The sequence below is a fragment of the Shumkonia mesophila genome (assembly GCF_026163695.1).
GTDB classification, from domain to species: Bacteria; Pseudomonadota; Alphaproteobacteria; order Rhodospirillales; family Shumkoniaceae; genus Shumkonia; species Shumkonia mesophila.
Map to the genome: position 1 here is coordinate 1 of NZ_JAOTID010000007.1, position 107,666 is coordinate 107,666.

The window sequence follows — 107,666 nt, forward strand, 5'->3', positions numbered from 1 at the left end:
GCAACCGCCCGCCCTATCAGCCGGTGACCACCGTCGACCGAACGCTGGCCGACATCGAGCAGCGCTTCGCCATCTGAGGAACGATGGTGATCTCCCCGCAGGATAAGAAAATCATCCGGCGGGCGCCGCTGTTCGCGGCGGTTTCGGAGGCCCTGCTCGACGAGCTGCTGAAGGACGCCCGCGTCGCCTCCTATCGGCGCGGCCAGATCCTTTTCCTGAGGGGCGACCCGGCCGAGCGGTTCTACCTGCTGCTCGACGGCTGGGTGAAGATCTTCCTCGACACCCCAAGCGGCGAGCAGACCGTCATCGAGATCATGCGTGGTGGCGAAACCATCGCCGAGGCGGCGATCTTTTTGGGCATGGCCTATCCGGCCAGCGCCGAGGTCGCCGACGACGCCCGCCTCGTCGAGATTCCCGCCCAGGCCTTCCTGGCCCGCCTGCGCCAGGACAGCGAGTTGGCGCTGACCATGCTGGCGGCGCTCTCCAAGCGGCTTCACCACCTGATCCAGCATATCGAGAAGGTGCAGGCGTTCTCGACCCCGCAACGGCTGGCGGGGTTCCTTCTCGGCCTTACCGACAAGACGGCGGGCGAGGTCGCACTCCGCCTGCCCTACGACAAGTCGCTGGTCGCCGCCCGCCTCGGCATGAAGCCGGAAAGCCTGTCGCGGGCCCTGGCCAAGCTCAGGGATTTCGGCGTCACCACCCAGGGCGATACCGTGCGCATCGCCGACATCCCGCTGCTTCAGGATTTCTCCGAGAGCGAGGAGTGAGCGCCCGGCGCCAAGGGGCGGCTCAAAAGACCAGATACAGCAGGATGATGACGGTCAGCGGAACGCCCATCAGCCAAAGAAGCACGCCGTACATTCCGTCCTCCTTGAGCCCAGACAGTCTCAGCGCCACCGCGTGAACCGGCTGAAATCGGTTCCCTCGTCGCGGTGCCGTCCTCCGGCGCTGGCGGCCCACCACGCCGCGGCCGCGCCCGTAAGCAGGACCGCGGCGGCCAGGAAGGCGGTCCAGATGCCGGTCCTGCGCGCGGTGTCGGCGGCCTTTTTCGCGTCCGCCATCACCTGGTCGATGCGCCGCTCCGCTTCGAGCGGTTCCACGCCCGTGCGGGCGGCGACGAGACGGGCGATATAGGTCCTGTCCGCGGCGGCAATCCCGCCCCGGACGGCGCTTCGGGCCAGGATGCGCGCCACCTCGCCCCGCGCCGCCGCCGGATCGACCCGTTGATCGGCCGACCGGAACAGCGAATCGACGGCATAGTCGAAAGCCTCGGGACTTTCCTTGCCGGCGCCGGCGGAGGCCAGCCCGCCGCCGACCTCGGCACCGCCGCGCACGACACCGGAAACGCCCGCGGCCGCCATCAGTCCGGCGACGAGAATACCGAGCGCCCACACGCTCAGTCCGTGCGCGCCGTCGCGCACCTCGACCTCATGCGGGGTGGCGTCCCAGGCGCGCCGGCGCATCCGGCCGGCCAGATAGCCGCCGGCCATGAAGCTGGAAACGACGACCCACAGGACCCACAGCCCCAGCGCGACGGCGAACACCGGGCCCGAGGCCCCCTCGCCTTCGAACGGAGAGACCATCGAAAGGCCGATGGCGGCGCCGAACGTCAGAAGCACCAGCGAGATCGCCGAGGACAGGACGGTGCCGGCGATGACCGCCGCCCAATCGATGTAGGACCTGATTTCGCCGGTGACCGCCGGTGCGGCGGCGCCCGCCGCGACTTGCCCTTGTCTCATCGCCATCGCATCGCTCCTTCGTGATTGCCCCAACGGCCCGTTGGTGGCCTAGCGCAGGCCGAGAAACGAGAGGATGGCCAGGACAATGACGACCAAGCCCACCAGATAGATGATGCTGTGCATGCGAATCCTCCGTTGTTGCGCTATAAACGGCAGCCCACAGAAAAAGTTCCGGGGGCAGCCCTTTGCGCCAGCGGAGGAAGACGGTGGTCCGGCACGGGAAGGATCTTATGGGCGTTTTCGGCGGGGCGTTGGCGGGGCTCGGACTGCTCGCCGGGCTGGCCGGCGCCGCCCCGGCCGCCGACCGCCAGCCGGGAGACGTGTTCCGCGATTGCCAGACCTGTCCCGAGCTGGTGGTGGTGCCGGCCGGCCGTTTCGTCATGGGCACCCATGCCGAGCGCTTTCCGGCCGAACGGCCGGCCCATCTGGTGACCATCGCGCGGCCGTTCGCGGTCGGCCGCTACGAGGTGACCTTCGACGAATGGCAGGCCTGCGTGGCCGAGGGTGGCTGCGCCCGGAATCCGGACGATCACAAATGGGGGCGGGGCCGTCGCCCGGTCGTCAACGTCAGCTGGCCGGAGGCGGCGGGTTACGCCGAATGGCTGAGCCGCAAAACGGGCGCCTCCTATCGCCTGCCCACGGAGGCCGAGTGGGAGTACGCGGCCCGGGCCGGCACCGCCACCGAATACTGGTGGGGCGACGATGCCGGGCAGGGCCGGGCCAACTGCCGGAACTGCGGGCCCGACATCAGCCACCGGACCGTCCCGGTCGGCAGCTTCGCGCCCAACCCGCTCGGTCTTTTCGACGTACACGGCAACGTCTGGGAATGGGTTCAGGATTGCTGGCACCCCACCCACGAGGGGGCACCCAGGGACGGTTCGGCGCGCCTGAACGAAACCTGCCAGGAACGGGTGACCCGCAGCGGTTCCTGGTATTACGTCGACACCAACGCGCGGGCGGCCTATCGCTCGAAGTTCCCGGCCGGCGCCTTCAGCTACGGCATCGGCCTGCGCGTCGTGCGCGAATTGCCCTGACCCCCGGCCGGGCCGGCGTCACTTGCTGGCCAGCGCGCGGGCCAACTGGCTCAACGCCTCCTGGTGGCGCTGGTTGGGGATCTGGGAGAAGTTGCGGGCCAGCTCCAGGCACATGCGCTGGCGCTCGTCGAGCGGCCCCCGGTCGTCGGGGTTGCTCAGGGTTTCGAAGAAATATTCGACGGGTACCCGCAAAACTTGCGAGATTTCGTACAGCCGTCCGGCCGAAATGCGGTTGATGCCGCGCTCGTACTTGTGGGCCTGCTGGTAGGTGACTCCGATCATGTCGGCCATCTGCTGTTGGCTCAGCCCCAACATGATCCGACGTTCGCGGATGCGGGCGCCGACGTGACGATCGGTATCGGTGGCGCGGCTGGTAACCGCGCCGGCCTCCTTGAGTTCGTGGGCTTCCTGTGGTTTCCGAAGCACTGGCGTTCCCTCCTGAACGTGAATTCAGGATCGCTCCGACGCCGTCCGCGCTCTGGCCGCGATCCTCTCCCGCCGCCGGGTTTGTCGCGTATGCAGAGTTGAAGTGCAAAGCCAGAACTCGTCCAACGCGGGACGCTCTGCCGTTTTCTGGCCTACCCGGTCGAAGGTCGACTATAGCACTTTCGGTATGAACAGTAGCGCACTATTTTAGGTCAGGCTTGCGCGTCGTGGTTGTTGACGCCGCCCGGGCGCCCCGGTTCAGCCGGAGATCCGGACCGTCCGGCCGCTGCGGGCGCTTTCATAGATGGCGAGGATGATGGCCACCGCCTTGCGGCCCTCGCGGGCGCCGACCAGCAGTTCCGTCTTGCCGTCGACGGCGTCCATCAGGTTCTTGAATTGGGCGGCGTGCAGCCGGAAATCGATGGCGGTGGGGTCGGCGGCGCCGCCGCCGCTGTCGCCCTTGTGGGCATATTCGGCGCGCAGCCGCTGGTCGGCCGGAGTTTCCTCGGCGAAGGCCCAGGTGGTGAGACTCTCCTCCTCGAGCACCGCCGATCCCCGGGTCCCGGAAATTTCGAGTTTCTTGAAAAATCCCGGGTAGACGGCGGTGGCCGCCTCGATCACGCCGAGCGCCCCGTTGGCAAAGCGCAGCGTCGCCACCGAGACATCCTCGAAGGAAAGCCGGTCGTGGCCCAGGGTGTCGGCGAAGGCCGACACCTCGACGACCGGGCCCATGAACCACTGCAACAGATCGACGGCGTGAATGGCCTGGGTCATCAGCGCGCCGCCGCCGTCCAGCGCCAGCGTGCCGCGCTTCGAGCGGCCGTCGTAATAGTCCTGGGTGCGCCACCACTTCACATAGGCGTCGCCCAGGGTCAGGCGGCCGAAGCGGCCGGCGTCGATGGCCTGCTTCAGGACTTGGGCGCCGGCGATGAAGCGGTTCTGGAAGACGCAGGCGGCGATGACGCCGGCCTTCTCGGCCGCCTCGATGATGCGGTCGCAACGCTCCAGCGTGACATCCAGCGGCTTTTCGATGATCACGTGCTTGCCGGCCGCGATGGCGGCCAGCGCCGGCTCGACGTGCAGTGCCGACGGCGTTCCGATGGCGACGATGGAAATGTCGGGGTTATCGGCCAGCGCCTTGACGTCGGCGTATCCCTTGACCGGAAAGGTTTTGCAAAAGGCGGCCAGGCTCTGCGGATTGGTGTCGCAGGCGCCGACCAGGCGGGCGCCCTCGACGGACTGGATGGCCCTGGCGTGGAACGCCCCGATGGTGCCGGTGCCGACGATCCCGAATCCGATGGTCATGACGTTTCCTTTTCCCGATGGTTTTTGGTCGGCCGCAGTCAGTCGGTCGGGCTGCCCGGCGCGCGGCGCATAGAATAGGCCACGGAGGTCACCGAGATCACGTAAAAGAAGATGGCGATGGGCGAGCGCAGCAGGGTCGTCCAGTCGCCGTACGCGGTGATCAGGGCGCGGCCCAATACGTCCTCGGCGATCGGCCCCAGGATGACGCCCAGTACCACCGGCGCGGCGGGAAAGCCGTGCTTCTGCATGAAATATCCGATGATTCCGAAGATCAGCGCGATAGTCATGTCGTAGGAGCTGTTGGACAGCGAGAACGAGCCGATGAAGCAGAGCGCCATGACCAGCGGAAAGAGGGTGGCCGCGGGCACCTTGAGGATCATCGGGAACAGACGCACGCTGACGAAACCGAGCAGCAGGATCAGAACGTTGGCCATCAGAAGCCCGGCGTAAACGGCGTTGATGATCTCGGGAGTCTCGGTGAACAGCAGCGGTCCGGGCCTGACGCCGATCAGCATCAGGGCGCCCAGCATCACCGCCGTCACCACGTCGCCGGGGATGCCCAGCGTGAGCAACGGCACCATGGCGCCGCCGGTGGTGCCGTTGTTGGCGGCCTCGGGGGCGGCCACCCCCTCGATGCAGCCGGTGCCGAACCTCTCGGGGTGTTTGGAAAACCGTTTCGCCTCGTTGTAGGCGAGGAACGAGGCGATGGCGCCGCCCGTTCCGGGGATGACGCCGATGAGGGTCCCGATCAGCGACGACGGGATGATCACTTTCACCAGACCGAGCATTTCCCTGGCCGTCGGCAGCAGGTTGCCGAGGACGGGCGCGGTCTCGCCGCCCGCCTTGTGCACCTTTTCCAACTGCACGAACACCTGCGATATGGCGAACAGGCCGATCAGCACCGGCAACAGCGGAAAGCCGGTCATCAGGCTCGGGATGTCGAAGGAATAGCGGGCGTAGCCGACGATGGGATCGATGCCGACCACCCCAATCATCAGCCCGAAGACGCCGGCGATCAGGCCCTTGGTCAGCGACTTGCCCGATACGCTGGCGATGATGGTCAGCCCAAAGACCATCAGCGCGAAGTATTCCTCGGGCCCGAACTCGAGTGCGAAGCCGGCCAATTGCGGGGCGATGAACATCAGGCAGAAGGTCGAAATGATGCCGCCCGCCGCCGAGGCGATGGTGGCTACCCCGATGGCCTTGCCGGCTTCGCCTTTCTGCGCCATCGGATAGCCGTCGAGCACGGTGGCGGCGGCGGATGGCGTCCCGGGTGTGCTGATCAGGATGGCCGATATCGAACCGCCGTAGATCGAGCCGCAGAACATGCCGCACATCATGACCAGCGCGGTGCTGGAATCGACGTAGAAAAGGAAGGGCAGCAACAGGATGATGCCGACCGATCCGGTGAGTCCCGGCAGGGCGCCGACAGCGATTCCCCCGGCCACCCCGATGAAAAGAAACGGGAAATGCGCCGGGTGGAGCACGAAGGCGAATCCGCTCAGGACCGGTTGCAGAAATTCCATCGCATGCCTCAGAACAGGTCGAACCGCGGCAGCGGCACCTTGAAGATCATCCGGAAGACGCCATAAAGCGCCGAACTGCCGAGAATGGCGACCGCCAGCACGACGGTCCAGCGCCGCTCCATGAAAAGCAGCACCGTTCCGGCCAGGAACAGGCCGGTGGCGATGAGGAAGCCCAGGCTGTCCAGCACCTGGGTGTAGACGAAGCCGAGGGCGACCATGGCCGCGATGCGCTGAACGTGCCCCTGGCGTATCCAGGTTGCCGCCGAGAAGGTGGAGGCGGCCTTCATCGGCCGCGGCCGCCGCAACGCCTTGACCACCAGCACGCAGGCCAGGCCCGCCATGCAGAGCGTGACGAGGCGCGGGAAGAAGGTAGGTGAAAGCGCGACGGTCTGGTCCGGGAAGGTGAAGGTCAGCGCGAACATCGCCGACGACAGGAAGAGAAGAAGGATTCCGATGGCGACGTCTGCTCTCATGGCGGAAATTCCCGGCAGAAGGGAAAGGCGGGAGGCGGCGGTCCGACCGCCGCCTCCGACGGGCTGGGCTTACTTGTAACGGTCGCCCAGCTTGTTGGTCTTGACGATGTCCTCGTAGAGCTTGTCCTGCTCCTTGATGAACTTGGCGAACTCTGCGCTTCCCTTGTAGTCGAGCAGGATGCCGGCCTGCTTGGCCCTCTTGAGGAATTCGGGGTCCTCCATGGCCTTCTTGAAGGCGTCGTGGATGACCTTGATCTTGGCGGGATCGGTGCCCTTGGGGGCGGCGAGGCCGCGCCACTGGCCAAGGTCGAATTTTACGCCCTGCTCGATGGCGGTCGGCACGTTGGGGAAGAGTTCCAGGCGCTTCTTGGAGAATACGGCGAGTGCCCTGAGGTCGCCCGATTCGATCTGCGGCACGCCCTCGGGCGGGCCGGCGATGGCCATGTCGACATGGGCGCCCACCGCGGCGGTGATCAGGGGGCCGCCGCCGGCATGCGGTACGTGGTTGAAGGTAACGCCGGCCGCTTTCTCGAAAGCCAGCGCGATCATGTGGGTGCCGCCGCCGGCCCCGGCGTTGCCGAGGTTGACCTTTCCGGGCCGCTTCTTGGCGTCGGCCAGCAGATCGCCCAGGCTCTTGTAGGGCGAGGCCTTGGGCACCAGGAACCAGCAGGGCGCCTCGACCAGGTTGATCACCGGCTCGAAGGTGGTGGCGTCATAGGGCGTCTTGCTCATGTGGACCTTGGTGATCGAGGGCGTCGCCCAGGCCACGAAGTAATGGCCGTCGGCTTTCTTCTGCATGGCCTCGGCGTAGCCCGGCACGGCGCCGCCGCCCGGCCGGTTGACGATGATCGTCTGGACGTTGTTGAGGTATTTCGGCAGCACCGTGGCGAAGGTGCGGTAGACCACGTCGGTCGCGCCGCCCGCCCCCCACGGCACCATGATTTCGATCTCCCGATCGGGATAGCCGGCAGCCGTGGCGATCCCGGGAAGGGCCGCGACGAGCGCCGTGCACAGCAGTTTCCTTAACATCGTGATTTCCTCCTTGCCGTTGGCTTGGTTCTTGTCGTTGTCAAAGCTCAAGAATGTCGGGCCGGCAGAACCGGATGCCGGCGACTTCCATCCCCAGGACCGGGAAGGTGACGGGCGGCGACAGGATGACCGGGCCACCGGCGGTGGCCAGCATGGTGTCCTCGCTCTTGGCGCCGGTGATCGACGGGTTCCAGGTGAAGGCCTGGTTCTCCTGGACGATGTGGGGGGACTCGAAGGTGACCTTGTAGTCGCGGCCCTCGTAGCCGATGGCGCCGCCCTGGTGATGAAGCTCGAATTCCTCGGGGAAGCCAGCTTCGGCGTAAGCCTCGATCCCCTTGCGGAAGGCTTCGGCCGCCGGCCGTCCCGGCACGGTATGGGCCATCAGCGTGCAGTCGACCCTGACGGTGGCGTCATAGCGGCGGCGCAGGTCGGCCGGCAGGGGCCCGAACTGCACGAAGCGCGTCAGCGAGACGATCAGTCCCCCCTTGCGGGCGTTGACGCACAGCATGGCCCGCTTCTCGACCCGGCGGTCGGTGGCGAGCGGATGGCGAAAGCGGGCGATGCGGTCGTCGGCGGCGCAGAAGGTGGTGATGTAGTCGAGCCCCCGGTCCCACAGACGGGCGGCCAGCCGGCCGACGACCGTGCATTCCTTGTCGCCGGGTCGGATTTCGGCGGTGGTTTCCTCGATGGCGCGCGCCGTCTCGATCCCCACGTCCTTGTAACGCTCGACCTCCCACGGCGTCATCGCATGGCGCAGCGGCGCCAGGTTTTTCGCGACGTCGACGGCACCGGCCATCGGCACGTCGGCGCCCAGGCGCGGGCCGGCCAGTTCGCGGGCCAGTGCGGACTCGCCATCGGCGTGCCAGGGGAAGGAGCGCACCTCATAGCCTTGGGCCTCGATCTCTTCTTCCTCGATGAGGCGCGGCGCCTCGATGTTGTTGGCGAGGATGTACTCGGCCTCGCGGCCGATCAGAGCCGAGGACACGCCGATCTCGGTGGCGATGCCGACCAGGTTCCTGGCGCCGCCGGTCAGCCAGGCGAAGTTGGATTGGCGCTTGATCAGGATGCCGTCGAGGCCTAAATCCTCGAGGAGTTGGCGGACCTTGCGCTTCTTGGCGTCGATCTCTTCCTTGACGAACATGGTGCGCTCCTCTGGGGAGGGGGCGTCCGTGCCGGCGTGCCGGGGCGATCAGCGGCGATGAGCCGCCCCCGGCGATGGGACTTCTGTTCGATTCCCGAATGGCCCGGCACGCAAGCCTCCCTGGCTTTCTTGAACGTGATTCGGCTTCCCGATCCCGCGGGTTCTTTCCGGAGGCCGGCCTTTCCATGGCCGGTTCGCTCCTTCCGCGCGACCTCAATTACCATATCAGTTTATGAAAAATCCATCAATGGGCCACGCGATGCCGATAAGAATATTTATAATAATACATTGATATTAAATGATTTTATAGAGATGCGAGTTCTACCATTGGACAAGCTGCCGGGATAACTGATATGGTAGTTATCATGAAGTCTCCAAATCTTTCCGCCCTGATCGACCGCCGTATGGCCCCCGGCTCCCAGGTCTATGCGGTGCTGCGCGAGCACATCGTCAAGGCCCACTTCCTGCCCGGCGCCGCGCTGTCGGAAAAGCGTCTGGCCGAGGAACTGGGGGTGAGCCGCACGCCGGTGCGCGAAGCCCTGATCCGGCTGGCCGAGGATGGCCTGGTCAACATCGTGCCGCAGTCGGGCACCTATGTGGCCCCCCTCGACGTCGCCGCCGTCCACGACAGCCAACTGATCCGCGAAGCCCTGGAGTGCGCGACCGTTTTCGCGGCGGCCCGCAAGGTGACGCCCGAGGAGGGCGACGATCTGGCGCGCATCCTGGCCGAGCAGAAGCGCCATCTGGCGGCCGGCGACCACGAGGGCTTCATCGCCGCCGACGATGCCCTGCATGCCCGCCTGATCGAGATCAGCGGCCACAAGGGGGTGGCCCGCACGGTGCAGGGGGCCAAGCTGCACCTCGACCGCATCCGCTACATCGCCGGCGAGGATTCGCCGCACATCCACTTCGTCATCGGCCAGCACGAGGAAATCATCGACCGCGTCATCCATCACGACGGCCGCGGCGCCAGGCGGGCCATGCGCGGCCACCTGCGCCTGGTCTTCGAGAAACTCGACCGCCTGCTGTGGGAACGCCAGGTGCTGTTCGCCGCCGAGCCCCGCAACGGCGGCCGGGGCGGGCGCGACCGTGCGACGCTGGCCGCCCGCCCGGCTTGGAACGCCGCTTCCTAGACCTTGGGCGCCGTTGCCGTCATCGACGGGCGCTTCTCCACCTTGGCGTACCAGGCGGCGAGTGCCGGATGGCGGTTCCGCCAAGCGTCGCCGGCATAGCGGAGGTCAAGGTATCCCAAGGCGCAGGCGATGGCGATGTCGCCGATGGAAAGAGTCCCGGCGGGGTCGGCCAGCGCCCCTGCGGCGGCTTCCGCCTCCAGGGCGTCGAGGCCGCGCTCGGCCTTGCGCTTCTGGCGCTCGATCCAGTCCCCGTGTTGCGTCGCCGCCGGCTGCATCTCTTCGTAACGGCGCAGGATGGTGGCATCCAGAATGCCATCGGCCAGCGCCTGGCGGCGCAGCGCCGTCCAGCGGGCGGGGCCGGCGGCGGGGAAGGCGCGCTGGCCGCCGTGCAGGGAATCCAGGTACTCGCAGATCACCGGCGAATCGTAGAGCACGGCGCCGTCGTCGGCGGTCAGCGCCGGCACCTTGCCCAGCGGATTGTCGCGGGCCAGCGACGCCTCGTCGTCGGAGGGCGACGTCGGAACGGTCTCGATGCGGCCGGCGAGGCCGGCTTCGTGGGCCAGCACCACGACCTTGCGCACGTAGGGGGAGGTGGGGGAATAGCGGAGCTTCACGGGTCTGTCTCCTTGGTGGGCGGAGGAAGCGGCAAAACCGCACGGAGCCTATACCGGCAATCGCGGACTGAAAAGGGGCACGCCGGCCGTCCGCCGTCGGGCCGTTTGTCGTTGTCGCTGCCGTCCCCGACGACTACTGTGCAGACAAAATCATAATCAGGGAAGGAAGGGCCGGATGCCCTGGTTGCCGCCGGAGTCCATCGAAGAGAAACTGAAGCGGCTGGTCGTTCCGGCCGGACTCTATATCCGCTACCTCTACCAAAAGGAGCTCCGGAAAGGCGAGCCGGAAATCCGCCTGGTGCCCTTCCTGGCCAGCAAGGAGAGGATTTCCCTCGACATCGGCGCCAACAAGGGCGTCTATGCCTACGCGCTGCTCGGTCACAGCGCCGCCGTTCACGGCTTCGAGCCCAACCCCAAGATGTTCCGCGTCCTCGAAAGCTGGGCCAGGGACCGCGTCGCCCTGCACGCCATTGCCCTTGGCGATGCGTCGGGTACGGCGGATCTTCTCGTTCCCAGATCGCGGCACGGCTATTCCAACCAGGGCGGCTCGCTGAGCCAGGTCAGGATGGAAGGAGAGACGTGCGGCGTCGTGTCGGTCGAGGTCGCGAGGCTCGACGATCTGGGCATCGCCAATGTCGGCTTCATGAAGATCGATGTCGAAGGGTTCGAGTGCCAGGTATTGGCGGGCGCCCAGGAGACACTGCGGCGCGACCGGCCCAATCTGCTGGTCGAGATCGAGGAGTGGCATGCCAAAAGGCCGCTGCCCGACATGATCGCCGAGATCTGTGCCTACGGCTATCGATGCTTGGTGCTCTGCCGCGGCGCGCTGATGTCTTTCGAGCATTACCGCAGCCACGCCAAGGCCGGCGACGGCCACGTCTTCAACTTCATCTTCCTGCCGGTGTAGCAGACCCTTCTAGAACTCGTCCTTGCGCCGGCGGATCTCGGCGAAAACCGCGACGGCGTCGCGTCCGGCCAGGCCGACGGCTTCCTTGAGGGCGGCGACGTCGGCGCGAAGGAAGGGATTGGCGGCCTTCTCGTCGCCCAGACGGGCGGGCAGCGTCGGCCGGCCGGCCTCGCCCAAGGCCTGCGCTTCCGCGCCGCGCCGCTCGATCGCCGCGTTTTGCGGATCGAGGTCGAGCGCGAAGGCGACATTGTCGTTGGTGTATTCGTGGCCGCAATAGACGCGGGTGTCGTCGGGCAACGCCCTCAGCTTCAGGAGGCTCGCCCACATCTGGGCCGGCGTTCCCTCGAACAGGCGGCCGCAGCCCAGGGAAAACAGGGTATCCCCGCAGAAGAGGGCGCCGGCCTGCTCGAACCAGTAGGCGACGTGGCCCGAGGTGTGGCCGGGCGTCTCGATTACGCGGCCGGTGTGAGTGCCCAGCGTCACCGCGTCGCCCTCCTTCACCCTGACGTCGATGCCGGGGATGCGATGGGCGTCGGCCGCGGCGCCGATGACCGTGCAGCCGGTCGCCCGCTTGATCTCGGCGACGCCGCCGATGTGGTCGGCGTGATGGTGGGTACAGAGGACGTGGCCGAGGTGCCAGCCAAGACGGCCGAGCGCCGCCAGCACCGGCCCGGCCACCGCCGGATCGACGACGGCACAGGCCCCGCTTTCGGCATCGCGGATGAGATAGGTGTAGTTGTCGGAAAGAACCGGAAGCAGGTGAATGTCGAGATCGGCCATGCGGGGAGGTCCCTTTCTGCCGGGGAGGGCGACGCCGGGAATGCTATCATCAAGCCGGCCCCTTCGCTACCGACGCGCACATGCACGTTGTGGTAGACTGCGCCGCCATGAGCCTCGACATCGTCGATATCCGCGACTTTTACGCCAGCAGCCTGGGGCAGATGGCGGCGCGCATGATCCGCCACCAGATCCGCGCCATCTGGCCGGAGGCCAAGGGGCAGTCCGTCCTCGGCCTGGGCTACGCCACGCCGTATCTCAATTTCTTCCGCAGCGGCGGCGGCGGCGCGGCGCGCGTGCTGGCCGCCATGCCGGCCTCGCAGGGGGTGCTGCACTGGCCGGCCGACGGCCCCTGCCTGACGACGTTGGCCGACGAGGCCGACCTGCCCTTTCCGGATCTTTCCATCGACCGCGTGCTCCTGATCCACGCCCTCGAAACGACCGAGCAGGTGCAGCCGATGATGCGCGAGATCTGGCGGGTGCTGTCGGGCAGCGGCCGGCTGCTGGTGGTCGCCCCCAACCGGCGGGGCATCTGGGCCAGGCTGGATCGCACGCCCTTCGGCTACGGCCAGCCCTACTCCTCGGGGCAGTTGTCGCGCCTGTTGCGCGAAACCATGTTCACCCCGGTCAAGGCCCATGCCGCGCTGTTCGCGCCGCCCAGCCGCTCGCGCATGGTGCTGGCCTCGGCCCGCGCCTGGGAGGGGTTGGGCCAGCGCGGCATCGCCCCCTTCGCCGGCGTGGTGATGATCGAGGCGACCAAGCAGATCTATGCCGGCCATCCGGTGGCCCAGCGCCGCCGGCGCGCCTACCTGGCCCTGCCGCAGGGACCGCGGGTCTGACCGGAACTCCGCTTTTCAGCGCCGCAGCATGAAAACCGCCTGCACGCCGAACAGGTTGGCGGTCAGCGGTCCCGAATTGATGCGCCGAAGCCGTCCGTGGGCGTTCAGCGACAGGCTGCGCTCGATGGCGATGCCCAGGCGGGCGCACATCTCGATGAAGTCCTTGATGGTGCAAAGGTGGATGTTGGGCGTCTCGTACCACTCGTAGGGCAGGGTCTTGTTTTTCGGCATGCGCCCGTGCAGTCCCAGGTAGCCGCGCACCCGCCAGTGGCCGAAGTTGGGGAACGACACGATGGCGTGCCGGCCGATCCTGACCAGGTTCTCGACCACCGTGCGCGGCGCCATCATCGCCTGCAGGGTCTGGCTCAGGATGACGTAGTCGAAGGCGGCGTCGGGATAGGTGGAAAGGTCGGTGTCGGCGTCGCCCTGGATGACCGACAGGCCGGCGGAAACACAGGCGTTCACGCCCTCGGAACTGAGTTCGATGCCGCGCCCGTCGACCTGCTTGAAGTTGACCAGGTAGTCGAGCAGCGTGCCGTCGCCGCAGCCGACGTCCAGCACCCGCGAGCCGGCGTCGACCATGTCGGCGATGATCTGCAGGTCGACGCGGATCGACTTGCGCTGGCTTTCCGACATCATGGCACGGCCCTCCGGGGCAGGCCGCGGTGCTGGGCGGCGCCCTCCAGGAAGCCGTTGAACACCCGGTGGAACTCGGGCACGTCGAGCAGGAAGGCGTCGTGGCCGCCGTCGCTGGTGATCTCGGCGAAACTGACGTTGGCGGCCGCCGCGTTCAAGGCGTTGACCAGCCGCTTGCTCTCGGCCGTCGGGTACAGCCAGTCGCTGGTGAACGAGATGACGCAGAAGCGCACCTTGGTGCCGCGGAAGGCGTCGGCCAGGTTTCCGCCGTGCGTCTGCTCGATGTCGAAATAGTCCATGGCCCGCGTGATGTAGAGATAGGAATTGGCGTCGAAGCGCTCGACGAAGGTGCTGCCCTGGTGGCGCAGGTAGCTTTCCACCTGGAAGTCGGCGTCGAAGCCGTAGGTGATGTGCTCGCGGTTTTGCAACCGGCGGCCGAACTTGGCCTGCAGCGAGCTTTCCGAAAGATAGGTGACGTGCGCGGCCATGCGCGCCACGGCCAGCCCGCGGTGTGGCCATTTGCCCTGGTTCAGGTAATCGCCGGCGCACCAGTCGAGATCGGCCATGATGGCTTGGCGGCCGACCTCGTGGAAGGCGATGTTCTGGGCCGAGTGATGAACCGCCGTGGCGATGGGCGCCGCGGCGAACACCCGCTCGGGGTACGACGCCGCCCATTCCAGCACCTGCATGCCGCCCAGCGAGCCGCCGACGACGGCGAACAGCTGCTCGATCCCCAGATGGTCGATCAGCATCGCCTGGGCGCGCACCATGTCGCCGATGGTGATGACCGGCAGGCCGAGGCCCCAAGGCTTGCCGGTCGCCGGGTTGGTTTCCTTGGGCCCGATGGTGCCCATGCAGCCGCCCAGGATGTTCGAGCAGATGACGAAATAGCGTTCGGTGTCGATCGGCTTGCCGGGGCCGACCATCAGGTTCCACCAGCCGGGCTTGCCGGTGACCGGGTGGGGCTCGGCCACGAACTGATCGCCGGTCAGCGCGTGGCAGACCAGGATGGCGTTGCTCTTCTCGGCATTGAGCGCGCCATAGGTCTGGTAGGCCATCGTGAAGTCGGAAAGCTCGACGCCGCAGTCGAGACGCAAGGGCCGCTCGCGCCCGAGCGCCACGCGATGACCGGGCAGCGTCCGGGTGTCCCACCGGCCAAGGGGTATGGTATGGCGGTTGTCCATTCTTCCTGGCGATCGTCCGAATTCCTGCCGAAGGCGGCGCCTATTGCTAGGATACATGGCGGAGAACATCAACGTTTTCTTTGATTTTGCAGGAACATGCCGGTATCACTATCCGGCTTTCGGGGCGGGGCGCCCCTTTTCCAGGACGGATGCCGGGATTGCCAGGATGAGCGCGGGCAAGTCACTCGACGCGTTGCGGCGCGAGATCGACCGCATCGACGACGCCATTCACGACCTGATCCAGCGGCGGACCAGGGTCGTCGAGCGCGTGCGCGATCTCAAGGCCAACGACCGCATCAAGATCCGCCCGTCGCGGGAAGACGAGATTATCTACCGGCTGATGGCGGCCCATCGCGGCAATTTCCCGAAGCGCGAACTGGCGCGCATCTGGCGCGAGTTGATTGTCGCCACCCTCTCCTTCGAGGGGCCCTTCACCGCCGCCGTCTACGCGCCCGACCGGGCGCGTTCTTGTTGGGACCTGGCGCGCGACCAGTACGGCACCTTCACCCCGATGACGACCCATCCCTCGGCCCGCCGGGTCATCCAGAAGGTGCGCGAGGGCGGCGCCACCGTCGGCATCCTGCCGCTGCCCCGCCAGGACGACCCCGATCCGTGGTGGCCGCATCTGGTGGGGAACGAGCCCGAGGGGCCGCGCATCATCGCCCGCCTGCCGTTTGCCGGTCCCGGCAATACCCGTTTCCCCGATGCCCAGGCCCTGGTCATCAGCCCGGTGGACCGCGAGCCGACCGTCCGCGAGCGATCGCTCATCGCCGTCGAGATGGCCGAGGACGTGGGTCAGGCGAAGATTGCCGCGGCGCTGCGCGAGGCCGGCCTGTCGCTTCTCCAGATCATTGCCTGGCGCGAATCGCACGGCCTCGGAATGTGCCTCTACCTGGCCGAGTTGGACGGCTTCGTCACGCTCGAGGACCGCAGCCTGGCGCGCTTCAACGCCGCGCTCGGCGAGCGGGTCATCCGCATCGCCCGGCTGGGCGGCTATGGCACGCCCCTTACGCCCGAGGATATGGCTGTCGTACCGGAGGAGCCGGCGGCCACGCCTTTCCAATCAACCCCTCCCAAACCCAGGAAACGTCGAACATGAGCCTTCTCGTTCCCCAGCCGGGGATCATGGACATCACCCCCTATGTCGGGGGCGAATCCAAGATTCAGGGCGTCAGCCGGATCATCAAACTGGCCTCCAACGAGGGTGCCTTCGGGCCCAGCCCCAAGGCGGTGGCGGCCTTCGTCGCCCATGCCGGCGAGATGCACCGTTATCCCGACGGCGGCTGTACCGCGCTGCGCGAGGCGGTGGCGGCCCGTCATGGCCTGGACGCCTCGCGCATCGTCTTCGGCGCCGGGTCGGACGAACTGATCGGGCTGCTGTGCCGCGCCTACGCCGGGCAGGGCGACGAGGTGCTCTATTCCGAGCACGGCTTCCTGATGTATCCGATCGCCGCCCGCTCGGCCTCGGCCACCCCCGTCGCCGCCCCCGACCAGGGATTGACGGCCGACGTCGACGCCATCCTGGCCAAGGTGACGAAGCGCACCCGCATCGTCTTTTTGGCCAATCCCAACAACCCGACCGGCACCTACCTGCCGCGCAGCGAACTGGCCCGCCTCCGGGCCGGCCTCAGCGACAACATCCTGCTGGTCATCGACGCCGCCTATTCGGAGTACATCGACCTGCCCGACTTCTCCTCGGGCCTGGAACTGGTCGATGGCGTCGCCAACACGGTGATGACCCGCACCTTCTCGAAGATCTACGGGATGGGCGGCTTGCGCCTGGGCTGGGCATACTGCCCGGCGGCCGTCGCCGACGTGCTCAATCGGGTGCGCAACCCCTTCAACGTCGGCTCGGCGGCCCAGGCGGCCGGCCTGGCGGCGTTCGCCGACACCGAGTTCGTCGCCAAGGTCAAGAAGCACAACGACGAATGGCTGCCGTGGACGATCGAACAGGTGCGCGCGCTCGGTTTCGAGGCGCCGCCCAGCGTCGGCAACTTCATGCTGGTGCGCTTCCCGGCCGGCCCGGGGCGCGACGTCCCGGCGGCCGATGCCTTCCTCAAGGCGCGCGGCCTCATCGTCCGGCGGGTGGCGGGCTACGGCCTGCCCGACGCGCTCCGCGTGACCATCGGGCGCGAGGACGAGATGCGGGCCTTCATCGGCGCCCTCGGCGAATTCGCGAGGCAGGCAACATGACCGAAAAAGCCGCGTCCCCGATGTTCGCGCGCGTCGCGCTGATCGGCATCGGGCTCATCAATTCGTCGCTGGCGCGCGTGCTCCGGCGCGACGGCATGGCCGGCCACATCGCGATCTGCGCCCGGACCCGCGCCACGCTGGACAAGGCGATGGCGCTGGGGCTGGCCGACAGCGCCACCATCGATCCCGGGGTGGCGGTCAAGGATGCCGACCTCGTGGTCATCGGCACGCCGCTCGGCGCCTACGCCGACGTCGCCCAGAACATGGCCTCCAGCTTGAAGCCGGGATGCATCGTCACCGACGTCGGCTCGGTCAAGGAAGCGGTCATTCGCACCGTCGCCCCCCATCTGCCGGCGGGCGTTCATTTGGTGCCGGCCCATCCGGTGGCGGGGACCGAGCATTCCGGCCCCGAGGCCGGCTTCGCCGAGCTTTTCGAGAACCGCTGGTGCATCATCACGCCGGCGGCCGGAACCGATCCGGCGGCGGTCGAGCGGGTGGTCGAACTGTGGCGGCGCGCCGGCATGAAGATCCAGATGATGGAAGCCGGGCGCCACGACAAGGTGCTGGCCATCACGTCGCACGTGCCGCACCTCATCGCCTATACCATCGTCGGCACGGCGACCGATCTCGAAGGCGACCTGCGCGACGAGGTCATCAAGTTCTCGGCCGGCGGCTTCCGCGACTTCACGCGCATCGCCGCCTCCGACCCCACCATGTGGCGCGACATCTTCCTCACCAACAAGGAGGCGGTGCTCGAAATGCTGGGCCGTTTCAGCGAGGACCTGATCGCGCTCCGCCGCGCCATCCGCCGCGACGAGGGCCAGACGCTGCACGACGTCTTCACCCGCACCCGCCAGATTCGCCGCGGCGTCATCGACGCCCAGCAGCACATCCCGCCCAAGGGCCCGAAGAACAACGCCGCCTGAACCGGCGAGGCCTCGGGATTTCGAGGATTTCGGGGACACCATATTTAATTCAAGTATAGAATTAAATATGGTGTCCCCGAAATAATGGTGTCCCCGAAATCCTCACCCATCCGTTCGAAGTATCTAAAATTCTCTGGACTTTTTGTCGTTTCCGCCGTTCTCCTTTCACCTGGTCGTGCGAGGGAGGCGTACGGACCCGGAGACTCGCGTCTATGCGACGGCGTGGTGGGGGGAACGATAATGTTCGATCATCTTAAGGTCAGCCGAAAGCTGATGGCGCTTTCGGCCGTTTTTTTATTGCCGGTGGCCTTTCTGGCTTGGCTGCTGGTGGTGCAGAGCCAGAAGGACATCCATTTCGCCGCGAAGGAGCGGGCCGGCGGCCGCTATCTGGCCGGCCTGGCCAGCCTGGAGGTCGATCTCGTCGCCGGCTGGTACGGCGGCCAGCCGGCCTCGGGCATCAAGCCGGCGCTCGACCGCGTCATCCAGCTTGAACGCGAGATGTCCGATGAAATGGACACCGCCAAGCTCTTCGCCACCCTGAGCGGGAATGCCACCGCCCTGGCGGCGGGAAAGGCCGGCGCCGATGGGGCGGCGTTCGAGGCCCTGATGACGGCACTGCGCGCCGTCATCGTGCGGGTGGGCGACAGTTCCAACCTGATCCTCGATCCCGATCTCGATTCCTATTACGCCATGGATGTCTCGCTGCTGAAACTGCCCGAGCTGGTCGATGCCTCATCGAAGGTTCTGGATTCGGCCGAGACGCTGCTCACGCTGTCCACCGTCGAGGTGGCGCAGGCGGCCGAATTGCTGACCCGGCTTGGCATCTACCAGGGCGTCGTCGACGGGGTCGGGGCGTCGCTGGAGGCGGGATACCGGGGCAATGTCGATGGCCGCATGCGCCCGGCCCTCGACACGGTCTACACCTCCTTCAAGAGTGCGGCCGATTCCTTTGGCCAGGCGCTGGCGACCTTGGCGAAGGGCGATTCGTCGGCGGGCGCGCGGCCGGACGCCGCGTCGCTGCGGCGATTGCAGGCGACGGTCGTCAAGGAGACGGACGTCCTGTGGAAGGCGGTGATCACCGAGATGGACCGCCTGCTGGTCCAGCGCATCGCCGGCTTCGAGCGGAAGCTGTGGTTGAGCCTGGGGGCCTCGTTCCTTGTCGTGCTGCTGGCGCTGGCGCTGGCCTACGCGGTGGCCCGGTCGATCAGCCGGCCGCTTCTGACCCTGAACGGGGCGATGGGCGCGTTGGCCGGCGGCGGCCGCGAGGTGGACGTGCCGTTCGCCGTCCGCCGCGACGAGGTGGGCGACATGGCGCGTTCCCTCCAGGTGTTCAAGGACAGCCTGATCCAGGCCGACCGCATGGCCGAACGGGAACACGCCGAGACCGCCGAACGGGAACGCCGCTCGAAAAAGCTCCATGAGCTGACGATGGCGTTCGACGTCCGGGTGGCGGGGGTGCTGAAGGCGCTGGAAGGAGCCGCCCGCACCATGGGCGATACGTCGTCCAGCATGACGGCCACGGCCCGCGATACGGCGGTTCAGGTCGGCGACGTCGCCGGAGCGGTGGAGCAGACCTCGGTCAATGTGCAAACCGTCGCCTCGGCCGCCGAGGAACTGTCGGGCTCGATTGCCGAGATCGGGCAGCAGGTGACCCGGGCGTCCCAGATCGCCGCCGCGGCGGTGACAGAGGCGGAAGCCACCAACGTCAGGGTGCAGGGGCTTGCCGCCGCCGCCAACAAGATCGGCGAAGTGGTGGCGCTCATCACCGCCATCGCCGAGCAGACCAACCTGTTGGCGCTCAACGCCACCATCGAGGCGGCCCGGGCCGGGGATTCCGGCAAGGGGTTTGCCGTCGTCGCCTCGGAGGTCAAGAACCTGGCCAACCAGACGGCCAAGGCGACCGAGGAGATCGGGGCCCACATCGCCGGCATCCAGACCGCCACCCAGGAGGCGGTGGCGGCCATTGAGGAGATCACCCGCACCATTGCGAAGATCAACGAGGTCAACGCCGGGGTGGCCACGGCGGTCGAGGAGCAGGGCGCCGCGACGCAGGAGATCGCCAGGAACGTCGAGCAGGCGGCGAGCAGCACGATCGAGATGGGCACCGAGGTCGGCGGCGTCAGGCAGGCGGTCGATCAAACCGGGGCCACCGCCGGCCAGGTGGCGCAGGCGGCCGACAGCCTGACCCGCGAGGCCGAGGCCCTGAAAAGCTGCGTCGACGGGTTTCTGGGCGAGGTCAGGGCCCTCTAGCCGACGGGCGCCTACAGCGTGATCCCGGCCAGGGCGGAGGCGCGCTCCCATTTGGTGGCGACGTCGTCGTCGAACACCAGGTCGGGATCGGCCGGCGCGGTCAGCCAGTCCTTGCGGGCCATTTCCCGTTCCAGCTGTCCCGGCCCCCAGCCGGCGTAGCCGACCAGCACGAGGCGCCGCTTCGGTCCGCCGCCCTCGGCGATGGCGCGGAAGACTTCGGTGTCGGCGGTCATGGCCAACGGACCCAAGGCCGCCGGGGTGGCCGGTCCTTTCCAGTCGGTGGAATGCAGCACGAACAGGCCTCCGGAATCGACCGGCCCGCCATAGTGCAGCACGACCTCGCCCGTGGCTTGCCCGGGATCGATGCCGAAGCCCTTGATCAGCTTGTCCAGCGGCCCGGCGCCGAGCGGCCGGTTGACGACGAGGCCGAAGGCGCCCTCAGCCGTGTGGTCGACCATGTAGATGACGGTGCGCGCGAAGCGCGGGTCGGGCATGGTCGGCGCCGCGACCAGGAGCTGACCCACGACATAGGGCAGGGCGCCGGCGCGCGGCGTCGTCCCGAAAAGGCCGCTTGGCGGCGCCAGCAAAATTCCCGCCGCCGCCAGCAGCGCGAGAATGGACCTGAGGACAGCCATGGCGGCCATTATAGCAGGTCTCGCCGCCGCCTCCGAGATGGCCGGGGGCGCGGTCTTCCGGCCGGCTAGCGGCCCTGCCAGCGGACGGACGGGATGGCGGCCAGCGGCACCGGCCCGACATAGAGGCGGCGGTCCTGCACGGTGAGCGGAACGGTGAGACTGACCCGGCCGGCGTCATTGCGTTTGGAGAGAATCCCCAGCACCATCTTGGCGGTGACGGCGTCCTGCGCGCGGATGATGCCCTTGTCGCGCAGGGCGTCCACCGTCTCGAAGAACCCTTCGATGCGTGTCGTGAAGGCGCCGATGGGCTGCAGGTCGGCGTCGAGCGCCAGCGTGCCGTCGGCGGCCAGCGTCAGGGGGCCGTAATCCAGCCCGAGACGGCGCACCTCGACGGTGCCGCCGTCGTCCCGCCAGCCGGCCAGGGCGTCGACCAGCGGTCCGGGGGGAACGCCGCCCAGCACGGCGGCGGCCAGTTCGAGGACGGCGACGTCGGCGCCGAGCGGCAGTCCCCACACGGACGGCACGCCAAGGTCGTGCGCCGCCAGGCGGATGTCGGCGACGGGCGTGCGGGCGGTGGCGAGGGCGACCGGCGAGAGCACCAGATCGAGGGTGCCGCTGCCCAGCGTCAGGCGGTCGAGCGGTCCGTCGCCGGCGAAATCGGCTCCCTCCACCTCGACATGGCCGGCCACCGGCTGGCCGCCCTCGAGGCGAACCCGGGCGCTGAGGCCATGGACGAGGCCCTCGGCCTTCCGGCGGGCGCCATCCGCCGTCCACATGAGGGCGTGGCGGCCGGGTGCCCGGAGGGTGAACTGCCGCAAATTCCATGGCCGCATCTCGGCCACTACCTGCCCGGCTTCCCATCCCCACGGCGCGTCGGCGGTGGGCGCCGAATAGGCCGGCTTGTCGAGGGCAAGCCGCAGGTGGAACGGAAAGCCGCCGATGTCCAGGCGCTCGAAGGCGACCACGGCGCCTTCCCGGCGTTGGGCCTCGGCCCAGTTCAGCAACGAATCCCGGGCCAGCCCGGCCGCGTAGTACCACCCGCCGACATAGAGCGCGCCCGCGACGATGGCGGCGACGACGGCGCCGAGCGCCCACGTGACGGCCCTCAGGCGGCGCGGCTCTCGGTAGCCGAGAGCGGGGTGCCGGTCGGCGTCCTTTCCGGGACGGGGCGGGGTCGGCTGGCGCATGGGGTGAGGTCCGGTTGCGGGCGGTTGGCGGGGGGCTCCGTTATAGACCGTTGCGTGGCGGGGAGCGAGGGATTAGCCTCGATTCTCGCCATGCCGAACAGAACGCCGACCAGGGCCGATGGGGCCGGTTTTCGCCGCGGGGAACGGCTATGACGCCGTGAGCGCGACGGAGGACGACGTCTGGGTTTTCGCTTACGGTTCACTGATGTGGCGGCCGGGGTTCGAGTATGTCGAGGCCCGAAGCGCACTCCTTCGCGGCTATCATCGCGAATTCTGCGTCTACTCGCATCGCCACCGGGGGACGCCCGAAAAGCCCGGCCTGGTGCTGGGGCTGGATCGCGGCGGCTGCTGCCGGGGGCTGGCCTTCCGCGTCGCCGCCGCCGAGGTCGAGGCGGTGATGCGCTATCTGGCCGAGCGCGAGATGGTGAACAACACCTACGAGCCGCGCACGCTGCCGGCCGAGACCGAGGGCGGGCGCATCGCCGTCTACGCCTTCGTCGTGCGCCGCGACCATCCGCAGTACGCCGGCAAGCTGCCGGTGGCGGAAGCCGCCGCCCTCATCACGCGGGGCGAGGGCGCCTCGGGGCTCAATCGCGACTACCTGATCAACACGGTCAAGCGACTGGAAAGCCTGGGCTTCATCGACAAGCGCCTGCACGCCCTGCTGACCGAGGTCAAGCGGATGACCGGCGAGATCGAGCGCGGGGGCGGCATCTGAGCATGGCCGGGGAAATCCTTCCGCTGGCCGCGGGCGACGTCTGGGTGTTCGCCTATGGCTCGCTGATGTGGAAGCCGGACTTCGCCTTTGCCGAGGCCAGGCTGGCCCGCCTTCACGGCTATCACCGGGCACTCTGCATCTATTCCATCCGCGGCCGCGGCACCGAGGAGAAGCCCGGCCTAGTGCTGGGGCTGGATCGCGGCGGCTCCTGCATGGGGCGGGCCTACCGGGTGGTGGCGGCGGATTGGGAAGCGGTGCGGGCCACGCTGCACGAACGCGAGATGGTGACCCACGTCTACGCGCCCGTCTTTCGGTCGGTCACGCTCGACGACGGCCGGCGGGTGGCGGCCTATGTGTTCGTCGCCCGGCGTGACCACGTGCAGTACACCGGCCGGCTGCCCGAGACGCGCATGGTCGAACTGGTCCTGCAGGGCACCGGCATGCACGGCACGGCGCTCGACTACCTGGCGCAGACGGTGGCGCAGCTGGAAGCGCTGGGCATCAGGACAGGGCCGCTACACCGGCTGCTGAAGAAGGCGGACAGGCCGGCGGGGTGACCGGGCGCGCCGGCATTTTCCCCCAGCGGGAGATGGCGAAGTCTTCGGGAACCATTGTCATATGACCCATGGAGTGGTACATTAACTCCAGGGGGAGCGGCGGAATGATCATCGGGTTCCGGGATGAATGGTTGCGTGTTTTCTTCGTGGAGGACATCCGCTCACGCAACATTCCCTCCGACCTCGAAAGCCGATTGTTCCGCAAGCTCCAAATGATCGACGACGCGACGACCGATCGGGACTTGCGGGTGCCGCCCAGTAACCATTTCGAGAAGTTGTGCGGGCGGCTCGACAGGTTCCATTCGATCCGCGTCAACAGGCAATGGCGGCTGATCTTCCGATGGGACGGCGGCCGGGGCGAGGCGTCGGACCTCTACCTCGACGACCATGGCTACACATGAGGTGAAGCATGCTGACGACCAAGCGCAAGCCGGCCACGGTCGGCGAGATCCTGGTGGAGGAGTTCCTGCGGCCCATGGGCCTGACCCAGGCCGCGTTGGCCGAGGTCATGGGTGTCCCGCGCAAGCACGTCAACGAGCTGTGCAACGACCGCCGGACGGTGACTGCGCCGACCGCCCTCATCCTCGCGCGCGTGTTCGGCAACAGCCCCGACTTCTGGCTCAACGTGCAGCGGCGCAGCGATCTGTGGGAGGCGATGCACTCTCCGCGCGAGCGGGCGCGGATCGAACGCGCCAAACCCCTGCCGAGCGCCGCCTGACACGGGATGCGCCGGGCATCAGGACAGAGCCGTTGCACCGGCTGTTGATGCGCGCCAACGCGACGGCAGCCGTCCCTCCCGTCTAAGCAGGGAAAGCCCGCGGGGCGTTGCCTTGACGACGGCGCCGGAGCCGGCCTCGCGCTCGCAACTCACCAAACCCTGATCGACGGCGTCTTCCCAGATGGGAAGGCGGGGGCAGGAGGTGCGCCAGGCCTCCATCACCTCGGCATACGGGCGCGGCTGGGCTGCCAGCCATTCGACAAGATCCAGGACCAGAGCGTTGGTGTCGGCGGGCATGTCGCTATCCCTCGTTGGTTGCGCCATATTCTAGCATAATTCCAAGTTGCGGAAAGATCCAGCGGCCGTGTGACGTTCGGCGCGGCCTTGCGAAGCGATCCGCCCTGCCGTATAAGGGCCGCCGGTCGGCAGTTCACCCAGGCGTCGCCGCCCCGCGAGGGGAGCTAAACCTGCCAAAGTCCCTCATCGACCGACACCTTATCCCGTGCCGAGTCGGAAAGACGGCGACCCCCGACATTTTCCTCCGGATCGGCACGTTTGTGAGGATAAGCGATGTCCAGAACCCTTCTGCCTTTCCAAACCGACGATATTTCAGCTCTCGCGCGCTCGCTCAACGGACAGCTTGCCAAGTGCGAGCGCCTGCCCGGCCATGTCGAGCTGCTGAACATGTTGGCCCGCGCCACCGGCTGGCGGAATTTCCAACATTTCCGGGCCCAGAACGCCGCCCGCGAACGGCTCGACAATCCCCCGCCGCCGGCGCCCGCTCCCGTCGACTACGCCCGGGTGCAGCGGGTCCTGCGTCATTTCGACACCGACGGCCAGCTTATCCGCTGGCCCGGCAAGTTCAGCGAACGCGAACCCTGCCTGTGGGTGCTGTGGTCGAAACTGCCAGCGCGCCAGACGTTCAACGAGGCCGAAATCAGCCGGTTGCTCCAGGCCCATCATCGCTTCGGCGACCACGCCCTGCTGCGCCGCGAACTCTGCGACCGCGGCCTCGTCACCCGGACCGCCGACGGCCGGGTCTACCAACGGATCGAACGCCAGCCGCCGGCCGAGGCCCTGGCCCTGATCCGCTATCTGGGCGACCGCCGGACTGGCGGCTAGGCGGGAACGCCGTCCACCCGCGCGGGCTAGCCGGGCTGCCTGGCGATGACGATATGCGTGGCGGCCTCCGTGGCGACGTGTTCGGCACAGCGGTAGCCGAGGCTCGGCAGGTCGATGCCAGCGAAAAGATGTTCCCCGGCGCCGAGAAGAACGGGGGAAATGGCGATGTGCATCTCGTCGATGAGCCCGGCCGAGAGGTATTGCCGGATCGCGGCGGCTCCTCCGCCCAGGCGGATGTCGCGATTCCCGGCGGCCTCGGCGGCCCGTTCCAGGGCCGCCTCGATGCCGTCGGTCACGAAATGGAAGGTGGTGCCGCCGTCCATGGCGATGGATGCCCGCGGGTGGTGGGTGAGCACGAAGACGGGGCCATGGTAGGGCGGGTTGTCGCCCCACCACCCCTTCCATGTGTCGTCGGGCCAGGGGCCGCGCACCGGCCCGAACATGTTCCGGCCCAGGATCCACGCGCCGATGTCGGCGAACCCTTTGGCCGCGAAATCGTCGTCGACGCCGGTCGTGCCGCCCTCCTGTCCGAACAGTTGCCGAAAGGTGCGGGTGACAACGACCCATTCATGCAACGCCTCACCCCCGGCGCCGAGCGGGTTGTCGAGATCCTGGTTGGGGCCTGCGCCATAGCCGTCGACGGATATGGCGAAGCAGTGGACGCGAAGTCTCGGCATGGCGGATGCCTCCTGTTTCGGATCGGTCCCATTGCAGGCATATGGGGGCCGATGGGGAGGCCGGCACGTTTTCTACTCGGGCAGCCGCACCGAGCCGTCGGCGAGCAGGGTGAATCCGGGGTTCCAGGCCACCTCCCACAGGTGGCCATCGGGATCGGCGAAGTAGCCGACATAGCCGCCCCAGTCGGTGTCCTTGGCCGGTTTGACGACGCGGCCGCCGGCTTGTTTGGCTTCGACGATGACGGCGTCGACGTCGTCCCGGGAGCGGGCGTTGTAGGCCAGGGCGATGCGGGGGACGGGAGAGTCACCCGAGGTATCGGCCGGCAATCCGGCATCGGCGGCCAAAGCGTCGCCGCCCCACAGGGCGAAGATCAGGCCGCCGGCCTGAAAGAACGCGACATCGGCGCCTTCGAAACGCGGCGAGGGCGTCCAGCCGAGGCGGCGGTAGAATTGGGTGGCCCGGGCGAGGTCGGCGACCCCCAGGGTGATCAGGCTGACGCGCTGCTCCATGGCGTCCCCTATTTCGGTGACAGTGCACTAAATTCGTTGCAACGCACGCGTCGCCTTGGGAGCACATTTCCCGGCGAATTTAGTGCACTGTCACCGAAATAAATGGTCACCCGCACTTCGAATAGCCGCAGGAGGTGCAGGTGTCGCAGCCTTCCTGGCGGACCAGGCTGGCCTGGGCGCACTTCGGGCACTGGCGCAGCATGCCCGAGGCGCCGCCGTGGCCGTCGCGGCCGTGGCCGGCCTCGTGGTCATCGCCGCCCATCGCCGCCACCCGGGGCTGGCGCTGGGCGTCGCCGTCGTCCCGCGCGCCCGGCCGCTTGAGGAAGCCGATGGCGATCATGTGACGCTCGATGACCTCGCCGATGGCGGCCAAAAGCGAGGGCACGTAGCGGCCGCCCATCCACTGGCCGCCGCGCGGGTCGAACACCGCCTTCAATTCCTCGACCACGAACGACACGTCGCCGCCGCGCCGGAACACCGCCGAGATCATGCGGGTCAGCGCCACTGTCCAGGCGTAGTGCTCCATGTTCTTGGAATTGATGAACACCTCGAAGGGGCGGCGCCGGCCGGTGTCGTCGAGCAGGTCGTTGAGCGTGATGTAGATGGCGTGGTCGCTTTCCGGCCACATCACCTTGTAGGTGGCCCCGGGCAGGGCGTCGGGCCGGTCGAGCGGCTTGAACAACTGGGCGATGGCCCCGGCGTCGCCCATGTCCTTGGGCTTGGCCGCCGCCGTCGGCGCCTCCAGCGGCAGTTCGGGCTGGCCGTCCCTGGCCTGGGCTTCCCTGCCCTTGTCCTTCTTGACCTCGAGCACCGCCCCGGTCACGTCGTTGGGGCGATAGGTGGTGCAGCCCTTGCAGCCCAGGTCGTAGGCCTGGAGATAGACATCCTTGAATGACTCGAACGGGATGTCCTCGGGGCAGTTGATGGTCTTGGAGATCGAACTGTCGATGTACTTCTGCACCGCCGCCTGCATGACCAGATGGTCGCGCGGGCTCAAGTGCTGCGAATCGATGAAGGCCTCCGTCAGCGCCGCGTTCTCGCCGAACATCAGGTGGAACAGGCGGAAGGCGTAGTCGCTGACCTCTTCCTCGCGCCGCGTGCCGTCGGGGTTCAGCACATGGCGGCTGTACTTGAAGCTGAACACCGGCTCCAGCCCCGAGGACACGTTGTCGGCGAACAGCGAGATGGTGCCGGTCGGCGCGATCGAGGTGATCAGCGCGTTGCGGATGCCGTGATCGGCGATGGCCGAGCGCACGTCGTCGTCGAGCCCGCGCACGCTTTCGCCGGCCAGGTACTTGCCGGCGTCGAACAGCGGGAAGGCGCCCTTCTCGCGCGCCAGCTCGGCCGAGGCCAGATAGGCGGCGCGCTGGATCGTCTTCATCCATTTTTCGGTCAGCGTCACCGCCTTGGCGCCGCCATAGCGCGCCCCGCACATGATCAGCGCGTCGGCCAGTCCGGTGACGCCGAGGCCGATGCGCCGCTTGCTCTTCGCCTCGTGGGCCTGTTCGGGCAGCGGAAAGCGCGACACCTCGATGACGTTGTCCATGGCGCGCACGGCGACGCGCACCAACTGATCGAGCGCCGCCTCGGGGATGGCCGCCTGCTCGGTGAACGGCGCCTCGACCAGGCGGGCCAGGTTGACCGAGCCCAGCAGGCAGGCGCCGTAGGGCGGCAGCGGCTGCTCGCCGCACGGATTGGTCGCCCGGATGGTCTCGCAGTAGGCGAGGTTGTTCAAGCGGTTGATGCGGTCGATGAAGATCACGCCGGGCTCGGCGTAGGCATAGGTCGCCCGCATGATCTTGTCCCACAGCTCGCGCGCCGGCAGGCTGCGATAGGTGGTGCCGTCGAACTTCAGCTCCCACGCCGCGTCTTCGCGCACCGCCCGCATGAAGGCGTCGGTGGCCAGCACCGACAGATTGAACATCCGCAAACGGCCGGGTTGGCGCTTGGCCTCGATGAAGGCCTCGATGTCGGGGTGGTCGCAGCGCATCACCGCCATCATGGCGCCGCGCCTGGAGCCGGCGCTCATGATGGTGCGGCACATGGCGTCCCACACGTCCATGAAGGACAGCGGACCCGAGGCGTCGGCGCCCACCCCCTTGACCGGCGCCCCCTTGGGCCGGATGGTCGAGAAGTCGTAGCCGATGCCGCCGCCCTGCTGCATGGTCAGCGCGGCTTCCTTCAGCGCGTCGAAGATGCCGCCCATGTCGTCGGGCACGGTGCCCATGACGAAGCAGTTAAACAGCGTGACGTGGCGCTTGGACCCGGCGCCCGAGACGATGCGCCCGGCCGGCAGGAAACGGAAATCGGCCAAGGCGTCGAAGAAGCGGGCCTCCCAAAGGGCCGGCTCCTTCTCGGGCGCGGCCAAGGCCTTGGCCACGCGGCGCCAGGTATCCTCGATGGTCTTGTCCACAGGATGGCCGTCGGCGCTCTTCAAGCGATACTTCATGTCCCAGATCTGCTGGGAGATGGGGGCTACCTGGGTCATGGCGATTCTCATTTCCGGCGGGGCCCGACAGCGGCGGCCCACCGCTGCGGGACCGCCCCGGCGTGCCGAGGGCTTAACTCAAGAAATTTAAAGGCTTTTCATAAGGAAATGTAAGGACGGAGAGGCTTCCCGTCAAGCCAATGTTCCTGTTACGTTTCCCCCAAGCTGTCCCCAAAGTGGCGGGACTTGAAGATGGCGGAACAGAAGGCCCGGCCGCGATTTACCCCCGCAGTTCACAGCCCGGACGGCAAATCTTTCCACCGCTCTGTCCACAGGCCTTCAGGCGGCCCGCCGGGCTTCGTGGATGAGCCGGTCGCCGGCGGTATCGAGGCGCCTTTCCAGTTCGCCGATGAAGGCCTTGCGATCGAGGCCGGGCGGGATCGCCGGCAGGAATTCCAGCACGATGGTGCCCGGCCGCTTCTGGAAACTGCGCCGGCCCCAGAACACGCCGGAATTGAGGGCCACCGGTACCACGGGGACCGAGACCTGGGAATAAAGCGCGGCGATGCCCGGGTGGAACGGAAGCTTTTCGCCGGGCGCCACGCGGGTGCCTTCGGGGAAGATGACGACGTGGCGGCCCTTGGCCAGGGCGGCCCGGGTGGCGCGCACCATCTGCTTCAGCGCCCCGGCCCCGCCCGCGCGGTCGACCGGAATGTGGCCGCAACGGGCGGCGCACCACCCCCACAGGGGAATCGACAGCAGCTCCTTCTTGATGACGTAGACCGGCCGGGGAAACAGCCACAGGAAGGCCATGGTATCCCACGCCGACTGGTGCTTGCTGGCCAGGATGGCCGGGCCGTCGGGCAGGTGCTCCCGGCCGCGGATCTCGTAATCGAGGCCGACGATGAGCTTGAGACCCCACCTGGCGAAATAGGTCCAGCCGGTGACGGCGCGTTCCATGACCCGCTCCGGCAACGGCAGCAGAAACACGGCGCCGAACAGGAAGACGGTCAGGCTGCCGAACAGAAAGACGTTGAACAGGATCGAACGGATGGCGGTCATGAGGACTCTTCGCTGGAGCGCCACTCGAGGGACTGGCGGGCGCGGACAAGGAGGTACTTGGTGTATTCGCGGGCGATCAGCGTGGCGGTTCCCGGCCACGCCCACCATTCCTGCTGCTTGACGTTGTCGGAAAACACCGGGTGGGGCACCACCGTCACGCCGGGCAGCGCGTGATGGAATTCCAGCAGGCTGCGCGGCATGTGGTAGCTGGCGGTGACCAGGCGGATCGAACGGATGCCGAAATAGCGCGCCCACGCCGCCGTCTCCTCGGCGTTGCCGACCGTGTTGGCGGCGTCGCCGATGCCGATGCGGCTTTCGGGGATGGCCGACGAACTGCGGGCCGTGTCCAGCAGGGTCTTGACGTCGACGCCGCGATAGACGCCGGAAACGAACAGCCGGCTGGCCAGGTTTCCCGACAGCAGGGCCAGGGCCTCGTCCAGCCGCCCCTGGCCGCCGGTCAGCACCACGATGGCGTCGGTCGGCGTCGTGCTGTCCTCGACGGCGTTGGGGATCTGCTCGACGAACCACAGCAGGCCGCCGCTCCAGCCGCCGACCGCCAGCGCCAGAAGGGCGACGAGCGGCACCGCCACGCGCCGGAACTTGCGGCGGCGATGCAGGCCGTGCGCGGTCATGGCGCCCACCCTGCCGCCGGGGGGCGGTCACGGAAGGGGGAAGGGAGGCGGCGGTGCGACATGGCTAAAGCATCGCGGCCAAGGTCTTCATGACGGTGACGCGCGCGGTCATCATGGCGATGGCGGAGGCCAGCAGGGGAATGGCGGCCAGCATGCCCCACTGCAGCGCCCCGAGGGAGGCCTTGGGCAGCAATTCGGCGTCGATGTGGGCCGCCAGGTAGCCGACGGCGAGCAGGGCCGGCAGCGCCAGGGAAAGGCCGATCAGGCCGCCGCGCAGCCCCAGGCTGAGGGCGCGCCAGGCGAACTGGCGGGCGACATAGGCGTCCTGGGCGCCGATGAGATGCAGCACCTCGATGATCTGGCGATGCACCGCCAGGCTGGTCCGGGTGGTGTAGACGACGGTGCCGACGGTGGCCAGGCCGATGCAGGCCAATATGGCCATCGCCACCCACTCGACGGCACCCAGCAGACGCAGCAGCCGGTCCAGCCAGACGCGGTGGTCGTCGACCGAGGCGCCGGCGATGGCCTCGGCCAGGCGCCGGCCGAGGGCCTCGGCATCGAGGGTGGCGCCCGCTTCGATCTCGACGTCGATCAGGCGCGGCAGGGGCAGGCCGGAAACCACGCTGGCCGGCCCCAGCCACGGTTCCAGAAGGCTGGCCAGGCGTTCGTCGTTCAGTACGTCGGCGCGCGCGATTCCCGGCGTCGTGCGCAGGATCTTCAGCGCCTCCAGGACCCGCGGGTCCTCGGCCGGCGGCACCGTCCGTTCGCCGGTCGGCGGCGGAATCTGCACCGTCAGCGTGCGGGCGACGCCGGCGCTCCAGCGGCCGGCGGCGTCCTGGAGCACGAACATGCCGGCGGTCGCCAGCACGGCCAGGAACACCATGAAGGCGATGATCCACGGCAGGAAACGGCCGAGGATGTCGGCATCGAGAGGCAGGTCTGTCCGGCGCGAGAACATCTACGACAGGATTCCCAGGGTTCTCGGAGAAGGGGAGGGCCCGGCGCCGTGGCCGCCGCCGGCCGGGCCGCGGGATTTCAGGAACTGCTCCGGGCGGTCGCTGACCAGCCGGCCGCCGTCCACATGCAGGCAGGGATGGCCCAGGCGCTTGACCAGGGTTTCGTTGTGGGTGGCGATGACGATGGTGGTTCCCAGCTTGTTCAGTTCCTCGAACAGGTGCATCAGGCGCAGCGCCATGCGGTCGTCGACGTTGCCGGTCGGCTCGTCGGCCAGGAGAAGCTGGGGCTTGGTGATGACGGCGCGCGCGATGGCGACGCGCTGCTGCTGGCCGCCCGAAAGCGTCGGCAGGCGGGCGTGGATGTGATCCTTGAGGCCGACCCACGCCAGCAGCTCCTCGACGTGCCGTTGAACGTCACTTTCCCGCGTTCCGGCGACGCGCAGCGGCAGGGCGACGTTGTCGAAGGCGGACATGTGGTTGAGCAGCCGGAATTCCTGGAAGACGACGCCGATCCGCCGGCGCAGGGCCGGCAGTTCGTCGCGCGGCGTGACGGCGATGTCGCGGCCGAACAGCGAAATGAGGCCGCGCGTCGGCCGCAGCGCCAGGTACATCAGGCGCAGCAGCGACGACTTGCCGGCGCCGCTGGGGCCGACCAGGAAGTGATAGGAGGCGGGGGTGAGGGCGATCGAGATGTCCTGTAGCACTTCCGGTCCCAGACCGTAGCGCAGCCCGACATTTTCGAACCTCACCACGCAATCGTTGACGTCGAAACCCACGGCCGTCGCTCCCATCGGATGCCCCACAATGGCACGCTCCTTGGTCCCCCGTCCAGAATCGACCATCGCGGGCCCCGCTTGCGTTGGTTTTTCCAACCGCCTATAACGGCCAAAAGGCTGAACCCCGGTCGCTTGATGATTATTACCTGCCCGTCCTGTTCGACCCAATACTCGATTGGCCGCGAAATCCTTGGCGAGCGTGGGAAAACCGTCCGCTGTTCCCATTGCGGATACCAGTGGATGCAGGAAGCCGATTCGGCGACCGCGCCGCTGCGCCGGCTGGCCCGCGCCGCCTCGATGGCCGGGGCGCAGAGGCCGCAGGTCCAGCCCGAGGCACGGACCGCGATGGTGGCCGAAGCGCTGGTGCGGACGGCACCGGTCCCCGAGCCGGAGCCGCTGCCCGAGCCCGAGCCGGAACCCGAGCCGGTTCCGGAGCCGATGGAAGAACCCGAGCCGGTCGCGGCCGTGGTGCCGATCGAGCCGGCCGGCGAGGCGCCGGAGGAGGCTCCCCTCAGCGACGAGGACATCGAGCGCATTCTGAACGCCAAGCCCGAGCCGGAACCCGATGTCGTGCAGTCGCTGGTCGATGGCGAGCACGAGGAGCAGGACACCGTCCATCCCGAGGACATTCCCGATCCCGAGCCTCTTCCCGAGGTGTTTACCGCGACCGACCGCGCCGATTTCGAGGAGACGGACGGCGGACGCAAGGGGTGGAAGCGCGCCCTGGCTGGAATCGTCGTCCTGGCGGCCCTGGGGGCCGGCCTGTTCTTTGGGCGGACGATGCTCGTTTCCGTATGGCCGGGCGCCGAGGCGATCTACGCCGCGGTCGGGATCGACGTGCACAAACTGGGCGCCGGTCTGAAACTGATGGACCTGCGCAACGAGTGGACGACCGAGGGCGGCCAGAAGGAGTTGGTGGTCACCGGGGTCATCACCAACACGTCGAGCCGGGAGCGCCCCGTTCCCATGCTGCGGATCGAACTGAGGGACGGGCGCGACGAGGTCGTGCAGGTGTACGTCTATCCGCCGGAAAAGACCCTTCTGGAGGCCGGCGAACGGCTGAGCTTCAAGGCCCTGGTCGGCGAGGTGATGATGACGGCCCGGCGCACCCATGTGCTGTGGACAGACGAATTGCCGCCCGATGCCGGGAAGGGGCCCGACAAGCCGGCCGGCTGACCGCTCCGCGACGGCGGCGGCTCAGAACTGCCTCAGCAGACGCTCGATGTAATCCCTCTCGAACTGCGGTCTCGCCCGTTCGCCGGCCCGGCGGCGCAATTCGCGCACAATCTCGTGGGCGCGGCGCAGATCCATGGCGTCGGGGATGTCGACACTGTCGTTCGCCGAAAATCCGCTGCCGCTTTCGGCCGGCCGTCCGAAGGGATCGCGGTCGGGCTGCCTGCCCATCGGCATGACCGGCCGCTGGCCGACGAAGCGGCCGGGCTGGCCGCCGGGTCCGGGCGCCATCTGCCGCGCCATCTGGCGGGCGGCATCCTGGGCGCCGCTGCGCAGGTGCTGCAAGGCTTCGGTCTGTGCCTGCGTGGCGGGGTCCATCTGCGAGCCGCGCAACGCCTCGCTCGCCCGCCGCATGGCCCGTTCGGCCTCGCCGAGGGCGCCGGGGATCGACCCCATCATGGAATCGAACTGGAGCATGAGGTTGCCGAGGTCGCGGCGCAACGCCTCCTGCAGGGCGGCCATGGCGTCTCCCTCCCCCTGGCCCTCGCCCTCTCCGGGCTGTTGGCCGGGTTGCGGCTGGCCGCCCTGGCCGGGGCGCCGCTGCTGGCCGGGCCCGGGCTGCTGCTGACCCTGACGGCCCTCGCGGAAGGTCTTTTCCAGCAGTTCCTGCTGGCGCTGCGCCAACTGCCGCAACGCCTCCATCATCTTCTGGGCCTCGGCGTTCTGGCGCTGCTGCTGTTGCTGCTGGGGGCCACCCGGCTGCACGCCGGCCCGCAGGTTTTCCAGCATCTGCTTGAGTTCGGCCAGGCGCTGGCGCGCGGCGTCGAGCGCGCCGGCCTGGGCCATTTCGCGAATCTCATCGACCATCCGCTGGAGGTCGCTCGAATCGATGAACTGGGCGTCGGGGTCGAGCGGCATGTCCATCGCCCCCATGCGGGCCATTTCGTCGGCCATTTCTTTCATGAAGTCGGCAAGGGCCTGCTCGAGTTCGTCGAGCAGTTTCTGGATCTCCGGCGATTCGGCGCCCTGGCGCAGCGCCTCCATCAGGCGCTCCTGGGCCCGCTGCCACTGCCGCTCGGCGACGGTCAGACTGCCGTCCTCCAGGCGCAGCGCGATGTCCCACAACAGTCCGGCGACGGCCCCGATGGCGGCGTCGCGCGAATCGTGGATCAGGCGGGCACGAGCCAGACCGAGGGCCAGGGACACCACCACGTCGTCGGAAAACAGGCGCGGCACCGAGGAGATCACGGCCAGGCCCGCCGCCACCTCGGCACGCACGGCGTCCGACGGGTCCGCCAGCTTGCGGCGCTCGGCGATAATGGCGCGCGCCGCCGGATGACGGAAGGCACGCTCGGGCAGGACGGTCTCCACGGGCGCCGCGACGGTACGCTGGCCCGCCACGTCTTCGGCCGCCAGCGACAGGATGACGGGCTGCCCGGCCCACAGGTGAGCGGTGAGGTCGCGCACGTAGGGAAGCTTGATCTGCCTGGCGGCCTGGCCGGGCAGGGGAACGGACAGCCTGAGCGCCTTCTCCGGCGGGTCGGTCCGTCCGCTCCGCGAGACGGTGAGCGCGACCTCCTTGAGGCCGTAATCGTCGGCGGCCTCGATGGGCAGCCGCAGGTGGGCCTGTTCGGTGGCCTCGGGCGGCGCCGAGAAGCGGGCCGTCGGCGGGGTGTCGGGAATGACCCGCATCGGCCATTCGGCAAGCGTTCCCAAGCCGGCCTCGACCCGCAGGCGGTCACCGGCCTGAATCGTGGTCTCCAGGCGATATGAGCGCACCGCCGGATCGGGGCTGATCGGCGCGAAGGGCGTCTGGGCGGTACCAAGATCGAGGCTGGGCGTTCCCGCCGTGCCGGTCACCTGGGCCATCAGGACGCTGCCGGCCGGCACCGCCAGCGGCTCGCCCACCGGCGTCGCCGCGTTGAGGAACAGCGGCGCCATCCGGGTATAGGCGGGTGGTGTGATCCAAATTTCGGCGGTGACCGGCGCCGCCGGCGTTCCCGGAACATGGGGCAGCACCGCCGCCTTCAGGCGCGTCGGCGCGTCGCCGCCCGCCATCGCGGCGGCCACCACCAGCAGAAGGACGAGGGCGGCGCGCAACGCCCAGGGGTCGAAGCGGAGCAGCCCCGGGGACGGCGGGCGCAACCGCAGACTGCGGGCGCCGGCGGCCATGCGGGCGCGGTGGGTCTGCCACAGGCCGCGGGAGATGGGATCGTCGAGGCCGGCGGTCAGATTGTCTTCCAGCGTGGTCAGCGGCCGGTGCACCAGGCCGCTGTCGCGCTCGACGCGGGCCCTGGCCGCGTCGTGGCCCGGCAGCTTGAGGCTCCGCATGCCGCCATAAAGGGTGGCCGCGAAGCCAAGGACGAACACGGCCAGAAGGCCGATGTGCAGCCAGGCGGGAAGGGCCGGAAAGGCGCCGAAGAGCGCCAGCGTCAGGAAGATGCCGGCGACCAGGGTGGCCGGCCACAGCCGCGGCCAGAGCCTTTCCCAGAGGATGGCCGCGCCGGCCATCCGGAGAAGCAGGAAGTACCCGCGGCGGCGGGGCGCCGTCACGGTCCGCCGAGCCAGTTAGGGACCGATTCGCGAGCCAGCAGGTCGTCGACGCCGATCCGTTCGCGCACCACGTGGAAGGTGTCGCCCTTGACCAGGATCTCGGGCGGAAGCGAACGCGCGTTGTACGCCGAGGCCATCACCGCGCCATAGGCGCCTGCCGTCCGGATGGCCAGCAGATCGCCCGCCTTCAGCGCCGGAAGCAGGCGTTGCTGGGCGAAGGTGTCGCCGGTCTCGCAAATGGGGCCAACCACGTCCATTTCCCTGAGATGGGCATTCGCCGCCGGTTCTTCCACCGGCACGATGTCGTGGTGGGCGTCATAGAGGGCCGGACGGATCAGGTCGTTCATGCCGGCGTCGACGATGACGAAGGTGCGCGTCGCCCCCTCCTTCACGTAGATCACGCGGGTCACCAGGATGCCGGCGTTGCCGGCGATCATGCGGCCGGGCTCCAGGATCAGGTGGCAGCCGAGGTCGGCGATGGTGTCCTTCACCACCTGGGCGTAGTCGGCGGGCGACGGGGACGGCGCCTGGCCATAGGGAATGCCGAGGCCGCCGCCGAGGTCGAGCCGTTCGATGGCCAGGCCGTCGGCGCGCAGCAGGGCGACGAGGTCGCGCACCCGCTGGTAGGCGTTGCGAAACGGCGCCAGATCGAGAAGCTGCGAGCCGATGTGCACCGCGATGCCGACGACGCGGATCTGGGGCATGGCGGCGGCGCGGGCATAGACGGCGTGCGCCCGGGTCCATTCGATGCCGAATTTGTTCTCGCTCTTGCCCGTGGTGATCTTGGCGTGGGTGTTGGCGTCGACGTCGGGGTTGATGCGGATGGCGACCGGCGCCCTGACGCCCAGCGCGCCGGCGACTTCGGCCACCGCCTCCAGCTCCGGCTCGGATTCGACGTTGATCTGCCAGACCCCGGCCTTGAGCGTCGAGGCGATCTCGGCGGCCGTCTTGCCGACCCCGGAAAACACGATGCGGCCGGCCGGCACGCCGCCGGCCACGGCGCGCTTGAATTCGCCGCCCGACACCACGTCGGCGCCGGCGCCCAGGCGGGCCAGGGTGCGGATGACCCCGATGTTGCCGTTGGCCTTGACCGCGAAGCAGACGGTTGCCGGCAGGCCGGCGAAGCCGGCGGCGAAAACCTCGTAGTGCCTCTCAAGGGTGGCCGTCGAATAGCAGTAGAACGGCGTTCCCACCTCTTCGGCGAGGGTGTCGAGCGCGACGGCTTCGGCGTGAAGGCGTCCGCCCTCGTAGCGGAAATGATCCATGGCGGTTGTTCGTGTCCGTGGTTATTCGGCCGGGTATTCGCGCGGATAGGTGCTGCCCGGCGGCGGTTCGAGGGAGCCCTTGCGGCCGCAGGCGGTGAGTGGGGCGAGCAGGCCCAGGACCAGCAGGGCGATCAGAAGCCGGCGCATCATGGCTTGGTCCCTCCGGTTGCCCCTGCCGTCGCCAGGAACCGCCGCCGCGCCTCGGCGACGGCGCGGCGCACGGCGTCGGGGGCGGTGCCGCCGAGGCTGGTCCGGCTTTTCACCGAGTTCTCCACGCCCAGCACCGCGAAGACGTCGGCGGTGGCGCCAGGGGCTTCCTGGCGCATGTCGTCCAGCGACAGGTCCTCGATGCCGCAGCCCCGGGTCTCGGCCAGCTTGACCAGCCGGCCGGTGACGTGATGGGCCTCGCGGAAGGGCAGGCCCAGGACCCGCACCAGCCAGTCGGCGAGGTCGGTGGCGGTGGCGAAGCCACGCCCCGCCGCCTCGCGCATCCGCTCGGCGTTGAAGCGGGCGCCCTCGATCATGCCGGTCATGGCGGCCAGCGAAAGGGTCAGGGTGTCGGCGGCGTCGAACACCGCCTCCTTGTCCTCCTGCATGTCCTTGGCGTAGGTCATGGGCAGGCCCTTGAGCACGATCAGCAGCGTGTTGAGCTGGCCGATCACCCGCCCGACCTTGGCGCGCACCAGTTCGGCGGCGTCGGGGTTGCGCTTCTGGGGCATGATCGAACTGCCGGTCGAGAAGGCGTCCGACAGCCGCACGAAGGCGAAGGGCTCCGAGCACCAGATGACGATTTCCTCGGCCAGGCGCGACAGGTGCACGGCCAGGATCGCCGCCGTTCCCAGGTATTCCAGCGCGAAATCGCGGTCGGACACCGCGTCCATCGAATTGGCGCACGGCCGATCGAAGCCCAGCGCCCGGGCGGTCATGGCGCGGTCGATGGGAAACGACGTCCCGGCCAGGGCGGCGGCGCCGAGCGGGCATTCGTTCAGGCGGGCACGGCAATCGGCGGCGCGGCCGCGGTCGCGCCCCAGCATCTCGACGTAGGCCAGCAGATGGTGGCCCAGCGTCACCGGCTGCGCCGTCTGCAGGTGGGTGAAGCCCGGCATCACCGAGCCGGCGTGCCTTTCGGCCTGTTCGATCAGAACCGCTTGCAGGGCTTTCACCTGGCCGTCCAGGGTGTCCAGCGCGTCGCGCACCCACAGGCGGAAATCGGTCGCCACCTGGTCGTTGCGCGAGCGGGCGGTGTGCAGCCGCTTGGCCGGTTCGCCGATGCGTTCGGCCAGTCGGCTTTCGATGTTCATGTGGATGTCCTCAAGCTCGCGCGAGAAGACGAAGGTGCCGGCGGCGATCTCGGCGGCGATGGCGTCCAGCCCGGCCTCGACGGCCTTGCCGTCGGCGGCAGACAGGATGCCGGTTGCGACAAGCATCTGGCAATGGGCCTTCGAGCCTGCGATATCCTGTGTCGCGAGGCGCCGATCGACGTCGATCGAGGCGTTGATTTCCTGCATGATCGACGCCGGGCCCGTTTCGAACCGCCCGCCCCATATGCTACTGGTCGTGGGGTCCGATGGGGAATGCTTCTTGCTCATGGTACGATCTGCCGAGGCTTTGACGTGAAACCAGCCATTGCGCTGTCGGTTGCTCTAGGGGTCGTCGCGGCGTTTGTCGCGACCATAGCCTTGTATCATGCCGATAGGCAAACGCGAACATGCGGTCCGGGAAGCGGAAAAGTGGCGGCGTTCCAGCCGGCGGTGGACCCGGCGCCGCTGCCCGACGTGCCGTTCGTCGACGCCGATGGAAGGCCGCGCGCGCTTGCCGATTTCAAGGGCAAGGGCGTGGTTCTGAACTTCTGGGCCACCTGGTGCGTCCCGTGCGTGGCCGAAATGCCGGCGCTGGACCGCCTGCGGGCCCGTCTGGCCGGACGCGGCATCGAGGTGCTGGCGCTGTCTTCCGACCGCGGCGGCGCCCCGGTGGTGCAGGGCTTTTTTGCCCAACACGGCATCGGGCATCTGCCGGTGGCGCTGGATCAGGGCCTGCGCGCGGCGCGCGCCCTGGGGGTCCAGGGACTGCCGACGACGGTACTGATCGACGGGGCCGGCCGCGACAGGGGCCGCTTGGTCGGCGCCGCCGAGTGGGATTCCGAGGATGCCGTCGCCCTGGTGGAAGACTGCCTGACCGGCAAGAAACGATGACGCAAAGGATGGCAAGACGATGACGAGAACGATCGTGATGGTGGCCCTGGCGGGCCTTCTTTGCGCCTGCGCGGCGCCGGCTCCTACGTGGGAAAAGCCGGGCACCGGCGCGGCCGAAGCGAAACGCTTCACGCAGAACTGCCAGGCCTTCGCGGCGGTGGAAGCCGACCGCAGGTACCGCTACGACTATCCGCGCGAAACCGGCGGGCCGATGGGGCCGGGCGACCGCTTCCAGGCGACGATGGCCGACAACGAGGCCTCGCTGTTCAAGAACCGGGTCTTCAACGAGTGCATGCAGAGCCACGGCTATCGCAAGGCTGGCGCCGCTGCCAAGCCGTGAGGCGGCGGTGCAAGGAAAAGGCGTGGCGGGGGGCCCTGTCGGACCGCCGGCCACGCCTTGAGGCGGGGAGGAGGGGGAGGATGAGGAAGGAAGGGAAGGGGTTCGTCAGGCCGCGAGCGGCTGCTTGAGCTGGTCGTTGGAGGCCGCCGCATGCGGTTCGGCGCGAAGCGCCGGCATGTCGGAAACGGCCGGCACCGCCTGCTCGGACCGGTAGGCCTGCTTGACCAGGGCCGGAATTTGCGAACGGGTCAGGCCGATGTCGGCCAGCACGCGGTCGCTCAGGCCATTCAGTTCCTCGAGCATGCGCTGACGGTTGTACCAGGTGACGACGGGGGCAATGACGGCCCGGCGGACGGCGTTGAGAGCGTTCATGGCGACTTTCCTTTTCATGCGTCTGTTGGGTTTAGGTGCCGGCCAAATGCCGGATCACGCTTTTCGGTTGGCGAAGGGGAAGTGGCGGAAAGGCCAGGCGAGCAGCCGCGCGACCGCCTCGAACGCGGAATGGTAGACGTTCCGCAGGTCCGGGCTTTGGCCGGTCGGCTCTTCTGTCCGGGCGCTCCACTGTGGAGCGGCGCAACAAACGACACGCGCGCCTTGCCGCATGATCTTGGTCCCTTCGTTTTTTTCGGGGTGAAGGCACCGCGTTTTCGAGAAAACGGTCTCGAAACGAGGGGCGATGCTCCAACGGTTGTAGATATAGAGGGGTTTCGCCCCAAAAGGAGCGCGATTTTTGCAGCGCAGCCCCACGATGCGTGCATGGCTCGGGCGGCGCGCGGCACCGAGGCGGCCCTTGCGATGAGCCCGGCGCATACCTACGGTAGTCACTGGACCCGACGAAGGGAAAACGCGAAGTGGATCGATCGCTTCTCGACGACAGCCGTCTCGAAACCCTGCTGGCCGCGGCCGGCATCGCGCTGACGCCGGCCGCCGTGCGCGCGCTTGCCGCCGGCGCGGCGGCGGCGCCTCCGGGCATCGAGGAGGATGGCTGGATGGTCCTTCTCGCCCCGGCCCCGGCGATCGACGCGGCGGATGGGCTGCGCGACGCGCTGCGGGCCCTTTACCGGCAGGCGAAGGCGGCCGAGCCGGCGGTCGCGTCGGATGCCGCCGCCCGCCTCGCCGCCCTGCGCGACCATCTCGCGGGGCGGCGTCTCGACGGCTTCGTGGTGCCGCGCGCCGATGCCTATCCCGGCGAATACCTGCCCGGCGCCGCCGAACGGCTGGCCTGGCTCACCGGCTTCACCGGCTCGGCCGGCGCGGCGGTGATCCTGAAGGAGAAGGCCGCCGTCTTCGTCGATGGCCGCTATACGCTGCAGGTGCGCAAGCAGGTCGACGGCGGGCTTTACGAATACCGCCACCTGACGGACGAGCCGCCGGCCGAATGGATCGCCCACCATCTGCGGGCCGGCGGCCGGCTTGGCTTCGACCCCTGGCTGCATTCCGCCGCCCAGGCCGCGACCCTGCGGCGGGCCTGCGAGAAGGCGGGGGCCGAACTGACGGCCGTGGCCGACAATCCGATCGACGCTATCTGGGCGGATCGGCCGCCGATGCCGCTCTCTCCCATGGTGGCCCACCCGCTGACGGTCGCCGGCGAGCCGTCGGAGGCCAAGCGGCGGCGGATGGCCGAGGCCATGGTTCGCGACGGCGCGGCAAGCGCCTTCATCGCCGCTTCGGAATCCATTGCCTGGCTGTTGAACGTGCGCGGCGGCGACGTGCCGTTCACGCCGCTTACGCTGGCTTTCGCCGTGCTTCACGAGGACGCCACGGTCGACCTCTACGTCGACGGCCGCAAGGTGCCGGCGGAAACCCGCCGGCATCTGGGCGACGGCGTCCGCCTTCGCGAGCCGGCGGCGCTGGCTTCCGATCTCGACCGGCTGGGCCGGGACGGCCGCGCCGTTCGCCTCGATCGCGACAACGTGCCGGCCTGGGTGTGGCATCGGCTGGAACGGGCCGGCGCCAGCCTGCGCGAAGGGGACGATCCCTGCCTGCTGGCCAAGGCCTGCAAGAACGCCGCCGAACTGGCCGGCATGCGGGCCGCCCACCGCCGCGACGGCGCGGCCATGGTCCGTTTCCTGGCCTGGCTGGACGGCGCGATGGCCAAGGGTGGGGTCAGGGAAAGCTCGGCCGCCGCCCGGCTGGAAACGCTGCGCCGCGCCGCCGGCGGCTACCGCGGCCCGAGCTTCGAGACGATTTCCGGGGCCGGCCCCAACGGCGCCATCGTCCATTACCGCGGCACCGCCGAAAGCGACCGCGAACTCACCCCGGGAACGCTCTACCTGATCGATTCCGGCGGCCAGTACGAAGACGGCACCACCGACGTCACGCGCACCGTGGCGGTGGGCGGGCCGACGGCGGAGATGCGCCGGCATTTCACGCTTGTGCTGAAGGGCCACATCGCCCTGGCGACGGCGGTGTTTCCGCAGGGGACCTCGGGCTCGCAGCTCGACGTCCTGGCCCGTCGCCCGCTGTGGGACGACGGCCTCGACTACGACCATGGCACCGGCCATGGCGTCGGCAGTTGCCTGGGCGTCCATGAAGGCCCGGGCCGCATCGCCAAGCGGGCCGGCACGGTGCCGCTGGAGGGCGGCATGGTGCTGTCCGACGAGCCGGGATACTACCGCGAGGGCGCCTATGGCATCCGCATCGAAAACCTGCTGGCCGTCGAGGCGCGGCCGGGCCTCGGCGACGGCGGGCGGCCATTCCTCGGTTTCGAGGTTCTGACGCTGGCGCCCCTCGACCGCGGACTCGTCGACGTCTCGCAATTGACCGACGGCGAGCGGCGGTGGGTGGATGCCTACCACGCCCGCGTGCGGGCCGAGATCGCCCCCTTGCTGGACCCGCCCGCGCAAGCCTGGCTGGCGGCGGCGACCCGCCCCCTGCCCTGATGGGGATGGGCGGCGACCATGCTTTGCAATTGATTTCCGGTTGAATATTAACCATTCTGCGGGTTGACCCGTGAAAAACGGGTGCGGACAGGGATCGCCCTGATCCCGGACGCAGGCGACAAGACGGGATTTTGGATACGGGCGGCATGGCGATTTTCGGTACCTTCGCGAGCAAGCCTCGACAGCCGCCGGCGGGAGGACCGCCGGAGGACCCCAAGTGGTCGCGCTCGGCCTCTGGCCTGTTCCGGCGGTTCACCAAGCTGGACCCCGAAGCCGAGGGGTTGAGCGAAAAAAGCGGCGTCTTCGTCATCTGGCATGGCGGCCTGCGCCCGCAGTGGGTTTACGCGGGTTCCAGTCCCGACCTGGCCAAGGCCCTTCATGACATGGCCGACATGGACGAGGTCATGAATCTGGAAGTGAATGGCGGACTGTTCGTCAGCTGGGCGTTCATCAAGGAAGAGTTCCAGGGCGGCGTCGTGAAGTACCTGAACGAGGCCATGGACCCGGTGGTGGAAAATCCGGCGGCGGCCACGCTGGAGGATACCCCCATCGCGGTGATCTTCCCCGGCAAGAGCGTCAAGAAATGAGGCGGCGCCGACCCGGCCTTTCCGGCCGGGCGGCCAGCCAACGGCCGCAAGGACCGCGGGCAGGGAGCGGCGGGTCATGGCCGGCGTCTTGAACGTCATCATCGTCCTGGTTCTGGCGGCGACCGTCCTTGTCCTCGCCCTCGGCCTGTTCTCGATGGTCAAGGGCGGCGCCTTCAACGCACGGTTCGGCAACCGGCTGATGCGCCTCAGGGTCATGGTCCAGGGCGCCGCCGTGGTCTTGGTGGCGGCGGCCCTGCTGCTGCTGGCTTACGATCATTTCGGGAAGGGCTGAGACGTGGTTCGGCTGACCCGCATCTACACCCGCGGCGGCGACGGCGGCGAAACGTCGCTGGGCTCGGGCGAACGGGTGCCCAAGCACGCCTTGCGGGTCGAGGCCGTCGGTACGGTGGACGAAGCCAACGCGGCGATCGGCGTGGCCAGGCTGGCGACGGCGGGCGAGGCCGACACCATGCTGGAGCGCGTGCAGAACGACCTGTTCGACCTCGGGGCCGACCTGTGCACCCCGGAAGGGCGCCATCGCGGCCCGCAGGCCCTGCGCGTGTCGGACGGTCAGGTCGAGCGGCTGGAACGCGAGATCGATGCGCTGAACGCCCCTTTGCGGCCGCTCGACTCCTTCATTCTTCCGGGCGGCACCCCGGCGGCGGCCCAGGTTCACGTGGCCCGCACGGTGGTGCGCCGCGCCGAGCGGCTGATGACCCGCCTGGCCGCCGAGGAGGAGCTCAATCCGGCGGCGCTCCGCTATATCAATCGGCTGTCCGACCACCTGTTCGTCCTGGCCCGCCACCTCAACGACGGCGGGCGGGCCGACGTGCTGTGGAAGCCCGGCGCGAACCGCGAATAGGTCCTTACGCCGCGACGGCGTCGAAGTGGACGACCCGGTTGCGTCCCGATCTCTTGGCGGCATAAAGCGCCTGGTCGGCGCGGGAAAGCGCGGCGTCCAGCGCGGTTTCGCCCGCCAGGAACTGCGAGATGCCGATGCTGATGGTGATGGGCGCGGGCAGGCTGCCGAGATGCAGGTCTTCGACTGCGGTGCGCAGGCGGTTGGCCAGGGCCATGGCCTGGTCGGCGTCGGTTTCCGGCAGCAGCAGGCCGAATTCCTCGCCGCCCAGCCTGGCGACGGTGTCTTCGGCGCGCACCAGCTTCCGGCACAGGTCGGCGAAGCTTGCCAGGGCGCGGTCGCCCTCGCCGTGTCCGTAGGTGTCGTTGATCCGCTTGAAGTGGTCGATGTCGGCCATGATCACCGCCAGCGGCCGGCCATAGCGCCGAGACCGCCGGATCTCGCCCTTGGCGAGGGCGAAGAAGTGGGCCCGGTTGACCAGGCCGGTCAGCGGATCGGTGCTGGCCAAACGTTCGAGGTTGGCTTCCATTTCCTTGCGCCCGGTGATGTCGGTCAGCGCCACCAGGACGGCCGCGACGCCGTCGACCTCGGCCGTCGTCGCCGACAGCAGCACGTCGCGCACCGCGCCGCCCGCCAGCTTCAGCCGGGTCTCGAATCCGTCGATCCTGCCGTTCGCCTCCAGGATCATGGTCAGTTTGCGCAGATCGCGCCGTTCGATGCTGGCCTGGATGGCGTGCGGTTGGCGTAGCGGGCCTTCGCCGAAATAGCCGCGGGCCGCCTCGTTGGCCTGAAGAATCGTGCCGTCCCTGCGGTTCACGACGATCATCGGCGCCGGCACCGCCTGGAGGAGGGCTTGCAGCGTTTCGCGATGCCGGGCCAGTTGGAGATTGGCCACCCGTTCGGCCTGGGTTATCGCCCAGGCCAGCCGTTGCAGCCGGTTGGAGCGGATCAGCACCAGCGCCAGGATAATGTTGAGGGTGATCAGCGCGAGAATCAGTCCGGGCCACGTTTCCCGCGACGGCAGGAAAGCCATGTACGCGGCCAGCGGCGCGATGCTGCCCCCCAGCCCGCAGACCAGCGCCCACCTGAACGGCATCGACAGGGCGAGGTAGTAAATCATCGGCATCACAAAGGTGATGAGCAGGCCGATGGGGCTGCTGTGGGGGGCGATCAGCACCACCGATGCCGCGATGACGAAAAAAGCCCACGTGGCGGCCAGCCAAGCCAGCATTCGAAAGCTGGCGATCCGGCCGGCGGCAAGCATGCCGGCCAGCGAGACGGCGACGATGACGCTGCGGGCGACCATCGAGACGGCGAAATGCGGGTGGCCGAAAAACCGCCAGTCGCTCAGATAGAACAGAAGGTTCATGAGAAGGGCGAAGCCGAAAAGCAGCCGTGCGTGCCGTGCGGATTCCGCCAGCCGCTCCGCCTGATAGTCGGCTTCGCGGACCGGATCGGCGAATTCGCCGCCCCATGTGAGAAACACCGGACGCATGGCGCCGCATCATAGGCCAGCCGGCGGCGTTCGGCGATGGGATTTCCCGTCCCGCCGGATGGTCCGGCGGCGGCCGCCCCTTCCGGCAGTTTCGTTGACAGGTTCGGTGCTTGACCGTATGGTGCCCCGGTATATGCAAGAGGGATGATTTACCTGGAAAACCGGCGTCTCTCGGCGTTTTCGGGAGTCCGGGAAAATCCCTCGACCGTGGGATAAACCGCCAGCAGCCGAAGGCCGTCCATGAAAGTTCTAGTCGCCGTCAAACGGGTCATCGACTACAACGTCAATGTCCGCGTCAAGTCGGATCAGACCGGGGTCGAGACCGCCAACGTCAAGATGTCCATGAACCCCTTCGACGAGATCGCGGTCGAGGAAGGGGTGCGCCTGAAGGAGGCGGGGACAGCCACCGAGCTGGTCGCCGTGTCGATCGGCGGGCTGCCCAGCCAGGAAACCATCCGCACCGCGCTGGCGATGGGCGCCGACCGGGGCATCCTGGTTAAGACCGAGCTTGCCACCGACACCCAGATGCAGCCGCTTGCCGTCGCCAAGATCCTGAAGGCGGTGATCGAGAAGGAGGGGGCCCAGCTCGTCCTCCTGGGCAAGCAGGCCATCGACGACGACTCGAACCAGACCGGCCAGATGCTGGCCGCGCTGTTGGGGTGGGCGCAGGGCACCTTCGCCTCCAAACTGACCGTCGCCGACGGCAAGGTCCAAGTGGTTCGCGAGGTCGACGGCGGGCTGGAGACGGTATCGCTGACGATGCCGGCGGTGGTCAGCGTGGATTTGCGCCTCAACGAACCGCGCTACGCCTCGCTGCCCAACATCATGAAGGCCAAGAAAAAGCCGATCGATACCCTCGAGCCGGCGGCCCTGGGGGTCGATGTGACGCCGCGCCTCAAGACGCTGAAGGTCATCGAGCCGGCCAAGCGCAAGGGCGGCGTGAAGGTGGCGAGCGTCGCCGAACTGGTGAGCAAACTCAAGAACGAGGCCAAGGTGATCTGATGAGCGTCCTGGTCATTGCCGAACACGACAACAACGAACTGAAGTCCTCGACCCTGCATACGGTGACGGCCGCAGCCAAGCTGGGCGACGTGACCGTGCTGGTCGCCGGCGCCGCCTGCCGGGCGGTGGCCGACGCCGCCGCCAAGGTGGCCGGCGTCGCCAAGGTGCTGCTGGCCGACGATGCGCGCTACGCCAATGGCTTGGCCGAGGTCCTGACCCCGCTCATCGTCGGGCTGGCGCCCGGGTTCAGCCACCTTCTGGCCCCGGCGACGACTTTCGGCAAGAACGTCCTGCCGCGGGTGGCGGCGCTCCTCGACGTGGCCCAGATCTCGGAAATCGTCGCCGTCGAATCCGCCGACACCTTCGTGCGCCCGGTCTATGCCGGCAACGCCCTGGCCACCGTACAGTCGGCCGACAAGATCAAGGTGATCACCGTGCGCGGCACCGCCTTCGAAGCGGCCGCCGCCGAGGGCGGTTCCGCCGCCGTCGAACCGGTGGCCGCCGCCGCCGACCCCGGGCTGTCCTCCTTCGTCGAGCAGCGGCTCACCAAGTCCGACCGCCCCGAACTGACCAGCGCGTCGCGCATCATCTCGGGCGGCCGCGGCATGGGCAGCGGCGAGAACTTCAAGCTGCTGGAAGACGTCGCCGACAAGCTGGGCGCCGCCGTCGGCGCCTCGCGCGCCGCCGTTGACGCCGGCTTCGTGCCGAACGACTATCAGGTCGGGCAGACCGGCAAGGTGGTGGCGCCCGATCTTTACATCGCGGTCGGCATCTCGGGGGCCATCCAGCACCTGGCCGGGATGAAGGACAGCAAGGTCATCGTCGCCATCAACAAGGACGAGGAGGCGCCCATCTTCCAGGTCGCCGACTACGGTCTGGTCGAGGATTTGTTCAAGGCGCTGCCCGAGCTGTCGTCCGAACTCGGCAAGCTCTAGGACCGCTTCCGCTTTCCTCTCCGCCCCCGGGGGCGGAGAGGATCAAGGTGAGGTGGGGGATTCCAGAGGCGGTGAGGCCCACCTCACCCTCCCGCGCCGGCGGCGCGGGCCCCTCCCTCTCCCCCCTCAAGGGCGGAGAGGGTAAGATGGAGATGGGGTGGGTGCCACTTGACGGAACGGGGACAAAGCATGGCGGTTGACATCAGGAAGATCGGCGTCGTCGGCGCCGGGCAGATGGGCGTAGGGATCTCCCACGTTTGCGCGCTGGGCGGCCTCGATGTGCATCTGGTCGACATCGATCCCGATCGTCTACGCCAGGGGCTGGCCGCCATCGAGCATTACCTCGGCCGCCAGGTCGCCAAGGAGAGGATCACCGAGGCCGACAGCAAGACGGCGATGGCGCGCATCACTTCGGGGACCGAGGTCTCGGCCTTCGCCGACCGCGACCTGGTGATCGAGGCGGTGAACGAGGACGAGCAGATCAAGAAGGCCGCCTACAAGGCGATCTGTCCGCACCTCAAGCCCGAGGCTCTGCTGGCCACCAACACGTCGTCGATCTCGATCACCCGATTGGCCGCGACGACCGACCGGCCGGGCAGGTTCCTCGGCATTCATTTCATGTATCCGGCGCCGATGCTGGACCTGGTCGAACTGATCCGCGGCATCGCCACCGACGTCGACACCTTCCGCGCGGTCGAAAGCTTCGTTCTCAAGCTGGGCAAGACGCCGGTCGCCGTCGAGGATTTCTCGGCCTTCATCGTCAATCGCATCCTGATGCCGATGATCAACGAGGCGGTCTACGCCCTTTACGAGGGCGTGGCCTCGGTCAAGGCCATCGACACCGCCATGCGGCTGGGCTGCCGGCACCCGATGGGGCCGCTGGAACTGGCCGATTTCATCGGGCTGGACTTCTGCCTGGCGGTGATGAACACCCTGCACGAGGGGCTGGCCGACACCAAGTACCGGCCGTGCCCGCTGCTGGTGAAGTACGTCGAGGCCGGCTGGCTGGGCCGCAAGTCGGGCCGCGGCTTCTACGACTATTCGAAGGACGAGCCCGAGCCCACGCGCTGAGCGGCCGTCCTTTCAAGGCGTTGCAAACGGGGCCCGGCGGGCCCCGTTTTCTTGCCGCCGGAAACCGTCGCAAATCCTTCGTCGAACCGTCATCGAACCGTCGCCGGTGCCGGGCAGACTGGCAGCCGTGAAAAAGCCGGTGGGTCCAGTCGAGACGGCTTGCCGGGTTCCTGTCTTCGATCCGACGAAGGGACGGTTGGGGTTTGTCGACGACCAAGCTTCAGGTTCGCCTCGCCGAGACGCCGCTCGACCTGGAAGCCGCCCAGGCCTTGCGCTACCGGGTCTTCTACGACGAGATGGGCGCCACCCCGACGGCCGAGATGCGTCTCCGGCAACGGGATTTCGATGCCTTCGACGATATCTGCGACCACCTGTTGGTGATCGATCCCCAGCGCAGCAACGGCCATCCGCACGTGGTCGGCACCTACCGGCTCCTGCGCAAATCGGTGGCGGCGCGCGCGCAGGGCTTCTACACCCAGCAGGAGTTCGACATCGGCCCCCTGGTGGACCAGCCCGGCGAGATCGTCGAACTGGGCCGCTCGTGCGTCGACAGGGACTATCGCACGCGGGCCGTCATGCAGATCCTGTGGGGCGGCCTTGCCGCCTACATCGACGATTTCGACATCGCGCTGATGTTCGGCTGCGCCAGCCTGCCGGGGACCGAACCGCAGGCGGTGCGCTCGGCGCTTTCCTACCTCCACCACTTCCATCTGGCCCCGGAAACCTTGCGGCCCCGGGCGCTCGACGAACGCTATGTCGCGATGGGCGTATTGCCGCCGGCGGAACTCGACCGCTCGGCGGTGCTGAGCGGACTGCCCCCGCTCATGAAAGGGTATCTGCGCGTCGGCGGCTTTGTCGGCGACGGCGCGGTTGTCGACCTCCAGTTCAACACGACGGACGTATGCATCATCGTCAAAACGGATTCCATTTCAGCGAAATACCGTCGCCACTATATGGATTCGCCGAAGCCTTTGGCGGCCTGAACCCCTCCCCCTCGTGGATTCGGGCCGTGGGGCGCTTTGCGCTTTTCCTGCTGATGACGGCGGTCCTGGTGGCGCTCTATGGGCTGGCCAGCCCGTTCGGCCGACGGTGGCGCAAGGCGCTGATGCGCCTGTGGTTCAAGGGTGCCTGCCGGCTTACCGCGCTGGATGTCCGGGTCACCGGCACGCCATGGCGCGACGGGCCGGTCCTGATGGTCGCCAATCACGTCTCCTACCTCGACGTCCCGGTCCTGGGCAGCCTTCTCGACGTCGTGTTCGTGGCCAAGGAGGACGTGGCGGCCTGGCCGCTGTTCGGCTTTCTGGCCCGCCTCGTGCGCACCGCCTTCATCAGCCGCCGGCCGGCCGAGGCGCGGCGCCAGGCCCGGTGCCTGGGCGAACGGCTTCGGCGGGGCGAAACGCTGCTGGCCTTCCCCGAGGGCACCAGCACCGCCGGCTTCGCCGTGCGGCCGTTCAAGACGGCGCTGTTCGCCGTGGCCGAGGATGGACCGGCGCTGTGGGTGCAGCCGGTGTCCATCGCCTATCCCCGGGCCGCCGCCGGCAAGGCCCTGACCCACGGGCTCGAAAACCTTTACGCCTGGTACGGCGAGATGACCCTGCTGCCGCACCTGTTCACCGTCTTCGGCCTCAAGGGCGCCGAGGTCGAGGTGATCTTCCACGAGCCGGTGGCGGCCTCGGCCTTCGCCGACCGCAAGGATCTGGCCCGGCATTGCCGGGAAGTGGTGTCGCAGGGGCTGTCGATGGCGACCGGCCGATGGCATGCCGCCATCCCGGCCCACCCCGGGGCGGCGGAAAATGCCGAACCCGATGTCGATCTCCCGGACCTGGAACCCGCCGCCGCCTGAACCAGAGCCCAAAAACTCAACCGCGAATTGATCGTCATTCCCGCGCAAGCGGGAATCCAGGTTGGGCGGTTGGTCTGGACCCCCGCTTTCGCGGGGTGACGAAAAAAGGGGTTCGCGTAACGGCTCAGTGCATCTCGGTGCGCAGTTGCTGGCGCAGCACGTCGATGGGAACCAAATGGCCCCTGACCTCGGTGCACCAGAACTGCCAGCCGTTGCACGCCGGCGCCTGCTGGACGTAGGCCCCGACCTGGTGGATGGAGCCCCGGAAGTCCGAGGTGATCAACGTGCCGTCGGCGCGTACCCGGGCCGAGAAGCGGCGGCTGGCGTCGGTCAGCGTAACGCCCGGTTGCAGGATGCCGCGCTCGACCAGCCAGCCGAAGGGAATGCGGGGCTGGCTGCGCTTGCTGGGCGTGCTGACCAGATCGGCGTCGTCGGTCGGCTTGACCCGCTCGATCCGCCGCTTGGCGACGGCGGCGTAATCGGCGTCGCGTTCCAGGCCGATGAACTGGCGGCGCAGCCGCTTGGCGACGGCGCCGGTGGTGCCGCTGCCGAAGAAGGGATCGAGCACGACGTCGCCGACCTCGGTCGAGGACAGGATGACGCGGTGCAGCAACGCCTCGGGCTTCTGGGTGGGATGGGCCTTCTTGCCGTCGATCTTCAGCCTCTCCTGGCCGGTGCACAGCGGCAGCGTCCAGTCCGAGCGCATCTGCAGATCGTCGTTCAGGCTTTTCATCGCCTCGTAATTGAAGCGATAGCGCGCCTCCTTGTCGCGGGCGCACCAGATCAGCGTCTCGTGGGCGTTGGTGAAGCGCCGTCCGCGGAAGTTCGGCATCGGGTTGGTCTTGCGCCAGATGACGTCGTTCAGAATCCAGAACCCCAGATCCTGAAGGATCGAGCCGACCCGGAAGATGTTGTGATAGCTGCCGATCACCCACAGCGTGCCGTTGGGCTTGAGCAACCGCCGCGCCTCCGACAGCCAGGCCCGCGAGAAGGCGTCGTAGGTGGAAAGATCGTCGAAGTGATCCCACTCGTCGTCGACGCCGTCGACGGCGGTGTTGTTGGGCCGAAGCAGGTCGCCGCCGAGCTGCAGGTTGTACGGAGGATCGGCAAAAACCACGTCGACCGATGCCTCGGGAAGGTCCTTCATCAGCGCCACGCAGTCGCCGACCAGGATCTTGTTCGCGGGGATTGTTTTGTTCTGTGACATGGCCGGCACAATGAGTCACGCCGGAATCGCCGTCAAGAACAAACGGAATCAACGGGTTAGGGGAATTTCCTGATGCAAGATGTGGGAGTCAGGCGTCAACCGGCCGCAACATCTTGATGACGGGGGCGAAGCTCTTGCGGTGTTCGGGCGTCACGCCCAGCCGTTCCAGCCCGGCGCGGTGCTCGGCGGTGCCGTAGCCGGCGTTGTGTTCCCAGCCATAGCCGGGATGCACGATGGCGAGCTTGGCCATGATGCGATCGCGGGTCACCTTGGCGACGATCGAGGCGGCGGCGATGGACAGGCTGCGGGCGTCGCCGCGGACCACGCAGCGTCCCTTGCAGGCAAGATCGGGCATGCGGTTGCCGTCGATGAGCGCGATGTCGGGAAGGACCGGCAGCGCGTCGAGCGCGTGGGACATGGCGGTGAGGGTGGCGTTGAGGATGTTGTTGCGATCGATCTCCTCGACGTGGGCCTGGCCGACCCCGATGGCGGCGAAGGCCGGCAGCACGGCGAACAGGCTTTCGCGCTGCGTCGCCGTCAGCTTCTTGGAATCGTTGATGGCCTCCGCGATTTCCGTGGGCAAAAGGGCGCGATTAAGGATGACGGCGGCGGCCACCACCGGCCCCGCCCACGGGCCGCGTCCGGCCTCGTCGATGCCGGCAATGATGGCATGGCCCTGGCGAATGGCGGCGTCTTCCAGGCTGAAGTCCGGCCTCAGCGGGGCGTCCGGCCACAGCAGGGGCTGGCGCGGCGTCATGGCGCGGAATCGAGAACCAGGTTTTCGCGCGCCCAGGCCAGCGGCAGGACGGCGCGGCCGTTGCGGCTGAAGGTGCCGGCGGAAAGCCCCTTGGGCACCGCCAGGGTCACGGTGTCGGCCTTGATGGCGATGATCTCGGCCCGCACGAAACCCGACTGGCCGCTGACGTCGATGACCTCGTCGCGGTCGAGAATCCCCGAGACGTTCTTGCCGTCGAAGCGGATCATCGCCACGATCTGGTCGGGAAACGGCGCCGTCAGCAGATGAACGGGAATCTTGACGCGCTGTCCGGCTTCGATGCTGTCCATCAGGTGGCTCGTCCCCCTTTTGATCGCTCCGCCTCGACGGGCGGTTCGATTGCCAGGATAGCCGCTTCGGGGGACGGCGGAAACGCGAAATCTTGGGTTTGGCCTACAGCAGTTGCAGTTGATCGCCCGGCCGCGGCGGAACCCGGAACCTGCCGGCGTCGAGTGCCATGCTCCGGTCGTGGCCGGAGATGAGGCCGTGCTTGCGGCAGGCCAGGCGGAACCGCTGCTCGATCAAGTCGGCGAAGACGCCGTGGCCGCGCATGCGGGCGCCGAATTCGGCGACGTAGAGCTGGCCGTCGCGGCTTTCGCGCAACCGGTTGAGCACGTGGTGGGCGCGGCCCGGGAAATGGCTCTCCAGCCAGTCGGTGAACAGCTCCTTCAACTCCAGCGGCAGGCGCAGCAGGATGTAGCCGGCGGCCCGGGCGCCGGCCGCCGCCGCCGCCTCCAGGATGCGCTCGATTTCCGATTCGGTGAGAAAGGGGATGACCGGCGAAACCAGCGCCGACACCGGCACGCCGGCGGCGCTGAGCGCGGCGATGGTTTCGATCCGCCGGTAAGGTGCCGCGGCGCGCGGTTCCATCCGCCGGGCCAGGTCCTTGTCCAGCGTCGTCAGCGAGATGCCGACGCTGACCAGCCGATCCGCCGCCATCGGGGCCAGGATGTCGAGGTCGCGGGCGACGAGCGCCGACTTGGTGGTGATCATCACCGGATGGCGGAAGCGGGCCAGCACCTCCAGGATTCCCCGCGTGATCTTGCGGTCCCGCTCGATCGGCTGGTAAGGATCGGTGTTGGCGCCCAGCATGATCGGCTGGGCGACATAGCCCGGTTTGGACAGTTCCTTTTCCAGAAGAAGCGCGGCGTCGGGCTTGGCGAACAGGCGGGTTTCGAAGTCGAGCCCGGGGGAAAGGCCCATGTAGGCGTGGGTCGGCCGCGCGAAGCAGTAGATGCAGCCATGCTCGCAGCCGCGGTAGGGGTTGATCGACTGATTGAAGAAGATGTCCGGCGAGGCGTTGCGCGAAATGATGGCGCGGGGCTTTTCGTCGGTGACGGTGGTGCGCAGCGGTGGCAGATCGTCCTCCGCCGGCCCCCAGCCGTCATCGACGGCGTGGCGGATTTCGCGCTCGAAGCGTCCGGTCGGATTGCCGACCGCGCCCCGTCCCTTGCGGGGCCTATCGGGCAGGCACTCTTCCATGCCTCGAAATATCGGGGCTCGTCAGGAACAATTCAAGAACATTCGCGCTACCAATAGGTCATGGGAATGGCGATGGCGGTGCCGCCGGCCTCGACACCGAAGGCGGCGTCATCGAAATCGGGCGGGCCGAACAGCGCCTGCGCCCCGCTGCTGAAGGCATAGCCTTCGCGCGGAATGCCGAGAAAACCCTGGTCGAACTCGTCGTTGTCGTTTTCGTCGTGATAGACGGCGACGGCATAGGTGCCGGGCGCGATGCCGGCGAAGCGGGCCACCGCGCTCGCGGCCGGCACCACCCGGTCCTCCAGGATGTAATCGCCGTCCGGAAAACCGTCGCGGGAATCGTAAAGCGCGACGTGAACCGTCCCCTGGTCCGAGCGCAGCCCCGTGACCGTCACCGTCAGGTCGGCCGCCGCCGCGTCCCCGGCGAAAAGGATCGCCGCCGCCAAGGCGGCCGATACGACGAAGGTCTTGCCCGACATGTCCCGGATGACTCCCACCATCGATGCCGATGATGGCCGAACGGGCCGCCTTGGAAAACCCCGAAACGCCCGCCCGCCGGCGCGCGACGGAATTGGACCGGCGGCCGCGGTGTGGTACGGCTAGCGGATGCTGAGCGTCGTCATCCCCACGTTGCAGGCCGGCGGCACCCTTGGCGCGACGCTGGACGCCGTGACCGCCGCCACCGGGGTCGGCGAGGTGCTGGTGGTCGACGCCGGCTCGACCGACGCCACCCGCGCCATCGCCACCCGGGCCGGCGCCCGGGTGATCGCGGCGCCGCGCGGGCGGGGCATGCAACTGGCGGCGGGGGCGGCGGCGGCAACCGGCGACTGGCTTTTGTTCCTGCACGCCGACACGGTGCCGGCGCCGGGCTGGGATCGGGCGCTCGCCGGCTTCATCGACGATCCGGCCAGCCGCGAGCGGGCGGCGGTCTTTTGCTTCGCGCTGGACGACCCGTCCCCGGCGGCGCGCCGGCTGGAGCGGTGGGTCGACTGGCGGACGCGGGGGTTGGGCCTGCCCTACGGCGATCAGGGCCTTCTCATCGCCCGCGACTTCTATGCCGCCGTCGGCGGTTTTTCGCCGATGCCGCTGATGGAGGACGTCGATCTGGCGCGGCGCATCGGCCGCTCCCGGCTGGCGGTGCTCGACGCCGCCGCCGTCACCTCGGCGGTCCGCTATCGCAACGAGGGCTACATGCGCCGCGGCCTGCGCAACCTCGTCTGCCTCTCGCTCTTCTTCCTGGGCGTCGATCCCAAGCGGATCGAGCGGCTCTACCGATGAGCCTTCCCCATCATCTGGTGGTCTTCGCCAAGGCGCCGCGCCTGGGCCGGGTCAAAAGCCGGCTGGCCAGGGACATCGGTCCGGTGGCCGCCTGGGCGTTCTACCGGCGCACGCTTGCCTCCGTCCTGCGGCGGCTGGCCGGGCGCGGCCGCTGGCGCGCCTGGGTGGCGGTGACGCCCGACGCCGGGGCGGCCCGCCAGGCCCTGTGGCCGGCCGGCTGGACCGTCATCCCGCAGGGGGAAGGCGACCTCGGGGATCGCATGGACCGGGCGATGCGCCGGTTGCCGCCCGGCCCCGTCGTCATCGTCGGCACCGACATTCCCGGCCTTTCCCGCCGGCACGTCGCGGCGGCCTTCGCCGCGCTCGGCCGCCACGACGCGGTGTTCGGTCCGGCCTCCGACGGCGGCTATTGGCTGATGGGCTTAAGGCGCCGGCCGCGCGTGGCCCGCCTGTTCGCGGGCGTCCGCTGGTCTTCCGAACACGCGCTGACCGATACCCTGGCCAACCTGGGGCCCGGCCAGACGGCGGCCCACCTGGAGGTGCTGGAGGACGTCGACGACGGTGCCGCCCTGGCCCGCTGGCTCAAGGGCACCGGCCGCCGTGGCTAGGACAGGTGTTCCTTGAGGCGCGGCATCAGTTCGACGAAGTTGCAGGGCTTGTGGCGGGAATCCAACTGGTGGACCAGGATGTCGTCCCAGGCGTCCTTGCAGGCGCCGGGCGAACCGGGCACGGCGAAAAGATAGGTGCCCCCGGCGACCCCGGCCGTGGCCCGGGACTGGATGGTCGAGGTGGCGATCTTCTGATAGCTCAGCATGCGGAACAGTTCGCCGAAGCCGGGGATCTCCTTTTCGACCACCTGGGCGAAGGCTTCCGGCGTGATGTCGCGCCCGGTCACCCCGGTGCCGCCGGTGGCGATGACGGCGTCGATGGCGGGATCGGCGATCCACTGCTTGAGGACGGCGACGATGGCGGCGATGTCGTCCTTGACGATCCGGCGCGCCGCCACGGTGTGGCCGGCGGCGGCGATGCGCTCGACCAGCGTCTGCCCCGATTTGTCGGTTTCCAGCGTGCGGCTGTCCGACACCGTCAGCACCGCGATGTTGACCGGAAGGAACGGACGGTCACCGGTTATCTTGGCCATGTTGCGCTACGTTCATGGGTTGCGCGTCGAGCGGCACGTAAATGGGCCGGTCGCCCGACGCCAGGGCGTCCAGCGACGGATTGGGCTGGCCCAATCGGTCGCGATAGATCCAAAGGTTGGTCAGCACCCGCTCGATGAAATTGCGGGTTTCCGCCGACGGGATGCTCTCGATGAAAAGCAGGGCGTCGTCGGCGCCGTTGCCGCGGCGCTGCCACTTGCTGAGGTTGCCGGGGCCGCCGTTCCACGCCGCCGCCAGATGGAAAAGATCGCTGCCGATATGCCCTTCGTTGAGCAGGATTTCGATATAGGCCTGACCGAGTTCGAGATTGACGTCGGGGTCGTACAGGCGGTGGCGGTTGGTGCTGCGCAGGCGACGGTCGCGGGCCACGAAGCTGGCGGTGCCGGGCATCAACTGCATCAGCCCGCGCGCGCCGGCCCAACTGGTGGCGTTGGGGTTGAACTGGGATTCCTGGCGGATGAGGGCATAGACCAGCGCCCGGTCCACCCGAAAGCCGTTCTCGGGCGTCCATCGGGGAATCGGGAAGGCCGCCCCGTCGAAACCGCCGCCGCCGGGAAAGAGCGCCAGGTTCAGGCGGATGGCCAGGGCCGGCATGCCGGCCCGGCTGGCCAGCGCCATGACGCCGCGCGCGAGGTCGGCACCGCTGCGCGAGACCAGCAGGCGCAGGTCCTGTTCCGCCCGGTCTTCCTCTCCCGTCTCGATGAGGGCCAGCGCCCGCTGGCCGGCCGGCGTGGCGGCGACCTCGTCGATGGCGGCTTCCTCCAGCGGCGGAAGGGTCCAGCTGAAGGCGGTCGGCATGCCGAGGATGCGCCGGGCCAGCAGGCCGTAGAAGGTGCGCGGGTAGGCGGCGGCCTTGCCCAGCAGGCGGTTGACCTCGGCGGGCTTGCGATTGACCAGGTGGGCGCGGGCCGCCCAGAAGGCGCCGGCCGAAATCATCCACTCCGAACTGTTGGGCGACTGGGCGACGGCCTGGAAATGCGCCGACGCCTTGTCCAGCTTGCCCAGCCGCCAGGCGGCGAGGCCGGCGACCCATTGTGCCTCCGGGAGGTAATGGCCCGAGCGGGCGGCCGCGCGGCTGGCCCAGGCATAGGCCTGCTCGTCTTCCCCGTCGAGAAAATAGCGGTTGGCCAGGGCGGCCTGGGTGCGGTCGAAATCGAAGGGATCGAACCGCTTCTTCGCTTCGTCGGATTCGAGAATGCGCTTGGCGGCCAGGGTGTGGCCGTTCTTCAGGTGGCCGCGGACCTGACCCCGCAGCGCGTCGACCTTCTTCCGGTCGGCCGCCGACATCGCCTTGCGCGCCGGCCGTACTTCGGCCGGGATGTCCAGGGGCCTGGCGCTCAGCCCGTTGCCGGCGTTGACGGGCGGCGTCGGCGCCTTGGCGTTGGCCGGACGGCGGCTCCGGGCCACCTGGTGGATCCGCGGCGCATCCGGATGGTCGGCATATTCCGCCAGCCAGTCCCTCAATTCCTTATAGTGCGATCGATACTTGGTGGGGTGCAGGTAGCGTTGGGCCAGGACGTGGCCCATGAGGATGCGGTTTTCGAGGGCCTCGATGCGTTTGTCCGCCGCCCGCCAGTTACCGTCTTCCTGCAGCGAAAAAATCTCCCGGTAGCGGGAGATGTCGTCGTCGGAAAGAATCTTGGGGAGCGCCGCCAGGGAATCGGTCCAACCGGAGGCCGGGGTCAGGGATGCCATTTCCATGCCCATTTCGGACATCGGCTCGGCGGCCAAGGCTTCTTCCGGTCCCTGAACGGAGCCGGAAACGAAAAAGCAGAACGCTAAAAGACAAAACCCAAGGCGTTCAAACATTAACACGTCAAAACATCAATGAACCCAAAATTCCCTGGAAATTTTATAAGCTATCGGCGGAGAGCGGGCAACCAAAACAATCATGGCGTTTCTTTCCCATGGATAGAGGTCTCCGCAGGCATTGCCGGGGAATGCCGGGGGGTGCGAATTTCATGGCGGCGGCGGGCGGCTGTGGCCATTGATCGGCGTGGCGTTCTTTATGACCGGGATTGAAAATTTAATGTTTTACATTAATAAAATCATGTTTTATGGTGAGCGCCTCGTTCACCCGTAAGCGCTTTTCGACGCGAGGCCGCCATGAAGAACCTTCGCCATGTTCAAAAAACCAGTCGCCTCCTGAAGTGGGCCTGCACGGTTGCCATACCGGTCATCCCCATCGGGCTGGCGGCAATATGGGCCACATTGGACTGGTGGCTGTTCGGCGGCGGCGAGGTCACGGGATTCCGCCCGTGGGTGGGAGGGCATATCCAGGTCCCACAACCGATTCCCGCCTATTCGCTCGGCCTCGGCTTCCTTTCCTCCATGCTTCCCGGCGGCCTGATGGTTTACGCCTTGTGGCAGCTGCGCGCCCTGTTCGGGTTGTACGGCCGCGGGCAGATCTTTACGGCGGAGAATGCGCAGCGGATGCGCCGCTTCGCGCTGGCGGTCCTGGCGATGACCCTGGTCAGCCCGCTGGAGAACACGCTGACGATCCTGGCCGTCACGCTCGGCAACCCGCCGGGCCAGCGCCTGCTGTCCGTCGGCTTTTCCTCGTCGCAACTGGTTACCTTGTTCATGGGGGCGATGTTCCTGGTCATCGCCTGGGTCATGGACGAGGCCCGGGAGTTGGCCGAGGATCAGGCCCAGATCATTTAGGCGGGACGATTCGGATGGCTGTGATCGTAACCCTCGACGTCATGATGGCCCGGCGGAAGGTCAGGCTGAAGGATCTGGCCGCGCAGATCGGCCTTTCCGAACAGAACCTGTCGCTGCTGAAGTCCGGCAAGGTCAAAGGCGTGCGCTTCGCGACCCTCGAGGCGATCTGCGCCGCCCTCGACTGCCAGCCGGGGGATCTGCTGGAATTCCGCCAAGACGGCGGCGGCTGATCGTTGCGGCGCTCACAGCGAGGCGAGCTTGCGCTTGATGCCGATGAGATCTTGCCACGCCGCCCGCTTTTGCGCGGGCGAGCGCAGCAGGAAGGCCGGATGGTAAATGACCGTGGCCTCGATCGGCCGGGCCAAACCCGGCGACGAATAAGGGAACCAACGGCCGCGCAGGCGGCTTACGCTGACGTTCTGGGCCAGCAGGCTGCTGGCGGCCGGGCCGCCGACGGCCACCAGGATTTTGGGATCGACCAGTTCGATCAGGCGTTCGACGAACGGCATGCAGACGGCCATCTCGCCGGTTGTCGGATTGCGGTTGCCCGGCGGCCGCCAGAACACGGTGTTGGAGATGAAGAAGCGGCTGCGATCGAGGCCGATGGAGGCCAGCATCCGGTCGAGAAGCTGGCCGCTGGGACCGACGAAGGGGACGCCCTGGCGATCCTCCTCGGCGCCCGGCGCCTCGCCGATGAACAGGATGTCGGCCTCGGGGTTGCCGTCGCCGAAGACGAGGTTGGTCGCCATTTTCTTGAGCGCGCAGCCGTCGAATCCTTCGAGAACCCGGCGCAACGCCTCGACGCTGGTGGCCGCCGCCGCGGCGCGATGGGCCTCGCCGACGGCGCCTTCGGAGGGGGTGAGGGGGGCCGGCATGGCGGTCGCCGGGGCCGGTCCGGCCGCCGCGGCCGGCGGGGCGGCGGGGGCGGGGGCCGGCGGCACCGCCGCCGATGCCAGGAAACGGTCGACCGCGGCGTCGCCGATGGTTTCGTCGACGCCGGCCTCGAGATACCATTCGAGGACCTGCCGCGGGGTCAGCTTGCGCTCCATCGGTCTAGGTTATCACCGTCCGCGATGGCGGCCACTGTTTCTTCATATTCCCCTCCCCGGGGGCGTGCCGCTAAGATAAAGTCGGCCTTATGTTAGGAAACGCTAAACTTCAAAGCACGGTCAGGGAGGACCATACATGAGCCGCGAGTCGATGGAATTCGATGTGGTGATCGTCGGCGCCGGGCCGGCGGGCCTGAGCGCTGCCATCCGCCTGCGCCAGCTTGCCGTCGAGCACGGGCGCGAGCTTTCCGTCTGCGTCATCGAGAAAGGCTCCGAAGTCGGCGCCCACATCCTGTCCGGCGCGGTGCTTGAACCGACTGCACTCAACGAGCTCATCCCCGACTGGGCGGAGAAGGGATCGCCCCTGACGACCCCGGTGGCGGGCGACCGGTTCCTTTTCCTGACCCGCAAGATGTCCCTGCGCATGCCGACGCCCCCGCAGATGAACAACCACGGCAACTATGTCATCAGCCTGGGCAACCTGTGCCGCTGGCTGGGCCAGCAGGCCGAGGAACTGGGCGCCGAGATCTATCCCGGATTCGCCGCCTCCGAGGTGCTGTTCGACGGGGACGGACGCGTCGCCGGCGTCGCCACCGGCGACATGGGCGTCGGGACCGACGGCCAGCCGACCGAGCGCTACCAGGCGGGCATGGAACTGCGCGCCCGCTACACGCTCCTGGCCGAGGGCTGCCGGGGGTCGCTCTCCAAATTCATCATCGACCGTTTCGGCCTGGCCAAGGACTCCGATCCCCAGGTCTACGGCATCGGCGTCAAGGAATTGTGGGAGGTGGCGCCCGAGAAGCACAAGCCCGGCTCGGTGACCCATACGGTGGGCTGGCCGGCCGACAGCCATACCTACGCCGGCTCGTTCCTCTATCATCTGGACAACAACCAGGTGGCCGTCGGCTACATCGTCGGGCTGGACTACCAGAACCCCTATCTCAGCCCGTTCGACGAGATGCAGCGTTTCAAGACGCATCCGGCGATCCGCTCCACCTTCGAGGGGGGGCGGCGCATCGCCTATGGGGCGCGGGCCATCAACGAGGGCGGCTTCCAGTCGGTGCCCAAGCTGGTGTTCCCGGGCGGCGCCCTGATCGGCGATGCCGCCGGTTTCATGAACGTCGCCAAGATCAAGGGCACCCACACGTCGATGAAGTCGGCGATGGTGGCGGCGGAAACCGCCTTCGAGGCGCTGGCCGGCGGCGGCGAGCTGAGCGCCTATCCCGACAACCTCAAGAAGACGTGGCTGTGGCCCGAACTGCGCAAGGTGCGCAACATCCGGCCGTCGTTCCACTGGGGGATGTGGGGCGGGCTGGCCTATTCGGCGCTCGACACCTTCGTCTTCTTCGGCCGGGCGCCGTGGACGCTCCATCACCACGAGGATCACAAGGCGCTGAAGCCGGCGAGGGAGTGCAAGAAGATCGACTATCCCAAGCCCGACGGCAAGCTCACCTTCGATCGCCTGTCCTCGGTTTTCCTGGCCAACGTCAGCCACGAGGAGAACCAGCCCTGCCATCTGACGCTCAAGGACGCCTCGATTCCGGTCGCCGTCAACCTTACCGAATACGACGGGCCCGAGCAGCGCTACTGCCCGGCCCAGGTTTACGAGTTCGTCGAGCAGGACGGCCAGAAGCGGCTGCAGATCAACTTTTCGAACTGCGTCCACTGCAAGACCTGCGACATCAAGGACCCCACCCAGAACATCAACTGGGTGGTGCCGGAGGGCGCCGGCGGTCCGAACTATCCGAACATGTAATCTCTCCCTATATTCACCGGGTGGGGAGTTTGCCCGATTTGAAAGGCCCGTGATGGTGTCGTCCGTCTGTTTACCGATTTCCGTTGGATTCCGCCGGTGCGGGCGGTTCGTGGCGGTCGGCGTTTTCGCCTCGCTGCTGCCCGCCGCCTGCATGTCGGCCGAAACGGCGAAGGCCCCGGAAACGGTTGCCGCCGCCGGCGAGGTGCCGGCCCAGGACGTGCTGGTCGAGGGGGCGCCGGTCCCGGTCGGCGCCTCCTTCGTCGGCAACTATCTGGCGGGACGCCACGCCCAGGCGCAGAGGGACGGGGCGAAGGCCATCGAGTATTTCCGCCTCGCCCTCGAGGAGGACCCCGAGAACACCGATCTGATGCTGCGCGCCGCCGTCGTCATGATTTCGGAAGGGGCGTTCGCCGACGCGGTGATCGAGGCCCGCAAGCTGGAGAGCCGGGGAGCGGACAATTCGGTCGTCGAGTATACCTTGGCCGTCGACGACATCGCCGCCGGGCGCTTCGCCGAGGCCGGAGAGCGGCTGGCCGTGCTGCCCGAGAACGGCATCAACCGCTATGTCGGCGCCATGCTGAGGGCGTGGGCCCTGGTCGGGCTTGGCGACGTCGATGGGGCGAGGAGCGCGCTGGCGGAGTTGAAGCGCGGCGAGGGGACGAATGCCCTGTCCGATCTGCACGAGGCGCTGATCCAGGACCTGACCGGCCGCCGGAAGGAGGCCGGGGAGGCGTTCGAGCGGGCGCTGGCGGGCGACGGCGGCCTCGCCTTCCGGGCCGTCGATCTGTACGGCGCCTTTCTGGAGCGCACCGGCGAACCCATGGAGGCGCGCCGGGTCTACCAGGGCTTTCTCGCCGAGCACCCGGAATCCTATCTCCTGCAGCCGGCCATGGCGCGGCTCGAGGCGGGCCGGCCTCCGGCGCCCGACATCGCCTCGGCGGCGGACGGCGCGGCCCAGGCGCTGTTCGACCTGGCCGGCGCCTTTCGTCAGCAGAACGCGCAGGAAATGGCCCTCGTCCTGGGCCGCCTCGCCCTTGCCCTGAAGCCCGATTTCGCGGTTGCGCAGTTCCTGGTCGGCGACATCCTGGAGACCAGCGAACGCCAGGAAAGCGCCAATCAGGTGTACGCGTCGATCAAGGCCGACTCGCCGTTCGCCAGGGCCGCCAACATTCGCATGGCGCTCAACCTCAACGCCATGGACAGGACCGAACAGGCGGTCGCCCTGCTGCGCAAGATGGCCCGCGAGAACCCCAAGGACCCGGAGCCCCTGATCACGCTGGGCAACGTCCTGCGCGGCCACCAGCGTTTCGTCGAGGCGGTGGAGATCTATGACCAGGCGGTGACCCGCGTCGGTCCCATGAACAAGCAGCACTGGTCGCTTCTCTATTCGCGCGGCATGGCGCTCGAACGGTCCAAGCAATGGCCCCGGGCCGAGAAGGACTTTCTGAAGGCGCTGGAGTACGAGCCCGAACAACCCTACGTGCTCAATTATCTCGGCTATTCCTGGGTCGACATGGGCCTTCACCTCGATCGCGCCATGGAGATGATCAGGAAGGCCGTCCAGTTGCGTCCCAACGACGGCTACATCGTCGACAGCCTGGGCTGGGCCCTTTACCGGCTGGGCGACATCCCGGGCGCCGTGCGCGAGCTCGAGCGGGCGGTGGAACTGCGCCCCGAGGACCCGGTGATCAACGACCATCTGGGCGACGCCTACTGGAAGGCGGGGCGGCGCCAGGAAGCCCGCTTCCAGTGGCGCCGGTCGCTGGGCTTCGAGCCCGAGGCCGACCTGATCGCGGCCATCGAGAAAAAACTCAAGACCGGCGTCGTCGAGGACAAGGCGCCGGGCCGCGACGGGTGACGGCGGCGATGGGAACGGCGACGGCCGCGGCGGCGGCAACTGAAATCGTTCGCCTGGCGCCGGCCAAGGTGAACCTTTACCTGCATGTCGTCGGCCGGCGGGCCGACGGATACCACCTTCTCGACAGCCTCATCGTGTTCGCAGGCGTCGGCGACGACGTGGCGGTCGCCCCGGCGCGCGATCTGACGCTCGCCGTCGACGGGCCGTTCGGCCCCCTGGTCCCGGCCGGGCCGGAAAACCTGGTGTTGCGCGCGGCGCGCGCGCTTGCCGAACGGACGGGCGTGAAGGCCGGGGCGCGCATCCGCCTGACCAAGCGCCTGCCGGTCGCCGCCGGCATCGGCGGCGGCTCGGCCGATGCCGCCGCCGCGCTGAAGGCCCTTTGCGCTTTGTGGCGGGTCGCGCCCGAGCCGGGGGCGATGGCCGATCTGGCCCTCGCCCTGGGGGCCGACGTGCCGGTCTGCCTGGCTGGCCGGCCGGCCTTCGTCGGCGGCATCGGCGAGGACATCGCGCCGCCGCCGCCGCTGCCGCCGGCGTGGATGGTGCTGGTCAATCCCGGCGTCGCCGTTTCGACGCCGCAGATCTTCAAGGCGCGCACCGGCGCCTTCTCGGCGCCCAACCGCTTTTCGGCGCCGCCCCAGGATGCCCCGGCCCTGTTCGCGGCGCTGGCCCTGTGCCGCAACGACCTGACCGCGCCGGCCCTGACCCTGGCCCCGGCGATCGCCGACGTGCTGGCCGCGTTGGCCGCCCGGCCGGGCTGCGCGCTGTCGCGCATGTCGGGCAGCGGGGCGACCTGTTTCGGCCTGTTCGCCGAGGCCGGGCAGGCCGCCGCCGCCGCGGCCGCCATCGCCGCGGATCATCGGCAATGGTGGGTCCAGCCGGCCCCCATGCTGACCGCCGCCGCCCAGGCGGCGTTGCCCGCCTGATCCTTCTCGTGCCTTGCGGGGGGCCGGTTTTCCGCGTAGATTTCGCCCGCCGATTGCCTTGGGGCGTAGCCAAGCGGTAAGGCAGCGGGTTTTGGTCCCGCGATCCCAGGTTCGAATCCTGGCGCCCCAGCCACACTCCCCGTGGAATCAGGCCCGTCCCGGGCGAATGGCAGCGGTATCGTCGATGTGTTCGTCATTCGAAGATCCCCCCTCGCCTCACCTGTTGTTCGGCTGCGGACGCACAAAGGCACGTCCCTTTCGCGAGATGCGATAAGGATCGCCATTGCGCGATTCGACCAGGCGCTTGCGTCGAAGTTTTGCGAAGACCGCCAGCGTGCAGTCGCCCAACACGTATCCATCGCGTGTGAAGCAGTCGACGTGGGAAATCCGTGACCTGTGGTCGCGTTTGTGGCGGATATAGCCGCCCTGAGCCAGCACGTGCAAAACGCGCTGCTCGTCTCTCGAGAGATTCATGTCGGAAACCTGTGCGTAGACCCACAACGAACACTTCCCGGAAGGTGCGCCTCATCGGCGATTCCGGGTCAGTGCCTTTGATTGTCCCGCGATTGCGAGACCTCAGCGGGTCCGCACAGTCTCCGACATGCACGCTCACAAAAAAACATCGGCAGGCGAAGGCCTGCCACACGGCGCGAAGTTAAGACGCGCCGGCCGATCGCGTCAAGATCGCTTTCCCCGTGGATACGGCGGTTCACGCACGCTTGGCGGAGCCTCCCTCACGACGCGGCGGCGAAGATCGATCCTCGAAAGCCTGCCGGTCGTGCTCGAAGATATGGGGCAGCAGCCGCGTTTCCAGCCACGCCTCGAGCGCGCGCGGCACCTCGTTGACGAAGCCGAAGTTCGACATCCACAGCGAGCGGATGGCTTTCAGTTCGGCCCGCATCTGGGCATGCTGGGTCCGCTGGTCGTCGAGCCGGCGCGAGCCGATCTTGCGGAAAAGCCGCTCCTCGTCGCGGAAGTGCTCGTGCGTATAGCGTTCCAGCATTTCGAACGAGGACTTGAGGACGGTCTTCTCGTGGCCGCGCCGGGCGGCGTCGAGGAAGCGGTTGGCGAATTCGATCAGTTGCTGGTGCTGGCTGTCCACCACCGCGTCGCCGGTGGCCAGATCCGCCTTCCATTCGAAGCGCGCCATGCCGCCCTCCTCCGTTGCGTGGGAGAGGGGGTAATTCTACTCCTATTCGATCAGAATGGCGCGGTAATCGTTGACGTTGGTCAGCGTCGGCCCGGTGACCAGCAGATCGTCGAGCCCCTGGAAGAAGGTGTAGGCGTCGTTGTTTTCCAGATAGGCCAGCGCCTTCATGCCGGCCTCGCGGCCGCGTGCCAGGGAGTCCGGGCCGAGGACGGCACCGGCGTTGTCTTCCGAGCCGTCGATGCCGTCGGTGTCGGCGGCCAGCGCGTGGATGCCCGTCGCCCCGTCGAGGTCGATGGCCAGCGACAGCAGGAACTCGACATTGCGCCCGCCGCGGCCCTTGCCGCGCACGGTGACGGTGGTTTCGCCGCCCGACAGAATGGCCACCGGACAGGGCCACGGGTGGCCGTGCGCCTGCACCTGACGGGCGATGCCGCCCATCACCTTGGCGACCTCGCGCGATTCGCCGGTGATGCTGTCGCCCAGGATGGCGGTGATGATGCCCTGGCTTTGGAAGAAGGCCTCGGCGGCGCGCAGCACGTTCTGGCTGGTGGCGATGACCTTGTTCTCGACGCGGGCGAACAGGGGATCGCCCGGCTTCGGGGTTTCGCCGATCTTGCCGGCCTGGCCGGCCTTAAGGTGGTCCATGACCGCCTTCGGGGCCTCCACCTCGTAGCGGGCGATGATCGAAAGGGCATCCTCATAGGTCGAGGGGTCGGGCGCGCAGGGGCCCGACCCGATGTGGGTGGGGTCGTCGCCGGTCACGTCGGAAATGATCAGCGCCACCACCGGGGCCTTGCAGGCGGCGGCCAGCCGGCCGCCCTGGCTGGCCGACAGGTGTTTGCGCACGACGTTCATTTCCTGGATGGCGGCGCCCGAGCGCAGCAGCGACTTGTTCACCGTCTTCATGTCGTCGGCGGTCAATCCCGGGGCCGGCAGCGTCATCAGGGCCGAGCCGCCGCCGCTCATCAGGCACAGCAGCAGGTCGTCGGGGCCCAGCGTCTTGACCTCGTCCAGGATCTGGCGGGCGGCCTTGCCGCCGGCCTCGTCGGGCACCGGATGGCCGGCCTCGATGACGGTGATGCGCCGGGTGTCGACCTTGTGCTGGTAGCGGGTGATGACGAGACCCGACAGCGGTGCCTCGGCCGGCCAGTTGTCCTCCACCGCGCGGGCCATCGAGCCGCCGGCCTTGCCGGCGCCGACCACCAGCGTGCGCCCCTTCGGCGGCTTGGGCAGGTGCGGGGGAACGACCTTGGCCGAGTCGCAGGCGGCCAGGGCGGCGTGGAAGGATTGGACGAGCAGATCGCGCGAATTCATCGGGCCCCCCAGGGAACGAGTGTTTGGTTTGGTTCAATGCCGTGCGGAGAATACTTTGCGCAATCGGGCCGCGCAACGCCGCCGCCGGTCCGGGCGCCGTCGGCGGCGGCCGGGATGGCATTGACAAACGCCTGCCGGCCGCCGTTCCTTAAGGTCATGCGCAAGACCCTCATCGCCATCGCGGCGCTGCTTCTGGGAAGCGCCATCCTCAATCTCGGCAGCGGCCTGCTGGGCACCGCGCTGGCGCTGCGCATGGCGGTCGCCGAATTCCCGGTGATCGTCGCCGGGGCCATCACGTCGGGCTATTACGTGGGGTATTGGCTGGGGGTGTTCTGGGCTTTCCGCCTGCTGACCGGGGTCGGCCACATCCGCGCCTTTGCGGCGCTGGCCTCGATCTTCTCGGCAACCACCCTGATGCTTCCTTTCTTCGTGGCGCCGGAACCCTGGGGAGCGGTGCGGTTCGTCCATGGATTCTGCATCGCCGGCCTGGCGGTGTGTTCGGAAAGCTGGCTCAACGAGCGCGCCGTCAACGAAAACCGGGGCCGCGTCTTTTCGCTCTACATGATCGTCATCTACATCGCGCAGGTCGGCGGCCAACTGATGCTCCTCATTCCCGACGCCAGCGGATATGGCCTGTTCGCCATCTCGGCCGCCCTGCTGTCGCTGGCCCTGGTGCCGGTGGCCGGTACCCGGACGGTGGCTCCCGCGCTTCGGCCGCCGTCCCGCTTAGGCTTGCGCGACCTGTGGAAGGTCTCGCCGGTCGGCTTCGCCGGCACGTTCTCCTCGGGCCTCATCCTGGGGGCGTTCTATGGCCTGATGCCCTATTTCGCCGAGCAGGCCGGCCTCGGCATCGGCGGCACGTCGCGCCTGATGGCGGCCGCCATTATCGGCGGCCTGCTGTTCCAATGGCCGCTCGGGCGCCTGTCGGACCGCACGGACCGCCGCTACGTGTTGTTGGGCGTGCTGCTGGTCACCTTCGTGATCGGCATGGTGGCGGCCGCCGCCCTGCTGATCCCCGGCCTGGCCGCCCACGTGCCGATCATGCTGCTGGTCCTGGCCCCGGTGCTGGGGGCGGCGATCTTCACCATCTATCCGCTGGGGGCGGCGCATACCAACGACTCGGTCGATCCCGTCCATGTCGTCTCGGCCAGCGCCGGCCTTATCCTCGCCTACGGCACCGGGGCGATCGTCGGGCCGGCGGCGGCGGCCTTGATGATGATGGCGATGGGGCCGGCCGGCCTGTTCGCGTTTTTCGCTTTGGCGGGGCTGCTGGTGGCCGCCTTCACGTTGTGGCGCATCGGCCAGCGCGCGGCGCCGCCCCTCGAGGATCGCGCGCCGTTCCATGTCGTCGCCCGGACGGCGCCGCCGACCGCCGGCGTGGTGCCGCTGGCCGAACCGGCGCCAAGCGCCACGGCGCCGGATACGGGTGCGGATGCGCCGGCGGAGGCGGCGGACAAGCCGATCTGAGGGGAATTGGAGCGGGTGAGGGGAATCGAACCCCCGTATTCAGCTTGGGAAGCTGATGTTCTACCATTGAACTACACCCGCACGCGCGGTACCGCCAACGTATACGGAAATCGGCCGGGAGGTGCAAGCCCTTGGGACGGAACGGCCGGCCCGGGACGGATGGGGCCGCACACGGAAAGTTTATTGGCGCGCCGAAAGACCAAGCTCACATAACAGCCGACGGCATTTGTGCATTCGTGGAAGGAGCGGGTTCGATCATGGAAGGCAGTCTGGCGCACCAGCCGGTTCTCGATCCCCGCAAGTTCCGCGACCCCGACGTCACCGCCGATGGCGAGGAACGCGCAGTGGTGGCGCTGACCCGGCTGGAAACGCTGTGGTTCAATACCGGCAGCCTGTGCAACATCGCCTGCGCCAACTGCTATATGGATTCCAACCCGCGTAACGACCGTCTGGCCTATATCGCCCGGGCCGAGGTCGCGGGCTTCCTTGACGAAATCGCCGGGAACGCCCTGCCGGTCAAGGAAATCGCCTTCACCGGCGGCGAGCCCTTCATGAATCCCGACCTTCCCGAGATCCTGGGGGACTGCATGGCCCGGGGCTTTCGCACCCTGGTCCTGACCAACGCCATGAAGCCCCTGCACCACAAGCGGCCGGCCCTGCTGGCCCTCCACCGGCGTTTCGGGCACGCGCTGACGCTGCGCGTCTCGATGGATCACTTCACGCCCGAACGGCACGAGGCGATCCGCGGCGCCGGCACCTGGGCGCCCATGCTGGAAGGCCTGAAGTGGCTGGCCGAACACGACTTCAAGGTGGCCGTCGCCGGCCGCACCTGTTGGCACGAAAACGAGGCCGACTCCAGACGGGGATACGCCGGGGTGTTCACCGGCGAGGGCATCGCCGTCGATGCCCGGGACGCCGCCCAGCTGGTGCTGTTCCCCGAGATGGACGACGGGCTCGACGTCCCCGAGATCACGGTGCGCTGCTGGGACATCCTGGGCGTCGCCCCCGAAATGATGATGTGCGCGACCTCGCGCATGGTCGTCAAGCGCAAGGGGGCGGCCCGTCCCGCCGTCGTCCCCTGCACGCTGCTTCCCTACGATCCGGCCTTCGAGCTGGGGCCGGACCTGACCAGCGCCGGCAAGGTGGTGAAGCTCAATCATCCGCACTGCGCGCGGTTCTGCGTGCTGGGCGGCGCCTCCTGCAGCCCCTCCTAGACCGCCGGTTTGGGCACCCGGGCTTCCCGGGGCCGCCTCGAAAGCACCTCCAAAACGCCCTTTTCCCGCCGCAAAGCGGCACGGTACGGCCACAGTCGGAACCTATCGTGCAGGTCTCGGTTGTAGCGGTTCCGGCGTTCCCGCACATCCGCTGGTTTTGACGCCGGGGGAATGGGCGAAAGGATGACCTATCATGCGCAAGCCGCTTCACGGACCGTTTCTGATCACTGCCGCCCTCGGCCTTCTGGTCGGGTGCGATGCCACCTTCGACTATGACACGCTGAGAACCAGCGCCGTCTCCGGCGACGGGTTCGCCCCGGCGCTCAGTCGCGAGTACAAAAGCTTCGCGCTGTTCGAAACCGACGAGATGATGGACTGGCCGGATGCCGCCCACTTTGGCGAAAAGACGCTGCTGGCGGCGAAGGGCACCGTGCCGCCGCCGGAAAAGCTGGAAGATTGGCGACTGCCGGCCGAACACGTCGGCGAGCTTTCCACCGCCCGCTCGCGGCTGACCCAGGCCTTGGACAAGGGGGCCGGCCAGCGCTGGCCCAACGACGCGGCGGTGGCCCAGGTCAGCTTCGACTGCTGGGTCGAGCAACAGGAAGAGAACTGGCAGACCAATCACATCGCCCTTTGTCGCGACAAGTTTTACGGGGCGATGAAGAACCTCGACCAGCGGCTGGCCGCCGCCGACGCTTCGAGCGGCCTCGAGCCCGCCATGGCGACCTCGGGCGAAGATCCGACGCGCAACTTCGTCGTCCCCTTCGAATTCGACAGCGCGGAGCTGAACGGCGGCGCCGAGGCGACGGTCGAGGCCGTGGCCCGGATGGCCAAGACCGGCGGGGACGTGTGGGTGACGGTCGGCGGCCACGCCGATCGCGCCGGGGCCGATCCCTATAACCAGCGGCTGTCGCTGCGTCGCGCCGAGGCACTGACCCAATCCCTGATCGCGAAGGGCGTCCCGGCCGAGCGGATCAGGGTCGGCGCCTTTGGCGAAAACCGGCCGGCGGTGCCGACCGGGGACGGCGTGCCCGATATGCGCAACCGGCGGGTCGAGGTAACCGTCGAGCTCGCTTCCACCCGCTGAGTGTGCCGCGATTTCTCCTCCGACCTCCTCCCTGACCTCGAGCGAAGGCGGTATCGCAAACCCGCCTTCGCTCTTCTTTTTTCGCTCCCGGCCCCGTCGCCGGCTGCCGGCTGGAAACGGCCGGCCGAGCGCCCACATATAGGACACTATCGCCGGCCCATGGCCGGAGGATTCCGGAGTCAGACATGTACGAACGCATCACCCGCGACATCACGATCACCGTCGAGCCGACTTTCCTGGAAGAGCACTCGCAGCCCGAGAAGGGGCATTTCGCGTGGGCCTACCGCATCCGCATCGAGAACCGGGGCAAGGAAACGGTGCAGCTTCTGACCCGCCATTGGCGGATCACCGATGCCAAGGGCGAGATCCACGAGGTCGAGGGCGATGGCGTCGTTGGCGAGCAGCCGGTGCTCGATCCCGGCGCCAGCTTCGAATACACGTCGGGGGCGCCGTTGCCGACGCCATCGGGGTTCATGGTCGGCTCTTACGGCATGGAAACGGAGGCGGGAGAGCCTTTCCGGGTTGAAATTCCGGCCTTCTCGTTGGACAGTCCCTACCAGAACGTCGTGATCAACTGACCCCGGCGCCGGCCGGCGGCGACCGTGGGCGGCGTTGTTCCGGCAAGCGCGTTGCCGGGGGACGCAGTTTTCCCTGTTTGCGGGGCGCCGAGCCTGGCGACGCCCGGAGAGCAAGACCATGAAGAAGTCCGTTGAATTGCCGAACCCGCTCAGCCTCGTCAAGGATGCGAAGATTGCCGGCCGGCAGCGGCCGACCCGCACCGAGGCGGAAGCGGCGATTCGCACCCTCCTGCGGTGGGCCGGCGACGATCCCGACCGCGAAGGCCTGCTGGATACGCCCCGGCGGGTGGTCAGCGCCTTCGAGGAATGGTTCAGCGGTTATGACGCCGATCCGGTCGACATCCTCAAACGGACCTTCGAGGAAACCGGCGGCTACGACGAAATGGTGCTGCTCAAGGACATCCGTTTCGAGTCGCACTGCGAGCACCACATGGCGCCGATCATCGGCAGGGCCCACGTCGCCTATCTGCCCGACCGCCGGGTCATCGGGATCAGCAAGCTGGCCCGACTGGTCGAGGCCTATGCCAAGCGCCTGCAGATCCAGGAGAAGATGACGGCGCAGATCGCCAACACCATCGACGAGGTCTTGCAGCCGAAGGGCGTGGCCGTCGTCATCGCCGCCGCCCATCAATGCATGACGACGCGGGGCGTTCACAAGTCGGGCGTCGTCATGGTGACCAGCCGCATGCTGGGCGCGTTCCGCGACAACCCGTCGACGCGCCGCGAATTCCTGGCCATGGTCGGTTCGCCGTCCGGCGGCGAAGCCGGGTTCGGCTGATCTCCCTTCCCTGTCCCGCCGTTCGATGCGACGGGGTCGAACCTCTTGACCGCCGGCGGGGGACACGGTTACGTGGTGCCCACGTTTGAAGTGATCGGGGAGGGGGGCGCCCCATGCTGAGTTTCCGGCCGGTCCTGTATGTGGTCGGCCTTCTGCTGTCGACGATGTCGATCGGGATGTGCATTCCGGCGGCCGTCGATCTGTATTTCGACAATCCCGGCTGGCAGGTGTTCGCCACCTCGGCCGGACTGACGCTCTTCATCGGCGTCGGCTTGGCGCTGACCAATCATGCCCCCGACATCCGGCTGACCGTTCGCCAGGCTTTCGTGCTGACGACGGCCAGTTGGGTGGTGCTTACCGTTTTCGCCGCGCTGCCCCTGACCTTTTCCGAGTTGAATCTCAGCTACACCGACGCCTTCTTCGAGGCGATGTCCGGGGTGACGACCACCGGTTCGACGGTGATCGTCGGCTTGGATACCGCGCCGCCGGGCGTCCTGCTGTGGCGGAGCATGCTGCAATGGCTGGGCGGCATCGGCATCGTCGTCATGGCCATCGGCGTGATGCCCATGCTGAGGGTCGGCGGCATGCAGCTGTTCCGCACGGAATCATCCGAAAAATCCGAAAAGGCGATGCCGCGCGTCACCCAGATCGTTACCGCCATCATCCTCATCTACCTGGGGCTTTCGGTCGTCTGGACGGGCCTCTACTGGGCGGCGGGCATGAGCTTCTTCGATGGCGTCATCCACGCGATGACGACGCTGGCCACCGGCGGCTTCTCAAGCCATGACAATTCGGTCGGGCAATTCGACGACTGGCGGATAGACCTGATCGCCACCTGCGGCATGTTTATCGGCGGCCTGCCATTCGTGCTCATCCTCAGGACGATCCAGGGCGGAAAGGGGGCTCTTTTCGCCGACACCCAGGTCCGCACGTATGGTGCGGTGGTCGTCGTGCTGATTTTGGCCTGTAGCGCCTTCCTGTGGTTGCGTAACGGCGTCGAGCCCCTCCAGGCTCTGCGCTATGCGTCGTTCAACCTGATATCGGTGATGACCGGCACCGGCTACGCGACGTCCGACTTCTACCGGTGGGGATCGTTTGCGGTGCCGCTGTTCTTTTTCGTCATGTTCATCGGCGGCTGTGCCGGCTCGACCACCTGCGGGATGAAGATCTTCCGTTTTCAGGTGCTCTACGCGGCGGCGCGCACCCAGATCCGCCACCTGTTCCAGCCGCACGGCGTGTTCATTCCCTATTACAACCACCGGCCGATCCCGTCCGACGTCATCGAATCGGTGCTCAGCTTCTTTTTTGTCTTCATCCTTTGTTTCGGGATTCTGGCGATCGGGCTGGGCATGCTGGGGCTGGATTACCTGACCGCCATTTCCGGGGCCGCCACGGCCATCTGCAACGTCGGTCCGGGACTGGGCGACATCATCGGTCCCGCCGGCAATTTCTCGACGCTGCCCGATGCCGCCAAGTGGATGCTGTCGGCCGGCATGCTGCTGGGGCGACTGGAACTGTTCACGGTGATCGTGCTGTTCAGCCGCACGTTCTGGCGCGGCTAGCCCCTCATCCGCCGACGCATTCGATGTACCAGCCGAGGTCGGCCTCGCTCATCGGGAAGGCGTCTCCCGGGCCCGGCCTGAGCTGGCTTTTCTGGGGAACCCGGGCCACCCGCGTCTGCACCAGATGGGCGGTCGGCATGCTTAACCCGGCCTTCCAGACCAGGGCGGTGATCGCCTTGCCGCTGCCCGTGTTGAGCATGCTGGTGACGGTCTTGAAGGGCAGGCCCGACAGGTGGGTCAGGGCATAGCGGACGAAGGCGTTGTCGCCCTTATCGATGGCGCGCACGATGACGGCTTCGTCGAGGTTGCCGCCGTCGAACAGACGCTGCGCCCGTTCCTCGGCCGGCTCCCAGTCCGGATCGTCGCCGGCGAAGTCGCCGCGCTCGATGCGCTTGCGCACGGTCTGGCGCAACTCGCCGACCAGGGTCGCCTGGTCCTGGTTCATCTCGATCAGTTTGTCCATCAGGGCGGCGCTGACGAAGGTGGCGATCCGGCGGATGATGCGGGACGGCAGATTCTCGCGGTCGACCATCGGCGCGTGCCATTCGACCCGGTCTTCGGCGTCCACCGCGATCATGTCGAGCGTCTTGCCCGAGATAGCGGCGGTGCGGTTGCCGAGCAGGGCGGCGACCGCCTGCACGTTGCGCGAATTGACCACCGCGTCGGAAACCCGCTCGCCCAGTCCCGGGCGTCGCGACAGGGCGACCAGCGCGCCGCCGCCGCAGCCGCCGGCGACGATCTCCAGCAGGTCCTGGTCCGACAGCAGGGGCGAGTACTCGAGGATCGGCGCCGAAACCATCTCCTCCACATCGCGGGCCAGTTGGCGGACGATGCGGCCGGGGACGTTGTCGGCCCGTTTGATCTCGTCGGCGATGGTGGCGCGCACCCGCGGCAGATCGTCGCGGGCCAGGATCTCCAGGACTTCCATCGCCATGCGGGTCAGGCGGTCGGCTTCGTCGCGGCTCAAGGTCGGCACCAGCCGGCTGATCTTGCGGGCCAGCTGGTAGCGCACCTCGCCATCGCGGTCGGTGGCCAGGATTCTGTCGGCCTGAAGCGGCGTCCCCTGGTTGACGGCGACGGCGCGCCTGACCTCGGTGGCCTCGTCGGAGGCGAAGAAATAGAGGATTTCCGGTTCGAGGTCCTCGTGGGCGGCCAACGCGGCGCGGGCCTTGACGTCGTCCGACGCGGCGATCCGTTTGGCTTCCTCGTAGGCGGGCTTGGGCGCCGCGCCGGACGGGCGGCCGCCCTTGCGCTTTCCGGCGTTGCCGAAGACCCAGTGCAGAACCATGTCACATCCTTCCGGCGGAGGTCATGGGCAGCGGGGCCACAGGTTCACCAGTCCCCAGCCGAAAACGTCGTCGCGCCCGGGGGCGCCCAGATCGGTCGCCTGCCGGCGCAGGGTGTCGCTCAACTGGCCGGCCGACTTGGGCGCGCCCGCTTCGATCTGGACGGCCAGGAGGACGGCGATGTAGGGGGTGGCGAACGAGGTTCCGCTCATCACCCGGCCGCCGCGCGGCACCGCCGTATAGATCTGCACGCCCGGCGCCGCAAAGTCGATGTAGGAACCGCGGTTGGCCTTGACGTAGGCGTTGCGTTGCTGGTCCAGCGCGGTTACCGCCATGACGTCGGCATAGGCCGCCGGATAGGCCGGCCGGGCATCGCTGCCCCAGTTGCCGGCGGCCGCCACCATGATCAGCCCCTTGTCGCGCGCCGTGTCGAAGGCGCGGCGCACGATCTGGTTGTCGCCGCCGGCGACGCTGAGGTTCACCACCTGGACCTGCTTCTCGACCATCCAGTCGACGGCCTTGAGAAGGCCCAGTCCGCTGCCGACCACCTGTCCGGTTTCGTTCACCTCGAACATGTTGGCGGCCATCAATTCGGCGCCCGGCAGCAGGCCGCCCCAGGCCGCCGTGCCGACCAGCATCGAGGCGATCGCCGTGCCGTGGTCGGCGGGGCCGGGCCGGCGGCCGGCATTGTGGAACGAGCGGAACTCGACGCGCTGTCCCTGAAGCGCGGGATGGGTGGTGTCGACCGAGGTGTCGATCTGCCCCATGCGGATGCCGACGCCGCAGCTGTCCGAACTCGGCGGCCAGCCGGCGATGGGACGGGCCAGCTGCGACTGGTATTCGCTCATCGCCTGCGACTGGTAGAGCTGGTGGCTGTCGACGAGAAGGCCGGGAAAACGGGCCGCCAGTTGCTGGCGGGCGGCCGGCACCGTCGAGCCGCTGGGGATGTCCAGGCGGAAGATCTCCATGCCCAGCTGCTCGAGGCGGACCACCTCGACCACCGAAAAGCCCATCTGCCCGACGATGGCGGCGAAGCCGCGCGGCGGGTCGGCGACGATGAGCTGGTTGGGCTCGACGATCTGATCGGGCGGCAGGCTGTCGAGGAGGCGCTGATCCGGACGCGGCGACGATCCGTCCGGCGCGCCGGCCCGAGGCGCGTCGCGCCCGATTTGGCCGCGCGGGCCAACCTGGGTCGAGCCCTCCCCGCCGGCGTCGCGGTTGGCCTGCAGGACGGCGACGACGAACCACGTGGCGAGGACAAGGGCAAGCGTGACCACCAGGCCGACGATCACTTTCCGGTACATGTGCCCCCCATCGTGGTCCCTGCCTTTTTGTGCCGGTTCATCCGTTTCCGCGAGGCCTTGGGTCGCGCCAATGTATCACGGGTATGGCGCCAGACCAACTCGCGCCGGGGGCCGGGCGGCGCCGCCGGGCTTGAGCGGAACCTCCCGGGTGTTTATGAAGAAGGCGACGGACGGAAGCGGTTCCATGGGAACGGAGGGGTGGCGTGCCCGGCATTGTCTCGACGGTGATCAAGCTGGCCCTGGTCTGCCTGGGCGTCGGCCTCATCCTGGCCTTTTTCGACGTCGACCCCGTCCAGTTGCTGCACAATTTTCCGCGGGCCATCCGTTCCGCCTTCCAGGTCGTGGTCGACATGATCCGCTGGGCGGTGCCCTACATCACGCTCGGCGCCGTCGTGGTGCTGCCGATCTGGCTGGTCTTCTTCCTGCTCCGCCTGCTGCGCAACCGCCGCGGCTAGGCTGTGTACCTATAAAGGTTTAAGTCGTCATTCCGGACGTTAGGCGAGCCCGGTGCTCGAAGGGGACGCGGAAGCGTCAACTCGGGCACCGGTGGCGAGCCTTGCGATCCGGAATCCAGGGCAAGCGCTCCGTCACTCGCCTCTGGATTCCGGATCACTGACTTTCCTAACCAAATCAAAGATTTGGAGGAAAGTCGTGTCCGGAATGACGCATTAATGAGTCCATGACCTAGGCCGCTCCCTGCGGCGTCGGGGCCTGGTTTTCGTAGGTCTCCAGCACGTCTTCCAGCACGTCGAGCTGGATGCCCGCCTTGGCGAACATCTCGCGGGTTTCCTGGGCGGCGTGGTAGCGCCGCTTGGCGACGACGCGGCGGATGCCGACGGAAATGATCAGCATGGCGCACACCCGGCAGGGCTCCATCGTGCAATAGAGCGTCGCCCCGTTGAGCGAGATGCCGTGGCGGGCCGCCTGGCAGATGGCGTTCTGTTCGGCGTGGATGGTGCGCACGCAGTGGCTGCGCACCGCGCCGTCCTCGTCCATCACCTGCTTCATCAGGTGGCCGACCTCGTCGCAATGCGGCAGCCCGGGCGGCGATCCGACGTAGCCGGTGGTCAGGATGCGGTTCTCGCGCACGATGACGCTGCCGCTGCGTCCGCGGTCGCAGGTGGCGCGCTTGGCTACCGTGTCGGTCAATTCGATGAAGTATTCGTCCCACGAAGGTCTGGTCATCGGCGTCGGGCGTCTTTCCATCTGGCGTGGCGGCGGGCGGCCATTTTCGCCGTGGCGCCCGCTCGGCATGGCCGTCGCGCATTATGGTGTGGACGGCGGGAAGGGATTATGGGTTAAGATCGATTATCATGTCACGCCGATTCCCCCATCCCGTTCTCGTCTTCTCGTGCCTCGGGCACAGCTTCGACCATTTGTTGATGCTGATCTACCCGACGGCGGTGCTGGCCATGGGGGCCGAATTCGGGCGCACCTACGGCGAACTGATCGTGCTGATGACGCCTTCGGTCATCCTGTTCGGGGCCGGCGCCATTCCGGCCGGCTGGCTGGGCGACCGCTGGAGCGCGCGCGGCACCCTGATCATCATGTTCTTCGGGCTGGGCGCGGCGACGCTCGCCACCGGCTTCGCGCGCACGCCCGTCGAGGTCGGCCTGGGCCTGGCGGCGATCGGCCTGTTCGCCTCGATCTATCATCCGGTGGCCACCGCCGTGGTGGTGCGCTATGCCGCCAGGCGCGGGCGCGCGCTCGGCATCAACGGCATCTTCGGCGGCCTCGGCATGGCGCTGGCGCCGGGGATTGCCGGGTTTTTGACCTCGACCTTCGGATGGCGCGCCGCCTTCGTCGTGCCCGGCCTCGTCTGCCTGGGCGTGGGCGGCCTGTTCGTGTGGGCGGTCCGCGAGATCGCGCCGGCGAAGCTGCCGTCGGCGCAAGCCGGGGGCGCCCACGGCAACGGGCGCTCCGTGCTGCCGATCTTCGCCGCCATCGTGCTGGCCGGCGTTTGCGTCGGCTTCCTTTATCAGACCGAGACGGTGGCCATGCCCAAGGTGTTCGAGCAGCGCCTGACCTTCCTGGAGGGCGAGCTGTCGGCGGTGGGACTCTTCGCCGCCGCCATCTTCGTTTTCGGTGCCGCCGCCCAATACGTCGGCGGCATGCTGGCCGACCGGCTGTCGATGAAGCGCCTGGTCGTTCTGGCCCTCTCGCTCCAGGTGCTGATCATGCTGGCCATGGCGCGGGCCTGGGACTGGCCGCTGTTTGCCCTTTCCGTGGTCATGGTGGTCTTCACGCTGGGCCTGCAGCCGGTGATGGACAGCCTGATCGCCCACTACGTGCCGCCGGCCTGGCACGCCCGGGCCTATGGCGCGCGGTTCCTTTCCGCCATCGTGGTCAGTTCGCTTTCCGTGCCGGTGGTGGCCTGGGTGTTCGCGGCGACCGGCGGCTTCGAATGGCTGTTCTTCGGGCTGGTCGGCATCGCCGGCTTGGGCGTCGTCGCCGCGGTGACGCTGCCGACCGAACGGCCGGCGGTTGCGGCGCGGGCGACTTGACGGCAGGATGGCGGTCACACACCGGGGGCCGCCCGGGAAATCGTCGGGAGGACAAGCAGACCATGCCGTTCGTGAAACGCGATGAAAGCGGGGCCATCGTCGCCGTCTTCCGCCAGCCGGGGCAGGAAGGGCTGGAGGAACTGGACCCCCGCGATCCCGAATTGACCACCTATCTCTACGACACCGTCCTCGACCTTGCGGCGCGCAAGGAATGGATCGAATCCGACCTCGGCCTGGTGCGCGTGCTCGAGGATCTGGTGCAGGTGCTGATCGAGAAGGGCGTGCTGATGTTCACCGACCTGCCCGAGGCGGCGCAGGAAAAACTGCGCGGCCGCAGCGGCTTCCGCAAGCAGTTCGCCTATGTCGAAAACCTGTTCGGCGGCGAGGACGGCGAATTCGGCGAAGGACCCGAGGGCGGCGGGGGCTTTCTGTAAAGCATTCTCCGCTCAGGCGGGATCGTTCTTTGTCGTCACCCCCGCGCACGCGGGAACCGGTTGCCCTCATCTTCGACAGGTGCGCTAAAGAAGGGTGCGCTGTGCGAACTCTTTGTCTCGCACCACGAGCGTCGGAAGACTCGCGTCTGCGTACCCCTTGCTTTCCAATATAAGCTTCGCCTGGTCGAGCGAATTCGCAATGGTTGTACCGGCACTGAGTGATCGATAGAATCGCTTCGAAAATTCGCAGGCCGCCTCATCGTCGATCGTATCGGCCATCGCGATCACTGCCGGGACCGTATCTAGAAATCGATCGGCACCGTCTACTGTGTCGCAGGCGACAAGGACGAGCAACTTCGGGGTGGCACTCGTCGCTCCAACGACACGGGCGACCATATCGAAGTCCAACACCGTCCCGCCGTCATCCCCGGCTTTTTCATTGTCGAATAGCAAGTTCTGACCGCCGCCATGGCCGGAAAAATGAATAACGTCCGGGTGATAGGTATTCAGCGTGTCGAGCAACGTGTCGAGCGTAGGTGCGAGCACGACCTTCAGGTCGACCTCGCCAGCCTTGCTCCCGAGGCGGATGCCCTCGTCGATATAGCGCGCTTCCACGCCTGTTTGCAGTGACGCCCGACTGTCAGGATTGGTCACCAACAGGGCGATCTTCAGTCGCGCCTGCTTCCCACTCTGGCGCGGCCGGCTGCCGCGTGGCTTTCCGGCTCGCTTTACCGGTTTGACGAACGACAATCTGGTCTCGACCGCCGGACGGCGCTTCGTGGCAACCTTCTTCGCAGCGCCGGGATCATCCGCGTATTTCACGATGATATTCCGGTTCGCGCGAACCGAAGCGTCCTTCACGTAGACCCAGCGGCTTCCGTCCTTGACGTGTCCTTTATTCTCCATGCGGACGATCAGATGATGCTTTGCCAACTCGTCGAGGGCGTTCTGGACGACCTGCGTGCTCCCGGTCTTGCCGAGCAGATCGGCGATCTGCTTCTTCGACCGCGGTTTGGACCCCCGGCCATAAATCAAGTCGAAGACGGCGCGGCGGTTCTTATCGCGGCCAAGATGCTTGGCCCACCGGAGGATGGCCTCCTCGAAATCGCCGGAGACATTGACGACGGGGGCCTGGCTATTCATCGCCATTCAATTTTTGCGTAACCTTGGTGCTGGCGGGCTTCTTGCCTGCCATCATGCGACTGACCGTCGCTTGGCTGATGCCAAGCGCATCGCCGAGCTTCGACTGGGAATAGCCGCGTTCCATGAGCTCGATCATCTTGATCTTCCGAATCATTTCGAGCTCGGACAGAATCTTTTTGAGAGTGTCCTCCATCACTCGACCCCTTCTACAGCAAAGGCGGTGCCGCCCTTCGACACACTCCTGGCGATGCCCTTGGGGAGCATCCGGCTCATCGTCGGCTCGCTGACGCCTAGTATCGCCGCGATCTGGCTCTGCTTGACGCCTTGGCGCAACAACTGGAGGATCATGAGCATTTTGAGCGCGCGCATTTCGCCCAAAAGGTCATCTGTCTCTTTGGTCATCTAGGTCTCCTTCGCGCCCTTCTTCTTGGTGTCGTAAATAGTCTGGCTGACCGAGCCGCTCGACGATCCGACAATCGGCGCGATTTCCTTCGGGCTCAGTCCGGCCTCGGAGAGGAAAAGGATCTTCTCCTTCTTGGTCGGAAGGTGATGCACGGCCGACAATGACTGCACTTTCAGAAGCGTCCGCAGGAGGTCCATGAGCTCTCGATGATTGGCATCACTCATCATTGGTCTCAACTTTCGCCGACGCGGTCTTTTTGTGTTTGGCCATGGCCACGCTCACGGTCTTTGGCGTCGTTCCGAGAAGTGCGGCAATGGAGCTTGGCCCAAGGCCTGCGCCGTAAAGAAAGACGATCTTCTCACGTTGTGTAGTCATGTCTTTGACCGCGAGCGCCGCCTGGATCTTGATCAGCGTGTCCATTTTTTCGTTTAAAGCGACTAGGGGATCGGACGAGCTCATTTCTTGGTTCCCTTTTTGATGAGTGCTTCGGGAAGCGGGTATACGTGAAGGGGACGGGCTTCACGCTTCTCCCCGACGCGAATCACGATGCCCTCGTCGATCCACCGATTGAGTGACTTGCTGAAGTTGCCTGGATCGAGGCCGAGCTCTTTTGAGATGTCAGCTTGCGTCCTGCTTCCGTCGCACAGGTTGAATGCGCGATGCTGCTTCTCGCCGGCGGTCGGACCCATGATCTCAAGGATTCTGGCGGGCGAGAATGTCTGCCTCGCGACCGTGGCTAAAATTGCCCGAAGAAATGTTTCCTGCAACTCCATAGCCTCCCAGTTAGCTCCGCTGTCACTAACCATCACCGATTGCTATTCACGTACTATACTCCTCAATTTTAGTTTATTCTAGCGGATAACCAAAATGTAGTTATGGGTTAGCCAATGGTGAAAAATGTCATGGGCGCCGGATGTATAAGCATGAATAATATCGTGGGCTACCAACGATGGGATTTGGCAGTCGATTGAGCTATCAGTCGCGCCGGGCGGCCCCTTCAATTCAGAAGAGGATAGGTTAGCCGGGAGCCGTGACGGCTTCCGATATCTAGGCGGCACTGGAGCCGAAAGCGCGAGAGTGACCAACGGGTGTTACGGCGACGCGCGGACGGTTCCGCGCCGCGTCTTCTTCGACCCTGCCGGCGCAATGTTCGACGGCGACATTCGGGTGATGGCGATACGTTGAGTTGGAAGCCGCCATTTGGACCGATCATATCAGGCGGCAGCATTTTCCAATCGCCCGCCTATAAGCGTCAGTCCCCTCCTGGCCGATCCCGGGCGTTCCGAGCCGGGATTGCCCCGGCAGGGTTCAGTCGGACGACGTCACCCGAAGGACTTCCCGCATGGATGCCTCCAGTCCGTCGCGGGAGACCGGCCGGTCCGGCAGGATGAAGCCCCAGGTCGGGTAGTGGCGGCTTCCCATCTGTCCGCTCGGCGGCCACCAGACGCGAACGGCCGACCAGTCGTTGGCCGGCGAAACGTCCATCACCGGCATGTCCTCGGTCACCCGATGCGGCACCCAATTGGCCTGGGTGACAAGGATCGTGCGCTCGGAGACCACGCGTGACACCACGGCGGCATGGCCGTCGGGCAGCCGGGACGTGCGGCGGAACGTCAGCACCGCGCCCACCGCCGGCCGCGAAGAGCGGGCGTAGCGTCCGGACGCCCTATCCCACCAGTCGGCGGCGGGGCCGCGCAAATCGACCCCTGAAAGGGCGCGCGCGAAAGGCGCGCATTCCAGGATCAGCGGCCCGCCGACATATCGGCCGGCCGTGCCGCCATTTTCGGCGGGAGGCTGGACGGCGGCGGGGGGCGGGGCGGCGACAAGCGGCGTCGGCGCGCGCGGGGCGCAGCCGCCGAGGATGGCGAGAAGGGCGGCAATCGACAGCAGCCGAAGGGCGGTGGGAGGCAATGCCCATTTCGCCGTTTCACGGACCAGGGGCCGGCTCGGGACTCGTGGCTGCAAATTCCATCCCCTCCTTCGGGGGCTCCCTCGCGGACCCGGTCGGCGGAACGATGCGGATCTTCCCAACGCAAGCATGCCATTCACGCGATTAATTTAGCGTATACGCCCGGGAACCGGTTACCGGTTTCGCGCCTGAAGCCGCTCCGGTCCCTGCGGGTTGACTCCGATGTTGAAATAGGCATATATTCCGTAAATATACATCATGTCCTGATCGGGGAGTCCGAGGCCATGCGGGGCATCCGGACGGCCGGAACACGGGATTGCCCGGGCTGAACGGCGAGCCGGGCAATGACGCCTGGGATGAGCGCCGGGGCTGGCGGGGGATGACGACGAATGATGACAGGGGACGACAAAGGATGACGAGCCTATGGCGCACCCGTCGCGGCGCCCGGCGGCGTGGGCGCGTGGAGAACGCCCGGCGCACGCCCTCGGCGCGCCGCCTCCTTCTCCCCGTCATGGCCCGGCGGAGCCCATCCTGCGGCCGGCTTCCGGTCGCGCCCGGCGCCGGCCATGACGGAAGAAGAAGGCGTCTAGAGCATTTTGCATTCAGGCGGGATCATTCTTCATCGTCACCCCCGCGAATGCGGGGGTCCAGGGCGAGTGACGGAGCGGTTGCCCTGGATTCCCGCATTCGCGGGAATGACGACCAACAAAAGGGTGATTCCATGCGGCCGCAAAATGCTCTAGATGGCCGGCGGGCTCCAGCGCAGGATCGGGTTGCGGGCCGCCGCGGTTTCGTCGAGGCGCCGCCGCGGGGTGAGCCGGGGCGCCGCGTGGAAGTATTCGGCGTCCCCTCCCTTGGCCCGCTCGGCCAGGCCGCGCACCGTGGCGATGAAGGTGTCGAGCGTCGCCTTGCTTTCCGTCTCGGTCGGCTCCATCAGCAGGGCGCCGTGCACCACCAGCGGGAAATACATGGTCATCGGGTGGAAGCCCTCGTCGATCATGGCCTTGGCGAAGTCGAGCGTCGAAACCCCGGTGTCCTTGAGGAAGCGGTCGTCGAACAGCGCCTCGTGCATGCAGGGTCCCTCGAAGGGCACGCTCAGCGTGTCCTTGAGGCTGGCCATCAGGTAGTTGGCGCTGAGCACGGCGTCCTCGGCGACCTGGCGCAAGCCATCCGAGCCCAGGCTCATCATATAGGCGAGCGCCCGCACGAACATGCCGAACTGGCCGTGGAAGCCCTTGATGCGGCCGAACGGCTTGGCCTCCGATTCCGCGACGCTTTCGACCAGCCGGAAGCCCTTGCCGTCCTTCACCACGTAAGGCACCGGCGCGAAGGGGGCCAGGGCGGCCGACAGCACCACCGGGCCGCTGCCCGGGCCGCCGCCGCCGTGCGGGGTCGAGAAGGTCTTGTGCAGGTTGATGTGCATGCAGTCGATGCCGAGGTCGGCCGGCCGCACGCGGCCGACGATGGCGTTGAAGTTGGCGCCGTCGCAATAGAAGAAGGCGCCGGCCGCGTGCACCGCGTCGGCGATCTCGATGATGTCGCTTTCGAACAGGCCGCAGGTGTTGGGGTTGGTCAGCATGAAGGCGGCGACGTCGGGGCCCAGCGCGGCCTTGAGCGCGGCAAGGTCGACCCGGCCGCGCGCGTTGGCCGGGATCGATTCGACCGTGTAGCCGCAGGCGGCGGCGCTGGCCGGGTTGGTGCCGTGCGCCGATTCCGGCACCAGCACGCGCTTCCTCGCGTCGCCCCGGTCCTCCAGGGCGGCGCGGATGACCATCAGGCCGGTGAGCTCGCCATGGGCGCCGGCGGCCGGCGACATGGCGACGGCGGGCATGCCGGTCAGCACCGACAGCCAATGGCCGGTGGCGCCGATCAGTTCCAGCGCCCCCTGCACGGTCGAGATGGGCTGCAACGGATGGACGCCGGCGAAGCCGGGCAGGCGGGCCATCTTTTCGTTGAGCCGCGGGTTGTGCTTCATGGTGCACGAGCCCAGCGGGTACATGCCGGCGTCGATGGAATAGTTCTTCTGGCTGAGCCGCAGGTAATGGCGCACCACCTCGGGCTCGGAAAGGCCGGGCAGGCCGATGCGCCCCTCGCGGCCGAGGCTGCCCAGGCGGTCCCTGCCCTGCGCCGGTTGCGGCAGGTCGACCGCCGTCTTGCCGGGGGAATCCTGCTCGAAGATCAGCGGCTCTTCCAGTTGCAGGCCGCGGTTCCCGGTGATCGTGGGGGCGGGCGCGCTCATCGGGTGGTCTCCTTCAGGCCGTCGGTCAGGCGGTCCATGTCGTCCTCGGCATTCGTTTCGGTGACCGCCACCAGCAGCAGGTTTTCCGTGCCGGCCACCGTGGGCAGCAGGCGCTTGACCGGCACGCCGGCGAACACGCCCTTGGCGGCCAGCGCCTCGACGACGCCGACGGCGGGTTTGGGCAGGCGGAGAGTGAACTCGTTGAAGAAGCTGTCGTTCACCACCTCGACGCCGGGAAGCCCGGCCAGCCGCTCGGCCAGCTTCACCGCGTTGGCGTGGTTGATCGCGGCCATGCGCTTGAAGCCTTCCTCGCCCAGCAGGGTCAGGTGGATGGTGAAGGCCAGCGCGCACAGCCCCGAATTGGTGCAGATGTTGCTGGTCGCCTTGTCGCGCCGGATGTGCTGCTCGCGGGTGGAAAGGGTCAGCACGAAGCCGCGCCGGCCGTCGACGTCGGCGGTCTGGCCGACCAGCCGGCCGGGCAGCTGGCGGACGAACTTCTGGCGGGTCGCCATCAGGCCCACGGTGGGGCCGCCGAAATTGAGCGCGTTGCCCAAGGATTGGCCCTCGGCGGCCACGATGTCGGCGTCCATGGCGCCGGGGGAACGGATGGCGCCCAGCGACACCACCTCGGTCACGACGACGATCAAAAGCGCGCCCGCCGCGTGGCAGGCGTCGGCCAGGGCCTTGCGGTCGGCCAGGCGGCCGAAGAAGTCGGGATTCTGCACGACGACGCAGGCGGTTTCGCCGTCGATCAGGCCGGCCAGGTCCTCCGGTTTCGTCCAGTCGGGCTCGGGCGTTTCCAGGGTGATGCCGAGGAAGCGCGTGTAGGTCGCGGCGACCGCCCGATAGTGCGGGTGCAGCGCGCCCGACATCACGGCCTTGGTCCGCTTGGTGATGCGCCCGGCCATCATCACGGCCTCGGCGCAGGCGGTGGCGCCGTCGTACATCGAGGCGTTGGCGACCTCGCAGCCGGTGAGCAGCGCGACCTGGGTCTGGAACTCGAACAGGTATTGCAGCGTGCCCTGCGAGATTTCAGGCTGGTAGGGGGTATAGGCGGTCAGGAACTCGCCGCGCTGGATCAGGTGGTCGACCGCCGCCGGCACGAAGTGGCGATAGGCGCCGGCGCCCAGGAACGAAGGCGCCGCGACGGCCGGCAGGTTCCTGGCCGCCATCGCCGAAAGGGCCCGTTCGACCTCCATCTCGCCGCTCGTCGGCGGCAGGTCGACGGCGCCCTTCAGGCGGGCCGCGGCGGGGACGTCCCTGAACAGGTCGTCGACCGAGGTCGCGCCGATCGTCGCCAGCATCTGGCGGCGCTCGTCGCCGGTGAGCGGAAGATAGCGCATCAGTGGGACTCGCCTGCCAGTTCCCGATAGGCCGCCTCGTCCAGCAGGCCGTCCAGTTCCTTCGGATCGGCGATGCGGATCTTGAAGAACCAGCCGCCGCCCATGGCGTCGGCATTGACCTTGGCCGGGTCGTCGCCGAGCGCGGCGTTGACCTCGACGACCTCGCCGCCGACCGGGGCGTAGACCTCGCTGGCCGCCTTGACCGATTCGACCACCGCGGCCTCGTCGCCCTTGGCGACCTTTTTGCCGACGGCGGGCAGGTCGATGAACACCAGATCGCCCAGCTGCTGCTGGGCGTGGTCGGTGATCCCCACGGTGCCGATGTCGCCTTCGACCCGCACCCACTCGTGTTCCTTGGTGTATTTGACGGTGGCCATCGCTTTGTTTCCCCTTCGCTTAACCCTTGAAGTAACGGTGTTCGGTGAACGGCAGCTTGACGACGCGCGCCGGCAGGGCGCGCTCGCGAACAATCAATTGAAGCGGCGTTCCCGGCGCCGCGAACGCCGTCTCGACATAGCCCATGGCGACCGGCCCGCCGACGCTGGGGCCATAGCCGCCGCTGGTGATCTCGCCGACCGGCGCGCCCGCCTCGTCGGTGACGACGGTATGGGCGCGGGCCGGCGCCTTGCCCTCGGGCAGGATGCCGACGCGCCTGCGGGATACCCCTTCGGCGATCTGCTTTTGGATGACGGCGGCGCCCGGGAAGCCGCCCTGCGCGCGGCGCCGCTTGCTGATGGTCCACAGCAACGAGGCCTCGATGGGCGTCGTCGTTTCGTCGATGTCGCTGCCATAGAGGCAGAGCCCGGCCTCGAGCCGCAGCGAATCGCGCGCCCCCAGGCCGATCGGCTTGACCTCCGGCTGGGCCAGCAGGGTGCGGGCCAGTTCCTCGGCCCGGGCGGCCGGCACCGAAATCTCGAAACCGTCCTCGCCGGTGTAGCCCGAGCGGGTGGCCTGGCAGCCGATGCCGGCGATCTTGATGTCGGTGATGCTCATGAAGGGCATGGCCGCCGAGGCGGGGGCGAGGCGGGCCATCACCTTGGCGGCCTCCGGCCCCTGCAGCGCCAGAAGCGCCCGGTCGGCCAGGATCTCCATCTTGAGGCGGCCGGCCAGCTTGGCTTCGATGTGGGCGAAATCGGCGTCCTTGCAGGCGGCGTTGACCACCAGGAACAGGTGGTCGTCGCGTCTGGCGATCATCAGGTCGTCGAGGATGCCGCCCGCATCATTGGTGAACATCGTATAGCGGATGCGCCCACGGGGCAGTTCGACGACGTCTCCGGGCACCAGGGTTTCGAAGGCGGCATCGGCGTCGGGACCCCACAGGCGGGCCTGGCCCATGTGCGACACGTCGAACAGGCCGGCATGACCGCGGGTATGAAGATGCTCGGCCATGATGCCTTCGTATTGCACCGGCATGTCATAGCCGGCGAAGGGCACCATGCGGCCGCCGAGTTCGCGGTGCAGGGAATCCAGCGGCGTTCGCTTGAGGTTTTCGGACGGGGCGTCGGTCATCGGCTTCTCCCGGGCGGAACGAAGGCACACTCCGCCAGCCCCATGCCGACGGATGCCCCCTCTGTCCCACGACCTGAAAGAATCGCCGACGACGCGCCAGCTTACATCTTCGGTGGGGCGCCCCTCCCTAAGGCGAACGCCCGCTCTCCAGAGTTCAGTCTTCCTGCGGTCCTTTTGCCTGAGAGTTTCCGGGGCGGTTGCTCCTTCGGCGCCGGTGGCGGCCGACCCGCCGATCCGGTCTCTCCCACAGGAAGGGTCCTTGAGCCCGTCACCGACAGGCGCCAGCACCCGAGGGCCAGTTTAGAGACTTGCCGGGCAAGGTCAACCGTCAGCGCTGGCCTAGCGACGGATTCCGCTGGCCTGTTTGCGGTTGAACTCCAGTTCCTCCGGGGTCAGGTCATATCCCACGTAAATCCGGAAGTCGCGGCCGGTCTGTCCCTTTTTCAGGGGAAAGGCGAGAAAGACGGGTTCGTCCGTCCAGCGAAGCTGGCTGCGGTTGCCGGTGAACTCGACGGTGCCCGCGAAGTCCTGCTTGTTGAGAATCTCCTGGTCCTTGCCGGTCACGGCGACGAAATAATGCACCAGCGCCTTGCCGTCGCGATTGGCGGGGCCGCGGGCCATCTCCATCGAAACTGCCATCTCGACGGAAAGCGTTCCCTCGCCCGTCTCTTTCTTCATGTCGTAGTCGCAGGCCCCGGTGGCATCGACCAGCCGGGCCTCGTAGAGGACATCGGTGAGATCGCGGCCGGCCCCCTCGACGAATTTCGTGAGCGAGGCGGCATCGCCGAGCACCGAAAGCTCCGGGCAGGGCGGCGGCGGGGCGCTGGCCGTGAACATCCCGCAGGCGGAAAGGGCCGCCGTCATCATCGCGATCGCGGCCGGCCGGTAAGCGAAAAGATGCGTCATGGCGCTCACAATGTCGAATGGGTGCCGTCGCAGAACGGCGCGTCGCCGGTCCGCTTGCAGCCGCACAGATGGACGGTTTCCGACTGCTTCGCGGTGAAGACCGTCGGCGTCAGGCCGGTTCCCTTGTGGGAGCCGTCGCAATAGGGCTGCCCGGCGCTGCGTCCGCAGCGGCACCAGGCGTATTTCTTGCCGGCCTCGACATCGACCGCGTAAGGACCTTTTTGGGCGACAATGGATGGTTCCATGGCATTTTCTTCTTTCTATGCCGGATCGGGCGTGAGAAGGCGACTTTAGGGGACTCCCGCCGGCGGCTCAAGGCCGCTCGCTGGATTCCCGCGCCGGCCCGCCCTTGCCAGCGGCGCCTCCAGCCCGTAAACAGACGGTGGCCCGGGGCCGCCCGGCCCCCGCCGCCACCGATCCCGAGGGAAGACATGGCCGTTTACACCGAGGTTTCGGACGAGGACCTGACCGCCTTCGTCGCCGGTTACGGCGTCGGCGAGGTGATGTCGTGCAAGGGCATCGCCGAGGGCATCGAGAACACCAACTATCTGGTCGAGACCGAGGGCGGCCGCTTCATCCTGACGCTTTACGAACGGCGGGTGAAACGCGACGAACTGCCATTCTTCCTGGGGCTGATGGAGCATCTGGCAGCCAAGGGCGTGCCCTGCCCGACGCCGCTTGGCACCGCCGACGGCCAGGTGTTGCGCGAGTTGTGCGGGCGGCCGGCGGCGATGGTGTCCTACCTCGACGGCATGTGGCCGCGCCGGCCCACGCCCGATCATTGTGCCGCCCTCGGCCAGGCGCTGGCGCATCTGCATCGGGCCGGCGCCGATTTTGCGCTCCACCGGGCCAACGACTTGTCGCTGGCCGGCTGGCGGCCGCTGCTGGCGGCCTCGCTCGACCACGCCGATACCGTCAAGCCGGGACTGGCCGCCGAGCTCGAGGCGGAGCTGGCCTATTTGGAGAGCCATTGGCCGGCGGATCTGCCGGCCGGCGTCATCCACGCCGACCTTTTTCCCGACAATGTGTTCTTCCGGGGGCCCACGCTCACCGGCCTCATCGACTTCTATTTCGCCTGCAACGACTTTTTCGCCTACGACGTGGCGGTCTGCCTGAATGCCTGGTGCTTCGAGAGGGACGGCGCGTTCAACGCCACCAAGGCCAGGCGGCTGCTGGCCGCCTACGGGCGGGTGCGGGCCTTCACGGCGGCGGAACTGGCGGGCCTGGCGGTGCTGGCCCGCGGCAGCGCCTTGCGTTTCCTTTTGACCCGGCTCTACGACTGGGTGCATACCCCGAAGGGGGCCCTGGTGACGCCCAAGGACCCGCTGGAATATCTGGGCAAACTGCGCTTCCATCAGGCCGTCACCGGCCCGGGCGCCTATGGATTGGGATGATGCCGTGACGGAACCGAACCCCCGCGCCGAACAGGACAACGCCGTCGACATCTTCACCGACGGCGCCTGCAGCGGCAATCCGGGACCGGGCGGCTGGGGAGCGGTGATGCGCTGGCGCGGCCACGAGAAGGAGCTCTATGGCGGCGAGGCGATGACCACCAACAACCGCATGGAAATGATGGCGGCGATCAAGGCCCTGGAGGCGCTGGGCCGGCCGGTGCCGGTGCGCCTGCACACCGACAGCCGCTATCTGCGCGACGGCATTACCGGCTGGATCCACGCCTGGAAGCGCAACGGCTGGAAGACCGCCGCCAAGAAGCCGGTCAAGAACGAAGATCTGTGGCGACGGCTGGACACGCTGTTGGTCGGCCAGCGGGTGGAATGGCACTGGGTCAAGGGCCACGCCGGCCACGTCGAGAACGAACGGGCGGACGAACTGGCCCGGCGGGGCATCGCCGAGATTGCCGGCGCCGAGGCGGCCGAACGAGCGACAACGGGAGGATGATCATGAAGGTCATGCATTTCGAGGACGCACCCACCAAGAGCTTCGAGGGGGCCGGCGCCACCGGCGTCGTCGGCCGGCTGCTGATCGGCCAGGCCGACGGGGCGCCCAATTTTGCCATGCGCCTGTTCGAACTGGCCGAGGGCGGCGCGACGCCCCGCCACGCCCATGCCTGGGAGCACGAAGTCTTCGTGCACGCCGGCAAGGGGGCGGTCTGGCGCAATGGCGAGTGGATCGACGTGCAGCCGGGCTCGGTCGTCTTCGTGCCGGGCGGCGAAGAGCATCAGTTCTGCAACACCGGCAGCCTGCCGCTGCGTTTCGTCTGCCTGATACCGCGCGGCGCCCCCGAACTCTGACGGCGGCCGCGCGGTCGTCGAACGGCTTCTTACAGTTGGCCGAGCAGCTTTTCGGCGCCCGATACCTCGAAGGCGCCCGGCTCCTCGACGTTCAGCGACTTCACGACGCCGTCGTCGACGATGGCGGAAAAGCGCTGGAGGCGCACGCCCAGGCCCTTGCCGCTGAGGTCGAACGTCAGGCCGGCCGCCTTGGCAAAGTCGCCGCTGCCGTCGGCCAGCATCTTCACCGTGTCGCCGACGCCTTCCGACTTGCGCCAGGCTTCGAGCACGAAAACGTCGTTGACGGCGATGCAGGCGACGGTGTCGACGCCCTTGACCTTGAACTGGTCGGCGTTCTTGACGTAACCGGGCAGGTGCTTGACCGAACAGGTGGGCGTGAAGGCGCCGGGCACGCCGAACAGCGCCACCTTCTTGCCCTTGAACAGCTCGTCGCTGCTCAGGGGCTGCGGGCCATCCTTGCCCATGGTCATGAAGGTGGCGGACGGCAAGCGGTCTCCGACTTTGATGGTCATGGCGATGGGTTCCCTCGACTAGCGATAAACAAATAGACCCGGGGGGCCTTGCGGCCCCCGGCACCAGCTAAGATGGGGTGCCCCGGACCCGATTCCAGGGGCCGGCGGTCAATTCGCAGGCGGGATGGCGGCGGCCCGTTCGAGGGCGCCGAGAACGGCCGCCTCGCTCAGCAGCTCGGGCAGCACCAGGCCCTGCGGCGCGCGCGGTCCGTAGACCACGTTGAAGGGAATGCCGTAGCGGCCGAAACTGGCCAGGTAGCGGGCGATGTCGGTACTGGGGCGGGTCCAGTCCGCTTCCATGGCCAGCACCGGGGGGGCGGCCAGGCGGGCCACCACCGCGTCGCGGCCGAGCACGAAGGTCTTGTTGATCTGGCAGGTGACGCACCAGTCGGCGGTGACGTCGACGAAGACGACGTTGCCCTTCTCGACGAGGCCGCCGATGGCCGCCTCGTCGAACGGCTGCCACACCTTGGACAGGGCGGCGGGGCCGGCGGCGACGGACTTGCCGCCGGCGCTGATCGGCACCACGAAGGCGATCACGGTCAATCCGGCCACGGCGACCATCGAGGCGGCGCGGAACGGTCCGCCGAAATGATGGCCGGCGGCGAGAAAGCCGATGATGACGGCCAGCACGAAGGCGATGGCGGCGGCGGGCACGGCCCCCAGGACGCCGGCCAGCACCGTCACCAGCCAGGCCGCCGTCGCCGCCAGGGCGAAGCCGAGGACGCGGCGCAGCCAGATCATCCACGGCCCCGGTTTCGGCAGGCGCGTCGCCATCGCCGGGACGGCCGCCACCAGCAGGTAGGGCAGGGCGAGGCCAAGCCCGAGGGCGGCGAACACCAGCAGGATGTCGCCGGCCCCGCGGGCCAGCGCGAAGGCGACCGCAGTGCCCAGGAAGGGGGCCGAACAGGGGGTGGCCAGCAGGGTGGCGAAGGCACCGGTCAGGAAGGAGCCGGCCAGCCCGCCCGCCGATGCCGACGGGCCGCCAAGCCCGGCCAGCGCCGCCGGCAGGCGGATCTCGAAGAAGCCCCACAGGTTGCCGGCGAAGAGGGTGACGATCACCGCCATGGCGACCAGGAACCAGGGCTGCTGGAACTGGATGCCCCAACCGATGACGCCGCCCGCCGCCTTGACTCCGATCAGCCCCGCCGCCAGCACCAGGAACGAGAACACGATGCCGGCGGCGGTGGCGACGAAACTTAGCCGAACCTCGCCCGGCGCCCGGCCGCCGTGGCTGACGACACCCAGGAGCTTGATCGAGAGCACCGGCAGGACGCAGGGCATCAGGTTGAGAATGAGCCCGCCCAGCAGGGCCAGCCCGACGATCAGGCCAAGCGACGCCGTGCCGCTTGCGCTGGCGGCGACGGGAACGACGGCCCGTTCGGCGCCGCGCGGTCCGTCGGCCAGGGTGACGGTCAACGGCAGCTGGGCGAGCGGCTGCTCGAGGCGATCGAGCCCGTGGACGCGAAGGGTGGCGACGGCGACGTGCCCGGCCTGTTCGAGCAGGACATCCGGGCGGCCGAACGTCAGCTCGGGCGGCCCTTCGACGAAGACGTCGGGGGCGCCGAAGGGCGATGCCGCCGAGGCGACGACGCGCAGGGCGGCGGTGGAGCCCTCGCCCACCGCCTCCACCCGCTGGATCGACAGGCCGTGGGCGGCGCCGTTGCCGGGAACGCGCACCGCGAAGCGGTTGATCAGATGGGCGAACGGGCTGGGCGCCGCCTCTCCGCCCGGCAGGTCCAGCGCCAGCTCGGCCGTATAGGGGATGCAGATTTCCTTGCAGGTCAGGTAGTCGACGCTGGCCCTGAGGCGCAACGGCCGGCCCGGCCGTTCCAGGCGGGCGGCGAGCGGCAGGACGACGGCGTCCTCGTAGCCCAGGGTTTCCAGGCCGAGCACCGAAAAACGCGCCGGCACCGGCCAGCTTAGCGTGGCCTGGGCCAGGTTTTCCGATCCCGACCAGTCGGGGCGCGGCGGGAACCCGGCGTCGCCCGGCGAGCGCCAATAGATCTTCCAGTCCTTCTCCAGACGGAACTCCAGCCCGAGCGGAACGCTTTCGGCGGTGCCGACCGCCTCGGTCGCGGCGATCAGGCGGACCGCCGTCTGCTCGGTTTCGGCCCACGGCGAAGCCGGCGGCGCGGCCGCGGCCGGCGGGATCGAGGTGCCGCCGAGGAGAATGGCGACGGCGAAGAGCGCCCGACGCCGGCGGCTCATCGCCGGCACCGGCCGGGTCGGGCGGGGGTCATGGATTGTCTTTGGCGACCTGGGCGCGAGCTTCATCGAAAAGAGAGGCCATCTGGTGGGCGAGTTCACTTTCGGTGACGATAATACCCTTGTTCGAGAAGTCGTCCAGGAGCTTGCGTCGCACGTCCTCCTCTCCGGGCGCTTCGAGATCGGAGGCCACGACCTCGCGGGCGTAGGCCTCGGCGGCCTCGCCGCTGAGGCCCATTCTCGCGGCCGCCCACCGGCCCAGCAGACGGTTGCGGCGGGCCGAGATTCTGAATTCTTCCTCGTGCGAGGCGAGGTGCCTGCGTTCGTGGGCGTCGCTGCGCGGTTTCATGACCATGGCGTCGGTTCCCTTCGTTGCAAAAAACCGGAGACGTGGCCAATAGATGGCGTCTTTTTGACGATTTTTAAGGACGGATCACTCGATGGTGTTAGCCGCGAAAAGTGGCACGGAACGGCTTTCCCCGCCGGGGTCCCTATGTCAAAATAAAGGATATTCCTTCGCTCCCGGAGGGGCGTTCGACAACCGCTGACAGAGCTAAGGAACGATGGCTGTCGCAGCAAAAGACAAATCCTATCTGGCCGGCCAGCTTCTGGTCGCCATGCCCGGCATGATGGACCCGCGGTTCACCAAGACCGTGATCTATATGTGCGCCCACAATGCCGACGGGGCGATGGGCCTGGTGGTCAACAAGCTGATCGAATCGTTGAGCTTCCCCGACCTGCTGGCCCAGCTCGGCATCGAAAGCGTCGGCATCGGCGATCAGATCAAGATCCATTTCGGCGGTCCCGTGGAATCGAGCCGCGGCTTCGTGCTGCATTCGCCGGACTACCGGCGCGACGCCACCCTGATCGTCGACGAACAGATGGCGCTCACCGCCACCGTCGACATCCTGAAGGCGATCGCCATCGGCAGCGGCCCGCGTCGCTCTCTCCTGGCCCTGGGTTACGCCGGTTGGGGCCCCGGCCAGCTGGACGACGAGATCAAGGCCAACGGCTGGCTGCACGTCGCCGCCGACGACGATCTGGTGTTCGGCGCCGGCAACGTGGACGACAAATGGGAAAGGGCGATGGCGAAGCTCGGCATCGACCCCCGCATGCTGTCGGATTCCGCCGGCCACGCGTAAACGCGATCGCCGCTCCGCCCGATAGGGTAAAACGGCGGTAAAACGGCGAACGCCGTTCAGGAGGCCAGCCGGTCGGCGATCTTCTCGTAGGTTTCGACCTTGGCGATGCGTCCCAGGGTGGCGAAGGTCGGGCGGCTGGCGATCAGGCGGCGGGCGGTACGGATCACCGCTTCGCCGTCCACGGCCTCGACCCGCTCGATGGTCTCGGCGACCGGCACCGGCCGTCCGAACACCATCAACTGGCGGGCCAACTGCTCGGCCCGGGACGACGTGCTTTCCAGCGCCATCAGCAGGCTGGCCTTCAGTTGCGCGCGGGCGCGGTCGACTTCTTCGGGGCTGACCGCCTCGCACACCTTGCGAACCTCCTCGCAGATCACCGGCATCACCTCGGCCACCTCGCCTTCGCCGGTGCCGGCATAGATGCCGAACAGGCCGCCATCGGAATAGGAGGAATGGAACGACTGGATGGTGTAGACGAGGCCGCGCTTCTCGCGGATCTCCTGGAACAGGCGCGACGACATGCCGCCGCCCAACAGGGTGGAGAGCACCGAGACGGCATAGAAGTCGTCGTCCTCGTAGGCCACGCCGGCCAAGCCCAGCACCACGTGAACCTGCTCCAGGTCCTTGGCCTCGCGGAAGTCGCCGCCGACATAGCTTGCCCCCACGCGGGAATGGGCGGCACCGGCCGGCAAGTCCCCGAAGGCCTCGCGCCCCAGGCGCACCACCGTTTCGTGGTCGATCCGGCCGGCCGCCGACAGCACCATCCCCGAGCCGCTGTAATGGCCGCGCATGTAATCGACGATTTCGCCGCGCGGCATGTCGCGGATCAGTTCGGCCGAGCCCATGACGGGGCGGCCGAGCGGCTGGTCGGGGTAGGCGGTCTGCTGGAAATGGTCGAAAATCACGTCGTCCGGGGTGTCGAGGGTCTGCGAGATCTCCTGGATGATGACGGTGCGCTCGCGGGCCAGTTCGTCGGCATCCAGCGTGGCGTTCTGCAGGATGTCGGCGATGATGTCGACGGCCAGCGGCAGGTCGTCCTTCAGCACCTTGGCGTAATAGGCGGTGTGCTCGCGGGACGTGTAGGCGTTGAGATGCCCACCCACCGCCTCGATCTCCTCGGCGATGGCCTGGGCGCTGCGCCGCCGGGTGCCCTTGAAGGCCATGTGTTCCAGCAGGTGCGATACGCCGTTGATCTCGGGCCGCTCGTCGCGGGTGCCGGCGGCGACCCACACGCCCACCGAGGCGGTCTCGACCGAATCCATGGCATCGGTGGCGATGGTCAGGCCGTTTTCCAGCCGGGTGACTTCGACGGTCATGCGCTGACGACCTTCCGGGCCATGCGGCCCGTTACAAAATCCTTCATGGCGCCGATGTCAGCCGGCAGAACGTCATAGCGTTCCCGGCGCTCGAACAGGTCGGCCAGGCGGGGCGGCAGGCCCGGCCTGACGCCGGTCGCCTCCTCGACGGCGGCGGGGAACTTGGCGGGATGGGCGGTGGCCACCGCGACCAGGGCCGAGCCGTCGGCGGCGCGCAGCCGTTCGCCGGCGACCAGCCCGATGATGCTGTGCGGATCGAGCATTTCCCCGGTTTCCCGATAGACGCGGCGGATCTCGTCGCGGGTGCCGGCGTCGTCGAGCCGCGTGCCCTCGAAGATCTTGCGCATGCGCTGCCAGCGGCCGCGGCCGAAGGAAATGGTTCCCTTGGCGCGGAACCGCTCCATGACCGGGGCCAGACGGGCGCCGTCGCGGCCATAGAATTCGAACAGCAGGCGCTCGAAGTTGGAAGAGATCTGGATGTCCATGCTGGGGCTTAAGGTGGGGACGACGGGTACGGTTTCCATGATGCCGCCGGTGAAATAGCGGGTCAGGATGTCGTTGCTGTTGGACCCGATGATCAGCTTGGGGATGGGCAGCCCCATGCGGCGCGCCCCATAGCCGGCGAAGACGTTGCCGAAGTTGCCGGTGGGTACCGCGAAGGTGATCGCCCGGTCCGGCGCGCCCAGCGCCACGGCGGCGGCGAAGTAATAGGCGATCTGGACCATGATGCGGGCCCAGTTGATGGAATTGACCGCCGACAGGTTGAAGCGGTCGCGGAAGGCGGCGTCGTTGAACATCGCCTTCACCATATCCTGGCAATCGTCGAAGGTGCCTTCGACGGCGATGTTGTGCACGTTGGCCGAGGGCACCGTCGTCATCTGGCGGCGCTGGACGTCGGAAACCCGCCCCTTGGGATGCAGGATGAAGATGTCGACGGCCTCGCGGTCGCGGCAGGCCTCGATGGCGGCCGAACCGGTATCTCCCGAGGTGGCGCCGACGATGGTGACGCGCTGGCCCTTGGCCTTCAGCACGTAATCGAACAGGCGGCCGACCACCTGCAGGGCATAGTCCTTGAAGGACAGCGTCGGCCCATGGAACAGCTCCAGCACCCAGCGGTCGCCGCCCATCTGCTTCAAGGGCGCCACCGCCGGATGGCCGAACCCGGCGTAGGCGTCGGTGACGATCCTGGCGAGCGCGGCGTCCGGAATGGTGCCGCCGATGAAGGGACGGATGACCTCGGTGGTCAGCTCGGCGTAGGTGAGGCCGCGCAGCGCCCGGATTTGCTGGCGCGTCCAGCGCGGCCAGGTTTCGGGCACATAGAGTCCGCCGTCGCGGGCCAGGCCGGCCAGCAGGACGTCGTCGAACGGAAGAATGGGGGCCTTACCCCGTGTGCTGACGTATTTCACGAACGATCTCCCGGAAACCAGGGCTGCCAAAGGGCGCCTAGCCTATCCCCCGCCGCTGGCCCGGGCAAGCGGCGAGGAGGCTTCATTCGCGACCCGATCTTTCCCATAATGGGGCATGACCGCCAGACCCACGCCTGCCACCATCGCCGCCATCGTCCATGAGGGACGCGTCCTTCTGGTTCGCCGGGCCAATCCGCCCGATCAGGGCCGCTGGGGCTATCCCGGTGGCCGCATCGAGCCCGGCGAGGGGATCGCCGAGGCCGCCGTGCGCGAGCTTGCCGAGGAAACGGGGCTCGTCGGCGAGGCCCTCGACATCTTCTCGGCGGTCGATGTGATCGACCGCGATCCGGCGGGGGGCCTGCGCTATCACTACGTCCTGGTCGCCGTTCTGTGCCGCTGGAAGGCCGGAACGCCCAGGGCCGGAGACGACGCGCTCGAGGTCGGGTGGTTTTCGCCCGACGAGATCGCCGCGGCCGGCGCGGCGGTCAGCTTCGACGTGGAGCGGGTGGCGCGCCACGCCATCCGGCTGGCCGGCGAGCGGGACGCCGTGTGCCCATGATCTCTCAAAAAATTAAGACGACACCGCGGTCGTAAACGATTTGGAAACCTTTTTTTCCCACCATGGTCGCCAGTGCAATCCGCGCCCTGGGCGCGGGACCTGGCCGAGGCGCACCGGCCGTTCTTCGACAGCACACGTATCGACAAGGCGGCAGCGTCCATGTTCAGCTATGAAATCCAGTTTCTCGGTCGGGCGCGGGGCGATTACGACCGGCACATGGGGCTGGTGAGCGGCGCCGCGGTGGCGGGAGCCAAGGCCTTCAAGTCCTATTACTTCGCCGGCATCAAGGGCCTCGTCGTCTTTCTCGAAAGCGAGATCGACTGCGCTGCCGTGCTTAGGGCCATTCCCCGCAGCGAGGTGGTCGGCGCCTGGCACATCCGGCCGGGCATGCGGATCGCCGCCTGATCCCTTTTCCTTCCGCCGAAATCGTTAGGCCAGGTAACGGGTCCGCAAGTGGGCCTTGAACGGCGCCGCGTCGAGCGGCCGCCCGGTTGCCTGGGTCAGCAGGTCGCGCGTGCCCAGAAGCGATCCCTTGCCATGGACGTTGGTGCGCAGCCAGGCCAGCAGCGGGGCGAAATCGCCCCCGGCGATGCCGGGTTCGATGGCCGCGTCGGCTTCTTTCGCGGCGGCGAACAACTGGGCGGCGGTCATGGCGCCCAGCGTGTAGGTCGGGAAATAGCCCCAGGCGCCGTCGTACCAGTGGATGTCCTGCAGGCAGCCGCGCCGATCGTCGGGTGGCGTGATGCCCAACAGCGCCCGCATCCCCTCGTTCCACGCCGCCGGCAGGTCGCGGGTCTGCATCGTTCCCTCGACCAGGGCCTTCTCCAGGCGATAGCGCAGGATGACGTGGGCGGGATAGGTGACCTCGTCGGCGTCGACCCGGATGAAGCCGGGCTGGACGCGGGTGAACAGGCGGACCAGGTTGCCGGCCTCCCACGCCGGCCCGTCGCCGCCGAAGGCTTCCGCCAGGATCGGTGCCGCGTACCGAAGGAAAAGGCCCGAGCGGCAGACCTGCATCTCGATCATCAGGGACTGGCTTTCGTGCACGCTCATGCCCCGGGAATCGCCCGCCGGCTGGTCGCGCCATTTTCGGGGCAGGCCCTGCTCGTAAAGGGCGTGGCCGGTTTCGTGCAGCACGCCCATCAGGCTCGACGCGAATTCGTCCTCGTTGTAGCGGGTGGTGATGCGCACGTCCTCGTGGCTGCCGCCGCAGAAGGGGTGCAGGCTGATGTCCAGCCGGCCGTGGTCGAAGTCGAAGCCCAACTGCTTCATGAAACGCAGCCCGAGCTGGCGTTGCGTCTCCACCGCAAAGGGGCCTTCGGGGCGGATGACCGCCGGCTGGCCTGCCTGATGGGCCAGGACCTCTTGCAGGAAGCCGGGCAGGAAGGCGACCAGATCGTCGAAGACGGCGTCGATGTCGGCGGCGCGCCCGCCCGGCTCGTAGGCGTCGAGCAGGGCGTCATAGGGGGACAGGCCCAGGGCTTCGGAAAGGATCTTGGCCTTCTCGCGGATGCGCGCCAGGACCCTTTCCAGGTGGGGCAGGATGGCGGCGAAATCGCTGGCCGGGCGGGCGGCCCGCCATGCCGTCTCGCAGGCCGAGTTGGCCCGCGACAGTTCGGTCACCAGGTCTTCGGGCAGGGCGACGGCGCGCCGCCAGAGGGCGCGCATCTCGCCTAAGTTGGCGGCCTCGCCGTCCGTCAGGCTGCCGCCGTCGGCCGTCTCGATCAGCTCGCCCATGTCGGGCGCCGTCAGCAGATTGTGCTGAACGGCGCGCAACTGAGCCAACTGTTCGGCGCGGCCGTCGGCGCCGCCGGGCGGCATCATGGCCGCCAGGTCCCAGGTCAGGAAGGTCTCGGCATCGCGCAGGGCGAACAGGCGACGGAAACGGTTTTCGAGGGATTGGTATGGGGAATGGCGCATGGCCCCCTACATAATCGCCCCGCCACGGTCCCACAAGTCAGCGCGGCAAGGTCCTCAGCAACATTTGCCGCCGGCTTGGATCGGCGGGCAGGGGATGTCGCCGTAGGAGCAGAACACGCAGCAGTCGCCAGGCTTCGGCTTGAGCCGGGCGCCGCAGGCCGGGCAATCGTAGAAGAAGACGCAGGCATCGAGCGGCATTTCCTCGGTTGAGGCGTGGCCGCACGACGGGCAGATAAGAGTCGAGAGGCGTTGGGTGTCGGCAATATCCATGGCGGTCAATGCCGGTCCAGCTTGTCGCAGGCGAGGCAGCGGGGCGGCGGCGCCCCGTCCCAGAACGAGCGGCGGAACCTGAGGTAGGAATCGTTCCACCAGATTTCCGACAGCGATTGGCGGGCGAGGTCGCCGAAGACGAAGGGGGTTTCGTCGAAACGGCTGAACATGCAGGGCGTGACTTCCCCGTCGACGGTGACGATCGCCGCCGCCTGGACGTTTTCGACGCAAAGGTCGGGCCGCCGGCCGGGCGGCGGGGGAATCCGGTAGTGCATCTCGATTCCCATGGCGGCGGCCGTTTCCGCGACGAGCCCGAGGCGGCAATCGAGCGCCGCGTACTCGGCCTCGGTTTGCGGGACGATGGCCTCGGGACGCAGCGCCTCGTCGGCGACGAAGCCCAGGGTGCTGATCACGATCTGATCGACGCCGCGGCCGGCGAAGGTTTCGGGGATACGCTCGACGTCGCCGAGGCCCGACGTCAGCAGCATGTAGGCAATATGCAGCGAGGGCGTGGCACTGCCCCTGTCCTTCTTGTGGCGGTCGAGCGCGGCCAGCGCCTCGAACACCCGCTCCAGGCGGGTGCCCCGGCGGATGGCGTCGTTGCGGCCATCGATGCCGGCGACGGAGAGCGAAAGGACGTCGATCCCGGCCGCAACAAGGCGGGCGGCCATTTCCGAATCGAGCGCCATGGCGTTCGACGTGGTGCCGATGCGAAGGCCCGCGCCCTTGGCGGCGGCGACGATGGCCAGGAAGTCGGGATTGAGCAGCGGCTCGCCCCATCCTTGCAGATGCAGGAGCGGCTGAACCCACGGCGACGGCCGGGCCGAGCGCGCCAGCATGGGCAGGATGCGCTTAAAATCGGCGAGCGGCATATGGCGGCGCGGCCACGCCCGGCCCAACGTGGCGGTGGGGCAATAGACGCAGCGGGCGTTGCACGCGGTCGTCACCTCGACCTGCGCCCAGTCCAGCCATGGCCGAAAGACCCAGTCACGAACCCGTTGGCGAAGACCCTGCGGCATCGTGCCCTCCGCCAGCGAGGCTAGCCGGGCCCGGCCTCGCCGGTCAAGCCATGCCCGGGTTTGCCCGGCGCGGCGATTCGGGGCATAGTCGGCGCATGGGCGCCCGGCAATCCCTCGATGACCTTGTGGCCCGGTCCGGCAAGACCGCCGCAGACCACCTGGAGTTGCTGGCCCTGATGGGGGCGGATTTCGCGTCGAGCCGCAACCTGGCAGCGACGCTGGCCAAGGCGGTCGAGCGCATCACCCATTACCTCGACGCCGAGGGCGGCGCCCTTTTCCTGCTGGACGAAACGGGCGGCAAGCTGCGCTGCTACGCCTGCTGCGGGGCCGTGGAAATCATCGGTCTGGTGCTTGACGCCGACCAGGGGATCGTCGGCCGCTCGGTGCAGGCGAACGCCGGGTGCATCGTCCGCGACGCTTCCGAGGACCCCGACTTTCATCGGGCGGTGGATGGCCAGACCGGGTTCACTACCCGCTCCATCCTGTGCGCCCCGATGTCGGTCAGAGACGAGCGGATCGGCGCCATCGAGCTGGTCAACAAGCGGGGCGGCGACGGCCTTTTCGACAACAGCGACCTCGCCATCCTCCAGGGCCTGAGCGCGTCGGCGGCGCTGGCCATCGTCAACGTCAGGCAGGCCCAGGCCCTGGTCGAGCAGGAACGGGTCCGCCACGAGTTGGAACTGGCCACCGAGATCCAGCGCAGCCTGTTGCCGAAGGCCCGGCCCGAGCCCTTTCCCGTGCACGGGATCAACGTGCCGGCCCGCATGGTTTCCGGCGACTTCTTCGACTTCTTCGAGCGCGAGGACGGCGCCATCTGCTTCGCGCTCGGCGACGTTGCGGGCAAGGGCATGAACGCCGCGCTGATGATGGCCAAAACGGCCAGCCTGTTCCGCTGCCTGGGCAAGACGGAAATGTCGCCGGGGCGGCTGCTCGCCGTCATCAACCGCGAGATCTGCGAAACCTCGACGCGGGGCATGTTCGTCACCATGGTCGGCGGTGTGTTCGAGCCCGGCACCGGCAAGGTGCGGCTGGCCAACGCCGGCCACGAACCGCCGCTCTGTCGTGACCGCGACGGCCGCTATCGGGCGCTGCCGGCCGAGGCGCCGCCGCTGGGCATCCTGCCGCTGCCGGGGCCCGACGGCTATCCGGAAACCGAGGTGGATCTCGATGGAGGCACCCTTTACCTGTTCAGCGACGGCGTCACCGAAGGGTACGTCGAGGACGAGCGGACGCTGGGAGTCGAGGGGCTGAAGGCAATTCTGGAAACCTGTTCGGAGATGCCGGTCGCCGACCGCCTGCACGCGGTCATCGCGCGCCTGCACCAGTCGCGCCGGCCGTTGCGCGATGACTTGACGCTGCTGGCCGTCAACGACGCCGGCCCGGCCGGCCAGTCGGTGGGCGAAGGCTTGCTCCGCCTGGCCTTCCCGTCGCGCCCTCCCGAGCTCAAGGGGGTCCGCGAGGCGATCGCGGCGGCGCTGGAAGCGGCGGACTGTCCGGAAGACGTGGCGCGCGACTGTGTGATGGCGGTCGACGAGGCCTGCCAGAACATCATCCGCCATGCCTACGGAGGCGATCCCGACGGCGAGATCACGCTGGAAATCCGCCGCAACGGCGATGACCTGATCGTGCTGTTGCGCGATTTCGCCGAAACGGTCGATCCCGGGCAGATCAGGCCCCGCGACCTCGACCAGGTGCGGCCCGGCGGCCTCGGCACCCATCTGATGCAGGAAACCATGGACGTCGTCGAATTCGCCCCGGCTTCGGGCCATGGCGGCAACCTGCTGAAAATGGTAAAGAGGTTGCGAGTGGGGGAGGCCCGATGAAACACGAGATCCGCGAGAGCGGCGGCCACACCGTGGTGGCCTTCGAGGGCGACATCGACCTCGAAACCTCGCCGGCCGCGCGCAAGGTGCTGCTCGACTGCGTGGCGCTCAGGCGGCCTGTCGTCGTCGACATGTCCAAGGTTTCCTACATCGACAGTTCCGGCGTCGCATCCCTGGTCGAGGCCTTCCAGAAGGCCCGCAAGGCCGGCCTCGGCTTCGCGCTGGCCGCGGTCAGCGAAGCCGCCATGCGGGTGTTCAGGCTGGCCCGCCTGGACCGGGTGTTCACCATCCACGCCGCCGTCGAGGACGGCATCAAGGGTTAGCCGAACCGCCATGCCGCCCAGCGTCCCCCAGGCATCGGTTACGCGGTTCCTCGAACGGATCGGTCACGCCGCCGTGCGCGGGCTCGAAGAAGTGGGCACCTGCGCCGTCCTGGCCGGCGAAAGCATCTTTTGGCTGGTCTATGGACCCTTCGTCGGCCAGCCGGTCAGGGCCGAGGCGGTGCTGCGCCGGATGATGGAGGTCGGCATCCACGCCATTCCCATCATCGCCGTGCTGTCGGCGGCCATCGGGGCGGTGCTGGCCATGCAGGGCATCATCTCCTTGAAGCCGCTGGGCGCCGAATCGCGGGTCATCTTCGGCATCGCCAAGGGCGCCGTGCGCGAATTCGCGCCGTTGATCACCGGCATCCTCATCGCCGGGCGGTCGGGCTCGGCCCTGGCGGCGCGCATCGGCACCATGAAGATCAACCAGGAGCTCGACGCGCTTGAGGTCATGGGCATCCAGCCCGAGCGCTTCCTGGTGGCGCCCGCGCTGCTGGCCATGCTGGTGATGGTGCCGGCGCTCACCATTTTCAGTGGATTGACGGCGATGTATGCAGGCGGCCTCTATGTCGGCATCGATCTCGGCATTTCGATGAAGGCCTATGTGGCGGGCCTGCTGGAGGCGCTGACCGTGGGCGACGTGCTGCACGGCTTTTTCAAGAGCATCGCCTTCGGCATCCTGATCGCCGTCATCGGCGTCATGAACGGCGCCCGCGTCGAGGGCGGTGCAGAAGGCGTCGGCCAGGCGACGACGCGCGCCGTGGTGCAGGCGATTTCGGCCATCATCGTCACCGACATGCTGTTCGTCCTCGTGGCCGCGATGACGAGATAGGGGGACGGGTGGGCGAGACGCAAAAAACCGCAGGGCCGCGCGGCAAGGTGATCGAGGTCAAAAATCTCGTCGCCCACTACGGTCCGCGCCTGATCCTCAAGGGGGTCAGCCTCGACGTCCGCGAAGGCGAGATCCTGGTGATCATGGGCGGCTCGGGGTCGGGCAAGAGTACGCTGCTCCGCCACCTCATGGCGCTTGAGACGCCCACCTCGGGCACCATCCGTGTCCTCGGCCAGGACGTCGCCCGCCTCGGCATGCGCGCCCTGCTGGCCCTGCGCCGCAAGATGGGGGTGGCCTTCCAGGGCGGCGCCCTGTTCAGCTCGATGACGGTGGGCGACAACATCATGCTGCCGCTGCGCGAGCACACCAGCCTCGATGAGAAGACCATGGAGATCATGGCCCGCCTCAAGCTGGAGGTGGTCGGCCTGGCCGGCTTCGAGGACCTGATGCCGGCCGAACTGTCGGGCGGCATGATCAAGCGCGCGGCATTCGCCCGGGCCGTCGTCATGGACCCCCGCATCCTCTTTTGCGACGAGCCGTCGGCGGGGCTCGATCCGGTGGTCTCCTCGGCGCTCGACGACCTCATCCTCAAGCTGCGCGATGCCATGGACATGGCCATCGTGGTGGTCACCCACGAGCTGGAGAGCGCGTTCAAGATCGCCGATCGCATCGCCGTTCTCGATCACGGCGAGATCCTGTTCACGGGGACGGTGGCGGAACTGCGCGCCCATCCGAGCGAGCGCATCCAGAACCTGTTGAACCGGCGCATGGAAGACGAGCCCATCGACCCCGACGAATATCTGCGGCGGCTGATGGGCGAACAGAAAGCCAAGGGGGCGGTGGCATGAAGGGCAGTGGGATCAACTATGCCATGGTTGGCGGTTTCGTCATTGCCATGACGGCCGCCCTGGTGGTTGCGGTGGTCGTCCTCTCGGGCGGGGGCGGGGCGACCGACGAATACCACGCCATTTATCGCAACGTCACCGGCGTCAAGTATGGGACCCAGGTGCTCTACGAGGGCTATGCGATTGGCCAGGTGGAAACGGTGACGCCGGTGCCCGAAGGCGGCGGCATGCGCTTCCGCGTCGACTTCAGCGTCCGGCGGGGATGGCGCATCCCGGCCGGTAGTGTCGCCGCCATCCAGGCGCCGGGTCTGTTGTCGGCCATCGTGATCGCCATTTCCGAAGGGGCCGGCCAAGCGTCGCTTAAGCCCGGCGACCGCATCGAGGGCCGCGAGGCGGAGAACCTGTTCGCGGCGATGGCCTCGGTGGCGGGCCAGCTTGGCGACTTCGCCGAGGGCGACTTGAAGCCCCTCATCGCCACCCTCAACCGGGCGGTCGGCAACGTCGACGAGATCGTCGGCAACCAGGGCCGCAAGCTGGTCGACGACCTGGGCGGCATGGCCGCGGATCTGGCCCGGCGTCTGCCGGCGATTGTCGACGACGTGCAAAGCCTGACCGCGCAGATGCAGATTGCCTCCGGCGAGTTCGGCAAGCTGTTCAGCCCCGGCAATCGCCGGACCCTGGAGGGCGTGCTCGCCAAGACCGACGCGACGGTCGGCAACCTGGCGGAATTTTCCCGCGACATCAACGCCACCCGCGCCCGCATCGACGGCGTGCTGGGGACGCTGGATACGATGCTCATCGACAACAAGCTCGACGTCGAGCGGGCCATCGTCGACCTTCGCCATGTGGTCGAATCGGTGGCCCAGCATATCGACCTGCTCAACCAGAACATGGAAGGCGCGTCGCGCAACATGTACGAATTCAGCCGGCAGATTCGGGAAAATCCGGGGCTGCTTTTAGGGGGAACGCCACCCCGCGACCAGGCGGTCGGCGGCCAGTGACGAGAGGCCGAGGGAGGAAGTCCAGTGACCAGAATCTATTCGCCCATCGTCGTCGTCACGGTCCTGCTGCTGGCCGCCTGCGCGCAGCCGACGGTGACCCAGGACACTTTCTATCGGCTTCGCGTGACGCCGCCGCAGGCCACCCTCGAAAAGCCGAAGCTGTCGGGGACGCTGGAGGTGCCGCGCTTTTCCGCCGACGGCCTGATGGCGGGCCGGCCCATCGTCTTCAGCGAGGCCGCCGATCCCCTGCAGGTCAGCGCCTACCACTATCATTTCTGGCTCGAGCCGCCGGGCGCGATGCTGCGCGACGAAATGGTCGGCTATCTGCGGGCGGCGGGGGTGGCCAAGAGCGTGGTGACGCCCGAACTCAGGGTCGACCCCGACTTCATGCTGATCGTCAAGATCAAGCGGGTCGAGCAGGTGCGGGGACCGTCGCCGAAGGTCGTCGTCGCCCTCGATGTGGCGCTGAACGCCCGCAAGGAGGAGCGCCTGCTGCTGCTCAAGACCTATCAGGTCGAAAAGGCGGCCGCGGACAACACCGTCGGCGCCGCCGTCGAGGCGTTGAACGGCGCGGTGGCGGCGATTTGCGCAGGCATCGCGTCCGACATCCCGGCGCCGTAGCGCCGACGGATGCCGCCCGGGGTCAGAGTTCGAGCACCCGCTTGTAAAGATCGAGCAGCGCTTCCTGCTCGTCGCGATCGGCGGCATCGAGTTTGCGCAGGCGGACGACCTGGCGCAGGGTCTTGACGTCGAAGCCGTTGCCCTTGGCCTCGGCATAGACGTCGCGGATATCGGCGGCCATCGCCGCCTTTTCCTCTTCCAGCTTTTCGATCCGCTCGACGATGGAACGCAGCCGGTCCGCCGCGATGCCGCCAACTTCCGCCATGATGGATTCCCTTTCCGATGGAAGGCGGACCATAATTGCCCCCCCGGGGGGCGTGCAAGGGGCATTTCGCCGCTGCCGGTGCGGCCGCCCTTGTCGTCACGGTAACCGCTTGTTAAGTATTAGGAATTAAGACCATAACTGGGGAGCAATAAAATCGGGGGGAGAACCGCGTGGCGATCTATGACTTCCAGCGGTTGAACGTCCTGTTCGTCGAGGACAACAATTACATCAGCACCGTCTTCGAGACGCTGCTGCGGCAGTTCCAGGTCGGCTACATCGAGACGGCGAAGAACGGCGCCGAGGCGGTGGAAATCCTCAAGCTTTCCGGGCGGACCGGCGAGTTGAGGGGGTTGCGCGATTTCGACCTGGTGGTTTCCGATCTGCTGATGACCCCCGTTGACGGGCTCCTGCTCCTGCGCTGGATTCGCACCGGCAAGGAATCGCCCAACCGTTTCCTGCCGTTCATCATGCTGTCGGGGGCGGCCGACACCCATTACGTGGCCGAGGCCCGCGATTTCGGAGCCAATGAATTTTTGGCCAAGCCGTTCTCCGCGGAGTCCGTCTACAAGCATTTCCTCCAGATCATCGACTATCCGCGCTCCTACGTCGCGACGCAGAACTACTTCGGCCCCAACCGTCGCCGGCGCGACCTGCCGCCGCCGGGCCGGGATCGCCGCGTCACGCAGGAAAGCAACATCGCCATCGTCTATTCGGCCGACCGCGTGGTGAAGCCGGCGACGCCGACCGAGGTATGGGAGTT

118 protein-coding genes, 2 tRNA genes, 1 pseudogene and 1 riboswitch (1 of these 122 running past the window's edge) are annotated in these 107,666 nt (G+C 67.8%); of the genes and pseudogenes, 57 read left to right on the plus strand and 64 right to left on the minus strand.

Going from position 1 to position 107,666, the window contains the following annotated elements:
- Nucleotides 1-83: 83 nt before the first annotated feature.
- Nucleotides 84-770: a Crp/Fnr family transcriptional regulator gene (locus ODR01_RS12805; RefSeq protein ID WP_316978061.1), complete on the plus strand. Its 687-nt coding sequence runs from the start codon at nt 84-86 to the stop codon at nt 768-770.
- 120 nt (nt 771-890) lie between these two features.
- On the opposite strand, the gene ODR01_RS12810 is transcribed toward ODR01_RS12805, so the two are convergent.
- Entirely contained in the window at nt 891-1,748 is an 858-nt protein-coding gene (locus tag ODR01_RS12810; protein WP_316978062.1) for a hypothetical protein, read from the minus strand.
- 224 nt (nt 1,749-1,972) lie between these two features.
- On the opposite strand from ODR01_RS12810, the gene ODR01_RS12815 reads away from it, so the two are divergent.
- Complete coding sequence (locus ODR01_RS12815) at nt 1,973-2,776, plus strand: formylglycine-generating enzyme family protein (protein ID WP_316978063.1); 804 nt, start codon at nt 1,973-1,975, stop codon at nt 2,774-2,776.
- An 18-nt stretch (nt 2,777-2,794) separates the two neighbouring features.
- Here ODR01_RS12815 and ODR01_RS12820 read toward each other — a convergent pair whose 3' ends face one another.
- The 6 genes from ODR01_RS12820 to ODR01_RS12845 all read right to left on the minus strand — a co-directional run bounded on the left by ODR01_RS12820 (nt 2,795) and on the right by ODR01_RS12845 (nt 8,676).
- The gene (locus ODR01_RS12820; RefSeq protein ID WP_316978064.1) at nt 2,795-3,202 is read right to left on the minus strand and encodes a helix-turn-helix domain-containing protein; all 408 of its coding nucleotides are present in this window, start codon (nt 3,200-3,202) and stop codon (nt 2,795-2,797) included.
- A gap of 258 nt (nt 3,203-3,460) precedes the next feature.
- Nucleotides 3,461-4,507 (minus strand): Gfo/Idh/MocA family protein, encoded by a 1,047-nt coding sequence (locus tag ODR01_RS12825; protein ID WP_316978065.1) that lies wholly within the window; start codon nt 4,505-4,507, stop codon nt 3,461-3,463.
- Nucleotides 4,508-4,545: 38 nt separating this feature from the next.
- Nucleotides 4,546-6,033: a tripartite tricarboxylate transporter permease gene (locus tag ODR01_RS12830; protein ID WP_316978066.1), complete on the minus strand. Its 1,488-nt coding sequence runs from the start codon at nt 6,031-6,033 to the stop codon at nt 4,546-4,548.
- Nucleotides 6,034-6,041: 8 nt separating this feature from the next.
- Nucleotides 6,042-6,506: a tripartite tricarboxylate transporter TctB family protein gene (locus ODR01_RS12835; protein ID WP_316978067.1), complete on the minus strand. Its 465-nt coding sequence runs from the start codon at nt 6,504-6,506 to the stop codon at nt 6,042-6,044.
- A gap of 69 nt (nt 6,507-6,575) precedes the next feature.
- Nucleotides 6,576-7,535, minus strand: coding sequence for a Bug family tripartite tricarboxylate transporter substrate binding protein (locus tag ODR01_RS12840; protein WP_316978068.1), 960 nt, complete (start codon nt 7,533-7,535; stop codon nt 6,576-6,578).
- A 40-nt stretch (nt 7,536-7,575) separates the two neighbouring features.
- Nucleotides 7,576-8,676, minus strand: a complete 1,101-nt coding sequence (locus ODR01_RS12845; RefSeq protein WP_316978069.1) for a M24 family metallopeptidase — start codon at nt 8,674-8,676, stop codon at nt 7,576-7,578.
- 365 nt (nt 8,677-9,041) lie between these two features.
- On the opposite strand from ODR01_RS12845, the gene ODR01_RS12850 reads away from it, so the two are divergent.
- On the plus strand, nt 9,042-9,809 hold the full coding sequence (locus tag ODR01_RS12850; protein ID WP_316978070.1) for a GntR family transcriptional regulator: 768 nt from the start codon (nt 9,042-9,044) through the stop codon (nt 9,807-9,809).
- Here the strand turns inward: ODR01_RS12850 and ODR01_RS12855 are convergent.
- Nucleotides 9,806-10,423: a glutathione S-transferase N-terminal domain-containing protein gene (locus ODR01_RS12855; RefSeq protein WP_316978071.1), complete on the minus strand. Its 618-nt coding sequence runs from the start codon at nt 10,421-10,423 to the stop codon at nt 9,806-9,808. The genes ODR01_RS12850 and ODR01_RS12855 overlap by 4 nt on opposite strands.
- A 175-nt stretch (nt 10,424-10,598) precedes the next feature.
- Here ODR01_RS12855 and ODR01_RS12860 point away from each other — a divergent pair, with 175 nt between their 5' ends.
- A complete protein-coding gene (locus ODR01_RS12860) occupies nt 10,599-11,330 on the plus strand; it encodes an FkbM family methyltransferase (protein ID WP_316978072.1) in 732 nt (243 codons plus the stop codon).
- A 9-nt stretch (nt 11,331-11,339) separates the two neighbouring features.
- On the opposite strand, the gene gloB is transcribed toward ODR01_RS12860, so the two are convergent.
- On the minus strand, nt 11,340-12,110 hold the full coding sequence (gloB, locus tag ODR01_RS12865) for a hydroxyacylglutathione hydrolase (protein ID WP_316978073.1): 771 nt from the start codon (nt 12,108-12,110) through the stop codon (nt 11,340-11,342).
- An 80-nt stretch (nt 12,111-12,190) separates the two neighbouring features.
- Between gloB and ODR01_RS12870 the strand changes: the two genes are divergently transcribed.
- Nucleotides 12,191-12,946, plus strand: a complete 756-nt coding sequence (locus tag ODR01_RS12870) for a class I SAM-dependent methyltransferase (protein WP_316978074.1) — start codon at nt 12,191-12,193, stop codon at nt 12,944-12,946.
- A gap of 15 nt (nt 12,947-12,961) precedes the next feature.
- On the opposite strand, the gene metW is transcribed toward ODR01_RS12870, so the two are convergent.
- Both metW and metX read right to left on the minus strand, forming a co-directional pair.
- Complete coding sequence (gene metW, locus ODR01_RS12875; RefSeq protein ID WP_316978075.1) at nt 12,962-13,585, minus strand: methionine biosynthesis protein MetW; 624 nt, start codon at nt 13,583-13,585, stop codon at nt 12,962-12,964.
- Nucleotides 13,582-14,766 (minus strand): homoserine O-acetyltransferase MetX, encoded by a 1,185-nt coding sequence (gene metX, locus ODR01_RS12880; RefSeq protein WP_316978076.1) that lies wholly within the window; start codon nt 14,764-14,766, stop codon nt 13,582-13,584. The genes metW and metX overlap by 4 nt, the downstream gene beginning before the upstream one ends.
- A gap of 166 nt (nt 14,767-14,932) precedes the next feature.
- On the opposite strand from metX, the gene ODR01_RS12885 reads away from it, so the two are divergent.
- The 4 genes from ODR01_RS12885 to ODR01_RS12900 all read left to right on the plus strand — a co-directional run bounded on the left by ODR01_RS12885 (nt 14,933) and on the right by ODR01_RS12900 (nt 20,135).
- A complete protein-coding gene (locus tag ODR01_RS12885; RefSeq protein ID WP_316978077.1) occupies nt 14,933-15,865 on the plus strand; it encodes a chorismate mutase in 933 nt (310 codons plus the stop codon).
- The gene (gene hisC, locus ODR01_RS12890) at nt 15,862-16,959 is read left to right on the plus strand and encodes a histidinol-phosphate transaminase (RefSeq protein WP_316978078.1); all 1,098 of its coding nucleotides are present in this window, start codon (nt 15,862-15,864) and stop codon (nt 16,957-16,959) included. The genes ODR01_RS12885 and hisC overlap by 4 nt, the downstream gene beginning before the upstream one ends.
- Nucleotides 16,956-17,885 (plus strand): prephenate/arogenate dehydrogenase family protein, encoded by a 930-nt coding sequence (locus tag ODR01_RS12895; RefSeq protein WP_316978079.1) that lies wholly within the window; start codon nt 16,956-16,958, stop codon nt 17,883-17,885. The genes hisC and ODR01_RS12895 overlap by 4 nt, the downstream gene beginning before the upstream one ends.
- Before the next feature lie 240 nt (nt 17,886-18,125).
- Nucleotides 18,126-20,135, plus strand: coding sequence for a methyl-accepting chemotaxis protein (locus ODR01_RS12900; RefSeq protein ID WP_316978080.1), 2,010 nt, complete (start codon nt 18,126-18,128; stop codon nt 20,133-20,135).
- An 11-nt stretch (nt 20,136-20,146) separates the two neighbouring features.
- On the opposite strand, the gene ODR01_RS12905 is transcribed toward ODR01_RS12900, so the two are convergent.
- Both ODR01_RS12905 and ODR01_RS12910 read right to left on the minus strand, forming a co-directional pair.
- On the minus strand, nt 20,147-20,770 hold the full coding sequence (locus tag ODR01_RS12905; RefSeq protein WP_316978081.1) for a YqgE/AlgH family protein: 624 nt from the start codon (nt 20,768-20,770) through the stop codon (nt 20,147-20,149).
- A 65-nt stretch (nt 20,771-20,835) separates the two neighbouring features.
- Nucleotides 20,836-21,957: a DUF2125 domain-containing protein gene (locus ODR01_RS12910; protein ID WP_316978082.1), complete on the minus strand. Its 1,122-nt coding sequence runs from the start codon at nt 21,955-21,957 to the stop codon at nt 20,836-20,838.
- 157 nt (nt 21,958-22,114) lie between these two features.
- Between ODR01_RS12910 and ODR01_RS12915 the strand changes: the two genes are divergently transcribed.
- The 4 genes from ODR01_RS12915 (at nt 22,115) to ODR01_RS12930 (ending at nt 23,950) form a co-directional block, all read left to right on the plus strand.
- Nucleotides 22,115-22,675, plus strand: coding sequence for a gamma-glutamylcyclotransferase (locus tag ODR01_RS12915; RefSeq protein WP_316978083.1), 561 nt, complete (start codon nt 22,115-22,117; stop codon nt 22,673-22,675).
- Nucleotides 22,676-22,677: 2 nt separating this feature from the next.
- Nucleotides 22,678-23,232, plus strand: a complete 555-nt coding sequence (locus ODR01_RS12920) for a gamma-glutamylcyclotransferase (protein WP_316978084.1) — start codon at nt 22,678-22,680, stop codon at nt 23,230-23,232.
- 104 nt (nt 23,233-23,336) lie between these two features.
- Nucleotides 23,337-23,633: a type II toxin-antitoxin system RelE/ParE family toxin gene (locus ODR01_RS12925; protein ID WP_316978085.1), complete on the plus strand. Its 297-nt coding sequence runs from the start codon at nt 23,337-23,339 to the stop codon at nt 23,631-23,633.
- Nucleotides 23,634-23,641: 8 nt separating this feature from the next.
- Entirely contained in the window at nt 23,642-23,950 is a 309-nt protein-coding gene (locus ODR01_RS12930; protein WP_316978086.1) for a HigA family addiction module antitoxin, read from the plus strand.
- A gap of 18 nt (nt 23,951-23,968) precedes the next feature.
- On the opposite strand, the gene ODR01_RS12935 is transcribed toward ODR01_RS12930, so the two are convergent.
- The gene (locus tag ODR01_RS12935) at nt 23,969-24,247 is read right to left on the minus strand and encodes a hypothetical protein (RefSeq protein ID WP_316978087.1); all 279 of its coding nucleotides are present in this window, start codon (nt 24,245-24,247) and stop codon (nt 23,969-23,971) included.
- A 273-nt stretch (nt 24,248-24,520) separates the two neighbouring features.
- Between ODR01_RS12935 and ODR01_RS12940 the strand changes: the two genes are divergently transcribed.
- Nucleotides 24,521-25,072, plus strand: coding sequence for a DUF2087 domain-containing protein (locus tag ODR01_RS12940; RefSeq protein WP_316978088.1), 552 nt, complete (start codon nt 24,521-24,523; stop codon nt 25,070-25,072).
- 26 nt (nt 25,073-25,098) lie between these two features.
- Here ODR01_RS12940 and ODR01_RS12945 read toward each other — a convergent pair whose 3' ends face one another.
- From ODR01_RS12945 to ftsE, 7 genes are all read right to left on the minus strand, one after another.
- Nucleotides 25,099-25,749, minus strand: coding sequence for a dihydrofolate reductase family protein (locus tag ODR01_RS12945; RefSeq protein ID WP_316978089.1), 651 nt, complete (start codon nt 25,747-25,749; stop codon nt 25,099-25,101).
- Between the two features lie 72 nt (nt 25,750-25,821).
- Nucleotides 25,822-26,259, minus strand: a complete 438-nt coding sequence (locus tag ODR01_RS12950) for a VOC family protein (protein ID WP_316978090.1) — start codon at nt 26,257-26,259, stop codon at nt 25,822-25,824.
- 106 nt (nt 26,260-26,365) lie between these two features.
- A complete protein-coding gene (locus ODR01_RS12955; protein WP_316978091.1) occupies nt 26,366-28,747 on the minus strand; it encodes an adenosylcobalamin-dependent ribonucleoside-diphosphate reductase in 2,382 nt (793 codons plus the stop codon).
- Nucleotides 28,748-29,026: 279 nt separating this feature from the next.
- Nucleotides 29,027-29,749, minus strand: coding sequence for a lysophospholipid acyltransferase family protein (locus tag ODR01_RS12960; protein WP_316978092.1), 723 nt, complete (start codon nt 29,747-29,749; stop codon nt 29,027-29,029).
- Entirely contained in the window at nt 29,746-30,381 is a 636-nt protein-coding gene (locus ODR01_RS12965; protein WP_316978093.1) for a YdcF family protein, read from the minus strand. The genes ODR01_RS12960 and ODR01_RS12965 overlap by 4 nt, the downstream gene beginning before the upstream one ends.
- A 64-nt stretch (nt 30,382-30,445) precedes the next feature.
- A complete protein-coding gene (locus tag ODR01_RS12970) occupies nt 30,446-31,339 on the minus strand; it encodes a cell division protein FtsX (RefSeq protein WP_316978094.1) in 894 nt (297 codons plus the stop codon).
- On the minus strand, nt 31,340-32,128 hold the full coding sequence (gene ftsE / locus ODR01_RS12975; protein WP_316978095.1) for a cell division ATP-binding protein FtsE: 789 nt from the start codon (nt 32,126-32,128) through the stop codon (nt 31,340-31,342). It abuts the gene before it with no gap.
- Nucleotides 32,129-32,248: 120 nt separating this feature from the next.
- Here ftsE and ODR01_RS25245 point away from each other — a divergent pair.
- Together ODR01_RS25245 and ODR01_RS12980 are read left to right on the plus strand one after the other, a co-directional pair.
- Nucleotides 32,249-32,347 (plus strand): annotated as a pseudogene (locus tag ODR01_RS25245) (zinc-ribbon domain-containing protein); the annotation flags it as partial.
- 6 nt (nt 32,348-32,353) lie between these two features.
- On the plus strand, nt 32,354-33,289 hold the full coding sequence (locus ODR01_RS12980) for a DUF3426 domain-containing protein (RefSeq protein ID WP_316978096.1): 936 nt from the start codon (nt 32,354-32,356) through the stop codon (nt 33,287-33,289).
- A 21-nt stretch (nt 33,290-33,310) separates the two neighbouring features.
- Here ODR01_RS12980 and ODR01_RS12985 read toward each other — a convergent pair whose 3' ends face one another.
- The 4 genes from ODR01_RS12985 to argH are packed head-to-tail and all read right to left on the minus strand — an operon-like array spanning nt 33,311 to nt 38,693.
- Complete coding sequence (locus ODR01_RS12985; RefSeq protein WP_316978097.1) at nt 33,311-35,839, minus strand: TIGR02302 family protein; 2,529 nt, start codon at nt 35,837-35,839, stop codon at nt 33,311-33,313.
- Nucleotides 35,836-37,104: a diaminopimelate decarboxylase gene (lysA, locus tag ODR01_RS12990; RefSeq protein WP_316978098.1), complete on the minus strand. Its 1,269-nt coding sequence runs from the start codon at nt 37,102-37,104 to the stop codon at nt 35,836-35,838. Before lysA ends, ODR01_RS12985 begins: the two co-directional genes overlap by 4 nt.
- A gap of 21 nt (nt 37,105-37,125) precedes the next feature.
- A complete protein-coding gene (lptM, locus tag ODR01_RS12995; RefSeq protein WP_316978099.1) occupies nt 37,126-37,254 on the minus strand; it encodes an LPS translocon maturation chaperone LptM in 129 nt (42 codons plus the stop codon).
- Entirely contained in the window at nt 37,251-38,693 is a 1,443-nt protein-coding gene (gene argH, locus ODR01_RS13000; RefSeq protein WP_316978100.1) for an argininosuccinate lyase, read from the minus strand. Before argH ends, lptM begins: the two co-directional genes overlap by 4 nt.
- A gap of 141 nt (nt 38,694-38,834) precedes the next feature.
- On the opposite strand from argH, the gene ODR01_RS13005 reads away from it, so the two are divergent.
- Nucleotides 38,835-39,296, plus strand: a complete 462-nt coding sequence (locus ODR01_RS13005; protein ID WP_316978101.1) for a TlpA disulfide reductase family protein — start codon at nt 38,835-38,837, stop codon at nt 39,294-39,296.
- Between the two features lie 19 nt (nt 39,297-39,315).
- Nucleotides 39,316-39,636 (plus strand): hypothetical protein, encoded by a 321-nt coding sequence (locus ODR01_RS13010; RefSeq protein ID WP_316978102.1) that lies wholly within the window; start codon nt 39,316-39,318, stop codon nt 39,634-39,636.
- 105 nt (nt 39,637-39,741) lie between these two features.
- On the opposite strand, the gene ODR01_RS13015 is transcribed toward ODR01_RS13010, so the two are convergent.
- Nucleotides 39,742-40,008: a DUF1127 domain-containing protein gene (locus ODR01_RS13015; RefSeq protein ID WP_316978103.1), complete on the minus strand. Its 267-nt coding sequence runs from the start codon at nt 40,006-40,008 to the stop codon at nt 39,742-39,744.
- A gap of 479 nt (nt 40,009-40,487) precedes the next feature.
- Between ODR01_RS13015 and ODR01_RS13020 the strand changes: the two genes are divergently transcribed.
- From ODR01_RS13020 to ODR01_RS13035, 4 genes are all read left to right on the plus strand, one after another.
- Nucleotides 40,488-42,518, plus strand: coding sequence for an aminopeptidase P family protein (locus ODR01_RS13020; protein WP_316978104.1), 2,031 nt, complete (start codon nt 40,488-40,490; stop codon nt 42,516-42,518).
- Between the two features lie 146 nt (nt 42,519-42,664).
- Nucleotides 42,665-43,105 (plus strand): hypothetical protein, encoded by a 441-nt coding sequence (locus ODR01_RS13025; RefSeq protein ID WP_316978105.1) that lies wholly within the window; start codon nt 42,665-42,667, stop codon nt 43,103-43,105.
- Nucleotides 43,106-43,181: 76 nt separating this feature from the next.
- Nucleotides 43,182-43,397: a twin transmembrane helix small protein gene (locus ODR01_RS13030; RefSeq protein WP_316978106.1), complete on the plus strand. Its 216-nt coding sequence runs from the start codon at nt 43,182-43,184 to the stop codon at nt 43,395-43,397.
- A gap of 3 nt (nt 43,398-43,400) precedes the next feature.
- The gene (locus ODR01_RS13035) at nt 43,401-43,967 is read left to right on the plus strand and encodes a cob(I)yrinic acid a,c-diamide adenosyltransferase (protein ID WP_316978107.1); all 567 of its coding nucleotides are present in this window, start codon (nt 43,401-43,403) and stop codon (nt 43,965-43,967) included.
- A 4-nt stretch (nt 43,968-43,971) separates the two neighbouring features.
- Here the strand turns inward: ODR01_RS13035 and ODR01_RS13040 are convergent, their stop codons facing one another.
- Nucleotides 43,972-45,459 (minus strand): GGDEF domain-containing protein, encoded by a 1,488-nt coding sequence (locus ODR01_RS13040; RefSeq protein ID WP_316978108.1) that lies wholly within the window; start codon nt 45,457-45,459, stop codon nt 43,972-43,974.
- Nucleotides 45,460-45,699: 240 nt separating this feature from the next.
- On the opposite strand from ODR01_RS13040, the gene ODR01_RS13045 reads away from it, so the two are divergent.
- From ODR01_RS13045 to ODR01_RS13065, 5 genes are all read left to right on the plus strand, one after another.
- Nucleotides 45,700-46,461: an electron transfer flavoprotein subunit beta/FixA family protein gene (locus ODR01_RS13045; protein ID WP_316978109.1), complete on the plus strand. Its 762-nt coding sequence runs from the start codon at nt 45,700-45,702 to the stop codon at nt 46,459-46,461.
- Nucleotides 46,461-47,396, plus strand: coding sequence for an electron transfer flavoprotein subunit alpha/FixB family protein (locus ODR01_RS13050; protein ID WP_316978110.1), 936 nt, complete (start codon nt 46,461-46,463; stop codon nt 47,394-47,396). The genes ODR01_RS13045 and ODR01_RS13050 overlap by 1 nt, the downstream gene beginning before the upstream one ends.
- 189 nt (nt 47,397-47,585) lie before the next feature.
- Complete coding sequence (locus tag ODR01_RS13055) at nt 47,586-48,467, plus strand: 3-hydroxybutyryl-CoA dehydrogenase (protein ID WP_316978111.1); 882 nt, start codon at nt 47,586-47,588, stop codon at nt 48,465-48,467.
- Between the two features lie 203 nt (nt 48,468-48,670).
- Nucleotides 48,671-49,450 (plus strand): GNAT family N-acetyltransferase, encoded by a 780-nt coding sequence (locus ODR01_RS13060; protein WP_316978112.1) that lies wholly within the window; start codon nt 48,671-48,673, stop codon nt 49,448-49,450.
- Nucleotides 49,451-49,476: 26 nt separating this feature from the next.
- Nucleotides 49,477-50,310 (plus strand): lysophospholipid acyltransferase family protein, encoded by an 834-nt coding sequence (locus tag ODR01_RS13065; protein ID WP_316978113.1) that lies wholly within the window; start codon nt 49,477-49,479, stop codon nt 50,308-50,310.
- A gap of 124 nt (nt 50,311-50,434) precedes the next feature.
- On the opposite strand, the gene ODR01_RS13070 is transcribed toward ODR01_RS13065, so the two are convergent.
- The 5 genes from ODR01_RS13070 to ODR01_RS13090 form a co-directional block, all read right to left on the minus strand.
- The gene (locus ODR01_RS13070; protein ID WP_316978114.1) at nt 50,435-51,517 is read right to left on the minus strand and encodes a site-specific DNA-methyltransferase; all 1,083 of its coding nucleotides are present in this window, start codon (nt 51,515-51,517) and stop codon (nt 50,435-50,437) included.
- An 88-nt stretch (nt 51,518-51,605) separates the two neighbouring features.
- Nucleotides 51,606-52,274, minus strand: a complete 669-nt coding sequence (locus tag ODR01_RS13075) for a ribonuclease HII (RefSeq protein WP_316978115.1) — start codon at nt 52,272-52,274, stop codon at nt 51,606-51,608.
- A complete protein-coding gene (locus ODR01_RS13080) occupies nt 52,271-52,582 on the minus strand; it encodes a hypothetical protein (RefSeq protein WP_316978116.1) in 312 nt (103 codons plus the stop codon). The genes ODR01_RS13075 and ODR01_RS13080 overlap by 4 nt, the downstream gene beginning before the upstream one ends.
- A 103-nt stretch (nt 52,583-52,685) precedes the next feature.
- Entirely contained in the window at nt 52,686-53,774 is a 1,089-nt protein-coding gene (locus tag ODR01_RS13085) for a PA0069 family radical SAM protein (protein ID WP_316978117.1), read from the minus strand.
- Between the two features lie 47 nt (nt 53,775-53,821).
- Complete coding sequence (locus tag ODR01_RS13090) at nt 53,822-54,253, minus strand: DUF2141 domain-containing protein (protein WP_316978118.1); 432 nt, start codon at nt 54,251-54,253, stop codon at nt 53,822-53,824.
- Nucleotides 54,254-54,380: 127 nt separating this feature from the next.
- Here ODR01_RS13090 and ODR01_RS13095 point away from each other — a divergent pair, with 127 nt between their 5' ends.
- Nucleotides 54,381-55,052: a TIGR04283 family arsenosugar biosynthesis glycosyltransferase gene (locus ODR01_RS13095; protein WP_316978119.1), complete on the plus strand. Its 672-nt coding sequence runs from the start codon at nt 54,381-54,383 to the stop codon at nt 55,050-55,052.
- Entirely contained in the window at nt 55,049-55,660 is a 612-nt protein-coding gene (locus tag ODR01_RS13100) for a TIGR04282 family arsenosugar biosynthesis glycosyltransferase (RefSeq protein WP_316978120.1), read from the plus strand. Before ODR01_RS13095 ends, ODR01_RS13100 begins: the two co-directional genes overlap by 4 nt.
- On the opposite strand, the gene moaB is transcribed toward ODR01_RS13100, so the two are convergent.
- Together moaB and ODR01_RS13110 are read right to left on the minus strand one after the other, a co-directional pair.
- Nucleotides 55,657-56,193 (minus strand): molybdenum cofactor biosynthesis protein B, encoded by a 537-nt coding sequence (gene moaB, locus ODR01_RS13105; RefSeq protein WP_316978121.1) that lies wholly within the window; start codon nt 56,191-56,193, stop codon nt 55,657-55,659. The genes ODR01_RS13100 and moaB overlap by 4 nt on opposite strands.
- Complete coding sequence (locus tag ODR01_RS13110) at nt 56,174-57,913, minus strand: lytic transglycosylase domain-containing protein (RefSeq protein WP_316978122.1); 1,740 nt, start codon at nt 57,911-57,913, stop codon at nt 56,174-56,176. Before ODR01_RS13110 ends, moaB begins: the two co-directional genes overlap by 20 nt.
- A gap of 405 nt (nt 57,914-58,318) precedes the next feature.
- On the opposite strand from ODR01_RS13110, the gene ODR01_RS13115 reads away from it, so the two are divergent.
- Both ODR01_RS13115 and ODR01_RS13120 read left to right on the plus strand, forming a co-directional pair.
- Entirely contained in the window at nt 58,319-58,876 is a 558-nt protein-coding gene (locus ODR01_RS13115; protein ID WP_316978123.1) for a DUF2975 domain-containing protein, read from the plus strand.
- A 14-nt stretch (nt 58,877-58,890) separates the two neighbouring features.
- A complete protein-coding gene (locus ODR01_RS13120; protein ID WP_316978124.1) occupies nt 58,891-59,106 on the plus strand; it encodes a helix-turn-helix domain-containing protein in 216 nt (71 codons plus the stop codon).
- A 12-nt stretch (nt 59,107-59,118) separates the two neighbouring features.
- On the opposite strand, the gene ODR01_RS13125 is transcribed toward ODR01_RS13120, so the two are convergent.
- Nucleotides 59,119-59,925: a uracil-DNA glycosylase gene (locus ODR01_RS13125; RefSeq protein WP_316978125.1), complete on the minus strand. Its 807-nt coding sequence runs from the start codon at nt 59,923-59,925 to the stop codon at nt 59,119-59,121.
- Between the two features lie 136 nt (nt 59,926-60,061).
- Here ODR01_RS13125 and ODR01_RS13130 point away from each other — a divergent pair, with 136 nt between their 5' ends.
- The 4 genes from ODR01_RS13130 to ODR01_RS13145 all read left to right on the plus strand — a co-directional run bounded on the left by ODR01_RS13130 (nt 60,062) and on the right by ODR01_RS13145 (nt 64,595).
- Entirely contained in the window at nt 60,062-61,681 is a 1,620-nt protein-coding gene (locus ODR01_RS13130; RefSeq protein ID WP_316978126.1) for an electron transfer flavoprotein-ubiquinone oxidoreductase, read from the plus strand.
- A gap of 109 nt (nt 61,682-61,790) precedes the next feature.
- On the plus strand, nt 61,791-63,539 hold the full coding sequence (locus ODR01_RS13135; RefSeq protein WP_316978127.1) for a tetratricopeptide repeat protein: 1,749 nt from the start codon (nt 61,791-61,793) through the stop codon (nt 63,537-63,539).
- An 8-nt stretch (nt 63,540-63,547) separates the two neighbouring features.
- A complete protein-coding gene (locus ODR01_RS13140; protein ID WP_316978128.1) occupies nt 63,548-64,462 on the plus strand; it encodes a 4-(cytidine 5'-diphospho)-2-C-methyl-D-erythritol kinase in 915 nt (304 codons plus the stop codon).
- A 59-nt stretch (nt 64,463-64,521) separates the two neighbouring features.
- Nucleotides 64,522-64,595: transfer RNA gene (locus ODR01_RS13145), tRNA-Gln, on the plus strand.
- Nucleotides 64,596-64,678: 83 nt separating this feature from the next.
- Here ODR01_RS13145 and ODR01_RS13150 read toward each other — a convergent pair.
- From ODR01_RS13150 to ODR01_RS13160, 3 genes are all read right to left on the minus strand, one after another.
- Nucleotides 64,679-64,963 (minus strand): YjhX family toxin, encoded by a 285-nt coding sequence (locus ODR01_RS13150; protein ID WP_316978129.1) that lies wholly within the window; start codon nt 64,961-64,963, stop codon nt 64,679-64,681.
- 208 nt (nt 64,964-65,171) lie between these two features.
- Nucleotides 65,172-65,612 carry a bacteriohemerythrin gene (locus ODR01_RS13155; protein WP_316978130.1) on the minus strand — a complete coding sequence of 147 codons (441 nt, stop codon included), beginning with the start codon at nt 65,610-65,612 and terminating at the stop codon, nt 65,172-65,174.
- A 42-nt stretch (nt 65,613-65,654) separates the two neighbouring features.
- Nucleotides 65,655-66,926, minus strand: coding sequence for a glycerate kinase type-2 family protein (locus ODR01_RS13160; RefSeq protein WP_316978131.1), 1,272 nt, complete (start codon nt 66,924-66,926; stop codon nt 65,655-65,657).
- Nucleotides 66,927-67,040: 114 nt separating this feature from the next.
- Here ODR01_RS13160 and ODR01_RS13165 point away from each other — a divergent pair, with 114 nt between their 5' ends.
- The gene (locus ODR01_RS13165) at nt 67,041-68,393 is read left to right on the plus strand and encodes an MFS transporter (RefSeq protein ID WP_316978132.1); all 1,353 of its coding nucleotides are present in this window, start codon (nt 67,041-67,043) and stop codon (nt 68,391-68,393) included.
- A 7-nt stretch (nt 68,394-68,400) separates the two neighbouring features.
- Here ODR01_RS13165 and ODR01_RS13170 read toward each other — a convergent pair.
- Nucleotides 68,401-68,474: transfer RNA gene (locus ODR01_RS13170), tRNA-Gly, on the minus strand.
- 176 nt (nt 68,475-68,650) lie between these two features.
- Here ODR01_RS13170 and ODR01_RS13175 point away from each other — a divergent pair.
- The 5 genes from ODR01_RS13175 to ODR01_RS13195 all read left to right on the plus strand — a co-directional run bounded on the left by ODR01_RS13175 (nt 68,651) and on the right by ODR01_RS13195 (nt 73,612).
- Nucleotides 68,651-69,607 (plus strand): radical SAM protein, encoded by a 957-nt coding sequence (locus tag ODR01_RS13175; protein ID WP_316978133.1) that lies wholly within the window; start codon nt 68,651-68,653, stop codon nt 69,605-69,607.
- A gap of 193 nt (nt 69,608-69,800) precedes the next feature.
- On the plus strand, nt 69,801-70,694 hold the full coding sequence (locus tag ODR01_RS13180; protein WP_316978134.1) for an OmpA family protein: 894 nt from the start codon (nt 69,801-69,803) through the stop codon (nt 70,692-70,694).
- 185 nt (nt 70,695-70,879) lie between these two features.
- On the plus strand, nt 70,880-71,272 hold the full coding sequence (gene apaG, locus ODR01_RS13185; RefSeq protein ID WP_316978135.1) for a Co2+/Mg2+ efflux protein ApaG: 393 nt from the start codon (nt 70,880-70,882) through the stop codon (nt 71,270-71,272).
- 118 nt (nt 71,273-71,390) lie between these two features.
- Complete coding sequence (folE, locus tag ODR01_RS13190) at nt 71,391-72,050, plus strand: GTP cyclohydrolase I FolE (protein ID WP_316978136.1); 660 nt, start codon at nt 71,391-71,393, stop codon at nt 72,048-72,050.
- Between the two features lie 113 nt (nt 72,051-72,163).
- Entirely contained in the window at nt 72,164-73,612 is a 1,449-nt protein-coding gene (locus ODR01_RS13195) for a TrkH family potassium uptake protein (protein WP_316978137.1), read from the plus strand.
- A 4-nt stretch (nt 73,613-73,616) separates the two neighbouring features.
- Here ODR01_RS13195 and ODR01_RS13200 read toward each other — a convergent pair whose 3' ends face one another.
- Nucleotides 73,617-74,900: a DUF2336 domain-containing protein gene (locus ODR01_RS13200; RefSeq protein WP_316978138.1), complete on the minus strand. Its 1,284-nt coding sequence runs from the start codon at nt 74,898-74,900 to the stop codon at nt 73,617-73,619.
- Nucleotides 74,901-74,921: 21 nt separating this feature from the next.
- A complete protein-coding gene (locus ODR01_RS13205) occupies nt 74,922-76,202 on the minus strand; it encodes a S8 family serine peptidase (protein WP_316978139.1) in 1,281 nt (426 codons plus the stop codon).
- A gap of 203 nt (nt 76,203-76,405) precedes the next feature.
- On the opposite strand from ODR01_RS13205, the gene ODR01_RS13210 reads away from it, so the two are divergent.
- On the plus strand, nt 76,406-76,657 hold the full coding sequence (locus ODR01_RS13210) for a DUF6460 domain-containing protein (protein ID WP_316978140.1): 252 nt from the start codon (nt 76,406-76,408) through the stop codon (nt 76,655-76,657).
- A gap of 229 nt (nt 76,658-76,886) precedes the next feature.
- Here the strand turns inward: ODR01_RS13210 and ODR01_RS13215 are convergent, their stop codons facing one another.
- Nucleotides 76,887-77,387: a deoxycytidylate deaminase gene (locus ODR01_RS13215; RefSeq protein WP_316978141.1), complete on the minus strand. Its 501-nt coding sequence runs from the start codon at nt 77,385-77,387 to the stop codon at nt 76,887-76,889.
- A 128-nt stretch (nt 77,388-77,515) separates the two neighbouring features.
- On the opposite strand from ODR01_RS13215, the gene ODR01_RS13220 reads away from it, so the two are divergent.
- Together ODR01_RS13220 and ODR01_RS13225 are read left to right on the plus strand one after the other, a co-directional pair.
- Nucleotides 77,516-78,706 carry an MFS transporter gene (locus ODR01_RS13220; protein ID WP_316978142.1) on the plus strand — a complete coding sequence of 397 codons (1,191 nt, stop codon included), beginning with the start codon at nt 77,516-77,518 and terminating at the stop codon, nt 78,704-78,706.
- 62 nt (nt 78,707-78,768) lie between these two features.
- Complete coding sequence (locus ODR01_RS13225; protein WP_316978143.1) at nt 78,769-79,140, plus strand: hypothetical protein; 372 nt, start codon at nt 78,769-78,771, stop codon at nt 79,138-79,140.
- Nucleotides 79,141-79,224: 84 nt separating this feature from the next.
- Here ODR01_RS13225 and ODR01_RS13230 read toward each other — a convergent pair whose 3' ends face one another.
- From ODR01_RS13230 to ODR01_RS13290, 13 genes are all read right to left on the minus strand, one after another.
- Complete coding sequence (locus tag ODR01_RS13230; RefSeq protein WP_316978144.1) at nt 79,225-80,289, minus strand: CHAT domain-containing protein; 1,065 nt, start codon at nt 80,287-80,289, stop codon at nt 79,225-79,227.
- Nucleotides 80,276-80,476, minus strand: coding sequence for a helix-turn-helix domain-containing protein (locus tag ODR01_RS13235; protein ID WP_316978292.1), 201 nt, complete (start codon nt 80,474-80,476; stop codon nt 80,276-80,278). The genes ODR01_RS13230 and ODR01_RS13235 overlap by 14 nt, the downstream gene beginning before the upstream one ends.
- A complete protein-coding gene (locus tag ODR01_RS13240) occupies nt 80,476-80,685 on the minus strand; it encodes a helix-turn-helix domain-containing protein (protein ID WP_316978145.1) in 210 nt (69 codons plus the stop codon). The genes ODR01_RS13235 and ODR01_RS13240 overlap by 1 nt, the downstream gene beginning before the upstream one ends.
- Entirely contained in the window at nt 80,686-80,883 is a 198-nt protein-coding gene (locus tag ODR01_RS13245; protein WP_316978146.1) for a hypothetical protein, read from the minus strand.
- Between the two features lie 19 nt (nt 80,884-80,902).
- On the minus strand, nt 80,903-81,145 hold the full coding sequence (locus tag ODR01_RS13250) for a helix-turn-helix transcriptional regulator (RefSeq protein WP_316978147.1): 243 nt from the start codon (nt 81,143-81,145) through the stop codon (nt 80,903-80,905).
- Nucleotides 81,142-81,459, minus strand: coding sequence for a MarR family transcriptional regulator (locus ODR01_RS13255; RefSeq protein WP_316978148.1), 318 nt, complete (start codon nt 81,457-81,459; stop codon nt 81,142-81,144). Before ODR01_RS13255 ends, ODR01_RS13250 begins: the two co-directional genes overlap by 4 nt.
- A 535-nt stretch (nt 81,460-81,994) precedes the next feature.
- The gene (locus ODR01_RS13260) at nt 81,995-82,597 is read right to left on the minus strand and encodes a CHAP domain-containing protein (protein ID WP_316978149.1); all 603 of its coding nucleotides are present in this window, start codon (nt 82,595-82,597) and stop codon (nt 81,995-81,997) included.
- A 737-nt stretch (nt 82,598-83,334) separates the two neighbouring features.
- On the minus strand, nt 83,335-84,834 hold the full coding sequence (gene gcvPB / locus ODR01_RS13265; RefSeq protein ID WP_316978150.1) for an aminomethyl-transferring glycine dehydrogenase subunit GcvPB: 1,500 nt from the start codon (nt 84,832-84,834) through the stop codon (nt 83,335-83,337).
- On the minus strand, nt 84,831-86,177 hold the full coding sequence (gene gcvPA / locus ODR01_RS13270) for an aminomethyl-transferring glycine dehydrogenase subunit GcvPA (protein ID WP_316978151.1): 1,347 nt from the start codon (nt 86,175-86,177) through the stop codon (nt 84,831-84,833). The genes gcvPB and gcvPA overlap by 4 nt, the downstream gene beginning before the upstream one ends.
- Nucleotides 86,177-86,554 carry a glycine cleavage system protein GcvH gene (gcvH, locus tag ODR01_RS13275; RefSeq protein WP_316978152.1) on the minus strand — a complete coding sequence of 126 codons (378 nt, stop codon included), beginning with the start codon at nt 86,552-86,554 and terminating at the stop codon, nt 86,177-86,179. The genes gcvPA and gcvH overlap by 1 nt, the downstream gene beginning before the upstream one ends.
- 19 nt (nt 86,555-86,573) lie before the next feature.
- Nucleotides 86,574-87,686, minus strand: coding sequence for a glycine cleavage system aminomethyltransferase GcvT (gene gcvT / locus ODR01_RS13280; RefSeq protein WP_316978153.1), 1,113 nt, complete (start codon nt 87,684-87,686; stop codon nt 86,574-86,576).
- A gap of 156 nt (nt 87,687-87,842) precedes the next feature.
- Nucleotides 87,843-87,943: riboswitch (glycine riboswitch) on the minus strand.
- 82 nt (nt 87,944-88,025) lie between these two features.
- On the minus strand, nt 88,026-88,592 hold the full coding sequence (locus ODR01_RS13285; RefSeq protein WP_316978154.1) for a hypothetical protein: 567 nt from the start codon (nt 88,590-88,592) through the stop codon (nt 88,026-88,028).
- A 5-nt stretch (nt 88,593-88,597) separates the two neighbouring features.
- On the minus strand, nt 88,598-88,837 hold the full coding sequence (locus ODR01_RS13290) for a CDGSH iron-sulfur domain-containing protein (RefSeq protein WP_316978155.1): 240 nt from the start codon (nt 88,835-88,837) through the stop codon (nt 88,598-88,600).
- 186 nt (nt 88,838-89,023) lie between these two features.
- On the opposite strand from ODR01_RS13290, the gene ODR01_RS13295 reads away from it, so the two are divergent.
- Genes ODR01_RS13295 through ODR01_RS13305 form a run of 3 tightly spaced genes read left to right on the plus strand, consistent with a single transcriptional unit; the run spans nt 89,024 to nt 90,844 of the window.
- Nucleotides 89,024-89,986: a homoserine kinase gene (locus tag ODR01_RS13295; RefSeq protein WP_316978156.1), complete on the plus strand. Its 963-nt coding sequence runs from the start codon at nt 89,024-89,026 to the stop codon at nt 89,984-89,986.
- 4 nt (nt 89,987-89,990) lie between these two features.
- Nucleotides 89,991-90,491, plus strand: a complete 501-nt coding sequence (gene rnhA, locus ODR01_RS13300) for a ribonuclease HI (protein ID WP_316978157.1) — start codon at nt 89,991-89,993, stop codon at nt 90,489-90,491.
- A gap of 2 nt (nt 90,492-90,493) precedes the next feature.
- Nucleotides 90,494-90,844 (plus strand): cupin domain-containing protein, encoded by a 351-nt coding sequence (locus ODR01_RS13305; RefSeq protein ID WP_316978158.1) that lies wholly within the window; start codon nt 90,494-90,496, stop codon nt 90,842-90,844.
- 29 nt (nt 90,845-90,873) lie between these two features.
- On the opposite strand, the gene ODR01_RS13310 is transcribed toward ODR01_RS13305, so the two are convergent.
- The 3 genes from ODR01_RS13310 to ODR01_RS13320 form a co-directional block, all read right to left on the minus strand.
- Nucleotides 90,874-91,356 carry a peroxiredoxin gene (locus ODR01_RS13310; RefSeq protein WP_316978159.1) on the minus strand — a complete coding sequence of 161 codons (483 nt, stop codon included), beginning with the start codon at nt 91,354-91,356 and terminating at the stop codon, nt 90,874-90,876.
- A 108-nt stretch (nt 91,357-91,464) separates the two neighbouring features.
- A complete protein-coding gene (locus tag ODR01_RS13315) occupies nt 91,465-93,567 on the minus strand; it encodes a protein-disulfide reductase DsbD family protein (RefSeq protein ID WP_316978160.1) in 2,103 nt (700 codons plus the stop codon).
- Nucleotides 93,568-93,595: 28 nt separating this feature from the next.
- The gene (locus ODR01_RS13320) at nt 93,596-93,919 is read right to left on the minus strand and encodes a DUF1476 domain-containing protein (protein ID WP_316978161.1); all 324 of its coding nucleotides are present in this window, start codon (nt 93,917-93,919) and stop codon (nt 93,596-93,598) included.
- Between the two features lie 208 nt (nt 93,920-94,127).
- On the opposite strand from ODR01_RS13320, the gene ODR01_RS13325 reads away from it, so the two are divergent.
- Nucleotides 94,128-94,706, plus strand: coding sequence for a YqgE/AlgH family protein (locus tag ODR01_RS13325; protein ID WP_316978162.1), 579 nt, complete (start codon nt 94,128-94,130; stop codon nt 94,704-94,706).
- 56 nt (nt 94,707-94,762) lie between these two features.
- Here ODR01_RS13325 and ODR01_RS13330 read toward each other — a convergent pair whose 3' ends face one another.
- Nucleotides 94,763-96,022 (minus strand): M16 family metallopeptidase, encoded by a 1,260-nt coding sequence (locus ODR01_RS13330; protein ID WP_316978163.1) that lies wholly within the window; start codon nt 96,020-96,022, stop codon nt 94,763-94,765.
- On the minus strand, nt 96,019-97,428 hold the full coding sequence (gene thrC / locus ODR01_RS13335; RefSeq protein ID WP_316978164.1) for a threonine synthase: 1,410 nt from the start codon (nt 97,426-97,428) through the stop codon (nt 96,019-96,021). The genes ODR01_RS13330 and thrC overlap by 4 nt, the downstream gene beginning before the upstream one ends.
- 115 nt (nt 97,429-97,543) lie before the next feature.
- Between thrC and ODR01_RS13340 the strand changes: the two genes are divergently transcribed.
- Both ODR01_RS13340 and ODR01_RS13345 read left to right on the plus strand, forming a co-directional pair.
- Entirely contained in the window at nt 97,544-97,987 is a 444-nt protein-coding gene (locus ODR01_RS13340; protein ID WP_316978165.1) for an NUDIX hydrolase, read from the plus strand.
- A 72-nt stretch (nt 97,988-98,059) separates the two neighbouring features.
- Nucleotides 98,060-98,392: a hypothetical protein gene (locus ODR01_RS13345; protein WP_316978166.1), complete on the plus strand. Its 333-nt coding sequence runs from the start codon at nt 98,060-98,062 to the stop codon at nt 98,390-98,392.
- Nucleotides 98,393-98,416: 24 nt separating this feature from the next.
- Here the strand turns inward: ODR01_RS13345 and ODR01_RS13350 are convergent, their stop codons facing one another.
- Genes ODR01_RS13350 through ODR01_RS13360 form a run of 3 tightly spaced genes read right to left on the minus strand, consistent with a single transcriptional unit; the run spans nt 98,417 to nt 101,196 of the window.
- Nucleotides 98,417-99,907, minus strand: coding sequence for a carboxypeptidase M32 (locus ODR01_RS13350; protein ID WP_316978167.1), 1,491 nt, complete (start codon nt 99,905-99,907; stop codon nt 98,417-98,419).
- Nucleotides 99,908-99,961: 54 nt separating this feature from the next.
- The gene (locus ODR01_RS13355; protein ID WP_316978168.1) at nt 99,962-100,177 is read right to left on the minus strand and encodes a GDCCVxC domain-containing (seleno)protein; all 216 of its coding nucleotides are present in this window, start codon (nt 100,175-100,177) and stop codon (nt 99,962-99,964) included.
- A 5-nt stretch (nt 100,178-100,182) separates the two neighbouring features.
- On the minus strand, nt 100,183-101,196 hold the full coding sequence (locus tag ODR01_RS13360; RefSeq protein WP_316978169.1) for a radical SAM protein: 1,014 nt from the start codon (nt 101,194-101,196) through the stop codon (nt 100,183-100,185).
- Nucleotides 101,197-101,246: 50 nt separating this feature from the next.
- On the opposite strand from ODR01_RS13360, the gene ODR01_RS13365 reads away from it, so the two are divergent.
- Genes ODR01_RS13365 through ODR01_RS13390 form a run of 6 tightly spaced genes read left to right on the plus strand, consistent with a single transcriptional unit; the run spans nt 101,247 to nt 106,641 of the window.
- Nucleotides 101,247-103,019 carry an ATP-binding SpoIIE family protein phosphatase gene (locus ODR01_RS13365; protein ID WP_316978170.1) on the plus strand — a complete coding sequence of 591 codons (1,773 nt, stop codon included), beginning with the start codon at nt 101,247-101,249 and terminating at the stop codon, nt 103,017-103,019.
- Nucleotides 103,016-103,342 carry an STAS domain-containing protein gene (locus tag ODR01_RS13370; RefSeq protein ID WP_316978171.1) on the plus strand — a complete coding sequence of 109 codons (327 nt, stop codon included), beginning with the start codon at nt 103,016-103,018 and terminating at the stop codon, nt 103,340-103,342. Before ODR01_RS13365 ends, ODR01_RS13370 begins: the two co-directional genes overlap by 4 nt.
- A gap of 10 nt (nt 103,343-103,352) precedes the next feature.
- A complete protein-coding gene (locus ODR01_RS13375) occupies nt 103,353-104,174 on the plus strand; it encodes an MlaE family ABC transporter permease (protein WP_316978172.1) in 822 nt (273 codons plus the stop codon).
- An 8-nt stretch (nt 104,175-104,182) separates the two neighbouring features.
- A complete protein-coding gene (locus ODR01_RS13380) occupies nt 104,183-105,022 on the plus strand; it encodes an ABC transporter ATP-binding protein (RefSeq protein WP_316978173.1) in 840 nt (279 codons plus the stop codon).
- Entirely contained in the window at nt 105,019-106,020 is a 1,002-nt protein-coding gene (locus ODR01_RS13385; protein WP_316978174.1) for an MlaD family protein, read from the plus strand. Before ODR01_RS13380 ends, ODR01_RS13385 begins: the two co-directional genes overlap by 4 nt.
- A gap of 24 nt (nt 106,021-106,044) precedes the next feature.
- Nucleotides 106,045-106,641, plus strand: a complete 597-nt coding sequence (locus tag ODR01_RS13390; RefSeq protein WP_316978175.1) for an ABC-type transport auxiliary lipoprotein family protein — start codon at nt 106,045-106,047, stop codon at nt 106,639-106,641.
- 22 nt (nt 106,642-106,663) lie between these two features.
- Here the strand turns inward: ODR01_RS13390 and ODR01_RS13395 are convergent, their stop codons facing one another.
- Nucleotides 106,664-106,906, minus strand: coding sequence for a DUF2312 domain-containing protein (locus ODR01_RS13395; protein WP_316978176.1), 243 nt, complete (start codon nt 106,904-106,906; stop codon nt 106,664-106,666).
- 170 nt (nt 106,907-107,076) lie between these two features.
- Between ODR01_RS13395 and ODR01_RS13400 the strand changes: the two genes are divergently transcribed.
- Nucleotides 107,077-107,666: the 5' portion of a response regulator gene (locus ODR01_RS13400; RefSeq protein ID WP_316978177.1), read on the plus strand. It continues 478 nt past the right edge of the window; the window shows 590 of its 1,068 coding nt (coding positions 1-590); the start codon lies at nt 107,077-107,079; the stop codon falls past the right edge of the window.

Excerpts from the sequence above, each read along its gene's own strand:
- ODR01_RS12805 (WP_316978061.1), top strand. The coding sequence starts at position 84 with ATGGTGATCTCCCCGCAGGATAAGAAAATCATCCGGCGGGCGCCGCTG.
- ODR01_RS12810 (WP_316978062.1), bottom strand. The coding sequence starts at position 1,748 with ATGGCGATGAGACAAGGGCAAGTCGCGGCGGGCGCCGCCGCACCGGCG.
- ODR01_RS12815 (WP_316978063.1), top strand. The coding sequence starts at position 1,973 with ATGGGCGTTTTCGGCGGGGCGTTGGCGGGGCTCGGACTGCTCGCCGGG.
- ODR01_RS12825 (WP_316978065.1), bottom strand. The coding sequence starts at position 4,507 with ATGACCATCGGATTCGGGATCGTCGGCACCGGCACCATCGGGGCGTTC.
- ODR01_RS12830 (WP_316978066.1), bottom strand. The coding sequence starts at position 6,033 with ATGGAATTTCTGCAACCGGTCCTGAGCGGATTCGCCTTCGTGCTCCAC.
- ODR01_RS12835 (WP_316978067.1), bottom strand. The coding sequence starts at position 6,506 with ATGAGAGCAGACGTCGCCATCGGAATCCTTCTTCTCTTCCTGTCGTCG.
- ODR01_RS12840 (WP_316978068.1), bottom strand. The coding sequence starts at position 7,535 with ATGTTAAGGAAACTGCTGTGCACGGCGCTCGTCGCGGCCCTTCCCGGG.
- ODR01_RS12845 (WP_316978069.1), bottom strand. The coding sequence starts at position 8,676 with ATGTTCGTCAAGGAAGAGATCGACGCCAAGAAGCGCAAGGTCCGCCAA.
- ODR01_RS12850 (WP_316978070.1), top strand. The coding sequence starts at position 9,042 with ATGAAGTCTCCAAATCTTTCCGCCCTGATCGACCGCCGTATGGCCCCC.
- ODR01_RS12860 (WP_316978072.1), top strand. The coding sequence starts at position 10,599 with ATGCCCTGGTTGCCGCCGGAGTCCATCGAAGAGAAACTGAAGCGGCTG.
- gloB (WP_316978073.1), bottom strand. The coding sequence starts at position 12,110 with ATGGCCGATCTCGACATTCACCTGCTTCCGGTTCTTTCCGACAACTAC.
- ODR01_RS12870 (WP_316978074.1), top strand. The coding sequence starts at position 12,191 with ATGCACGTTGTGGTAGACTGCGCCGCCATGAGCCTCGACATCGTCGAT.
- metW (WP_316978075.1), bottom strand. The coding sequence starts at position 13,585 with ATGATGTCGGAAAGCCAGCGCAAGTCGATCCGCGTCGACCTGCAGATC.
- metX (WP_316978076.1), bottom strand. The coding sequence starts at position 14,766 with ATGGACAACCGCCATACCATACCCCTTGGCCGGTGGGACACCCGGACG.
- ODR01_RS12885 (WP_316978077.1), top strand. The coding sequence starts at position 14,933 with ATGAGCGCGGGCAAGTCACTCGACGCGTTGCGGCGCGAGATCGACCGC.
- hisC (WP_316978078.1), top strand. The coding sequence starts at position 15,862 with ATGAGCCTTCTCGTTCCCCAGCCGGGGATCATGGACATCACCCCCTAT.
- ODR01_RS12895 (WP_316978079.1), top strand. The coding sequence starts at position 16,956 with ATGACCGAAAAAGCCGCGTCCCCGATGTTCGCGCGCGTCGCGCTGATC.
- ODR01_RS12900 (WP_316978080.1), top strand. The coding sequence starts at position 18,126 with ATGTTCGATCATCTTAAGGTCAGCCGAAAGCTGATGGCGCTTTCGGCC.
- ODR01_RS12905 (WP_316978081.1), bottom strand. The coding sequence starts at position 20,770 with ATGGCTGTCCTCAGGTCCATTCTCGCGCTGCTGGCGGCGGCGGGAATT.
- ODR01_RS12910 (WP_316978082.1), bottom strand. The coding sequence starts at position 21,957 with ATGCGCCAGCCGACCCCGCCCCGTCCCGGAAAGGACGCCGACCGGCAC.
- ODR01_RS12920 (WP_316978084.1), top strand. The coding sequence starts at position 22,678 with ATGGCCGGGGAAATCCTTCCGCTGGCCGCGGGCGACGTCTGGGTGTTC.
- ODR01_RS12925 (WP_316978085.1), top strand. The coding sequence starts at position 23,337 with ATGATCATCGGGTTCCGGGATGAATGGTTGCGTGTTTTCTTCGTGGAG.
- ODR01_RS12930 (WP_316978086.1), top strand. The coding sequence starts at position 23,642 with ATGCTGACGACCAAGCGCAAGCCGGCCACGGTCGGCGAGATCCTGGTG.
- ODR01_RS12935 (WP_316978087.1), bottom strand. The coding sequence starts at position 24,247 with ATGCCCGCCGACACCAACGCTCTGGTCCTGGATCTTGTCGAATGGCTG.
- ODR01_RS12940 (WP_316978088.1), top strand. The coding sequence starts at position 24,521 with ATGTCCAGAACCCTTCTGCCTTTCCAAACCGACGATATTTCAGCTCTC.
- ODR01_RS12945 (WP_316978089.1), bottom strand. The coding sequence starts at position 25,749 with ATGCCGAGACTTCGCGTCCACTGCTTCGCCATATCCGTCGACGGCTAT.
- ODR01_RS12950 (WP_316978090.1), bottom strand. The coding sequence starts at position 26,259 with ATGGAGCAGCGCGTCAGCCTGATCACCCTGGGGGTCGCCGACCTCGCC.
- ODR01_RS12955 (WP_316978091.1), bottom strand. The coding sequence starts at position 28,747 with ATGACCCAGGTAGCCCCCATCTCCCAGCAGATCTGGGACATGAAGTAT.
- ODR01_RS12960 (WP_316978092.1), bottom strand. The coding sequence starts at position 29,749 with ATGACCGCCATCCGTTCGATCCTGTTCAACGTCTTTCTGTTCGGCAGC.
- ODR01_RS12965 (WP_316978093.1), bottom strand. The coding sequence starts at position 30,381 with ATGACCGCGCACGGCCTGCATCGCCGCCGCAAGTTCCGGCGCGTGGCG.
- ODR01_RS12970 (WP_316978094.1), bottom strand. The coding sequence starts at position 31,339 with ATGTTCTCGCGCCGGACAGACCTGCCTCTCGATGCCGACATCCTCGGC.
- ftsE (WP_316978095.1), bottom strand. The coding sequence starts at position 32,128 with ATGGGAGCGACGGCCGTGGGTTTCGACGTCAACGATTGCGTGGTGAGG.
- ODR01_RS12980 (WP_316978096.1), top strand. The coding sequence starts at position 32,354 with ATGCAGGAAGCCGATTCGGCGACCGCGCCGCTGCGCCGGCTGGCCCGC.
- lysA (WP_316978098.1), bottom strand. The coding sequence starts at position 37,104 with ATGGATCATTTCCGCTACGAGGGCGGACGCCTTCACGCCGAAGCCGTC.
- lptM (WP_316978099.1), bottom strand. The coding sequence starts at position 37,254 with ATGATGCGCCGGCTTCTGATCGCCCTGCTGGTCCTGGGCCTGCTCGCC.
- argH (WP_316978100.1), bottom strand. The coding sequence starts at position 38,693 with ATGAGCAAGAAGCATTCCCCATCGGACCCCACGACCAGTAGCATATGG.
- ODR01_RS13010 (WP_316978102.1), top strand. The coding sequence starts at position 39,316 with ATGACGAGAACGATCGTGATGGTGGCCCTGGCGGGCCTTCTTTGCGCC.
- ODR01_RS13015 (WP_316978103.1), bottom strand. The coding sequence starts at position 40,008 with ATGAACGCTCTCAACGCCGTCCGCCGGGCCGTCATTGCCCCCGTCGTC.
- ODR01_RS13025 (WP_316978105.1), top strand. The coding sequence starts at position 42,665 with ATGGCGATTTTCGGTACCTTCGCGAGCAAGCCTCGACAGCCGCCGGCG.
- ODR01_RS13030 (WP_316978106.1), top strand. The coding sequence starts at position 43,182 with ATGGCCGGCGTCTTGAACGTCATCATCGTCCTGGTTCTGGCGGCGACC.
- ODR01_RS13040 (WP_316978108.1), bottom strand. The coding sequence starts at position 45,459 with ATGCGTCCGGTGTTTCTCACATGGGGCGGCGAATTCGCCGATCCGGTC.
- ODR01_RS13045 (WP_316978109.1), top strand. The coding sequence starts at position 45,700 with ATGAAAGTTCTAGTCGCCGTCAAACGGGTCATCGACTACAACGTCAAT.
- ODR01_RS13050 (WP_316978110.1), top strand. The coding sequence starts at position 46,461 with ATGAGCGTCCTGGTCATTGCCGAACACGACAACAACGAACTGAAGTCC.
- ODR01_RS13055 (WP_316978111.1), top strand. The coding sequence starts at position 47,586 with ATGGCGGTTGACATCAGGAAGATCGGCGTCGTCGGCGCCGGGCAGATG.
- ODR01_RS13070 (WP_316978114.1), bottom strand. The coding sequence starts at position 51,517 with ATGTCACAGAACAAAACAATCCCCGCGAACAAGATCCTGGTCGGCGAC.
- ODR01_RS13075 (WP_316978115.1), bottom strand. The coding sequence starts at position 52,274 with ATGACGCCGCGCCAGCCCCTGCTGTGGCCGGACGCCCCGCTGAGGCCG.
- ODR01_RS13080 (WP_316978116.1), bottom strand. The coding sequence starts at position 52,582 with ATGGACAGCATCGAAGCCGGACAGCGCGTCAAGATTCCCGTTCATCTG.
- ODR01_RS13085 (WP_316978117.1), bottom strand. The coding sequence starts at position 53,774 with ATGGAAGAGTGCCTGCCCGATAGGCCCCGCAAGGGACGGGGCGCGGTC.
- ODR01_RS13090 (WP_316978118.1), bottom strand. The coding sequence starts at position 54,253 with ATGTCGGGCAAGACCTTCGTCGTATCGGCCGCCTTGGCGGCGGCGATC.
- ODR01_RS13095 (WP_316978119.1), top strand. The coding sequence starts at position 54,381 with ATGCTGAGCGTCGTCATCCCCACGTTGCAGGCCGGCGGCACCCTTGGC.
- ODR01_RS13100 (WP_316978120.1), top strand. The coding sequence starts at position 55,049 with ATGAGCCTTCCCCATCATCTGGTGGTCTTCGCCAAGGCGCCGCGCCTG.
- moaB (WP_316978121.1), bottom strand. The coding sequence starts at position 56,193 with ATGGCCAAGATAACCGGTGACCGTCCGTTCCTTCCGGTCAACATCGCG.
- ODR01_RS13110 (WP_316978122.1), bottom strand. The coding sequence starts at position 57,913 with ATGGAAATGGCATCCCTGACCCCGGCCTCCGGTTGGACCGATTCCCTG.
- ODR01_RS13115 (WP_316978123.1), top strand. The coding sequence starts at position 58,319 with ATGAAGAACCTTCGCCATGTTCAAAAAACCAGTCGCCTCCTGAAGTGG.
- ODR01_RS13120 (WP_316978124.1), top strand. The coding sequence starts at position 58,891 with ATGGCTGTGATCGTAACCCTCGACGTCATGATGGCCCGGCGGAAGGTC.
- ODR01_RS13125 (WP_316978125.1), bottom strand. The coding sequence starts at position 59,925 with ATGGAGCGCAAGCTGACCCCGCGGCAGGTCCTCGAATGGTATCTCGAG.
- ODR01_RS13130 (WP_316978126.1), top strand. The coding sequence starts at position 60,062 with ATGAGCCGCGAGTCGATGGAATTCGATGTGGTGATCGTCGGCGCCGGG.
- ODR01_RS13140 (WP_316978128.1), top strand. The coding sequence starts at position 63,548 with ATGGGAACGGCGACGGCCGCGGCGGCGGCAACTGAAATCGTTCGCCTG.
- ODR01_RS13155 (WP_316978130.1), bottom strand. The coding sequence starts at position 65,612 with ATGGCGCGCTTCGAATGGAAGGCGGATCTGGCCACCGGCGACGCGGTG.
- ODR01_RS13160 (WP_316978131.1), bottom strand. The coding sequence starts at position 66,926 with ATGAATTCGCGCGATCTGCTCGTCCAATCCTTCCACGCCGCCCTGGCC.
- ODR01_RS13165 (WP_316978132.1), top strand. The coding sequence starts at position 67,041 with ATGGCATTGACAAACGCCTGCCGGCCGCCGTTCCTTAAGGTCATGCGC.
- ODR01_RS13175 (WP_316978133.1), top strand. The coding sequence starts at position 68,651 with ATGGAAGGCAGTCTGGCGCACCAGCCGGTTCTCGATCCCCGCAAGTTC.
- ODR01_RS13180 (WP_316978134.1), top strand. The coding sequence starts at position 69,801 with ATGCGCAAGCCGCTTCACGGACCGTTTCTGATCACTGCCGCCCTCGGC.
- apaG (WP_316978135.1), top strand. The coding sequence starts at position 70,880 with ATGTACGAACGCATCACCCGCGACATCACGATCACCGTCGAGCCGACT.
- folE (WP_316978136.1), top strand. The coding sequence starts at position 71,391 with ATGAAGAAGTCCGTTGAATTGCCGAACCCGCTCAGCCTCGTCAAGGAT.
- ODR01_RS13195 (WP_316978137.1), top strand. The coding sequence starts at position 72,164 with ATGCTGAGTTTCCGGCCGGTCCTGTATGTGGTCGGCCTTCTGCTGTCG.
- ODR01_RS13200 (WP_316978138.1), bottom strand. The coding sequence starts at position 74,900 with ATGGTTCTGCACTGGGTCTTCGGCAACGCCGGAAAGCGCAAGGGCGGC.
- ODR01_RS13205 (WP_316978139.1), bottom strand. The coding sequence starts at position 76,202 with ATGTACCGGAAAGTGATCGTCGGCCTGGTGGTCACGCTTGCCCTTGTC.
- ODR01_RS13215 (WP_316978141.1), bottom strand. The coding sequence starts at position 77,387 with ATGACCAGACCTTCGTGGGACGAATACTTCATCGAATTGACCGACACG.
- ODR01_RS13220 (WP_316978142.1), top strand. The coding sequence starts at position 77,516 with ATGTCACGCCGATTCCCCCATCCCGTTCTCGTCTTCTCGTGCCTCGGG.
- ODR01_RS13225 (WP_316978143.1), top strand. The coding sequence starts at position 78,769 with ATGCCGTTCGTGAAACGCGATGAAAGCGGGGCCATCGTCGCCGTCTTC.
- ODR01_RS13230 (WP_316978144.1), bottom strand. The coding sequence starts at position 80,289 with ATGGCGATGAATAGCCAGGCCCCCGTCGTCAATGTCTCCGGCGATTTC.
- ODR01_RS13235 (WP_316978292.1), bottom strand. The coding sequence starts at position 80,476 with ATGGAGGACACTCTCAAAAAGATTCTGTCCGAGCTCGAAATGATTCGG.
- ODR01_RS13240 (WP_316978145.1), bottom strand. The coding sequence starts at position 80,685 with ATGACCAAAGAGACAGATGACCTTTTGGGCGAAATGCGCGCGCTCAAA.
- ODR01_RS13245 (WP_316978146.1), bottom strand. The coding sequence starts at position 80,883 with ATGGACCTCCTGCGGACGCTTCTGAAAGTGCAGTCATTGTCGGCCGTG.
- ODR01_RS13250 (WP_316978147.1), bottom strand. The coding sequence starts at position 81,145 with ATGAGCTCGTCCGATCCCCTAGTCGCTTTAAACGAAAAAATGGACACG.
- ODR01_RS13255 (WP_316978148.1), bottom strand. The coding sequence starts at position 81,459 with ATGGAGTTGCAGGAAACATTTCTTCGGGCAATTTTAGCCACGGTCGCG.
- gcvPB (WP_316978150.1), bottom strand. The coding sequence starts at position 84,834 with ATGAGCGCGCCCGCCCCCACGATCACCGGGAACCGCGGCCTGCAACTG.
- gcvPA (WP_316978151.1), bottom strand. The coding sequence starts at position 86,177 with ATGCGCTATCTTCCGCTCACCGGCGACGAGCGCCGCCAGATGCTGGCG.
- gcvH (WP_316978152.1), bottom strand. The coding sequence starts at position 86,554 with ATGGCCACCGTCAAATACACCAAGGAACACGAGTGGGTGCGGGTCGAA.
- gcvT (WP_316978153.1), bottom strand. The coding sequence starts at position 87,686 with ATGACCGACGCCCCGTCCGAAAACCTCAAGCGAACGCCGCTGGATTCC.
- ODR01_RS13285 (WP_316978154.1), bottom strand. The coding sequence starts at position 88,592 with ATGACGCATCTTTTCGCTTACCGGCCGGCCGCGATCGCGATGATGACG.
- ODR01_RS13290 (WP_316978155.1), bottom strand. The coding sequence starts at position 88,837 with ATGGAACCATCCATTGTCGCCCAAAAAGGTCCTTACGCGGTCGATGTC.
- ODR01_RS13295 (WP_316978156.1), top strand. The coding sequence starts at position 89,024 with ATGGCCGTTTACACCGAGGTTTCGGACGAGGACCTGACCGCCTTCGTC.
- ODR01_RS13305 (WP_316978158.1), top strand. The coding sequence starts at position 90,494 with ATGAAGGTCATGCATTTCGAGGACGCACCCACCAAGAGCTTCGAGGGG.
- ODR01_RS13310 (WP_316978159.1), bottom strand. The coding sequence starts at position 91,356 with ATGACCATCAAAGTCGGAGACCGCTTGCCGTCCGCCACCTTCATGACC.
- ODR01_RS13315 (WP_316978160.1), bottom strand. The coding sequence starts at position 93,567 with ATGAGCCGCCGGCGTCGGGCGCTCTTCGCCGTCGCCATTCTCCTCGGC.
- ODR01_RS13320 (WP_316978161.1), bottom strand. The coding sequence starts at position 93,919 with ATGGTCATGAAACCGCGCAGCGACGCCCACGAACGCAGGCACCTCGCC.
- ODR01_RS13325 (WP_316978162.1), top strand. The coding sequence starts at position 94,128 with ATGGCTGTCGCAGCAAAAGACAAATCCTATCTGGCCGGCCAGCTTCTG.
- ODR01_RS13330 (WP_316978163.1), bottom strand. The coding sequence starts at position 96,022 with ATGACCGTCGAAGTCACCCGGCTGGAAAACGGCCTGACCATCGCCACC.
- ODR01_RS13340 (WP_316978165.1), top strand. The coding sequence starts at position 97,544 with ATGACCGCCAGACCCACGCCTGCCACCATCGCCGCCATCGTCCATGAG.
- ODR01_RS13350 (WP_316978167.1), bottom strand. The coding sequence starts at position 99,907 with ATGCGCCATTCCCCATACCAATCCCTCGAAAACCGTTTCCGTCGCCTG.
- ODR01_RS13355 (WP_316978168.1), bottom strand. The coding sequence starts at position 100,177 with ATGGATATTGCCGACACCCAACGCCTCTCGACTCTTATCTGCCCGTCG.
- ODR01_RS13360 (WP_316978169.1), bottom strand. The coding sequence starts at position 101,196 with ATGCCGCAGGGTCTTCGCCAACGGGTTCGTGACTGGGTCTTTCGGCCA.
- ODR01_RS13365 (WP_316978170.1), top strand. The coding sequence starts at position 101,247 with ATGCCCGGGTTTGCCCGGCGCGGCGATTCGGGGCATAGTCGGCGCATG.
- ODR01_RS13370 (WP_316978171.1), top strand. The coding sequence starts at position 103,016 with ATGAAACACGAGATCCGCGAGAGCGGCGGCCACACCGTGGTGGCCTTC.
- ODR01_RS13375 (WP_316978172.1), top strand. The coding sequence starts at position 103,353 with ATGCCGCCCAGCGTCCCCCAGGCATCGGTTACGCGGTTCCTCGAACGG.
- ODR01_RS13385 (WP_316978174.1), top strand. The coding sequence starts at position 105,019 with ATGAAGGGCAGTGGGATCAACTATGCCATGGTTGGCGGTTTCGTCATT.
- ODR01_RS13395 (WP_316978176.1), bottom strand. The coding sequence starts at position 106,906 with ATGGCGGAAGTTGGCGGCATCGCGGCGGACCGGCTGCGTTCCATCGTC.